The 115,343-nt window shown below is 68.6% G+C and carries 105 protein-coding genes and 2 pseudogenes (2 of these 107 running past the window's edge); 64 read left to right on the forward strand and 43 right to left on the reverse strand.

From position 1 onward, the window contains the following. Positions 1-206, reverse strand: partial view of a carbohydrate ABC transporter permease gene (locus ACXYX3_RS10635; RefSeq protein WP_458611655.1) — the start only. 727 nt of this gene lie to the left of the window's left edge; 206 of the gene's 933 nt are visible here — the first part of the coding sequence; its start codon is at positions 204-206; the stop codon falls past the left edge of the window. Next, on the reverse strand, positions 203-1,513 hold the full coding sequence (locus ACXYX3_RS10640; RefSeq protein WP_458611656.1) for an extracellular solute-binding protein: 1,311 nt from the start codon (positions 1,511-1,513) through the stop codon (positions 203-205). Before ACXYX3_RS10640 ends, ACXYX3_RS10635 begins: the two co-directional genes overlap by 4 nt. Positions 1,514-1,744: 231 nt before the next feature. Here ACXYX3_RS10640 and ACXYX3_RS10645 point away from each other — a divergent pair, with 231 nt between their 5' ends. Beyond that, positions 1,745-3,385, forward strand: a complete 1,641-nt coding sequence (locus ACXYX3_RS10645; protein ID WP_458611657.1) for a glycoside hydrolase family 13 protein — start codon at positions 1,745-1,747, stop codon at positions 3,383-3,385. Between the two features lie 7 nt (positions 3,386-3,392). Here the strand turns inward: ACXYX3_RS10645 and ACXYX3_RS10650 are convergent, their stop codons facing one another. The 4 genes from ACXYX3_RS10650 to ACXYX3_RS10665 all read right to left on the reverse strand — a co-directional run bounded on the left by ACXYX3_RS10650 (position 3,393) and on the right by ACXYX3_RS10665 (position 9,104). Then, the gene (locus ACXYX3_RS10650; protein WP_458611658.1) at positions 3,393-4,100 is read right to left on the reverse strand and encodes a response regulator; all 708 of its coding nucleotides are present in this window, start codon (positions 4,098-4,100) and stop codon (positions 3,393-3,395) included. Positions 4,101-4,102: 2 nt separating this feature from the next. After that, the gene (locus ACXYX3_RS10655) at positions 4,103-4,912 is read right to left on the reverse strand and encodes a universal stress protein (protein WP_458611659.1); all 810 of its coding nucleotides are present in this window, start codon (positions 4,910-4,912) and stop codon (positions 4,103-4,105) included. Continuing rightward, the gene (locus ACXYX3_RS10660) at positions 4,909-5,904 is read right to left on the reverse strand and encodes an Acg family FMN-binding oxidoreductase (protein WP_458611660.1); all 996 of its coding nucleotides are present in this window, start codon (positions 5,902-5,904) and stop codon (positions 4,909-4,911) included. Before ACXYX3_RS10660 ends, ACXYX3_RS10655 begins: the two co-directional genes overlap by 4 nt. Before the next feature lie 725 nt (positions 5,905-6,629). Next, the gene (locus ACXYX3_RS10665; RefSeq protein ID WP_458611661.1) at positions 6,630-9,104 is read right to left on the reverse strand and encodes a hypothetical protein; all 2,475 of its coding nucleotides are present in this window, start codon (positions 9,102-9,104) and stop codon (positions 6,630-6,632) included. A 118-nt stretch (positions 9,105-9,222) separates the two neighbouring features. On the opposite strand from ACXYX3_RS10665, the gene ACXYX3_RS10670 reads away from it, so the two are divergent. Then, entirely contained in the window at positions 9,223-9,852 is a 630-nt protein-coding gene (locus tag ACXYX3_RS10670) for a hypothetical protein (protein ID WP_458611662.1), read from the forward strand. 135 nt (positions 9,853-9,987) lie between these two features. Here ACXYX3_RS10670 and ACXYX3_RS10675 read toward each other — a convergent pair whose 3' ends face one another. Beyond that, entirely contained in the window at positions 9,988-10,707 is a 720-nt protein-coding gene (locus ACXYX3_RS10675; RefSeq protein WP_241203890.1) for a GAF and ANTAR domain-containing protein, read from the reverse strand. Between the two features lie 110 nt (positions 10,708-10,817). Continuing rightward, on the reverse strand, positions 10,818-11,315 hold the full coding sequence (locus ACXYX3_RS10680) for a DUF1990 family protein (protein ID WP_241203849.1): 498 nt from the start codon (positions 11,313-11,315) through the stop codon (positions 10,818-10,820). A gap of 100 nt (positions 11,316-11,415) precedes the next feature. On the opposite strand from ACXYX3_RS10680, the gene ACXYX3_RS10685 reads away from it, so the two are divergent. The 12 genes from ACXYX3_RS10685 (at position 11,416) to pdxT (ending at position 22,150) form a co-directional block, all read left to right on the forward strand. After that, entirely contained in the window at positions 11,416-12,204 is a 789-nt protein-coding gene (locus tag ACXYX3_RS10685) for an aldo/keto reductase (RefSeq protein WP_241203889.1), read from the forward strand. Positions 12,205-12,225: 21 nt separating this feature from the next. Further along, positions 12,226-12,855, forward strand: coding sequence for a PaaI family thioesterase (locus ACXYX3_RS10690; RefSeq protein WP_458611663.1), 630 nt, complete (start codon positions 12,226-12,228; stop codon positions 12,853-12,855). Further along, positions 12,852-13,280, forward strand: coding sequence for a TIGR02611 family protein (locus tag ACXYX3_RS10695; RefSeq protein ID WP_458611664.1), 429 nt, complete (start codon positions 12,852-12,854; stop codon positions 13,278-13,280). Before ACXYX3_RS10690 ends, ACXYX3_RS10695 begins: the two co-directional genes overlap by 4 nt. Positions 13,281-13,367: 87 nt before the next feature. Next, positions 13,368-15,437 carry a threonine--tRNA ligase gene (gene thrS / locus ACXYX3_RS10700; protein WP_458611665.1) on the forward strand — a complete coding sequence of 690 codons (2,070 nt, stop codon included), beginning with the start codon at positions 13,368-13,370 and terminating at the stop codon, positions 15,435-15,437. Position 15,438: 1 nt separating this feature from the next. Continuing rightward, complete coding sequence (locus ACXYX3_RS10705) at positions 15,439-15,987, forward strand: ATP adenylyltransferase (RefSeq protein ID WP_458611666.1); 549 nt, start codon at positions 15,439-15,441, stop codon at positions 15,985-15,987. Further along, positions 15,984-16,655 carry a phosphatidylinositol phosphate synthase gene (gene pgsA / locus ACXYX3_RS10710; protein WP_308192919.1) on the forward strand — a complete coding sequence of 224 codons (672 nt, stop codon included), beginning with the start codon at positions 15,984-15,986 and terminating at the stop codon, positions 16,653-16,655. The genes ACXYX3_RS10705 and pgsA overlap by 4 nt, the downstream gene beginning before the upstream one ends. Beyond that, positions 16,652-17,557 (forward strand): phosphatidylinositol mannoside acyltransferase, encoded by a 906-nt coding sequence (locus tag ACXYX3_RS10715; RefSeq protein ID WP_458611667.1) that lies wholly within the window; start codon positions 16,652-16,654, stop codon positions 17,555-17,557. Before pgsA ends, ACXYX3_RS10715 begins: the two co-directional genes overlap by 4 nt. After that, a complete protein-coding gene (locus ACXYX3_RS10720; RefSeq protein ID WP_458611668.1) occupies positions 17,557-18,699 on the forward strand; it encodes a glycosyltransferase family 4 protein in 1,143 nt (380 codons plus the stop codon). Before ACXYX3_RS10715 ends, ACXYX3_RS10720 begins: the two co-directional genes overlap by 1 nt. Beyond that, entirely contained in the window at positions 18,696-19,733 is a 1,038-nt protein-coding gene (locus tag ACXYX3_RS10725) for an NUDIX hydrolase (protein ID WP_458611669.1), read from the forward strand. Before ACXYX3_RS10720 ends, ACXYX3_RS10725 begins: the two co-directional genes overlap by 4 nt. A 125-nt stretch (positions 19,734-19,858) precedes the next feature. Next, positions 19,859-20,707, forward strand: a complete 849-nt coding sequence (gene pdxS, locus ACXYX3_RS10730) for a pyridoxal 5'-phosphate synthase lyase subunit PdxS (RefSeq protein WP_458612042.1) — start codon at positions 19,859-19,861, stop codon at positions 20,705-20,707. Positions 20,708-20,717: 10 nt separating this feature from the next. Further along, positions 20,718-21,566, forward strand: a complete 849-nt coding sequence (gene tesB / locus ACXYX3_RS10735) for an acyl-CoA thioesterase II (RefSeq protein WP_458611670.1) — start codon at positions 20,718-20,720, stop codon at positions 21,564-21,566. Then, positions 21,563-22,150, forward strand: coding sequence for a pyridoxal 5'-phosphate synthase glutaminase subunit PdxT (gene pdxT, locus ACXYX3_RS10740; protein ID WP_241203840.1), 588 nt, complete (start codon positions 21,563-21,565; stop codon positions 22,148-22,150). The genes tesB and pdxT overlap by 4 nt, the downstream gene beginning before the upstream one ends. A 6-nt stretch (positions 22,151-22,156) precedes the next feature. Here pdxT and ACXYX3_RS10745 read toward each other — a convergent pair whose 3' ends face one another. From ACXYX3_RS10745 to ACXYX3_RS10755, 3 genes are read right to left on the reverse strand one after another with little or no spacing between them, the layout of a single operon-like run. Then, entirely contained in the window at positions 22,157-23,818 is a 1,662-nt protein-coding gene (locus ACXYX3_RS10745) for a purine-cytosine permease family protein (RefSeq protein WP_458611671.1), read from the reverse strand. 60 nt (positions 23,819-23,878) lie between these two features. Then, on the reverse strand, positions 23,879-25,090 hold the full coding sequence (locus ACXYX3_RS10750) for an acyl-CoA dehydrogenase family protein (RefSeq protein ID WP_458611672.1): 1,212 nt from the start codon (positions 25,088-25,090) through the stop codon (positions 23,879-23,881). 11 nt (positions 25,091-25,101) lie between these two features. Then, positions 25,102-26,853 carry a CocE/NonD family hydrolase gene (locus tag ACXYX3_RS10755; protein WP_458611673.1) on the reverse strand — a complete coding sequence of 584 codons (1,752 nt, stop codon included), beginning with the start codon at positions 26,851-26,853 and terminating at the stop codon, positions 25,102-25,104. Positions 26,854-27,102: 249 nt separating this feature from the next. Between ACXYX3_RS10755 and ACXYX3_RS10760 the strand changes: the two genes are divergently transcribed. The 3 genes from ACXYX3_RS10760 (at position 27,103) to fmdA (ending at position 29,525) form a co-directional block, all read left to right on the forward strand. Next, positions 27,103-27,858, forward strand: a complete 756-nt coding sequence (locus tag ACXYX3_RS10760) for a YebC/PmpR family DNA-binding transcriptional regulator (RefSeq protein WP_458611674.1) — start codon at positions 27,103-27,105, stop codon at positions 27,856-27,858. 180 nt (positions 27,859-28,038) lie between these two features. After that, on the forward strand, positions 28,039-28,260 hold the full coding sequence (locus ACXYX3_RS10765) for an FmdB family zinc ribbon protein (RefSeq protein ID WP_458612043.1): 222 nt from the start codon (positions 28,039-28,041) through the stop codon (positions 28,258-28,260). 8 nt (positions 28,261-28,268) lie between these two features. Then, positions 28,269-29,525: a formamidase gene (gene fmdA / locus ACXYX3_RS10770; protein ID WP_458611675.1), complete on the forward strand. Its 1,257-nt coding sequence runs from the start codon at positions 28,269-28,271 to the stop codon at positions 29,523-29,525. On the opposite strand, the gene ACXYX3_RS10775 is transcribed toward fmdA, so the two are convergent. Next, a complete protein-coding gene (locus ACXYX3_RS10775) occupies positions 29,463-30,362 on the reverse strand; it encodes an alpha/beta fold hydrolase (RefSeq protein ID WP_458612044.1) in 900 nt (299 codons plus the stop codon). The genes fmdA and ACXYX3_RS10775 overlap by 63 nt on opposite strands. Before the next feature lie 62 nt (positions 30,363-30,424). Between ACXYX3_RS10775 and ACXYX3_RS10780 the strand changes: the two genes are divergently transcribed. The 6 genes from ACXYX3_RS10780 to ACXYX3_RS10805 all read left to right on the forward strand — a co-directional run bounded on the left by ACXYX3_RS10780 (position 30,425) and on the right by ACXYX3_RS10805 (position 34,467). After that, the gene (locus tag ACXYX3_RS10780) at positions 30,425-31,057 is read left to right on the forward strand and encodes a TetR/AcrR family transcriptional regulator (protein ID WP_458611676.1); all 633 of its coding nucleotides are present in this window, start codon (positions 30,425-30,427) and stop codon (positions 31,055-31,057) included. Between the two features lie 9 nt (positions 31,058-31,066). Beyond that, positions 31,067-31,666, forward strand: coding sequence for a crossover junction endodeoxyribonuclease RuvC (gene ruvC / locus ACXYX3_RS10785; RefSeq protein ID WP_458611677.1), 600 nt, complete (start codon positions 31,067-31,069; stop codon positions 31,664-31,666). Further along, entirely contained in the window at positions 31,663-32,250 is a 588-nt protein-coding gene (gene ruvA, locus ACXYX3_RS10790; protein ID WP_241203831.1) for a Holliday junction branch migration protein RuvA, read from the forward strand. The genes ruvC and ruvA overlap by 4 nt, the downstream gene beginning before the upstream one ends. Next, positions 32,250-33,320 carry a Holliday junction branch migration DNA helicase RuvB gene (gene ruvB, locus ACXYX3_RS10795; protein ID WP_241203830.1) on the forward strand — a complete coding sequence of 357 codons (1,071 nt, stop codon included), beginning with the start codon at positions 32,250-32,252 and terminating at the stop codon, positions 33,318-33,320. Before ruvA ends, ruvB begins: the two co-directional genes overlap by 1 nt. Continuing rightward, positions 33,317-33,703: a DUF1304 domain-containing protein gene (locus tag ACXYX3_RS10800; RefSeq protein WP_458611678.1), complete on the forward strand. Its 387-nt coding sequence runs from the start codon at positions 33,317-33,319 to the stop codon at positions 33,701-33,703. The genes ruvB and ACXYX3_RS10800 overlap by 4 nt, the downstream gene beginning before the upstream one ends. Before the next feature lie 80 nt (positions 33,704-33,783). After that, positions 33,784-34,467, forward strand: a complete 684-nt coding sequence (locus tag ACXYX3_RS10805) for a hypothetical protein (protein ID WP_458611679.1) — start codon at positions 33,784-33,786, stop codon at positions 34,465-34,467. 1 nt (position 34,468) lies between these two features. On the opposite strand, the gene car is transcribed toward ACXYX3_RS10805, so the two are convergent. Next, positions 34,469-37,963 (reverse strand): carboxylic acid reductase, encoded by a 3,495-nt coding sequence (gene car, locus ACXYX3_RS10810; protein ID WP_458611680.1) that lies wholly within the window; start codon positions 37,961-37,963, stop codon positions 34,469-34,471. A gap of 215 nt (positions 37,964-38,178) precedes the next feature. Next, on the reverse strand, positions 38,179-39,522 hold the full coding sequence (gene gabT, locus ACXYX3_RS10815) for a 4-aminobutyrate--2-oxoglutarate transaminase (RefSeq protein ID WP_241203826.1): 1,344 nt from the start codon (positions 39,520-39,522) through the stop codon (positions 38,179-38,181). A 285-nt stretch (positions 39,523-39,807) separates the two neighbouring features. Here gabT and yajC point away from each other — a divergent pair, with 285 nt between their 5' ends. From yajC to ACXYX3_RS10845, 6 genes are all read left to right on the forward strand, one after another. Then, positions 39,808-40,152, forward strand: a complete 345-nt coding sequence (yajC, locus tag ACXYX3_RS10820; protein WP_241203825.1) for a preprotein translocase subunit YajC — start codon at positions 39,808-39,810, stop codon at positions 40,150-40,152. Between the two features lie 93 nt (positions 40,153-40,245). After that, a complete protein-coding gene (gene secD / locus ACXYX3_RS10825; RefSeq protein ID WP_458611681.1) occupies positions 40,246-42,081 on the forward strand; it encodes a protein translocase subunit SecD in 1,836 nt (611 codons plus the stop codon). A gap of 3 nt (positions 42,082-42,084) precedes the next feature. Next, positions 42,085-43,365: a protein translocase subunit SecF gene (gene secF, locus ACXYX3_RS10830; RefSeq protein WP_458611682.1), complete on the forward strand. Its 1,281-nt coding sequence runs from the start codon at positions 42,085-42,087 to the stop codon at positions 43,363-43,365. Between the two features lie 14 nt (positions 43,366-43,379). Then, positions 43,380-45,053, forward strand: coding sequence for an ABC transporter substrate-binding protein (locus tag ACXYX3_RS10835; RefSeq protein WP_458611683.1), 1,674 nt, complete (start codon positions 43,380-43,382; stop codon positions 45,051-45,053). Beyond that, positions 45,035-45,583, forward strand: coding sequence for an adenine phosphoribosyltransferase (locus ACXYX3_RS10840; protein WP_241203821.1), 549 nt, complete (start codon positions 45,035-45,037; stop codon positions 45,581-45,583). The genes ACXYX3_RS10835 and ACXYX3_RS10840 overlap by 19 nt, the downstream gene beginning before the upstream one ends. Before the next feature lie 40 nt (positions 45,584-45,623). Next, on the forward strand, positions 45,624-47,999 hold the full coding sequence (locus ACXYX3_RS10845) for a RelA/SpoT family protein (protein WP_374238324.1): 2,376 nt from the start codon (positions 45,624-45,626) through the stop codon (positions 47,997-47,999). 78 nt (positions 48,000-48,077) lie between these two features. On the opposite strand, the gene ACXYX3_RS10850 is transcribed toward ACXYX3_RS10845, so the two are convergent. Further along, entirely contained in the window at positions 48,078-48,971 is an 894-nt protein-coding gene (locus tag ACXYX3_RS10850) for a peptidylprolyl isomerase (RefSeq protein ID WP_241203820.1), read from the reverse strand. A gap of 118 nt (positions 48,972-49,089) precedes the next feature. Between ACXYX3_RS10850 and ACXYX3_RS10855 the strand changes: the two genes are divergently transcribed. From ACXYX3_RS10855 to ACXYX3_RS10870, 4 genes are all read left to right on the forward strand, one after another. Further along, positions 49,090-49,755 carry an MBL fold metallo-hydrolase gene (locus ACXYX3_RS10855; protein ID WP_458611684.1) on the forward strand — a complete coding sequence of 222 codons (666 nt, stop codon included), beginning with the start codon at positions 49,090-49,092 and terminating at the stop codon, positions 49,753-49,755. Further along, positions 49,752-51,011, forward strand: a complete 1,260-nt coding sequence (gene hisS, locus ACXYX3_RS10860) for a histidine--tRNA ligase (protein WP_241203818.1) — start codon at positions 49,752-49,754, stop codon at positions 51,009-51,011. The genes ACXYX3_RS10855 and hisS overlap by 4 nt, the downstream gene beginning before the upstream one ends. A gap of 65 nt (positions 51,012-51,076) precedes the next feature. Continuing rightward, complete coding sequence (locus ACXYX3_RS10865) at positions 51,077-51,523, forward strand: lipoprotein LpqH (RefSeq protein WP_458611685.1); 447 nt, start codon at positions 51,077-51,079, stop codon at positions 51,521-51,523. Positions 51,524-51,579: 56 nt separating this feature from the next. Then, positions 51,580-52,107, forward strand: a complete 528-nt coding sequence (locus ACXYX3_RS10870; protein ID WP_241203816.1) for a DUF421 domain-containing protein — start codon at positions 51,580-51,582, stop codon at positions 52,105-52,107. On the opposite strand, the gene ACXYX3_RS10875 is transcribed toward ACXYX3_RS10870, so the two are convergent. The 6 genes from ACXYX3_RS10875 to urtA all read right to left on the reverse strand — a co-directional run bounded on the left by ACXYX3_RS10875 (position 52,097) and on the right by urtA (position 58,305). Beyond that, entirely contained in the window at positions 52,097-53,446 is a 1,350-nt protein-coding gene (locus ACXYX3_RS10875) for a DUF2254 domain-containing protein (protein WP_458611686.1), read from the reverse strand. The two genes, ACXYX3_RS10870 and ACXYX3_RS10875, sit on opposite strands and share 11 nt — an antisense overlap. Positions 53,447-53,549: 103 nt before the next feature. Continuing rightward, entirely contained in the window at positions 53,550-54,245 is a 696-nt protein-coding gene (gene urtE / locus ACXYX3_RS10880; protein WP_458611687.1) for an urea ABC transporter ATP-binding subunit UrtE, read from the reverse strand. Beyond that, positions 54,242-55,057, reverse strand: coding sequence for an urea ABC transporter ATP-binding protein UrtD (gene urtD / locus ACXYX3_RS10885; protein WP_458611688.1), 816 nt, complete (start codon positions 55,055-55,057; stop codon positions 54,242-54,244). Before urtD ends, urtE begins: the two co-directional genes overlap by 4 nt. Next, a complete protein-coding gene (urtC, locus tag ACXYX3_RS10890; protein WP_458611689.1) occupies positions 55,054-56,154 on the reverse strand; it encodes an urea ABC transporter permease subunit UrtC in 1,101 nt (366 codons plus the stop codon). Before urtC ends, urtD begins: the two co-directional genes overlap by 4 nt. After that, positions 56,151-57,035 carry an urea ABC transporter permease subunit UrtB gene (gene urtB / locus ACXYX3_RS10895; RefSeq protein ID WP_241203811.1) on the reverse strand — a complete coding sequence of 295 codons (885 nt, stop codon included), beginning with the start codon at positions 57,033-57,035 and terminating at the stop codon, positions 56,151-56,153. Before urtB ends, urtC begins: the two co-directional genes overlap by 4 nt. 4 nt (positions 57,036-57,039) lie before the next feature. Continuing rightward, complete coding sequence (gene urtA, locus ACXYX3_RS10900) at positions 57,040-58,305, reverse strand: urea ABC transporter substrate-binding protein (RefSeq protein WP_241203810.1); 1,266 nt, start codon at positions 58,303-58,305, stop codon at positions 57,040-57,042. Between the two features lie 266 nt (positions 58,306-58,571). Here urtA and ACXYX3_RS10905 point away from each other — a divergent pair, with 266 nt between their 5' ends. Beyond that, positions 58,572-58,991 carry a hypothetical protein gene (locus tag ACXYX3_RS10905; protein WP_241203809.1) on the forward strand — a complete coding sequence of 140 codons (420 nt, stop codon included), beginning with the start codon at positions 58,572-58,574 and terminating at the stop codon, positions 58,989-58,991. On the opposite strand, the gene helR is transcribed toward ACXYX3_RS10905, so the two are convergent. Next, complete coding sequence (gene helR / locus ACXYX3_RS10910; RefSeq protein WP_458611690.1) at positions 58,939-61,185, reverse strand: RNA polymerase recycling motor ATPase HelR; 2,247 nt, start codon at positions 61,183-61,185, stop codon at positions 58,939-58,941. The genes ACXYX3_RS10905 and helR overlap by 53 nt on opposite strands. Before the next feature lie 56 nt (positions 61,186-61,241). Between helR and ACXYX3_RS10915 the strand changes: the two genes are divergently transcribed. Further along, entirely contained in the window at positions 61,242-62,261 is a 1,020-nt protein-coding gene (locus ACXYX3_RS10915) for an Rv2578c family radical SAM protein (RefSeq protein WP_241203807.1), read from the forward strand. A gap of 5 nt (positions 62,262-62,266) precedes the next feature. On the opposite strand, the gene ACXYX3_RS10920 is transcribed toward ACXYX3_RS10915, so the two are convergent. Then, positions 62,267-63,898, reverse strand: coding sequence for a DUF885 domain-containing protein (locus ACXYX3_RS10920; RefSeq protein ID WP_458611691.1), 1,632 nt, complete (start codon positions 63,896-63,898; stop codon positions 62,267-62,269). Then, complete coding sequence (ypfJ, locus tag ACXYX3_RS10925; protein ID WP_458611692.1) at positions 63,891-64,778, reverse strand: KPN_02809 family neutral zinc metallopeptidase; 888 nt, start codon at positions 64,776-64,778, stop codon at positions 63,891-63,893. Before ypfJ ends, ACXYX3_RS10920 begins: the two co-directional genes overlap by 8 nt. Between ypfJ and ACXYX3_RS10930 the strand changes: the two genes are divergently transcribed. After that, complete coding sequence (locus tag ACXYX3_RS10930) at positions 64,759-66,336, forward strand: carboxylesterase/lipase family protein (RefSeq protein ID WP_458611693.1); 1,578 nt, start codon at positions 64,759-64,761, stop codon at positions 66,334-66,336. The genes ypfJ and ACXYX3_RS10930 overlap by 20 nt on opposite strands. Here ACXYX3_RS10930 and ACXYX3_RS10935 read toward each other — a convergent pair. Next, entirely contained in the window at positions 66,330-66,827 is a 498-nt protein-coding gene (locus tag ACXYX3_RS10935; protein WP_458612045.1) for an SRPBCC family protein, read from the reverse strand. The genes ACXYX3_RS10930 and ACXYX3_RS10935 overlap by 7 nt on opposite strands. Before the next feature lie 79 nt (positions 66,828-66,906). Here ACXYX3_RS10935 and aspS point away from each other — a divergent pair, with 79 nt between their 5' ends. After that, positions 66,907-68,682 (forward strand): aspartate--tRNA ligase, encoded by a 1,776-nt coding sequence (aspS, locus tag ACXYX3_RS10940; RefSeq protein WP_458611694.1) that lies wholly within the window; start codon positions 66,907-66,909, stop codon positions 68,680-68,682. Then, the gene (locus tag ACXYX3_RS10945; RefSeq protein ID WP_458611695.1) at positions 68,679-69,128 is read left to right on the forward strand and encodes a nitroreductase family deazaflavin-dependent oxidoreductase; all 450 of its coding nucleotides are present in this window, start codon (positions 68,679-68,681) and stop codon (positions 69,126-69,128) included. Before aspS ends, ACXYX3_RS10945 begins: the two co-directional genes overlap by 4 nt. On the opposite strand, the gene ACXYX3_RS10950 is transcribed toward ACXYX3_RS10945, so the two are convergent. Beyond that, entirely contained in the window at positions 69,125-71,698 is a 2,574-nt protein-coding gene (locus ACXYX3_RS10950; RefSeq protein WP_458611696.1) for a flavin-containing monooxygenase, read from the reverse strand. The genes ACXYX3_RS10945 and ACXYX3_RS10950 overlap by 4 nt on opposite strands. Positions 71,699-71,848: 150 nt before the next feature. On the opposite strand from ACXYX3_RS10950, the gene ACXYX3_RS10955 reads away from it, so the two are divergent. Further along, positions 71,849-72,241 carry a nitroreductase family deazaflavin-dependent oxidoreductase gene (locus ACXYX3_RS10955; RefSeq protein ID WP_458612046.1) on the forward strand — a complete coding sequence of 131 codons (393 nt, stop codon included), beginning with the start codon at positions 71,849-71,851 and terminating at the stop codon, positions 72,239-72,241. Here the strand turns inward: ACXYX3_RS10955 and ACXYX3_RS10960 are convergent. Beyond that, positions 72,231-72,719, reverse strand: a complete 489-nt coding sequence (locus ACXYX3_RS10960) for a DUF302 domain-containing protein (RefSeq protein WP_458611698.1) — start codon at positions 72,717-72,719, stop codon at positions 72,231-72,233. The genes ACXYX3_RS10955 and ACXYX3_RS10960 overlap by 11 nt on opposite strands. A gap of 1 nt (position 72,720) precedes the next feature. After that, positions 72,721-73,905, reverse strand: a complete 1,185-nt coding sequence (locus ACXYX3_RS10965; RefSeq protein ID WP_458611699.1) for a thiolase family protein — start codon at positions 73,903-73,905, stop codon at positions 72,721-72,723. 94 nt (positions 73,906-73,999) lie between these two features. Here ACXYX3_RS10965 and ACXYX3_RS10970 point away from each other — a divergent pair, with 94 nt between their 5' ends. Then, the gene (locus ACXYX3_RS10970) at positions 74,000-74,461 is read left to right on the forward strand and encodes a winged helix-turn-helix transcriptional regulator (protein WP_241203800.1); all 462 of its coding nucleotides are present in this window, start codon (positions 74,000-74,002) and stop codon (positions 74,459-74,461) included. Here ACXYX3_RS10970 and ACXYX3_RS10975 read toward each other — a convergent pair. Genes ACXYX3_RS10975 through ACXYX3_RS11015 form a run of 9 tightly spaced genes read right to left on the reverse strand, consistent with a single transcriptional unit; the run spans position 74,454 to position 82,866 of the window. Then, positions 74,454-74,798 carry a cupin domain-containing protein gene (locus ACXYX3_RS10975; RefSeq protein WP_374238321.1) on the reverse strand — a complete coding sequence of 115 codons (345 nt, stop codon included), beginning with the start codon at positions 74,796-74,798 and terminating at the stop codon, positions 74,454-74,456. The genes ACXYX3_RS10970 and ACXYX3_RS10975 overlap by 8 nt on opposite strands. After that, on the reverse strand, positions 74,795-75,616 hold the full coding sequence (locus ACXYX3_RS10980; RefSeq protein ID WP_458611700.1) for a BtpA/SgcQ family protein: 822 nt from the start codon (positions 75,614-75,616) through the stop codon (positions 74,795-74,797). The genes ACXYX3_RS10975 and ACXYX3_RS10980 overlap by 4 nt, the downstream gene beginning before the upstream one ends. A gap of 44 nt (positions 75,617-75,660) precedes the next feature. Then, a complete protein-coding gene (locus ACXYX3_RS10985; protein WP_458611701.1) occupies positions 75,661-76,431 on the reverse strand; it encodes an SDR family NAD(P)-dependent oxidoreductase in 771 nt (256 codons plus the stop codon). Positions 76,432-76,455: 24 nt separating this feature from the next. Continuing rightward, the gene (locus ACXYX3_RS10990) at positions 76,456-77,517 is read right to left on the reverse strand and encodes an ABC transporter ATP-binding protein (RefSeq protein WP_458611702.1); all 1,062 of its coding nucleotides are present in this window, start codon (positions 77,515-77,517) and stop codon (positions 76,456-76,458) included. A gap of 10 nt (positions 77,518-77,527) precedes the next feature. Then, positions 77,528-78,343, reverse strand: a complete 816-nt coding sequence (locus ACXYX3_RS10995; RefSeq protein WP_458611703.1) for a carbohydrate ABC transporter permease — start codon at positions 78,341-78,343, stop codon at positions 77,528-77,530. Continuing rightward, entirely contained in the window at positions 78,340-79,203 is an 864-nt protein-coding gene (locus ACXYX3_RS11000) for a carbohydrate ABC transporter permease (protein WP_458611704.1), read from the reverse strand. The genes ACXYX3_RS10995 and ACXYX3_RS11000 overlap by 4 nt, the downstream gene beginning before the upstream one ends. Before the next feature lie 53 nt (positions 79,204-79,256). After that, on the reverse strand, positions 79,257-80,579 hold the full coding sequence (locus tag ACXYX3_RS11005) for an ABC transporter substrate-binding protein (RefSeq protein WP_458611705.1): 1,323 nt from the start codon (positions 80,577-80,579) through the stop codon (positions 79,257-79,259). A 14-nt stretch (positions 80,580-80,593) separates the two neighbouring features. After that, positions 80,594-82,075: an FGGY-family carbohydrate kinase gene (locus ACXYX3_RS11010; RefSeq protein ID WP_458611706.1), complete on the reverse strand. Its 1,482-nt coding sequence runs from the start codon at positions 82,073-82,075 to the stop codon at positions 80,594-80,596. Then, on the reverse strand, positions 82,072-82,866 hold the full coding sequence (locus ACXYX3_RS11015) for a DeoR/GlpR family DNA-binding transcription regulator (protein WP_241203879.1): 795 nt from the start codon (positions 82,864-82,866) through the stop codon (positions 82,072-82,074). Before ACXYX3_RS11015 ends, ACXYX3_RS11010 begins: the two co-directional genes overlap by 4 nt. A gap of 192 nt (positions 82,867-83,058) precedes the next feature. On the opposite strand from ACXYX3_RS11015, the gene ACXYX3_RS11020 reads away from it, so the two are divergent. From ACXYX3_RS11020 to ACXYX3_RS11060, 9 genes are all read left to right on the forward strand, one after another. Continuing rightward, positions 83,059-83,991, forward strand: coding sequence for a DUF389 domain-containing protein (locus tag ACXYX3_RS11020; protein WP_458611707.1), 933 nt, complete (start codon positions 83,059-83,061; stop codon positions 83,989-83,991). Between the two features lie 43 nt (positions 83,992-84,034). Continuing rightward, complete coding sequence (locus tag ACXYX3_RS11025; RefSeq protein WP_458611708.1) at positions 84,035-87,379, forward strand: transglutaminase family protein; 3,345 nt, start codon at positions 84,035-84,037, stop codon at positions 87,377-87,379. Beyond that, complete coding sequence (locus ACXYX3_RS11030) at positions 87,379-90,012, forward strand: circularly permuted type 2 ATP-grasp protein (RefSeq protein ID WP_374238320.1); 2,634 nt, start codon at positions 87,379-87,381, stop codon at positions 90,010-90,012. Before ACXYX3_RS11025 ends, ACXYX3_RS11030 begins: the two co-directional genes overlap by 1 nt. Then, complete coding sequence (locus ACXYX3_RS11035; protein ID WP_241203791.1) at positions 90,009-90,944, forward strand: transglutaminase family protein; 936 nt, start codon at positions 90,009-90,011, stop codon at positions 90,942-90,944. Before ACXYX3_RS11030 ends, ACXYX3_RS11035 begins: the two co-directional genes overlap by 4 nt. After that, the gene (locus ACXYX3_RS11040; RefSeq protein ID WP_458611709.1) at positions 90,937-92,022 is read left to right on the forward strand and encodes a zinc-binding metallopeptidase family protein; all 1,086 of its coding nucleotides are present in this window, start codon (positions 90,937-90,939) and stop codon (positions 92,020-92,022) included. The genes ACXYX3_RS11035 and ACXYX3_RS11040 overlap by 8 nt, the downstream gene beginning before the upstream one ends. Before the next feature lie 92 nt (positions 92,023-92,114). Continuing rightward, entirely contained in the window at positions 92,115-92,948 is an 834-nt protein-coding gene (locus tag ACXYX3_RS11045) for a DUF3097 domain-containing protein (protein WP_458611710.1), read from the forward strand. A gap of 9 nt (positions 92,949-92,957) precedes the next feature. Next, the gene (locus tag ACXYX3_RS11050) at positions 92,958-94,286 is read left to right on the forward strand and encodes a replication-associated recombination protein A (RefSeq protein ID WP_241203788.1); all 1,329 of its coding nucleotides are present in this window, start codon (positions 92,958-92,960) and stop codon (positions 94,284-94,286) included. Positions 94,287-94,382: 96 nt separating this feature from the next. After that, complete coding sequence (locus ACXYX3_RS11055) at positions 94,383-94,697, forward strand: ArsR/SmtB family transcription factor (RefSeq protein WP_241203787.1); 315 nt, start codon at positions 94,383-94,385, stop codon at positions 94,695-94,697. Continuing rightward, positions 94,694-95,164, forward strand: a complete 471-nt coding sequence (locus ACXYX3_RS11060) for an SRPBCC family protein (protein ID WP_458611711.1) — start codon at positions 94,694-94,696, stop codon at positions 95,162-95,164. Before ACXYX3_RS11055 ends, ACXYX3_RS11060 begins: the two co-directional genes overlap by 4 nt. Here the strand turns inward: ACXYX3_RS11060 and ACXYX3_RS11065 are convergent. Beyond that, positions 95,161-95,694, reverse strand: a complete 534-nt coding sequence (locus ACXYX3_RS11065) for an FBP domain-containing protein (RefSeq protein ID WP_458611712.1) — start codon at positions 95,692-95,694, stop codon at positions 95,161-95,163. The genes ACXYX3_RS11060 and ACXYX3_RS11065 overlap by 4 nt on opposite strands. Before the next feature lie 249 nt (positions 95,695-95,943). After that, on the reverse strand, positions 95,944-96,258 hold the full coding sequence (locus tag ACXYX3_RS11070; RefSeq protein ID WP_241203785.1) for a GlsB/YeaQ/YmgE family stress response membrane protein: 315 nt from the start codon (positions 96,256-96,258) through the stop codon (positions 95,944-95,946). A 138-nt stretch (positions 96,259-96,396) separates the two neighbouring features. On the opposite strand from ACXYX3_RS11070, the gene ACXYX3_RS11075 reads away from it, so the two are divergent. The 10 genes and pseudogenes from ACXYX3_RS11075 to aroB all read left to right on the forward strand — a co-directional run bounded on the left by ACXYX3_RS11075 (position 96,397) and on the right by aroB (position 107,056). Further along, entirely contained in the window at positions 96,397-97,770 is a 1,374-nt protein-coding gene (locus ACXYX3_RS11075; RefSeq protein WP_241203784.1) for a sugar porter family MFS transporter, read from the forward strand. Positions 97,771-97,806: 36 nt separating this feature from the next. Further along, complete coding sequence (locus ACXYX3_RS11080) at positions 97,807-98,196, forward strand: secondary thiamine-phosphate synthase enzyme YjbQ (RefSeq protein WP_241203876.1); 390 nt, start codon at positions 97,807-97,809, stop codon at positions 98,194-98,196. A gap of 97 nt (positions 98,197-98,293) precedes the next feature. Next, the gene (gene alaS, locus ACXYX3_RS11085; protein WP_458611713.1) at positions 98,294-100,990 is read left to right on the forward strand and encodes an alanine--tRNA ligase; all 2,697 of its coding nucleotides are present in this window, start codon (positions 98,294-98,296) and stop codon (positions 100,988-100,990) included. 6 nt (positions 100,991-100,996) lie between these two features. Continuing rightward, on the forward strand, positions 100,997-101,548 hold the full coding sequence (ruvX, locus tag ACXYX3_RS11090; protein WP_241203782.1) for a Holliday junction resolvase RuvX: 552 nt from the start codon (positions 100,997-100,999) through the stop codon (positions 101,546-101,548). Beyond that, positions 101,541-102,788 carry an endolytic transglycosylase MltG gene (locus ACXYX3_RS11095; RefSeq protein ID WP_241203781.1) on the forward strand — a complete coding sequence of 416 codons (1,248 nt, stop codon included), beginning with the start codon at positions 101,541-101,543 and terminating at the stop codon, positions 102,786-102,788. Before ruvX ends, ACXYX3_RS11095 begins: the two co-directional genes overlap by 8 nt. A 4-nt stretch (positions 102,789-102,792) precedes the next feature. Then, a complete protein-coding gene (locus ACXYX3_RS11100) occupies positions 102,793-103,602 on the forward strand; it encodes a shikimate dehydrogenase (protein ID WP_241203780.1) in 810 nt (269 codons plus the stop codon). 9 nt (positions 103,603-103,611) lie between these two features. Further along, entirely contained in the window at positions 103,612-104,055 is a 444-nt protein-coding gene (locus ACXYX3_RS11105; protein WP_458611714.1) for a prepilin peptidase, read from the forward strand. 45 nt (positions 104,056-104,100) lie between these two features. After that, on the forward strand, positions 104,101-105,315 hold the full coding sequence (gene aroC / locus ACXYX3_RS11110; protein WP_458611715.1) for a chorismate synthase: 1,215 nt from the start codon (positions 104,101-104,103) through the stop codon (positions 105,313-105,315). After that, positions 105,315-105,824 (forward strand): annotated as a pseudogene (locus ACXYX3_RS11115) (shikimate kinase); the annotation flags it as partial. The gene aroC and the pseudogene ACXYX3_RS11115, both read left to right, overlap by 1 nt. Positions 105,825-105,970: 146 nt before the next feature. Beyond that, positions 105,971-107,056: a 3-dehydroquinate synthase gene (gene aroB, locus ACXYX3_RS11120; protein ID WP_458611716.1), complete on the forward strand. Its 1,086-nt coding sequence runs from the start codon at positions 105,971-105,973 to the stop codon at positions 107,054-107,056. Here the strand turns inward: aroB and ACXYX3_RS11125 are convergent. Further along, positions 107,053-107,670: a B-4DMT family transporter gene (locus ACXYX3_RS11125; protein ID WP_458611717.1), complete on the reverse strand. Its 618-nt coding sequence runs from the start codon at positions 107,668-107,670 to the stop codon at positions 107,053-107,055. The genes aroB and ACXYX3_RS11125 overlap by 4 nt on opposite strands. A 33-nt stretch (positions 107,671-107,703) precedes the next feature. Between ACXYX3_RS11125 and ACXYX3_RS11130 the strand changes: the two genes are divergently transcribed. The 4 genes from ACXYX3_RS11130 (at position 107,704) to ACXYX3_RS11145 (ending at position 110,719) form a co-directional block, all read left to right on the forward strand. Continuing rightward, entirely contained in the window at positions 107,704-108,789 is a 1,086-nt protein-coding gene (locus tag ACXYX3_RS11130) for a M24 family metallopeptidase (RefSeq protein ID WP_458611718.1), read from the forward strand. A gap of 21 nt (positions 108,790-108,810) precedes the next feature. Further along, positions 108,811-109,374, forward strand: coding sequence for an elongation factor P (efp, locus tag ACXYX3_RS11135; protein ID WP_043408450.1), 564 nt, complete (start codon positions 108,811-108,813; stop codon positions 109,372-109,374). Beyond that, positions 109,367-109,882 carry a transcription antitermination factor NusB gene (gene nusB, locus ACXYX3_RS11140; RefSeq protein WP_241203774.1) on the forward strand — a complete coding sequence of 172 codons (516 nt, stop codon included), beginning with the start codon at positions 109,367-109,369 and terminating at the stop codon, positions 109,880-109,882. The genes efp and nusB overlap by 8 nt, the downstream gene beginning before the upstream one ends. 75 nt (positions 109,883-109,957) lie before the next feature. Continuing rightward, positions 109,958-110,719: an HpcH/HpaI aldolase/citrate lyase family protein gene (locus tag ACXYX3_RS11145; protein ID WP_458611719.1), complete on the forward strand. Its 762-nt coding sequence runs from the start codon at positions 109,958-109,960 to the stop codon at positions 110,717-110,719. A 62-nt stretch (positions 110,720-110,781) separates the two neighbouring features. Here ACXYX3_RS11145 and ACXYX3_RS11150 read toward each other — a convergent pair whose 3' ends face one another. The 3 genes from ACXYX3_RS11150 to ACXYX3_RS11160 are packed head-to-tail and all read right to left on the reverse strand — an operon-like array spanning position 110,782 to position 114,545. Continuing rightward, entirely contained in the window at positions 110,782-111,987 is a 1,206-nt protein-coding gene (locus tag ACXYX3_RS11150; protein ID WP_458611720.1) for an FAD-dependent monooxygenase, read from the reverse strand. Positions 111,988-112,022: 35 nt separating this feature from the next. Next, a complete protein-coding gene (locus ACXYX3_RS11155; RefSeq protein WP_458611721.1) occupies positions 112,023-113,309 on the reverse strand; it encodes an HNH endonuclease in 1,287 nt (428 codons plus the stop codon). A gap of 12 nt (positions 113,310-113,321) precedes the next feature. Further along, the gene (locus tag ACXYX3_RS11160) at positions 113,322-114,545 is read right to left on the reverse strand and encodes an ISL3 family transposase (protein ID WP_458609431.1); all 1,224 of its coding nucleotides are present in this window, start codon (positions 114,543-114,545) and stop codon (positions 113,322-113,324) included. 399 nt (positions 114,546-114,944) lie between these two features. Here ACXYX3_RS11160 and ACXYX3_RS11165 point away from each other — a divergent pair. Then, a pseudogene (locus ACXYX3_RS11165) lies at positions 114,945-115,343 on the forward strand (IS110 family transposase); its annotated part runs 72 nt beyond the window's last position; the annotation flags it as partial.

The raw sequence follows: 115,343 nt of genomic DNA on the forward strand, positions 1-115,343 counted from the left end.
AAGCTCCGCCCCTGCGGGTCGGTGAGCCGGAAGTTGTACAGCGACAACACCAGTGCGTACCCGAGGGGGTAGGCGGTGACGAGGAGCATCACGATGTAGGAGGGCAGCGTGAGGTACAGGCCGAGCCGGCGTTCACCCTTGGCGCGCTGGCTGACCGACGGTTGGCCCGGCTCTTTCTGCAGCGGCGGATCCTGGAGCGTCGTCACAGCAGGCGCCTGCCCGCCAGCACATCAGCCATAAATTCATCTGTCCTTTCCGGAGTGTCGCCGTTGACTGACGACGGCGGATGCCATGTCTGTTGGATCGCGCCCGAAATGTCTGTGTAGAAGGGAGTCGGCGGTCGGGGACCGCCGTCGCCGATGGATTCGCGGATCAGATCGGCGTTCGCGTATTCCTCGCGGATCTTCGGGTCGTCGTACGATGCGGCGTAGGGCGAGGGTTCGCTTTCGTCGAGCATGTACTTGGTGGCCTTCGGTTCGGCGTTGATGCACTCGACCAGGGCCACCGCTTGGTCGGGATGCTTGGTGTAGGCGCCGATGCCGAGGTTGGCACCACCCAGCGGCGGGGCGCTGGGTCTGTCGGCCGACACCCGGGGGTAGCGGGCCCAGCCGATGTCGTCGACGACCGACTGGGCGAGCGTGCCGTCTTCGGCCGCGCTACGCGCCGCGGCGAGGACGTAGGGCCAGTTCACCATGAACATTCCCTCGTCCGATTGGAAGTTGGCGCGGGCCTGTTCTTCGGAGGCGTTGGACAGATCCGTCGGTGCGGCGGGGGAGCGCCCGAGGGAGCCGACGATCTCGGCGGCCTTCTCGCCTGCCGGGCTGGCCAGCGAGGGCTTGGCGTCGCGGCCGGCCTCGACGTCCTGCAGCAGCGCACCTCCGCCCGAGAGCACCAGCGCATTGATCCACACGGTGTAACCCTCGTAGCGCTGCGCCTGGACGGCGACCTTCTTCTGTTGTCCGACAGCCGCTTTGATCATCTCGTCCCACGTGAAGTTGGGACTCGTCGGGTCGACACCGGCCGCGGCGGCCGCCGACTTGCGATACCACAGCAGCTGGGCGTTCGACTTGTACGGTGCGCCGTAGAGCTTGTCGTCCCACATCCCGGTCTTCGTCGGGGCGGGCAGCATGCCGGCGGTCAGCCGCTGGGCCTCCTGCTCGGTGTAGGGCCGCAAGAAGCCGGCGTTCGCGAACTCGGCGGTGAACACGACATCCATGCTGACCAGATCGATGGAGGTGTCTCCGGCGGCCAGGCGGCGCACCATCTGCTCACGCTGCGCGGTGGCCGTCGAGGGCAGCGATTCGATCTGCACCCGGTAGGCGCCGCCCGAGGCGGCCTCGCATTCCTGAGCGCGTGCGGCGGAGCCGCCGTTGTCCGGAAGGATGTACCACGTGAGCGTCGGAGGCCCGCCGTCACTGCCGCATCCGGACAACAACGTGGCGGCGAGCAGAGGTGCGCTTGCCAGCGCGATTGCCCGACGTCGTCGCCCGCGGGCGAACTGAATTCGTTTCATCTCGTCCTCGTCCTATGACGTCGCGGTTCCCGAGATCCTGCGCACGAGGGCCACGACCAGCACATTCGGTACAGCGACGAGTGTGTCATAGTTCACAGGAACTCCGGTGGTGTGGGGCCGTATCGGCGCGGCACCAGCCGGCGGCCACCCCGAAAGTGCCTCAGCTGTCGCGACATCGTCGGTGTTCACTACCGTGGACGCACGTTCGTCGAATGTGCGTAAAGGAGTGCCGTGGCCCGCGCCGAGTCCTCGTGGTGGCAGACCGCCGTCGTGTACCAGGTCTACATCCGCAGCTTCGCCGACGGCAACGGCGATGGCGTCGGCGACGTCGCAGGGTTGCGGAGCGGTTTGCCCTATCTCGCGCAGCTGGGTGTCGACGCGATCTGGATCAACCCCTGGTACCCGTCACCGATGGCCGACGCGGGCTACGACGTGGCCGACTACCGCGAAATCGAACCGGCCTACGGCACCCTGGCTGATGCACAGGCATTGATCGCCGAGGCTCACGATCAGGGCATTCGCGTGCTGCTCGACATCGTCCCCAACCACACGTCCGACCAGCACGCATGGTTCCAGGCCGCTGTCTCCGACGAACCGGGCGCGAGGCAGCGCTACCACTTCCGGCCAGGCCGTGGACCCGACGGTGCGCAGCCCCCCAACAACTGGCAGAGCGTGTTCGGTGGACCTGCGTGGACGCGACTCGCCGACGGGCAGTGGTATCTCCATCTGTTCGCTCCCGGGCAGCCGGATCTCAACTGGGACAACGCCGAGGTGCGGGCCGAGTTCGAGGACATCCTGGCGTTCTGGTTCGACCGTGGCGTGGACGGTTTCCGCATCGACGTGGCGCACGGGCTGATCAAGGCCGACGGTCTGCCCGACACCGCCGATCCCGACGATGCGGCGCAGAGCCTGGTGCAGTCGCGCGCCGGCCATCCCGCGTGGGATCAGGACGGCGTGCACGAGATCTACCGCGGGTGGCGGGCAGTCGCGCAGCGCTACACGCCGGAGCGGATCTTCATCGCCGAGGCGTGGGTGCCGAGCAACGAACGGTTGGCCCGCTACCTGCGACCAGACGAACTGCACACCGCTTTCCAGTTCGATTTCCTGCGCGCCCCCTGGCGTGCCGAGGTGTTGCGCACTGTCGTCGACGACGCGATCAGTGCCGCCGCCACGGTCGGCGCGCCCCCGACGTGGGTGCTGTCCAATCACGACGTCACCCGCACCGTCACCCGGTTCTCCCGCTCCCAACCAGGGCACTTGATCGAGACCGATTGGGAGCGGGGCCGCTGGGCTGATGAGGACCCCGACCACGTGATCGGTCGGCGGCGCGCACGTGCCGCAGCGCTTGTCCAGCTTGCCCTGCCCGGGACCGCGTATGTCTACCAGGGGGAGGAGCTGGCGCTCGAGGAGGTGGAGGATCTGCCCGACGAGGTACGTCAGGATCCGACGTGGGTGCAATCCGAATTCACCGACGTTGGTCGCGACGGCTGTCGAATTCCTCTGCCCTGGAACGCGACTGATGTGCCCTACGGCTTCGCCGCAGACCCTGCCGCCGTCACGTGGTTGCCCCAGCCCGGGCACTGGGCGGAGCACAGCGTGGAGGCGCAGGACGGCGACGCCGATTCCACCTTGAACCTGTATCGGCGCGCGATTGGTCTGCGCGCGCAGTTGTGGTGCGATGCCGGCGATCTCACGTGGCTGGCCACGCCCACCGGCACTATCGCGTTCGAACGCGGTGCCGCGCAGTGCTGGGTCAACACCGGCGATACCGAGGTGCCGCTGCCCGGATCGGCGACGGTGATGCTGGCTTCGGCACCCGACGTGCAGACGGTTCTGCCGCCGGATACCGCGGTCTGGCTGCGCGCCCGTTGACCGCGGCTCACCCCAGCGGATCGTCGCCGGGATGAGCGCGCTGCTGCTCGAGTTTGGAGATGAAGACCGCGGCCTGCGTGCGCCGCTCCATCCCGAGTTTGGCGAGCAGCCGTGACACATAGTTCTTGATCGTCTTCTCGGCCAGGAACATTCGCGCAGCGATCTGCCGATTGGTCAATCCCTCGCCGAGGAGATCGAGCAGGACCCGCTCTTGATCGGTGAGGCTCGACAGGGGATCGTGTCCGCGCCCTTCGCCGCGAACCGTCGCCATCAGTGCCGCCGCGGCGCGGTTGTCCAACAGCGAGCGTCCCGCTCCCACGTCCTTGATGGCGCGCGCGAGCTCCATGCCCTTGATGTCCTTGACCACGTACCCGCTGGCGCCGGCGAGGATCGCGTCGAGCATGGCCTCATCGGAGGTATACGAGGTCAGCATCAGGCAGCGCAGATCCGGCATGCGGGACAACAGGTCCCGGCACAGCTCGATCCCGTTGCCGTCGGGCAACCGGACGTCGAGGACAGCGACATCGGGCTGCATCGCCGGAATCCGCGCCAACGCCTCGGACACCGAGCCGGCCTCACCGATCACGTCGAGATCACCGTCCGCGCTGAGCAGTTCGATCAGGCCACGGCGGACCACCTCGTGGTCGTCGACGAGGAACACTTTCACCTTGGTCGCGACGTCGTCGTCGTCGTCGTTCAGCGGTCGGCCCTCCATGGTCACAGTGCGGTCTGCGGACCGCAGATCAGGATCGAACAGTCGGTGTCCCGTAAAGCGGCGTTACCGGGCGCCCCCACGAGTTCTGTCAGGCCTCCCCGGCGGGTTCGGCTGGTCACCATCAGCGCGACATCGTCGGCGTTGGCCGCCAGGTAGCCGAGGGCATCCGAGTCGCCACCCACCGAGATGTCGAGTTGCGGGTACCTGCGCCGTGATTCGGCGAGGCGACGCTCCCACTGCGCTGCAACGTCGGCGGTGTTCGGCGATGAGGCCAGTATCCGCACCGCCGCGTTGCGCCGCTGTGCCTCCACCAAACCCCTGTCGAGCACGGCGCCCGCCGCTGCGCGGTCGGCGAGCTCGACGACGACGGATCGTTGCTGCTGCCCATGCGCGCGGTGAGAACGCACGATCGCGACCAGACACTGTGCGGCCGCGGACAGTGCCGCCGCGGTCGAGCCGATGCGACCCTGGGTCGCATGTCGCACTCCGCGGGCCCCCACACACAGCAGTATCGCTGATCGCGACGCCCGCAACAGGGTCTCGACCGGGCGTCCGTGCACGATGCTGACATCGACCTGAACTGGTCGTCCGGTCGATTCGACCGCGTTCACAACGTCTTTCACGGCCGTCTGAGCGCACGCCATTCGCTGCGCTCGACCTCGCTGATCGTCGGGGTCGGCGTCGATGACGTAGATGAGGCGCAGTGGAACGTCGCGGTGTTCGGCTTCGTCGATGGCCCACAGAGCGGCCTCCAGCGCGGCGGCGGATCCGTCGATACCCACCACGACCGATGGTGTGGATTCGGAGTTCACGTCGGCTCCGGGCAGATGTGCAGCACGTCGTGAACATCTCGTCGGGGGGTGGGCGGCGGCGGTGACTCGAGAGCAGGTGCTCTTCCGACGCGGATCAACGCCTGCGGGATCGCGCGATTGCCGATCAGTGACGCCACGACGTCTCGCCCGCCGGTGAGTTCGGTCACGTGCGTCACGACGCATGTCGCCAGACCCGAGATCGTCGCGTCGAGCAGGACAGCGGAAAGCATTTCACCGCAACGCAATACGCTCTCCGCGGAGTCGTCGACGGAGGACACGACGAGTATGCGTGCGTGGTCCTCGTCGACGTCTTTGCGGCGTTCCGGACGACTGGTGACGGGGAAGTTGCGTCCGACCGCGACACGGTCACTCTCCGGCGCCGAAATGAGAGCGGTGGCCGGGATGCCGACATCGGATGCGAAAAGATCTGTCCACCAATCCAACTCCGCATGATATTCGGCGTCGTGCAACCGCAGAACGTCGGTGACCTGGGAGAGCTCGGCCACCGTCGCGCGGTGCTCGTCAGCGAGAGCGCAGAGCCGAACTGCGCCGGCATGCTCCGAGGCGATCGATGCGTCGACCAGGTCGCCGGCCCCGTCGGGAGGTGCGAGGAACGCCAAGCGATCGGTGCGACGCGCCATGATCGCGTCGGCACGGTGGCGCTGCTGTGGGCTCACGCCCGGCGCAGGGGTGAGCTCGATGCTGGCGACGTGGAGGGAATTCTCCGGATCGGGGAAGCGGGTGACCACGCCGTGCCATCCCGCCGCCGCGACGGCGACTCGGAAATGGTCCAACACGGCGCCGCAACTGAGTAACGCCTGGCGTCCACTGCTGTCGGCACTCTCGGCGCGTCGGGACGGATCGAGGTACAGGTCGACGGTGTTTCCGGTCAGCGTCCAGCGCCAGGGCTGCGTGTTGTGGAGTGATGGTGCGCGGCAAGCCACCTGCAACACATCGACGATCAGCTCGCATCCGATTTGCGGCGTGGTCATCGCACCTCCACTTCGTCTGCTGCCAGACTGCGCGGTGCTCGAGCGCTGGGACAGGGCCAATGGTCCCTTGCGGGTGTGACGTGCGCCAGGAAGCCGCAGCAACGCGGGCGCAAACGCGTGCCTGGCATGACCGACCGCGCCAATCCGGAAGTGCAAAAACCTTTTCGGTGCCGTCGCGGCGAGCCATCGCCGAAGCGGATATCGCATGCGATGAGGCGCTCGCGCAACGGTGGCAGACGGGTTTGCGGAGGAGGGTCGGCGTGGTGGCGCACGAAGCGCTGGCTCATGCAGCCCGTGGTGGACGAAAACTCACAGCGCCTTCAGAGGTTGGCGTTTCCGGCAGTGCCGGCATGGCATAACCGCAGCTCAGTCGGATGTGTCCGCAACGGGATTGCTTCTCCTTGGCAACGGTTGCATAACGCAGCTTTTGTCGCGTCGGCGTTTCTCCAAATTGTCGGTTCAGTAAGCCCAGTAACTGATCGGAATTGCAGCACGACGCAGAAGGACTGGGAGCGCATGTCACGGACCAAGAAGGGCATCGTCGTTGTCATGATGGGCAGCGCGGGGATGTTCTTGAGCGCGCCGCTGTTGACGCCGCTTGCCGCCGCGGACCCCGGCCGGGGTGGCGTGCAGTGCCTGGGCATCCTCCAGCAAATCGCGAGTCGCCCCGCTGACATCCCGCAGGCTCTGCACGATGCCGCGTCGTCGTTCACAGCCGGGCCGGGTCAGCCCACTCCTCCCGTTGTGGTTCCGCCAGCCAGTTCCGCATCGGCTGGACTGCCGCCGACACCGCCGCGTCCGCCGGCTTCGGTATCCGCGTCGTCGTCGGGTGCCACGCCGCCCGCGCCGGGGACTCCCGGAGTGCCGGTGACCGTGACGGGCACAGGAGCAACACCTCCTGTTCCGCCGGCACCTCCGGGCGCTGCGGTCACTCCTGCTGCGGGCGTGACGCCGCCCGCACCGCCGGCGCCGGGCGGACCCGTCGCGACTCCTGTTGTCAACGCGGGCCCGCCGCTGCCAGGGGTCCCCGGGGCGCCGATTGTCGGTGACGCCGGGGCTGTGCTGCCGCCGGTTCCGGGTGTGCCGGGTGCACCGGTGGGTGGTCCGGTGGGCGCGGGTGCGCCGCCGGTTCCGGGTGTGCCGGGTGCGCCGGTGGGTGGTCCGGTGGGCGCGGGTGCGCCGCCGGTTCCGGGTGCGCCGGGCGCGCCGGTCATTGGTGACGCAGGTGTGGTGGCGCCGGCCGGTGTACCGGGTGTCGGTGCGCCGGTTGAGGGTGCCGGTGGTGCGGTGGCGCCAGCCGGGGGCGCTGCCCCGGGCGCGCCAATCGCCGCTGCCGGAGGCGATTTCGCGCCCCCGGCGCCCGGCGTTCCGGGAGCTCCGGTTGTGGGTGAGTCGGGTGCGGTGGCGCCGCCGGCGCCGGGTGTGCCGGGTGCCCCGCTGGGCGCTCCGGTGGGCGCTGGTGCTCCTCCTGCTCCGGGTGTGCCGGGTGCTCCGGTGGTGGGTGAGTCGGGTGTTGTGGCGCCGCCGGCGCCGGGTGTGCCTGCGGTTCCGGTGGGGTCCTCGGTTGAGGGTGCGACGCCTCCTGCTCCGGGTGTGCCGGGTGCTCCGGTGGTGGGTGAGTCGGGTGTTGTGGCGCCGCCGGCGCCGGGTGTGCCTGCGGTTCCGGTGGGGTCCTCGGTTGAGGGTGCGACGCCTCCTGCTCCGGGTGTGCCGGGTGCTCCGGTGGTGGGTGAGTCGGGTGTTGTGGCGCCGCCGGCGCCGGGTGTGCCTGCGGTTCCGGTGGGGTCCTCGGTTGAGGGTGCGACGCCTCCTGCTCCGGGTGTGCCGGGAGCTCCGGTGGTGGGTGAGTCGGGTGTTGTGGCGCCGCCGGCGCCGGGTGTGCCTGCGGTTCCGGTGGGGTCCTCGGTCGAGGGTGCGACACCTCCTGCTCCGGGTGTCCCCGCGACCCCGGTCGCCAGTTCGGTAGAGACCTTCTCTCCGCCCGCACCTCCGACGCCAGCGACGCCGTCGGTCAGTTCCATCGAGACCTTCTCGCCGCCGGCTCCTCCCGCGCCTGCAGTGCCGGCGGGTTCGTCGGTGGAGGTTGCGACGCCTCCTGCGCCGGGTGTGCCTGCGGTGCCGGCGGGTTCGTCGGTGGAGGTTGCGACGCCTCCTGCGCCGGGTGTGCCTGCGGTGCCGGCGGGTTCGTCGGTGGAGGTTGCGACGCCTCCTGCGCCGGGTGTGCCTGCGGTGCCGGCGGGTTCGTCGGTGGAGGTTGCGACGCCTCCTGCGCCGGGTGTGCCTGCGGTGCCGGCGGGTTCGTCGGTGGAGGTTGCGACGCCTCCTGCGCCGGGTGTGCCTGCGGTGCCGGCGGGTTCGTCGGTGGAGGTTGCGACGCCTCCTGCGCCGGGTGTGCCTGCGGTGCCGGCGGGTTCGTCGGTGGAGGTTGCGACGCCTCCTGCGCCGGGTGTGCCTGCGGTGCCGGCGGGTTCGTCGGTGGAGGTTGCGACGCCTCCTGCGCCGGGTGTGCCTGCGGTGCCGGCGGGTTCGTCGGTGGAGGTTGCGACGCCTCCTGCGCCGGGTGTGCCTGCGGTGCCGGCGGGTTCGTCGGTAGAAGTTGCGACGCCTCCGGTTCCGGGTGTGCCGGGTGCTCCGGTGGTGGGTGAGGCTGGTTTGGCGACGCCTCCGGTTCCGGGTGTGCCGGGTGCTCCGGTGGTGGGTGAGGCTGGTTTGGCGACGCCTCCGGTTCCGGGTGTGCCGGGTGCTCCGGTGGTGGGTGAGGCTGGTTTGGCGACGCCTCCGGTTCCGGGTGTGCCGGGTGCTCCGGTGGTGGGTGAGGCTGGTTTGGCGACGCCTCCGGTTCCGGGTGTGCCGGGTGCTCCGGTGGTGGGTGAGGCTGGTTTGGCGACGCCTCCGGTTCCGGGTGTGCCGGGTGCTCCGGTGGTGGGTGAGGCTGGTTTGGCGACGCCTCCGGTTCCGGGTGTGCCGGGTGCTCCGGTGGTGGGTGAGGCTGGTTTGGCGACGCCTCCGGTTCCGGGTGTGCCGGGTGCTCCGGTGGTGGGTGAGGCTGGTTTGGCGACGCCTCCGGTTCCGGGTGTGCCGGGTGCTCCGGTGGTGGGTGAGGCTGGTTTGGCGACGCCTCCGGTTCCCGGTGCGCCGGGAGCTCCGATTGCCGGAGCAGCAGGGGCAGGTGCTCCCGGTGTCCCCGGGGCTCCGGCCACCCCCGTCGCCGCCGCTGCAGGTACGGCCGGTCCGGGAACTCCCGCAGCCCCAGGCGCACCAGTCTTCGGTGACGCCGGCGCGGTGACGCCGCCGGTGCCGGGTGGTCCGGGTGGTGCTGTGGCGGTTCCTGCTGGTGGGGTGACGCCGCCGGTGCCGGGTGTGCCGGGTGCTCCGGTGGCGGTTCCTGCTGGCGCGGTGACGCCGCCGGTGCCGGGTGGTCCGGGTGCTGCTGTGACGGTTCCCGCCGGTGCCGCCACACCGCCGGTGCCGCCGACCCCGCCCGCATCAGTGGGTGCGACCAGTGGTGTCCCGTCGTCTCCGATCCCGGGTACGCCCGGTAACTCGCTGACGGTGCGCGATCTGCTCACTCCGCCTGGGGTGCTGCGCACGGTCCAGGACGCCGCATCGTCGGTGGCCGGAGCCCTGCCTCCGCCGCCGGCTCCTGCGCCCGGCGCCCCTGCGGCCGTGTCGATCTCCGCGCCTCCTGTGCCGGATGCGGTGACCCCCCTGCTCGCCACGGGCGTCTCCAATCTCATCGCGCCGTCCCCGCTGAATCTCCCGTCGATTCCGGGTCTGCCGGTGCCGCTGCCCAACGAGATTCCGGTGCCGTCCGACCTCCTCTGCGTCGGCACGGACTGGTCGGCGTCCCAGGGGGGCGGGGCCGCTCACGCCCCCGCCACCGATGCGGATGTCGCGCGGGCACCAGTCACCGGCGGTGACCGCCGCGATCGCTGGGAAGGTCGGTAGATGGCTTCGGCCTGGCTGAGTCGACTCTCAGCCAGGCCGGCGCCGGCCACAGCACCGAGGTGCAGTGATCGCGACGACGCGACTCGATGGCGTACCTGGTGCACGGCGAGCGGATCAACCGCCTCGCGCTGGCAGCTAGCGGTCCGTCTTCTCGTTCTCGGCCAGCGCCCCGGCGACCAGATCGGTGGCGACCTGGATCAGCGGCACGTTGGAATCCTGGGATAGCTTGCGGAGGACGTCGAAGGCCTGCACCGCATCCACCCGGTAGCGTTCCATGATCATGCCCTTGGCCTGGCCGATCATGTCGCGGCTGGACAGCGCGCGCTTGAACTGCTCCTCCCGGCGGGCCGAATTCCAGGCCACCGAGGAGTGCGCGGCGAAGATCATGCCGATGGTCCGTGAATCGGCGGAGAAGACGTCGGGTTCCTCGGAGTAGACGTTGAGGGCGCCGAGGGTCTCTCCAGCGATGAAGAGCTGAAAGGCCATGATCGATCGGATCGGAGTCTCGGCCAGGGCGTCGCGTCGATAGTTGGGAAATCGAGTCTCGGTCTCGAGGTCGGGCACGTGGACCGTCTGCTCGTCCCAGGCCGCCGTGAGGCACGGCCCTTCGTGGTAACGCTGCTGGATCTTGTCGAGCAGAAGCGGCCAATGCGACGTCGCGGCGGGTGTTTCGATCTGGCGGGCGTTGCGGGTCAGTGTGATGCCCGCGTACTGCGCGCCCGGAATTTCGGCGGCCGCGTGTTCTGCCAATTCAGCGATCACCGTATCGGCGTCGGTATCGGGTCTGTTGTGCAGACCGCGCACCAATTCCGCCACACGCAGATGCGCCGCGTCCACGTCAGCCTGAGCTTCCACCGCCACCGTCCAAACTCTTACGTCAATTCGGCCTACAATCTACCGCTGACCACCGCAAACCACCTCGGCATGATGCTGACGCTTTGGTGAGCGGTTCCCTCCGAGCCGGCTCACAGTGCCTTGAGATACCGAGCAGCAATCAATTTCTGCATCCACGAGGTCACGGGCGCCCCTATTCGGCTCCACCACCGCGCGGGCCGAGAGAACGCGGCGACCTCGGCAATCACCTGATCGGCCGTGCTGTCGTAGCGCACCAGGAACAGCTCCTCGCCGCGAACAGCGTGGCCGGGCAGGGTGCCGTAGGCGAATCCGCGTCTGTCCGGTTCGTCGACGACATAGACCACCCGGCACGGGGCGACCATCGGGCCCAGGTGCCCGAGCACGTCGGTCCCTTCCTGGGCAGTCGGTGTGGTCGCCTCGATGCGAAGCCCGGCACCTCGCAGCATGCCGAACCGCATCCCTGCTGCGGCCGCCTGCTCGAAACGCGCACGCCCCGAACCGATGACCGCAGTTCTTCGCAAGAACCGGTAACCGGGCGGCGGGGTGCGGGCCGTGGCGCCCACGTCGGGGTAGGTCAACGGCAGCCCGGCCAGATCGCTGAGTCTCATCAGTCGAGCTTCGCATCGCGGGCGTACCGTCGGTGTGGTGACTGCGACGACGCTGACCCTGGGCAACGATCTGACCGTGAATCGCCTGGCTTTCGGGGCGATGCGCCTGACCGGCAAGGGCGTGTGGGGTCCGCCCGCCGACCGCGACGAGTGTCTGCGCGTGCTGCGTCGAGCCGTGGAACTCGGGGTGAACTTCATCGACACCGCAAACTCGTACGGTCCGTATGTCTCCGAGGAATTGATCCGAGAGGCGCTGCATCCCTACGACGGAGTCGTCGTCGCCACCAAGGCGGGGCTGCTGCGCACCGGCCCCGATCAGTGGCCCGTTCTCGGGTATCCGGCCTATCTGAGGCAGGAATGCGAGATGAGCCTGCGCCGCCTCGGAGTCGACACCATCGACCTCTTCCAATTGCATCGCATCGACGACAAGTTCCCCGCCGAAGACCAGGTGGGAGAGCTGCTGGCGCTCAAGAACGAAGGCAAGATCCGCCACATCGGGCTCTCGGAGGTCAGCGTCGATCAGCTCGAGGCCGCGCAGAAGGTCGCGCCGATCGTCTCGGTGCAGAACATGTACAACCTGACCACCCGCGGAGCCGAACCCCTCGTCGACGCGTGCGAGGCCCAAGGCATCGCGTTCATCCCGTGGTTCCCGCTGGCGGCCGGTCCGCTGGCGGCGGCTGACGGTCCGCTCCAGCGCATCGCCGCCGAGCACAGCGCCACAGCCTCGCAGCTGGCACTCGCATGGCTGCTCAAGCGCTCCCCGGTGATGCTGCCCATCCCGGGCACGTCCAAGGTGGCCCACCTCGAGGAGAACGTGGCGGCCGGCGAGATCGAGCTCAGTGACGACGAGTTCGAAACGCTGAGCAAAGCCGGTGCGGCCCAGAGCTGAGCCAACCAATACGGTGAGCGGGTGAGCGCCACCGACTCCGCCGACCTCCATTCCGGCGGCGGCTTCAATCCGCCGCAGCCCACCACTCGCGGCGGCCCCGACTACGGACGCTTCGTCGAGGCGGTGCGCACCCTGCAGGATCACGCGCGCGCCGCCGACGCCCCCGATGACGTCGTCACCGCCGCCGCCGATCTGATCGAGCAGGCATCGGAACTGCTCGCACCGTTCGACGCCGACGAGTGGGCGTCGCCGTCGGGACGGCGGATGGACCTGCCCAACCGTGGCAACATCCTGGGAGTGCCGGTCGACCTGCATGTCACCGACGACGAGCGGATCGGCGGCACTGCCCTGTTCCGCCGATACCACCTCGGCCGCAACAGGGCGGCACATGGCGGCACGATCGCGCACCTCTTCGACTCGCTGCTCGGCTTCACCGCCGCCAAGCTGGGCCGCAGCCGCGCCCAGCGCACTGCGTTCCTGCACGTCGACTACCGCAAGATCGTGCCGGTGGACAAGGAGTTGCAGGTCGATTCCGGCATCGACGACATCGTCGGTCGCAAGATCTTCGTCTCGGGCCGGCTGCTCGACGGAGACCAGGTGCTGGCCGAGGCGCACTCGCTGTTCGTCAAGCTCAAGCCCGGGCAGCCATGACCGACGGGAAACGGAACGCGCTCTCACGCCGCTGGCGGGGTTGGCGTGATCGCCTGCGCGAACGACCGGTCGCCAACCTGGTGTACCGGGTCGCCGTCGGGGTGATCGGCACCGTCGTGTTCGCCGCCGGCATCGTCGCCATCCCGTACCCCGGTCCCGGCTGGGCGATCGTGTTCGTCGGGCTCGGCATCCTGGCCACCGAATTCGACTGGGCGCGCCGGCTGCTGGCCTGGGTCCGAGAGCGCTACGACAAGGTGATGGACTGGTTCTCACGCCAGGGCCTGTGGGTGAAGATCCTGGGCGTCGTCTTCACCGCCGCCGTCGTCATCGGGACGCTGTGGCTGCTGGGGCCGCTCAATTTCGCGGCCCGACTGGTCGGTATCGACTGGCCCTGGCTGCAAAGCCCTATTGGTATCGGGTCCTGAGCCCGTGCACCGATAGCATGGTCGCGGTCGCCGAGCCCGTTCGGTCGATCGCGCCACAGAACTGCACCAACGTTGGGAGAACCCCTCATGACCGCGCCCGCTCGCCCCGAACCAGCAGCCCCGATCCGGGTCGCTGCCGGGACGACCGCCGCCGCGGCGGTGCGTGAGGCCGGGCTCCCGTCGCGCGGTGCGCCCGACGCCGTCGTCGTCGTCCGTGATGCCGGCGGGCGGCTGCGTGACCTGTCCTGGACTCCCGATACCGACGTCGACGTCGTCCCCGTCGCGGCCGACACCGATGACGGGCGCAGCGTCATCCGCCACTCGGCGGCACACGTGCTCGCCCAGGCGGTACAGGACATGTTCCCCGAAGCCAAGCTGGGTATCGGTCCGCCGATCACCGACGGCTTCTACTACGACTTCGATGTGGCCGAACCGTTCACTCCTGAAGACCTCGAGGCTCTCGAGAAGAGGATGCGCAAGATCGTCAAGGACGGTCAGCTCTTCGAGCGCCGCGTCTACGCGTCCAAAGACGAAGCCCGCGCGGAGCTGGCCGGTGAGCCCTACAAGCTCGAGCTGATCGACGACAAGTCGGGTGCCGACGATCCCGAGGTGATGGAGGTCGGCGGCGACGAACTGACGGCCTACGACAACCTCAATCCCCGTACGCGCGAGCGTGTCTGGGGTGATCTGTGCCGCGGTCCGCACATCCCGACCACCCGCTACATTCCTGCGTTCAAGTTGACCCGCAGCTCGGCAGCCTACTGGCGTGGCGACCAGGCCAACGCCAGTCTGCAGCGCATCTACGGCACCGCCTGGGAGTCGCAGGAGGCACTCGACCGGCACCTCGAGCTGATCGAAGAGGCTCAGCGGCGCGACCACCGCAAGCTCGGCCTCGAGCTCGATCTGTTCAGCTTCCCCGACGAATTGGGTTCCGGCCTACCGGTTTTCCACCCCAAGGGGGGCATCGTGCGGCGCGAGCTGGAGGAGTACTCGCGACGCAAGCACATCGAGGCCGGCTACGAGTTCGTCAACACCCCGCACATCACCAAGGAACAGCTCTACATCACCTCCGGTCACCTGGAGTGGTACGCCGACGGCATGTTCCCGCCGATGCACATCGACGCGGAGTTCAACGAGGACGGCTCGGTCCGCAAGCCGGGGCAGGACTACTACCTCAAACCGATGAACTGCCCGATGCACCATCTGATCTACCGCTCGCGGGGACGGTCCTACCGCGAACTTCCGTTGCGGCTCTTCGAATTCGGCAGCGTGTACCGGTACGAGAAGTCCGGAGTGATCCACGGGCTGACGCGGGTTCGCGGGATGACCCAGGACGATGCGCACATCTACTGCACCCGCGAAGAGATGCGTGACGAGCTGGCCCGGCTTTTGCAGTTCGTGCTGGAGCTGCTCGCCGACTACGGCCTCGACGACTTCTACCTCGAGCTCTCGACCAAGGACCCGGACAAATTCGTCGGCTCCGACGAGATCTGGGAGGAAGCCACCGAGACGCTGCGCGAGGTGGCGGAATCCTCAGGGCTGGAACTGGTTCCCGATCCCGGGGGCGCCGCCTTCTACGGTCCGAAGATCTCGGTGCAGGTGCGCGACGCGCTGGGACGCAGCTGGCAGATGTCGACCATTCAGCTCGACTTCAACATGCCGGACCGCTTCGAGCTCGAATACACCGCCGCCGACGGCACCCGTAAGCGTCCGGTGCTGATCCACCGCGCCCTGTTCGGTTCGATCGAACGGTTCTTCGGCATCCTCACCGAGCATTTCGCCGGTGCGTTCCCGGCCTGGCTCGCGCCGGTGCAGGTGGTGGGGATCCCCGTGGCCGAGGGCCACGTCGACTACCTGCTCGAGGTGGCGGCCGATCTGAAGAAGCACGGGATTCGGGCGGAGGTCGACACCAGCGACGACCGGATGGCCAAGAAGATCGTCAATCACACCAACCAGCGGGTTCCGTTCATGCTTCTCGCGGGAGACCGCGATGTCGAGGCAGGGGCGGTGTCGTTTCGGTTCGGCGATCGCACGCAGATCAACGGTGTCGGACGGGATGCGGCTGTGCAGGCCATCGTCGACTGGGTGAAGCGGCGCGAAAACGCCGCTCCCACAGCAGAACTCGTCACCGTCGCGACGCAGGCAGGCGAGGGCTGACGTGGACTCCGACGACACGATCGTAGACCGCGGGGTAGGTGAACCCGACCGTTTGCAGCGGTTGTGGACACCCCACCGGATGAACTACATCGCCGACGCCGTGAAGCCGGGATCGGCGGCGTCCTCGGAACCGTTCACCGACATCCCCAACATGTCCGACGAGGACGGCCTCGTCGTCGCGCGCGGCGAACTGGTCTACGCGGTACTCAACCTCTACCCCTACAACCCGGGACACCTGATGGTGGTGCCGTATCGGCGGGTCGCAGAACTGGAGAACTTGACCGCCGAGGAGAGTGCCGAGTTGATGGCGTTCACGCAGAAGGCCATCCGGGTGATGAAGGCGGTCTCGCGGCCGCACGGCTTCAACGTCGGGCTGAACCTGGGTACCTCGGCGGGCGGCTCGTTGTCGGAGCATCTGCACATGCATGTGGTGCCCCGCTGGGGCGGTGACGCGAACTTCATCACGGTCATCGGGGATTCGAAGATCATCCCGCAGTTGCTTCGCGATACCCGTCAGCTGCTGGCCGGCGAGTGGGATCGCCAGCCGTGAGCGACTTCTACCTGATGACCCGGGCGGCATATGCCAAACTGTCGCGGCCCGCGGCCAAAGGTGCTCTGCGCCTGGGGCTGACCCCCGACAGTGTGACGATCCTGGGGACCGCCGGATCGGTGCTCGGTGCGTTGACGCTGTTCCCGATGGGCCAGTTGTGGTGGGGCGCGTTCACGGTCTTCGTGTTCGTGCTCGCCGACATGCTCGACGGGGCGATGGCCCGGGAGAGCGGCGGTGGCAGCCGCTTCGGCGCGGTGCTCGACGCGACCTGTGACCGCATCAGTGACGGCGCGATCTTCTGCGGGCTGCTCTGGTGGGCGGCGTTCGGGCTGCACAGCACCGGACTCGTCGTCGCCACCATGATCTGTTTGGTGTCCTCCCAGGTGATCTCGTACATCAAGGCCAGGGCGGAGGCGAGCGGGCTCACCGGCGACGGCGGCCTGATCGAGCGGCCCGAGCGGCTCGTCATCGTGCTCGCGGGCGCCGGTCTGTCCGGGGTGCCGTTCCTGCCGCTGCACTGGCTGCTACCGGTGGCGATGTGGGTGCTCGCGGTGACCAGTGTGCTCACCGTCGGGCAGCGCCTGCACAGCGTGCGCGTGTCGTCCGGAGCGATGGATCCCCTCACCCCGGCCGACAGCGCCGAGAAACCCGAAACCACCGACCCATGAGGATTCCGTTCGGGGACAACGTCAGCGACTGGGGTTACGCGGCGGGCTGGCGTCTGGTCCGGGCCGCTCCAGAAATCTTGGCCCGCAACGCGTTCGGGGCAGGCGCCTGGTACGCCGCGCGTGGCGGTGGACCCGATCAGCTGCGCAGGAACCTGGCCCGGGTGATCGGCACCGCACCGCAGGACGTGCCCGACGAGTTGATGTACGCCTCGCTGGCGTCCTACGCCCGGTACTGGCGCGAGGCGTTCCGGTTGCCGTCGATGGACCATGACGAACTCGGTCGCCAGCTGGACGTCATCGACATCGGCATGGCGTTCGACGCCCTCGAACACGGTCGCGGTGCCATCCTCGCGCTGCCGCACAGCGGCAACTGGGACATGGCGGGGGTGTGGCTGGCGCAGAACTTCGGCACGTTCGCCACGGTCGCCGAACGGCTCAAACCCGAGTCGCTGTACAACCGCTTCCTGGCCTATCGGGAAAGTCTGGGCTTTACGGTGATTCCGTCGTCCGGGGGGCAGCGTCCGCCGTTCGACGTGCTCTGCGACTGGCTGAACGACAACGGCATCGTGTGTCTGATGTCCGATCGCGACCTCAGCAGGCGCGGCGTGCAGGTCGACTTCTTCGGTGAGCCCACCCGGCTGCCCGCCGGGCCCGCGAAACTCGCGCTCACCACCGGAGCTGCGTTGTTCCCCGCGCACTGCTGGTTCGACGGCGACGGGTGGGGGACCAAGGTCTACCCGCAAATCGACACTTCGTCGGGCGACGTCACCGCCATCACCCAGGCGTTGGCCGACCGGTTCGCCGACAACATCGCCACCTATCCCGCCGACTGGCACATGATGCAACCGCAATGGCTGGCCGACCTCTCCGAGGAGCGCAGGGCGAGGTTGGAGGCGTCCTGATGCGCATCGGGATGGTGTGCCCGTACAGCTTCGACGTGCCCGGCGGTGTGCAGTCTCACGTGCTGCAACTCGCGGAGGTGATGCACGCCGCAGGCCACGAAGTCAGCGTGCTCGCCCCGGCCTCGCCCGATGCCGAGACGTCGCTGCCGGACTACGTGGTCTCCGGCGGAAAAGCCGTACCCATCCCGTACAACGGGTCGGTCGCACGGCTGCGCTTCGGGCCGGCGACACACCGCAAGGTCAAGAAGTGGCTGCAGCAGGGCGATTTCGACGTGTTGCACCTGCACGAACCCAACGCGCCCAGCCTGTCGATGCTGGCGCTCAACATCGCCGAGGGGCCGATCGTCGCGACGTTCCACACGTCGACGACCAAGTCGTTGACGCTGTCGGTGTTCGAACCGATCCTGCGGCCGATGCACGAGAAGATCGTCGGCCGCATCGCGGTGTCGGACCTGGCCCGCCGCTGGCAGATGGAGGCGCTGGGCAGCGACGCGGTCGAGATCCCCAACGGCGTCGACGTCGCCTCGTTCGCCACCGCGCCGCTGCTCGAGGGCTATCCGCGCAAGGGCCGGTCGATCCTGTTCCTCGGTCGCTTCGACGAACCGCGCAAGGGCATGTCGGTGTTGGTGGGTGCGCTGCCCGCCGTGGTCGACCGGTTCGCCGACATCGAGGTGCTGGTGGTGGGGCGCGGCGACGAAGCGGAACTGCGCGAGACGGCCGGTCCGCTGGCGCGGCATCTGCGGTTCCTCGGTCAGGTCGACGACAAGCAGAAGGCTGCGGCCATGCGCAGTGCCGATGTCTACTGCGCGCCGCACACCGGTGGGGAGAGTTTCGGCATCGTACTGGTCGAGGCGATGGCCGCAGGTACCGCCGTGGTGGCCAGTGACCTGGATGCGTTCCGCCGCGTGCTCGACGACGGCCGCGGCGGCCGGTTGGTGACTGTCGACGATCCGGACGCCCTGGCCGCCGGATTGATCGACGTGCTCGCCGACGACGCCCGCCGGGCCGCATACGTCGAGTGCGCGACTCAACTCGTGCAGCGCTATGACTGGTCGGTGGTCGCGTTGCAGATCATGCGGGTGTACGAGACGGTGGCCGGCTCCGGTGTGAAAGTGCGGGCTGCAGGGGGCAGCCGGCTGTGATCACGTGGGTGAGCGCGGTGGTGATCGCGCTGGTCGTCGCCGTCATCGCCGTGATCGCCCTGTGGGCCTACCAGACCGCGCATCGTCTCGACCGTCTGCACGTGCGCTACGACCTGTCCTGGCAGGCGCTCGACGGGGCGCTGGCGCGGCGCGCCGTGGTGGCGCGCGCCGTCGCGGTCGACGCGTACGGAGTCGGGCCCGACGGAAAACGACTGGCCGCTCTGGCCGATGCCGCCGAGCGGGCCCCGCGGCCGGCACGCGAGGCCGCCGAGAACGAGCTGTCGGCGGCGTTGGCGCGGGTCGATCCGGCATCGCTGCCGCGCGCCCTGGTGGCCGAGCTGGCCGACGCGGAGGCCCGGGTGCTGCTCGCCCGGCGTTTCCACAACGATGCGGTGCGTGACACCTTGGCGCTGCGGGAACGTCCCGCGGTGCGGGCGCTGCGGCTCGGCGGCACCGCGGCGATGCCCGAGTACTTCGAGATCTCCGAGGGTGGGGAGGTGTCGACGCGCGAGGCCGCGCCGCCGACGGCGCGCACGTCCGCGCGGGTCCTGTTGCTCGACGACAAGGGCGCCGTCCTACTGCTGTGCGGATCGGATCCGCAGAGCCCGGTCGAGCCTGCGCCGCGCTGGTGGTTCACCATCGGCGGTGCGGCGCAGGTGGGGGAGTCGCTCGCGCAGACGGCCGCTCGCGAGCTCGAGGAGGAGACCGGCCTACGCGTGCGGCCTGAGGACATGATCGGACCGGTGTGGCGCCGCGACGCGACCATCCCGTTCAACGGAGCCGTGTTCCGCAGCGAGGAGATGTACTTCGTACATCGCACCGCGCGGTTCGAGCCGTCCGATGGCGGCCGGTCACGCCTGGAACGGACCTACATTCATGGTCACCGGTGGTGCGATGCGACAATCATCGCCGAACTGGTTGCCGGTGGACAGGCGGTCTATCCGCGTCAGCTCGCCGATCTGCTCGACGAGGCGAATGCGCTGGCCGATCGGCCCGAGACGACCGCCCGGCAGCCGGTACGCCCCATCCGCTGACCTGCGGATCGAATCGAGTTGCCGCCGCATTTACACTGAATCGGTAGCGATTGAAGGAGTGGACAGTGGAAACCGAAGGCGCCCAGAGTCACGGCACCCGCGGTACGGCGCGGGTGAAGCGCGGCATGGCGGAGATGCTCAAGGGCGGCGTGATCATGGACGTCGTCACCCCCGAACAGGCGAAGATCGCCGAGGGCGCGGGCGCGGTCGCGGTGATGGCACTCGAGCGGGTCCCCGCGGACATCCGCGCCCAGGGCGGGGTGTCGCGGATGAGCGATCCCGACATGATCGAGGGGATCATCTCCGCCGTCACGATTCCGGTGATGGCGAAGGCCCGCATCGGCCACTTCGTCGAGGCGCAGATCCTGCAGAGCCTCGGCGTGGACTACGTCGACGAGTCCGAGGTGCTCACCCCGGCCGACTACGCCAACCACATCGACAAGTGGCGCTTCACCGTTCCGTTCGTGTGCGGTGCCACCAACCTCGGTGAGGCGCTGCGGCGCATCACCGAGGGCGCGGCGATGATCCGCTCCAAAGGCGAGGCGGGCACTGGCGACGTCTCCAACGCCACCACCCACATGCGCAAGATCGGCGGCGAGATCCGCCGCCTCACGTCGCTGTCGGAAGACGAACTGTACGTCGCCGCAAAGGAATTGCAGGCGCCCTACGATCTGGTGGTCGAGGTCGCGCAGGCGGGCAAGCTACCGGTGACGCTGTTCACCGCCGGGGGCATCGCGACCCCCGCCGACGCGGCGATGATGATGCAGCTCGGCGCCGAAGGCGTCTTCGTCGGCTCGGGAATCTTCAAGTCCGGCAACCCCGCTGAACGGGCTGCCGCGATCGTCAAGGCCACCACCTTCTACGACGACCCCGACGTGCTGGCCAAGGTATCGCGCGGTCTGGGCGAAGCCATGGTCGGCATCAACGTCGACGATATCCCGGTGCCCCATCGGCTCGCTGAGCGAGGCTGGTAGGAACCAGACTGTGGCGATCGAAGAGATCCTCGACCTGGAGCAGATCGAGGTCAACATCTACCGCGGTGGTGTGTTCAGTCCCGAGTCGGGGTTCCTGCAGCGCACCTTCGGCGGGCATGTCGCCGGCCAGTCGCTGGTCTCGGCGGTACGGACCGTCGACCCCAAGTTCCAGGTCCATTCGCTGCACGGCTACTTCCTGCGCGGAGGCGACGCACGGTCGCCCACGGTGTACACGGTGGAGCGGCTGCGTGACGGCGGGTCCTTCGTGACACGCCGCGTGAACGCGATCCAGCACGGCGAGACGATCTTCTCGATGTCGGCGTCGTTTCAGACCGACCAGAGCGGCATCGAGCACCAGGATGCGATGCCGACCGCGCCCCCACCCGACGACATGGTCGACTTCAAGTCCGCCAGCAGGGTTTTCGACGACGCCAGCTTCCGTCAGTTCGACGAGTGGGACGTCCGGATCGTGCCTCGCGACCAGATGACACTTCTGCCGAACAAGGCGTCGCAGCAACAGGTGTACTTCCGGCATCGCGATCCGCTGCCCGACGATCCGGTGCTGCACATCTGCGCGCTCGCCTACATGAGCGACCTCACGCTGCTGGGCTCGGCGCAGGTCAACTACCCCGACGAGCGCAAGCATCTGCAGGTCGCCTCGCTCGACCACGCGATGTGGTTCATGCGGCCGTTCCGCGCCGACGAGTGGTTGCTCTACGACCAGTCGTCGCCGTCGGCGTGCGGCGGACGGTCGCTGACGCAAGGCAAGATCTTCAACCAGTACGGCGAGATGGTCGCTGCGGTGATGCAGGAGGGCCTGACCCGCTACTCCCGCGAATTCAGCCGCCCGAGCACGTGAGCGCGCCCCGGGTCGGGGTGCTCGCGCTGCAGGGGGACACCCGCGAACACCTCGCCGCGCTGCGTGAGGCCGGGGCCGATGCCTCCACGGTGCGCCGGGCCGACGAGTTGGCGCGGGTGGACGGCTTGGTGATTCCCGGTGGCGAGTCGACGGCGATGAGCCATCTGCTGCGTGCGTTCGATCTGCTCGAGCCGTTGCGGGCCCGGCTGTCCGAGGGTATGCCTGCGTACGGTTCGTGTGCCGGCATGATCCTGCTGGCCACCGAGATCGCCGACGCCGGGGTGCCCGGCCGAGAGGCGCTGCCACTGCGTGGCATCGATATGACCGTGCGGCGCAACGCTTTCGGTCGCCAGGTCGACTCGTTCGAAGAGGACATCGCGTTCCAGGGCCTCGACGGCAGGGTGCACGCGGTGTTCATCCGGGCGCCGTGGGTGGAACGCGTCGGCGCCGACGTCGAGGTGCTCGCCACCGCCGCGGGCCACCCGGTTGCCGTGCGGCAGGGCCGCACGCTCGCGACGGCGTTCCACCCGGAGGTCACCGGCGATCGGCGCGTCCACAAGCTCTTCGTCGACTCCCTGTCCTAGCCGACATCACGCCTGGGCGGGCAGGACGTGGTCGGCGATCTTGTCGGTGGACAGGCACAGCGAGCACACGAACGCATCGTGTGTCTGGCACTTCGCCATGTCCGGGCGCTCGAAATCGTGGTGGCACACATGACAGGTGAGGTGCTCGCCGGACGGATTGCCGAGCTCGTCGTACATCGGCAGGTCGATGCCGTCGTCGGTGCGACGCAGGTAGTACTTCCCGCGGGTCGCCACGGCGAAAACGGGCGGTAGCACCAGGCCCAGTCCGATCGCCACCAGCGGGGAGTAGGGCCGGATCGCCTCGCCCAGGCCGCCGAAGAACGCGAGGATCGACACCCCGGCCGCGATGAGCATCGACCCGAACCCGACCGGGTTGATCGCGTACAGCATGCCGCGGCGGAACTCCGGTGCCTGCGGGGAGATCTTGAGCAGGTACTTGTTGATCACGATGTCGGAGGCCACCACGACGACCCAGGCCATACCGCAGTTCGCGTAGAAGCCCAGAATCGTGTTCAGGAAGTCGAACATGTTGGCTTCCATCAGGATCAGCGCGATCAGCAGGTTGAAGCCGAGGAAGACGAGCCGGCCGGGGTAGCGCTTGGTGACCCGGGTGAACGAGTTGGTCCACGCCAGCGACCCCGAGTAGGCGTTCGTCACGTTGATCTTGATCTGGCTGATGACGACGAGAACCACAGCCAGGGTCATCGCCAACCATCCCGGCAGGAAGTTCTCGTAGATCTCCAGGAATTGGTGCACCGGCTGATTGGCCACGCCTGCGCTGTCGGCGACGTTGGCGATCAGGTACACCGCGAGGAACAGCCCGACGACCTGCTTGATGGCACCGAAAAAGACCCAGCCGGGACCGGCGAGGATCATCCACGTCCACCAACTGCGTCTGTTCTCCGGCGTTTTCGGCGGCATGAACCGCAGATAGTCGATCTGCTCGGCGATCTGCGCGATCAGCGACAGGCAGACACCCGCGGCCAGCAGGGTGTAGCCGAGGTTGAAGCCGCCGTTGCCGTTTTCGCCCTGGTAGGCGAAGAACTGGCTGACCGACTCGGGATGGCTGACCACGAGGTACACGAACGGTGCGACCATCAGAATCAGCCACAGCGGTGTCGTCCAGACCTGCAGTGTGGACAGCACTTTCATGCCGTAGATGACGAGCGGGAAGATGATCAGCGTCGACGCGGCGTATCCGATCCACAGCGGGATGCCGAGCCCCAGCTGGAGGCCCTGAGCCATGATCGAGCCTTCGAGGGCGAAGAAGATGAACGTGAACGTCGCCATGATGACGTTGGTGACGACGGAGCCGTAGTAACCGAAACCGCTTCCGCGGGTGATCAAGTCGAGGTCCATGTTGTACCGCGCGGCGTAGAAGGCCAGCGGGAAACCGGTCAGGAAGATCACGACGGCGAAGATGAGGATGCCCCACAGCGCGTTGGTGGTGCCGTAGGAGATCCCGATGTTGGCGCCGATCGCGAAGTCTGCCAGGTACGCGATGCCGCCGAGGGCGGAGATGCCGACGACGCCGGTGGACCATTTGCGGTAGCTGCGCGGCGCGAACCGCAGCGTGTAGTCCTCGAGTGTTTCCTTCGTGGCGGTCAGGCGGTCGAGGTCCGCCTCCGATGCCGCGGCGCGCACGTCATCGCCGATGTCCTGGGTCATTCGGCAAAGCTAGAACCGCCCTGTTTCGGCGACGTTGCGCCCGTGTAAGCGCTGCGGCGCTCAGCGAATTGGCAGCCCCGTGATCGCGCGGGCCATCACCAGGCGCTGGATCTCGCTGGTGCCCTCGAAGATCGTGAAGATCTTGGCGTCGCGGTGCATCCGCTCCACCGGGTATTCGCGGGTGTAGCCGTTGCCGCCGAGGATCTGGATCGCCTCGTCGGTGACGTAGACGGCGGTCTCGCTGGCCACCAACTTGGCCATCGAGCCCTCGGCGGACTCGAAGGCTTTGCCGTTGCGGGCCATCCAACCGGCGCGGTACACCAGTAGACGCGCGGCGTCGATGCGGGCCTTCATGTCGGCCAATTTGAAGGCGACAGCCTGGAACTCACCGATCTTGCGGCCGAACTGTTCGCGCTCGGTGGCGTAACCGCGGGCGTATTCGTAGGCCGCGCGGGCCACGCCGACGGCCATCGCGCCGACGGTCGGACGGGTGCGCTCGAAGGTGGCCATCGCCGCTTGCCCGGCGGCCTTCTTGCCCTCGCGGACCTTGGCGATGCGGGCGTCGAACTTCTCCTTGCCGCCCACGATCAGCCGGCCGGGAATGCGGACGTCCTCGAGCACCACTTCGGCGGTGTGCGAGGCGCGGATGCCGTGCTTGAGGAACTTCTGGCCCTGGCTCAGCCCCTTCGTGCCGGGCGGGATGATGAACGACGCCTGACCGCGGGTGCCCAGTTCCGGGTGCACCGACGCGACGACGACATGGACGTTCGCGATGCCGCCGTTGGTCGCCCAGGTCTTGGTGCCGTTGAGGACCCACTCGTCGGTCGCCTCGTCGTAGCGTGCGCGCGTCAGGATCGAGCCCACGTCGGAGCCGGCATTGGGCTCAGAGGAACAGAACGCGGCGACCTTGGGATCATCGACGGAGCCGAACATCTGCGGCACCCATTCGCCGACCTGGTCGGGCGTGCCGTTCGCGGCCACGGAGGCCGCGGCCAGGCCGGTCCCGAGGATGGACAGCGCGATGCCGGCGTCACCCCAGAACAATTCCTCGAACGCCACGATCATGCCCAGCCCGCTCGGTTCGGCAGCCTGCTCGGCGAAGAACTCGACAGAGTAGAGGCCCACCTTGGCGGCCTCCTGGATGATCGGCCACGGGGTCTCCTCGCGCTCGTCCCATTCCGCGGCGGCGGGGCGGACGACGTCGTTGGCAAACTCGTGAACCCACTTCTGCACGTCTAACAGGTCCGAGGACAACTCCAGGGAGAACGTCATGCAACAGAACCTTACTCCGGAGTAAGATCAGCATCCAGAGACTGTGTTCCAGCTAACACGGGAAGCAGGAGCCGGGAGGTGGAGTACACCGTGTTGAGGCTGCTGGTGCCGACGCTGGCGTGCCGGAAGTTCATGATCGCGGGGGCGTGTGGATTCTGGTCGTCGCTGGTCAGCACCAGTTGCATGCGGTGGCCGGCGGCAAAGCGGCGGGCATTGGCCACCAGTGGAATGCGGTAGGAGACGACCTCTCCGATCGGCACGGCCACCGCGGTGTCGCAGCGCAGTACGGGCGCCCCGTCGCGGCTCTGCGCCTCGTCGACGGTGCGCAGGCCGGCCCGCAGCCAGCCTGCGGTCACGTCGGTGACCTCCCCGTCCGGGGCCACGTCGCGCAGCGTGGCCAGCCAGGCGGTGTCGGCGGCGGTGGCGCTGGCGTGCAGTCGCAGCTCGATGTGGCCGGCGATGTCGAGTGCTGCGGGCAGCGGATCGGAGGTCCACGTCAGGACCGCGGGCGGGTCGATCGGACTGGCGGCGGCGCGGTTCAGGCCGGCGCCGAGCGTCAGGTACTCCCGGGTGCCGGGTGTGCCCTCGTTCTCGGACAGCCCGCCGTCGGCGCGCAGTGCCCACTCCTTGTGGAGGGCGGCCGGGGGCCAGCTGCGGCTGGTGTGCCAACCGTCGGCACCCGGCAGGACGTAGCGCACTGGCGGGCCGTCCATGATCCCGGTGTCGGCACCCTTGAGCCAGTGGTCGTACCACGCCAGCGCCTCGGTGTGCAGGCTTTCCCACGGCCACGTCAGGCCGTACCGTCCCAGCAGCGCCATTCGTACAGTCGGATTGTGTTGCAACGCTTTCCACGCGGTGAACGTGGACGGCAGGTGCAGCGGGACGTTCTCCCAGTCGCAGCCGAGGTAGACGGGGATGTCGACCTCGCCCAACAGGGGCAGCAGGTTGCGTTCCTCCCACCAGCTGTCGCGCAGGGGATGTCTGACCATGGTGTCGAGCCACAGGTCGTCCCAGGGGTGTGGCCGGTGTGGGAGTTTGAGCAGCTGGCGCATCATCGTGACGGCTGCCTCTCCGTTCATCGTCGCGAACTTCTCGTGCACCGGCGGGAAGTTCAGGACGCGGCGGGCGACAGCCAGTAGCGGGTTGCTCCGCCAGAATGCATCGCTGCGAGCCGAGGTCAGCCCCATCATCGCCAGGAACGGCGTGATGAACGACGAACTCGCCAGGCCGTGGTGGGACGCCGCCTCGTAGAGATCAGCGGTCGCGGCGACGGGAAAGATCGCACGCAGGTGCGGCGGTCGCTCGACCGCGGCCTCGAGCTGAGTCATCGCGAAGTAACTGATGCCGATCATTCCGACATTGCCGTCGCACCACGGTTGCGCGGCCGCCCACTCCACGAGGTCGGACATGTCGCGGCGTTCCTGGGCGTCCATGAAGCCGAACTCCCCGCCCGAGCCGCCGGTGCCGCGCACGTTGGCGATCACGTGGACGTAGCCGCGCGGCACCCAGAAATCCGTCGCGCCCGCCTCGATGAAGCCGGCAGGTGCGCCGAGGTTCTGCATCTGCCGGGGGTACGGCGACGCTGCGATGAGTGCCGGGAACCGGCCGTCCTCACGGGGAAGGTGTACGTCGGCCATCAGGTCGATGCCGTCGCGCACCGTGACGCGCTGGTTGATCAGGTGCCTGATGCCGAATCGCGGCCGGCTCAGGTTGCGGTACTCGCGCCCGGTGTCCTTTGGTCCGTTGAGCTGCCGTTCCGTCATGGTTTCACGGTATGGCGGGACGCGTTCGCCGACACCGGATACGCCGGCATCAATGGCGTCGTCTCCTCACAGCTCATGGGGATGGCGATGGTCCGCTACGTCTGGCGCATCGAGCCGGCGGTCGCGCCCACCCTGCAGCGCTACATCGAGCAGGACCTGGGGTGACGGGCACGTAGACTGGTCCATCGGACTTCTCCGTGAGTCGACGGGCCAGTCGACGTGAGTCGGTGTGAAAGAGGTAGCGAGCAGATGAGCGGCCATTCCAAGTGGGCCACCACAAAGCACAAGAAGGCCGTGATCGATGCACGTCGCGGCAAGAATTTCGCCAAGCTGATCAAGAACATCGAGGTCGCGGCCCGCACCGGCGGCGGCGATCCGGCCGGTAACCCCACCCTGTATGACGCCATCCAGAAGGCCAAGAAGAACTCGGTGCCCAACGACAACATCGAGCGGGCCCGCAAGCGCGGCGCGGGCGAAGAAGCGGGTGGCGCCGACTGGCAGACCATCACGTACGAGGGGTACGGCCCCAACGGCGTCGCCGTGCTGGTGGAATGCCTGACCGACAACCGCAACCGGGCCGCAGGTGAGGTGCGAGTCGCGATGACGCGCAACGGCGGCAGCATGGCCGACCCGGGTTCGGTGTCCTACCTGTTCACCCGCAAGGGCGTGGTGACGCTGGAGAAGAACTCGCTGACCGAGGACGATGTGCTGGCCGCTGTGCTCGACGCGGGCGCCGAGGACGTCAATGATCTGGGTGAGAGCTTCGAGGTCATCTCCGAGCCCACGGATCTGGTCGCGGTGCGCACGGCGCTGCAGGACGCCGGCATCGACTACGAGTCCGCTGAGGCCACGTTCCAGCCGTCGGTGAGCGTCCCGGTCGACCTCGAGGGCGCCCGCAAGGTGCTCAAGCTCGTCGACGCTCTGGAGGACAGCGACGACGTGCAGGACGTCTACACCAACGTCGACATCCCCGACGGCGTCGCGGCCGCTCTCGACGAGGACTGACCGAGGTACTCCCAAAACTGTTGTCCGACAGCGCATTCGACGGACATCGACTGACGATCGCTGCGGGCTCCGCCATCGGTGAGTAGGGTGGCGTTCACCCGACCACGGTGAGGGAGCGCCATGATCCTGTACGCGTTTCGCTGCACGTCCGGGTGCGGCACCACCCAGCAGATGCATCCGATGGACAGCCGTCCTGACGAAGTCGACTGCCCGACGTGCCGGGGGCCGGCGCGTCGGATGATCTCCGCGCCGCACCTCGGGTCCAGCGGCGCCGCGATGGCGTTGCACGACGCGACCCGGGCCACCGCGGATCGTCCCGCCGTCGTGTCATCCCCGACGCCGCGGACGTCGGGGCGTCGGGTCTCGACGAATCCCCGTCACCAGAACCTCCCGCGACCCTAGGAGATACCGTGCCCGACGTCGTCTTCCCGCTCGACTCCACGAAGAAGTTCACCGATCAGGAAAAGATCGGCCACAACCGTTGGCATCCCGACATTCCCGCAGCGGTGACGGTGAAGCGGGGCGACTCCTTCCGGGTGCACTGCCGCGAATGGTTCGACGGCGCGATCCACAACGACGATTCGGCCGAGGACATCCTCAACGCGCCACTGACCACCGTTCACACGCTCTCTGGTCCGATCGCGGTCGAGGGTGCCAAACCGGGTGACCTGTTGATCGTCGACATCCTCGACGTCGGACCCATCCCGCAGGAAGACTCCGGTCCGCTGGCCGGGCAGGGCTGGGGCTACACGGGCATCTTCGCCAGGCGAAACGGCGGCGGCTTCCTGACCGAGCAGTTCCCCGACGCCTACAAGGCGGTCTGGGACTTCTCGGGCCAGAAGGCGAAGTCGCGCCACGTGCCAGGGGTGGAGTTCACCGGCATCGTCCATCCCGGGTTGATGGGCACCGCGCCGTCGGCGCAGTTGCTCTCGTCGTGGAACACCCGTGAGGCCGCACTCATCGCGACCGACCCGGACCGGGTTCCGCCGCTGGCGCTGCCGCCCGAGCCGAACGACGCGATCCTCGGCAGCCTCTCCGGTGACGCGTTCGCCGAGGCCGCGGCCGAAGCGGCCCGCACGGCGCCGCCCCGCGAGAACGGCGGCAATCAGGACATCAAGAACCTGACCAAGGGCAGTCGGGTGTTCTATCCCGTGTTCGTCGACGGGGCCAACCTGTCGGTCGGCGATCTGCACTTCTCGCAGGGCGACGGGGAGATCACCTTCTGCGGCGCGATCGAGATGGGTGGCTTCATCGATCTGCGTGTCGACGTGATCCCCGGCGGTATGGAGACCTACGGCGTCAGTGAAAACGCGATCTTCATGCCGGGCAACACCGATCCGCAGTACTCCGAGTGGCTGGCTTTCTCGGGGACCTCGGTCACCCTCGACGGTGAACAGCGGTATCTCGACTCGCACCTGGCCTACCAGCGGGCGTGTCTGCACGCGATCGACTACCTGACGAAGTTCGGGTACAGCCCGGAGCAGGCCTACCTCCTCCTCGGTGCGGCCCCGATCGAAGGTCGGCTCTCCGGGGTCGTCGACATTCCGAATGCCTGTGCCACGGTGTACATCCCGACCGCGATCTTCGACTTTCCCGTCGCGCCGTCAGCGGACGGGCCGGTCACGATCGACCCGGGGATCGGCGCGCCGCGGGCGTCTTTCGGGTGAGGCGGTAGCAGTCAGAAAAGCGGCGAGCGCCGCCGCGGTGCGCTGCGGCTGGTCGAGCATCAGCAGGACGTGGGCGTCGTCGATCATCTGCAGACGCCCGTCGGGCAGCAGCTCGGTCAGACGGCGGGCATGGGCGACGGGCATCACCGGGTTGTCCGACCACAGCACCAGGGCCGGCCGGTCGAACGTCGCGAGCTGATTCGTCGCCTCGATCAGCTCCCGCTTGTCGAACCGTGTTCGGCAGTACTTGACGATGTCGCGGCGAATTGCCCTGTCCGACAGGCCGTGTGCCGTCCACGCGTCGACGATCGCGTCCGGTAGCGGGTGCTTGGCCATCATTCCGAACATCAGGTACTGCCGACGGAGCCACCCGATACGCAGCTGCCGCATCGCCAGCGCCACGGTGCCGGTCGTGCGGCTTGCCAGCCACGCCACCTTGCCGGGCCACCCCGGCGGGAAGTTGTCGAACGCTTCCGAGGGGCAGATGACCAGCCGGCCGATCCGCTGATCGCGCCCGGCGGCGGTGAGCAGAAGAGGGCCACCCCAGTCGCTGACGACGAGCGTGGCATCGGCCAGGTCGAGCGCGTCGAGCACGTCGGCGACGATGCGAACCATGCCCGGCAGGGTGAGGTCGGCGTCGGCGCGCATCGCGGTCCGGTGGCCGCCCATCGGCAGGATCGGCAGCAGGTAGCGGCAGTCGGTCGGCAGGTGGGGGAGCGTCAGGTCCCACTGGGTGTCGTTCATGAGCAGCCCGTGCAGCAGGACGACGGGTGCGCCGGTCGGATCGCCCTCCTCCCTTACCTCGACGGAGCCCGCGTGGGTGTCGACGGTCAGCATCATGCCTCCATTAGAATGGTCGTTCTAGAACGATTGCTCTAGCATGGCAGCGGGAGGTGAGCATGGCAAGGTCCACGAAGGAATCGATCCTGACCGCGGCGGCCGAACTGATGCGCCACCGCGGCTACGCCGGGGTGGCGATGAAAGACATCGCCGAGGCTTCGGGAGCGCCGATCGGGTCGCTGTACCACCACTTCCGCGACGGCAAGGTGCAGATCGCGCGCGAAGCGCTGCTCAATGCCGGGGCGGCCTACGGACTGCTGATCCCGACGGTCGTCGATGCCTACACCGACCTCGGCGACGCCGTCGACGGGGTGTTCCGGCAGGCCGCAGAGGACATGGCAGCCACCGGCTTCGCCAACATGTGTCCGGTGGCCAGTGTGGCGGCCGAGGTCGCCGACACCGTAGAGCCGCTGCGCCAGGCGACGCGCGACATCTTCGACGGTTGGATCTGCGGTGGTGCGGCGTACTTCGAGGGTCGCGGACTCGGGCAGGCGCAGGCCCGCGATGTCACCGTCGCGCTGATCGGCGCTCTCGAGGGGGCGTTCATGCTCGGCCGAACGCTGCGCTCGACGGAGCCGCTGCTGGCGGCGGGCCGCGTCATGGCACCCCAGTATCGCGGCATGGTCCTGACGCGTGTCCCTGCCGCGGACGGTCGGTCGGCACCGCTAAGCTCTCGAACAAATGTTCTGTAGGAGGCTTGCGTGCGGGTGATGGGTGTCGACCCCGGGCTGACCCGGTGCGGGTTGTCGGTGATCCAGAGCGGGCGCGGTCGGCAGGTCATCGCACTCGACGTGGACGTCGTGCGCACCCCGGCCGACCATCCGCTGGCGCACCGGCTGCTGGCGATCAGTGACGCGGTCGAACACTGGCTGGACACCCACACCCCTGACGTCATCGCGATCGAGCGGGTGTTCTCCAATCAGAACGCCAACACCGCGATGGGTACGGCGCAGGCGGGCGGCGTGGTTGCGTTGGCGGCCGCGCGGCGCGACATCGACGTGCACTTCCACACGCCCAGTGAGGTGAAGGCCGCGGTCACCGGCAACGGGCGGGCCGACAAAGCTCAGGTCACCGAGATGGTCACGAGAATCCTTGCCCTGCAACAGAAGCCGACTCCAGCCGACGCGGCCGACGCACTGGCCCTCGCGATCTGTCACTGCTGGCGCGCGCCGATGATCGCCCGGATGGCCGAGGCGGAGGCGATGGCGGCCGAGCAGCGGCGCAAGTATCAGGCGACTCTCAAAGCCGCGAAGACGTCCAAGACGTCCAAGATGTCCAAGATGTCGAAGAGCACCCGATGATCGCCTCGGTGCGCGGCGAGGTCCTCGACATCGCGCTCGACCACGTGGTGATCGAGGCCGGCGGCGTCGGCTACAAGGTCATGGCCACCCCGTCGACGCTGGCGACGTTGCGGCGCGGCAGCGAGGCTCGGCTAATCACCGCGATGATCGTGCGCGAGGACTCCCAGACGCTGTATGGCTTCGCCGACTCCGATGCACGGGACCTTTTCCTGACGCTGCTCGGTGTGTCCGGTATCGGACCGAGCATCGCGCTGGGTGCGTTGGCCATGTATGACGGTCCGACGTTGCGCGCCGCCATCGGTGATGGCGACGTGACCGCGCTCGTCCGAATCCCCAAGGTGGGCAAGAAGACTGCCGAACTGCTGGTGCTCACGCTGCGGGACAAGGTGGGCGCGTATTCCTCGTCCGGGCTCGCCGCCGCCGGCGGGCACGGTATCCGCGGGCCTGTCGTCGAGGCGCTCGTCGGGCTCGGCTTCGCGCAGAAGCAGGCCGAGGAGGCCACAGACAAGGTGCTCGCCGATGACCCGGAGGCCACCACCTCAGGGGCCCTGCGGGCGGCACTGTCGATGTTGGGGAAGAAGTGATGGGCAGGTTCTCCGGCGACGCAGACGACCGGGACGCCGACGAGCGGGAGGTCTCCCCGGCGCTGACCGTCGGCGAGGGCGACATCGACGCGAGTCTGCGGCCGCGCTCGCTCGGTGAGTTCATCGGCCAGCCGCGCGTGCGCGAGCAGCTGCAGCTGGTCCTCGAAGGGGCCAAGAACCGCGGCGGGACGCCCGACCACATCCTGCTGTCCGGGCCGCCGGGGCTGGGCAAGACATCGCTGGCGATGATCATCGCGGCCGAGCTGGGCTCGTCGCTGCGCCTCACGTCGGGGCCTGCACTCGAGCGCGCCGGCGACCTGGCGGCGATGCTGTCCAATCTGGTCGAGCACGACGTGCTGTTCATCGACGAGATCCACCGCATCGCGCGCCCCGCCGAAGAGATGCTCTACCTCGCGATGGAAGACTTCCGCGTCGACGTCGTCGTCGGCAAAGGCCCTGGGGCGACGTCGATTCCGCTGGAGGTGGCGCCGTTCACGCTCGTCGGTGCCACCACCCGCTCCGGCGCGCTCACAGGACCGCTGCGCGACCGGTTCGGCTTCACCGCCCACATGGACTTCTACGAACCCGCGGAACTGGAGCGGGTGCTGGCTCGCTCGGCCGGCATCCTCGGAATCGAGCTGGGAGCCGACGCCGGCGCTGAGATCGCGCGCCGCTCCCGCGGAACACCGCGTATCGCGAACCGGCTGCTGCGCCGGGTCCGCGACTATGCCGAAGTGCGTGCCGACGGTGTGATCACCCGCGACATCGCCAAATACGCGCTGGAGGTCTACGACGTGGACGAGCTCGGGCTCGATCGCCTCGACCGCGCCGTGCTGTCCGCGCTGACCCGCAGCTTCGGTGGTGGGCCCGTCGGCGTGTCGACTCTGGCGGTGGCGGTGGGGGAGGAAGCTACGACCGTGGAGGAAGTCTGTGAGCCGTTCCTGGTGCGGGCGGGCATGATCGCGCGCACCCCGCGCGGCCGGGTCGCCACCCGCTTGGCCTGGACCCATCTGGGCATGACACCGCCCAGTGGGGCGGGCGCGCTCGGCCAGGCGGGATTGTTCGAGTGATCACCGCGGCGCTGGTCATCGCGGCGCTCGCCGCGATCCTGCACGTCTACATCTTCGTGATGGAGTCGGTGACCTGGACGTCGCCGCGCACCCGGGCGGTGTTCGGGATGAGCGAGGAGGAGGCACAGACCACGCGCCTGGTCGCGCTCAACCAGGGGTTCTACAACCTGTTCCTCGCGATCGTGACGGGAGTCGGCATCGCGGCGACCGCGACGGGCGCCGACGCGGTGGGCGCTGCCCTCCTCTATGCCGGTCTGGGGTCGATGCTCGCCGCGGCGGTCGTTCTGGTCGCGTCCGCACGGGACAAGGCCCGCGCAGCGGTGATGCAGGGGACATTGCCGCTGATCGCGATCGTGCTGCTCGCGCTGGGTTCGACCCTGTAACGATCGGTGTCGGCCCCGGTTATCGCCGATCAGGCGGGGGTACTCCTGTGCGCACGTCGGGCACGTCACTAGGAGGCATCATGATCGGAACCCAACACCCTGACCGTCCGCGAGGCGGTCGGATGACCATTCCCCGCAGCCGAGGCGCCGCCAGCGGTTTCCTGCTCATCCTGCTCGGCCTGTGGGGTGCCCTCATCCCGTTCATCGGGCCGAATTTCGATTTCGCCTTCACCCCTGATCAGGCCTGGGCGTGGACCACGGGCCGGGGCTGGCTCGAAGTGCTTCCCGGCGTCGTGACGGTGCTCGGCGGTCTGGTGCTGCTGACCTCACGCAACCGCGCCACCGCCGTCCTCGGCAGCTGGCTCAGCGTGGCGGGCGGTGCCTGGTTCGTGATCGGCCGGGCTCTGGCAGGCCCGCTGGGCCTCGGTGACGCCGGCGCGCCGGTTGCCGACACCGAGACCAAGCGCGTGTGGCTGGATCTGAGCTACTTCTACGGTCTCGGCGCCGTGATCATCTTCCTCGGTGCGCTGGCCCTGGGCCGCGTCTCGGTACGCAGCGTGCGTGACGTCGAGTACGCCAGTCGTCCCGTCGCCGCCGACGCCCCCACGCACACCGGACCCGTGCCGGTGACCGACAAGACGGCGACCACCCCGGTGGGCGCGGAGCCCACCGAGGTGGTCGACACCGAGGACCGGGCACCCCGGCGCGGTCTACGCAGCCGCTTGTTCGGTGGCCGGCGCGACCGCAACCTGGTGCATCACTGACTCAGAGAAGTCCCAGCAGTTCGAGATCGGTGATGTACTTGACGATCACCTCTCGCGTGACATGCGGGATGTCCTTGTCGGGCCCGATCTTGGCCTCCTGCACCGCCGTCCGGAACCGGTCGGTGGGCGCGATGGAGCCCGGGATCGGGATCTCGGGCCGCTGGTAGTTGTGCAGCAGCGGCAGAAGCGACGCCTGGCGCCTGCGCTCGGGCAGTGCGTTGATCGCCGCGGTGAACCGGGCCAGCCAGGTGGCGTAGTCGCCGACGCGGTGCACGGGATAGCCCGCCTCGATCAGCCAGTCGACGAACTGGTCGAGCCCGATGCCGTCGTCGTAGGGGTTCATCACGTGGTAGGTCTCGAATCCGGTGTCCGACTCCTGGGCCACCGCCGCGCCCAGTGTGGAGATCGCCTCGGCGATGAACTCGACGGGTAGCCCGTCGTAGTGGGCGCGCGGCCGCGCTCCGTTCGCATCCAGCTGGTAGAACGACTCCGGGGCCACTCCGGTCGCGACCAGGCTGAACATCAACCGGGTGAACATGTCCGGAAGGTTGAGCTGGCCGGCATAGGTCGTGTCGGCCAGGATCATGTCGCACCGGAACACCGACACCGGCAACCCGCACAGGTCGTGGGCCTCGCGCAGCAGGACCTCGCCGGCCCACTTGCTGTTGGAGTAGCCGTTGGCGTAGCTGTCGTCGACCTTGCGCACCGCGCTGATCTGCCGGATGTCACCGTCCTCGATAAACATGCCGGGCTCGATACCGGCGCCCACCCCGATGGTCGAGACGTAGGCGAACGGCTTCTGGTGCGTGGTGAGGGCGAGACGGATCAGCTCGGCGGTACCGACGGCGTTGGGGCCGAACAGTTCGCTGTAGGGCAGGACGTGGTTGACCAGCGCCGCCGGGTCGACGATGAGATCGACGGTGTCGGCGAGACGCTGCCACACCTGCGGGTCCAGGCCCAGATCGGCTTCACCCTTGTCGCCGGCCAGCACCTCGAGGTGATCGGCGGCCAGGGTGCGGTAGTGCTCGAGCAGCCGCTGATCACCGCTGTCGAACGTCGCGTCGAGGCGGGCCCGGGCGGCGTCGTCGTCACGGGCGCGGACCAGGCAGATCACCTTGCCATCGACCAGATCCATCCGCTCCAACCACTCCAGGGCCAGGTAGCGGCCCAGGAACCCGGTGGCGCCGGTCAGCAGAACCGTGCGAACTTCGGCGTTCGGCCCCGGCAATGACGGTGCAGCAGAGAGGGTTTCGGCGTCGATGAACTTGTCCAGGGTGAGATCACTGGCGTGTGCTTCGGTCGCGCCCGCGCCGTGCACCGCCGTGAACGTGGGCCGCTTGGCGCCGGGCTGCTGCTGGGCCTCGATGTAGGCGGCCAGCGAAGCGAGATCGGTGGCGGGGCTGACGATCACGCCGACGGGCACCTCGACGTCGAAGATGTCGCGCAGCAGGTTGCCGAATGTCAACGCCGACAACGAGTCTCCACCCAGATCGGTGAAGTGGGCGTCTGGCTGCACATCGGTGGCCGCGGTGCCGAGCAGAGCGGCTGCGGCGCGCCCCACGGTCTCGAGCACAGGCCGGTTCGCGCCCTCGGCCCGCAGCGTGCGCATCTCTTCGGCTTGGCCGTCGGCCAGTTCGGCATACAGCGCCTCGAGCCGCTCGCCGTAGTGTTCCTTCAACTTCGGCCGGGCCAGCTTGCGGATCCCCGTCAGCAGGCCGTTCTCGAGCGTGAACGGTGTCGACTCGATGAGGAAGTCGCGGGGGATCTCGTAGGACTGCAGCCCGGCCGCGCGGGCGACGTCCTGCAGCGACTCGGCGATCAACGCTTTCGCGTCGTCGCGGGCCAGGACCTCCTCGGTGGGGACGACGACCGCGAGCAGGTAGGACCGGGCGCTGTTGCCGTACACGTAGATCTGCCGGATCCGCGGGCTGTCGCCGAACACGGCTTCGAGCTTGGACACGGCGACGAACTCGCCCTGGGAGAGCTTCTGCACATTGTTGCGTCGATCCAGGTAGACCAGCTGGTCAGGTCCTGTTTCGGCAACGACGTCGCCGGTGCGGTAGTAGCCGTCGGGATCGAACATCTCGGCGGTGATCTCGGGCCGCTTGTAGTAGCCGGGAAACAGGGTCTCCGACTTGACCAGCAGTTCGCCGCGCGGGTGCGGGCGATCGGTGGTGAAGTACCCGAGGTCGGGGACATCGACGAGCTTGTAGTCGATCACCGGGGGCCGCTGGACCACTCCGTCGACGAACACCGCGCCGGCTTCGGTGGACCCGTAACCGTCGGTGAGGTGCAGATCGAGGAAGTTCTCCACGAAGGACCGCATCTCGGGTGACAGCGGTGCCGAGCCCGTCATAGCCATCACGTAGCGGCCGCCGAGCAGGCTCTGCCGCAGATCGGCGTACACATCGGCGAGATCGTCGGGCCGACGATCCACTTCCTTGGCCACCTCGGCGGCGATCGTGTCCCAGATCCGCGGCACGAAAGTCAGCTGCGTGGGGCGCACCAGCGCGAGATCGTCGAGGAACGTCGACAGGTCGCTTCGGGCAGCGAAATACGCGGTTCCGCCGGCGCCCAGCGTGCCGTAGAGCAGCCCGCGGCCCATCATGTGGCTCATCGGCATGAAATTCAGCGTGATCGACGGCGTGGTGTACTCGCCGCCCCACATCGAGCGGCCCGCCCGGCGCCACGCTCCGGCGACCAGACGCTCTGGGTACATCGCGCCCTTGGGCGCGCCCGTGCTGCCGGAGGTGTAGATCAGCAGCATCAGCGGATCGTCCTCGGGGGCGGTGAAGAATTGCGGTGCGGGCAGTGTCGCGCCGTGGGCCAGCACCTCGGTGAGGGTGACGACCTCGACCTGACGGCCGGCGTCGGCCAGTCGGGCCTGCGCATCGGCAACGGCGTCACGATGGTCGTCGACCTCGGAGCGGTGGTCGAACACGACGAGGCGGCCGACCGACGCGGCGTCGCGGACGAGTTCCACGGCGTCGGTCAGGTAGTCGACGGCGGCGAAGAACACCACCGGCTCGGTCTCGGCGACGATGGGACGCAGCGTGTCGACCGGCGCACTGGTCTGCAGCGGTACCGACACCGCGCCGGACAGCGCGAGCGTCGTGTCGATCACGGTGTAGTCCACGCTGGTGAAGCCCATGACCGCGACGCGGTCACCGGGCTGCACGTCGGTCAACGCGCTGAGCAGATGATGAATGCGATCGGAGAGTTCGGCGTAGGTGATGGTCTCGAACTGGGGAAGCAGCTCGGCCTCGGTGCGCCCGGTCTGCGGATCGCTCACCAGACGCACGGCGCGCTGCCCGAGGGCGGGCCGGTCCGCGTAGCCGTCGAGCGCGGTGGCGATGATCTCGGGCAGGCGCTTCTCGGGTTGGTCGATGGCCTCGGCGATCGCTTCGTCCGGCAGGGCGGCGGCGAACTGCGTATCGGTGGCCGTCAGATCGGCGATGCGGCGGGCGAGACGCTCTTCTTGGGTATCAGTCGGCATCAGTAATCCTTCAGAACAAGTTGTCGGTCGGGGCGCAATCGCGCGTCCACCAGGAAACTACGTTAGTAAAACTAAGCGTATTCCGGGCAACCGGGTTCTGACGCTGTCAGGTTGCTGTGAATTGCCGAGAACGGGTGCCGCGATGGCTCCGCAGCTGATCGTTGCGTGGTCCGCGTCACAGCTGCGGGTGTCCGACGGTTAGCCAGTGAGGGCGATCACATGTCACGCAGCAACGACTCCAGCACGTCGAGCGCCTCGCCGAGCAGTTCGTCACTGATCGTCAGCGGCGGTAGGAAACGCAGCACATTGCCGAACGTGCCGCACGTCAGCACGACGACGCCCGCCTGGTGCGCGGCCGTGCTCAGCTTCTTGGTCAGCTCCGCGTCGGGCTCCAGCGTTCCTGCCTTGACGAGCTCCACTGCGATCATCGCGCCGCGCCCTCGCACGTCGCCGATGCGGTCGTCCTCGGCCTGCAGCCGGCCGAGCCGGTCTTTCATCAGCACCTCGATCTCTCGGGCGCGGGCCACCAGGCCGTCGTCCTCGATCGTCGCGATCGTCGCCAGCGCCGCTGCGCACGCCACCGGGTTTCCGCCGTAGGTGCCGCCCAGTCCGCCGACGTGCGGGGCGTCCATGATCTCGGTGCGACCCGTCACCGCCGACAGTGGCATGCCACCGGCGATGCCCTTGGCGGTCACGATCAGGTCGGGCACGATGCCCTCGTGCTCGCAGGCGAACATCGCGCCGGTGCGCGCGAAACCGGTCTGCACCTCATCGGCGATGAACACCACACCGTTGTCCCGGCACCACTGCAGCAGCGTGGGCAGGAAGCCCTCGGCGGGCACGATGAACCCACCTTCGCCCTGGATCGGCTCGATGATCACTGCGGCCAGGTTGGCGGCGCCCACCTGCTTGTCCATCATCGTGATGGCCCGGCGGGCGGCGAGCTCACCGTCGGTGGCGAGCTCCTTGCCGCCGAACTCCGCGTCGCGGAAGGGATAGGACAGCGGGGCGCGATAGATCTCCGGGGCGAACGGGCCGAAGCCGTGCTTGTACGGCATCGACTTGGCCGTCAGGGCCATCGTGAGATTGGTCCGGCCGTGGTAGGCGTGGTCGAACGACACCACGGCCTGCTTGCCGGTGTAGGTGCGGGCGATCTTGATCGCGTTCTCGACGGCCTCTGAGCCCGAGTTGAACAACGCCGAGCGCTTGTCGCCATCGCCGGGCGTGAGCCGATTCAGCGCCTCGGCCACCGCGACGTACCCCTCGTAGGGCGTCACCATGAAGCAGGTGTGGGTGAACTGGGCGGCCTGCTCGCGCACCGCCTCGACCACGCGCGGTGAGGCATTGCCGACCGTGGTGACCGCGATGCCCGACCCCATGTCGATGAGCCGATTGCCGTCGACATCCTCGATGATCCCGCCGAAGGCACGCGCCGCATAGACGGGCATGGTGTTGCCGACGCCGCCGGCCACTGCCGCCGTCTTGCGCGCGATCAGCTCCTGTGAGCGCGGGCCGGGGATGGCGGTGGCGAGGTGGCGGCTCTGTTCGAGAGCGCTCAACTCAGGTACCTCCTGTGACGATGGGCCGCTGACCACCCGAGCCTAGTCGGTCCCCTCACCGATCCGTGGAGAGCCGGGGGGCGATACGTCGGGTTCGGTGGTCGACGTCGCATTCGGCGACGAAATCCGTCGGCGCAGGGGGCCGTTCGGCGGGGGACGGCGGGTGGGGCGGCCGCAATGGCACACTGGTCAACGAATTTCCTTCACGTGCGCGGCCCCCCGACGGGATCGACAGGGGCCGCCGAGAAAACAAGACCGCAACGAAACAGAAGAGACACTGCTGCCATGGACCTGTTCGTCTTCCTGCCTCTGCTCATCATCATGGGCGCCTTCATGTACTTCGCCTCCCGGCGCCAGAAGAAGGCGATGCAGGCCACCATCGACCTGCACAACTCCCTGACGATCGGCGATGAGGTGCACACCACCTCGGGTCTGCGGGGACGCATCACCGGCATCACCGACGACGAGGTGGATCTCGAGATCGCGCCGGGTGTCGTCACCACCTGGATGAAGCTCGCGGTGCGCGACCGCATCACCGACGACGCCGACGAGCTGGAGAGTGCAGACGACGACACTGCCGCCGAGCCCGCTTCCGGCGCCAACGAGCTGACGGACCGACCCCGAGACTGACAGCTGACCCATCAGCCGCGGCACGTACCCTTTGCGGGTCACCGCGCGCCGTCGCGGTTCTTAACGACCTGACCCCGAGGAGACTGTAGACACGTGGCATCGTCTTCGACGCCGGTCCATGCTGCCCGCTACCTGGCCCTGTTCCTGGTACTGCTGATCGGTGCCTATCTGCTGGTGTTCCTCACCGGTGACAAGAAGGCCGACCCCAAGCTCGGCATCGACCTGCAGGGCGGCACCCGGGTCACGCTGACCGCCCGCACCCCCGACGGCTCCCCGCCGTCGCGCGACGCGCTCAACCAGGCGCAGCAGATCATCAGTGCCCGCGTCGACGGCCTCGGCGTCTCCGGCTCCGAGGTGATCATCGACGGTCAGAACCTGGTGATCACAGTGCCCGGTAACGACACCAGCGAGGCGCGCAACCTGGGCCAGACGGCGCGGCTCTACATCCGTCCCGTCATCCATGCCATTCCGGCAGCCGGCCAGGGACCGCCCGAGCAGGCGGGCCCGGCCGGCGCCCCGCCCGGCGCTCCTCCCGGTGCGCCCCCGGGCGCGGTCCCCGGCGTGCCGCCGGGCGCCGGAGGGCCCGGCGCCAATCCCGACGCCGACATCCCCGGCCTGCCGCCGCTGGAACCGCAGCCACCCGCTCCGGCGCCTGCCCCGGCTCCCCAGCCGCGTCCGTTCCCGGAGCAACCGGCGCCCAGCCCGAGCCCGGCTCCGGCACCCAGCCCGAGCCCGGCTCCGGCACCGAATCCGGCACAGCCGGGGGCGACGACGTCGCCGGCACCGGGTGCCCCGCCCGCCCCGGGCGGCAAGAACGTACCGCTCGCGCAGCGCATCCAGGACGAGAAGCGGCTGCGGCAGAGTTCCGAGCAGGCCATCCAGATCCTCGCGCTGCAGTTCCAGGCCACCCGCTGCGGCGACGACGACGTGCTGGCGGGCAATGACGATCCGAACCTGCCGCTGGTGACCTGCTCGCAGGACGGCAAAGAGGTCTACCTGCTGGACAAGTCGATCATCAGCGGTGAGGGCATCGCGAACGCCACCTCCGGCCTCGATCAACAGCGCGGCGAGTACGTCGTCGACGTCGAGTTCAAGAGCGACGCCGCGAAGACGTGGGCGGACTTCACCGCGGCCAACGTGGGGACGCAGACGGCGTTCGTGCTCGACTCCAAGGTGGTCAGCGCGCCCGTCATCAACGAGGCGATCCCCGGCGGACGCACCCAGATCACCGGCCAGTTCACCGCCGATTCGGCACGCGAACTCGCCAATGTGCTCAAGTACGGATCGCTGCCGCTGTCGTTCGAGTCCTCGGAGGCCGAGACGGTGTCGGCCACGCTGGGGTTGTCGTCGCTGCGGGCCGGACTGATCGCCGGCGCGGTCGGGCTGGTGGCGGTGCTGCTGTACTCGCTGCTGTACTACCGGGTGCTCGGGCTGCTGGTGGCGCTGTCGCTGGTCGCCTCGGGTGCGATGGTGTTCGCCATCCTGGTGCTGCTCGGCCGCTACATCGGCTACACCCTGGACCTGGCCGGTATCGCCGGCCTCATCATCGGTATCGGGACGACGGCGGATTCGTTCGTCGTGTTCTTCGAACGCATCAAGGACGAGATCCGCGAGGGTCGCTCGTTCCGGTCCGCGGTACCGCGAGGCTGGACGCGCGCCCGCAAGACGATCATGTCGGGCAACGCGGTGACGTTCCTGGCCGCGGCCGTGCTGTACTTCTTGGCCGTCGGCCAGGTGAAGGGTTTCGCCTTCACGCTCGGGCTGACCACCATCCTGGACGTGGTCGTCGTGTTCCTGGTGACCTGGCCGCTGCTGTACTTCGCGTCCAAGTCGCCGACCATGGCCAAGCCGTCGCTGAACGGGCTCGGAGCCGTTCAGCAGATCGCGCGCGAACGCCGAGCGGCCGCACACGCGGCGGGACGGGGATAACGCATGGCACGCAGTAGTTCACATCGTCGCGACAGCACCGTCGAATCGACCGCGGTGGAGGCACCCGACCTCGAGGCCAGCGGGGCCGACGCGCCGAAGCACGGTTTCTTCGTCCGCCTCTACACCGGTACCGGCGCGTTCGAGGTGATCGGACGCCGCAAGCTGTGGTACACGATCAGCGGGCTCATCGTCGCCCTCGCCGTCGCCGCGATCGTGTTGCGCGGCTTCACCTTCGGCATCGACTTCGAGGGCGGCACGAAGGTCTCGTTCCCGCGCGGTGACGGGCAGGCCACCACCTCCCAGGTCGAGACGGTGTTCAACAACACCATCGGCAAGCCGCCCGAATCCGTGGTCGTCGTCGGCAGCGGCGAGTCCGCGACCTTCCAGATCCGGTCGGAGACGCTGAGCAACGACGAGACCGAGAAGCTGCGCACCGCGCTGTTCGACCAGTTCCAGCCCAAGGGCGCCGACGGCCAGCCGAGCAAGCTGGTGATCAGCGACTCGGCCGTGTCTGAGACGTGGGGCGGTCAGATCACCCAGAAGGCCTTGATTGCGCTGGTGGTGTTCCTGGTGCTCGCCGCCATCTACATCACGGTGCGCTATGAGCGGTACATGGCGATCGCGGCGTTGCTGACGTTGGTGTTCGACCTCGTGGTCACAGCGGGGGTGTACGCACTCGTCGGTTTCGAAGTGACTCCGGCGACCGTGATCGGCTTGCTGACCATTCTCGGCTTCTCGCTCTACGACACGGTGATCGTGTTCGACAAGGTCGAGGAGAACACCGAGGGTTTTGAGCACACCACTCGCCGCACCTTCGCCGAACAGGCCAACCTCGCGGTCAACCAGACGTTCATGCGGTCGATCAACACCAGTCTCATCTCGGTGCTGCCGATCGTCGCGCTGATGGTGATCGCGGTGTGGCTGCTGGGCGTCGGCACCCTGATGGACCTGGCGCTCGTTCAGCTCGTCGGCGTGATCGTGGGTACGTACTCGTCGATCTTCTTCGCCACGCCGCTGCTGGTCAGCCTCCGTGAGCGCACCGACCTGGTGAGCAAGCACACCCGCCGTGTGCTCAACCGTCGCAAGACCATCGCGGCCAAGGCGGGCGCCGGTGACGGTGCGACGTTCTCCGAGGACGTCGACGCACCTGCGCCCGAGCCCGCGACGGTCACCGCGCCGGCCGGGCCACCGCCGGACAAGCCGGCCCCGGGCGCCCGGCCGATCCGGCCGACCTCGAGCCGGACGGGCCGGCCGTCGGGTAAGCGAAGCACCGGAAAGCGATAGGAGCGGTAGGTCCGATGGCCCACCGCACCCGTGCGTGGCGTGTCAGTGTCACTTCGGCTGTCATCGCGGCGGTCCTCGCCGTGGTCGGCGTGTTCGGTCTGGCGTCGTGCTCGTCGGGCGCCGCCGACGCGATCGATTATGCGATCGACGGCACGCTGTCGACCTACAACACGAACACGGTCATCGGCGCCGCTTCGGGCGGCCCGCAAGCGTTCGCCCGTGTGCTGACCGGGTTCAATTACCACGGTCCGGAGGGGCAGATCGTCGGCGATCACGACTTCGGCACCATCGCGGTGGTGGGGCGCAGCCCCCTGGTGCTCGACTACGAGATCAAGCCCGAGGCCGTCTACTCCGACGGCAAACCGATCACGTGCGACGACATGGTGCTGGCGTGGGCGGCTCAGTCTGGCCGGTTCCCGACCTTCGACGCGGCGAGCCGGGCCGGATACACCGACATCGCGACGATCGACTGCACCCCGGGCCGGAAGAAGGCCCGCGTCAGCTTCGCCCAGGATCGGGCGTTCACCGACTACGGGCAGCTGTTCGCGGCGACGTCGCTGATGCCCTCGCACGTCATCGCCGACGAGCTGGGGCTCGGCGACGGCGGGGTGACCAGGGCGCTGCAGGGCAGCGACGGTCCCGCGGTGGAGCGGATCGCACAGGTGTGGAACACCACCTGGAACCTGACCCCTGATCTCGATCTCGCCCATTTCCCGTCGTCGGGGCCCTACCGGATCGACGCCGTCACCGGTGACGGCGCAGTGGTGCTGGTGGCCAACGACAAGTGGTGGGGCACCAAGCCGGTCACCACCAAGATCACCGTGTGGCCGCGCCGGTCCGATCTGCAGGACCGGGTCAACGAAGGCGCCTACGACGTCGTCGACATCGCCGCCGGGTCGGCCGGCACCCTGAACCTGCCCGATGACTACACGCGGTCGGACTCGCCGTCGGCGGGCATCGAGCAGCTGATCTTCTCGCCGCAGGGCCCACTGGCCGCCGTGCCCGCGCGTCGCGCGGTCGCCCTGTGCACGCCGCGCGACGTCATCGCCCGCAACGCGTCGGTGCCGCCGGCCAATTCGCGCCTCAACACCGCGGCCGAGGACGCCTACTCGGGCGCCGAGGCCACCCCGCAGGTCAACGACTTCGCGGTCGGCAATCCCGACGCGGCGCGCGCGTCGCTCGGAAACCAGCCACTGACGGTGCGTATCGGGTACCAGTCGCCGAACGCCCGGCTGGCCGCCGCGGTCGGCGCGATGGCCAAGGCGTGCGCACCCGCGGGCATCACGGTGCAGGATGCCGCGGGGGAGAACGTCGGCCCACAGTCGTTGCGGGACAACAGCATCGACGTGCTGCTCGCCAGCACCGGCGGGGCGACGGGCAGCGGATCGACGGGCTCGTCGGCGATGGACGCCTACACCCTGCACAGCGGCAACGGCAACAACCTGCCGCGGTACGCCAACGAGCGCATCGATGGCATCATCTCCACACTCGCGGTGACCGCGGACCCGAAGGAGACCGCCCGGTTGCTCGCCGAAGCCGGTCCGATCCTGTGGGGCGACATGCCCACCCTGCCGCTGTACCGTCAGCAGCGCACCCTGCTCGCGTCGACGAAGATGTACGCGGTGAGCGCCAATCCGACGCGCTGGGGCGCGGGATGGAACATGGACCGATGGAAGCTGAGTCAGTGAGCCAGACGCGTGAGGTGGGCCAGGTGATCGCCTCGCTGCTGCGGGAGGTGCCCGATTTCCCCGAACCGGGTGTGCTCTTCAAGGATTTGACCCCGGTCCTGGCCGACGCGGGCGGTCTGGCCGAGGTGAGTGCGGCGATGGCCGACATCGCCCGCGGGGCAGACCTCGTGGCCGGTGTCGACGCCCGGGGATTCCTCCTCGGCGGCGCCGTGGCGATCTCGCTCGGCATCGGGGTGCTGGCGGTGCGCAAAGGCGGCAAGCTGCCGCCGCCGGTGATCAGCGAGACCTACACCCTCGAGTACGGCACCGCGACCCTGGAGGTGCCCGCCGACGGCGTCGACCTGGCCGGTCGCACGATCGTGGTGATCGACGACGTTCTGGCCACCGGGGGAACACTGGCGGCCACCCATCAGTTACTCACCGCAGCGGGGGCGACGGTGAGCGGCGCGATCGTGATGCTCGAACTGGCCGCACTGGGCGGGCGGTCCGCGCTGGAACCGTTGCCGGTCACGGCGTTGCACACCGTGTGACCGGATATCCTGCCAACAGCAGCCGTCAGCGGAGGTGAGCATGGCCAACGAGATCCAGGCAGATCCGCGCGCGAACCAGGCTGTGCAGGCCCCGCCGGTGCCGGCCGGACCCGAGACGCAGCCGATGGAGCTGCCCCGCCCCGAAGCCGCCAAGGCGACCAGCGCGTCGCGGCGGGTGCGTGCCCGCCTCGCCCGCCGGATGACCTCGCAACGCAGCACCGTGAACCCGGTGCTGGAACCGCTGGTGGCGGTGCACCGGGAGATCTATCCCAAAGCCGATCTGACGCTCCTGCAGAAGGCGTACGAGGTCGCCGAGCAACGGCACGCCGACCAGCTGCGCAAGTCGGGCGATCCGTACATCACCCACCCGCTGGCAGTTGCCAACATCCTCGCCGAGCTCGGCATGGACACCACCACGCTGATCGCGGCGCTGCTGCACGACACCGTCGAGGACACCGGATACACGCTGGAGGCGCTCACCCAGGAGTTCGGCACCGAAGTCGGGCATCTGGTCGACGGTGTCACGAAGCTCGACAAGGTGGCGTTGGGCACCGCGGCCGAGGGCGAGACCATTCGCAAGATGATCATCGCGATGGCCCGCGATCCCCGCGTGCTGGTGATCAAGGTGGCCGACCGGCTGCACAACATGCGTACGATGCGCTTCCTGCCGCCGGAGAAGCAGGCCCGCAAGGCTCGCGAGACGCTGGAAGTCATTGCGCCGCTGGCGCATCGGCTCGGTATGGCGACGGTGAAGTGGGAGCTCGAGGATCTGTCCTTTGCGATCCTGCACCCCAAGAAGTATGAAGAGATCGTCCGGCTGGTCGCCGACCGTGCGCCGTCGCGCGACACCTATCTGGCCAAGGTGCGTGCCGAGATCACCGCCACGCTCAACGCGTCGAAGATCAACGCCGTCGTCGAGGGCCGGCCCAAGCACTATTGGTCGATCTACCAGAAGATGATCGTCAAGGGCCGTGACTTCGACGACATCCACGACCTGGTCGGGGTCCGGATTCTGTGCGACGAGGTGCGTGACTGTTACGCCGCGGTCGGTGTGGTGCACTCGCTGTGGCAGCCGATCGCCGGCCGGTTCAAGGACTACATCGCCCAGCCCCGCTTCGGGGTGTACCAGTCGCTGCACACCACGGTCGTCGGTCCGGAGGGCAAGCCGCTGGAGGTGCAGATCCGCACCACCGACATGCACAAGACCGCCGAGTACGGCATCGCCGCGCACTGGCGGTACAAAGAAGCCAAGGGGCGCAACGGAGTTCCGGCCAGCCACACGGCCACCGAGATCGATGACATGGCGTGGATGCGGCAGCTGCTCGACTGGCAGCGGGAAGCCGCCGACCCCGGTGAGTTCCTGGAGTCGCTGCGCTACGACCTCGCGGTGCAGGAGATCTTCGTGTTCACCCCCAAGGGCGACGTCATCACGCTGCCCACCGGGTCCACGCCGGTGGACTTCGCCTACGCGGTGCACACCGAGGTGGGGCACCGCTGCATCGGCGCCCGGGTCAACGGCCGGCTCGTCGCGCTGGAGCGCAAACTCGAGAACGGGGAAGTGGTCGAGGTCTTCACCTCCAAGGCCGCCAACGCCGGGCCGTCGCGGGACTGGCAGACGTTCGTCGTCTCACCGCGCGCCAAGGCCAAGATCCGGCAGTGGTTCGCCAAGGAGCGCCGCGAAGAGGCGCTCGAATCGGGCAAGGACGCGATCGCTCGCGAGGTGCGCCGCGGCGGACTTCCGTTGCAGCGCTTGATGAATGCCGAGACGATGGCGGCGCTGGCGCGCGAGTTGCGCTATCTCGACGTCTCGGCGCTCTACACCGCGGTCGGCGAGGGCCACGTGTCGGCCCGCCATGTGGTGCAACGGTTGGTCGCCCAGATCGGCGGCGACGACGAGGCGGCCGACGAGCTGGCCGAGCGCTCGACGCCGGCGACGATGCCGGTGCGGCAACGCACCAGCGACGACGTCGGTGTTTCGGTGCCGGGGGCACCGGGGGTGTTGTGCAAGCTGGCCAAGTGCTGCACGCCGGTGCCGGGCGACAACATCATGGGGTTCGTCACCCGCGGCGGTGGGGTCAGCGTGCACCGCACCGATTGCACGAACGCGGCGTCGCTGGAGAAGCAGTCCGAGCGCATCATCGACGTGCAGTGGGCGCCGTCCCCGTCGTCGGTGTTCCTGGTGGCCATCCAGGTCGAGGCGCTCGATCGGCACCGCCTGCTCTCCGACGTCACGCGGGTGCTCGCCGACGAGAAGGTCAACATCCTGTCGGCGTCGGTGACCACGTCCAACGACCGGGTGGCGATCAGCCGGTTCACCTTCGAGATGGGTGACCCAAAGCATCTCGGTCACGTGCTGAACGTGGTGCGCAACGTGGAGGGCGTCTACGACGTCTACCGCGTCACGTCCGCGGCCTGAGACTTCCCTCCGCGAGAAGACGCGAACTCGAGCGCGCCGTCGGCGTGTCGGCTCGAGTTCGCGTCTGCTCGCCGGAACTCAGTCCAGCTGCAGCTTCTTGATCGTGACGTCGAGCTTGGGTGCGCCGTCCTCGCCGCCGTCCTTGGTGCCCGCGGCGGCGATCTTGTCCAGCGTCGCCAGACCGGTCTGGTCGATCGTGCCGAACACGGTGTAGTTCGGCGGCAGCGTCGAATCCTTGTAGACCAGGAAGAACTGGCTGCCGTTGGTGCCCGGACCCGCGTTGGCCATCGCGAGCGTGCCGCGCGGATAGAGCACGGGCTGCTGCAGCTTCGGGTCGTCGGGCTGGTACTGGTCGGTCGGGTACTCGTTGGCGAACTGGTAGCCCGGCCCGCCGGTGCCCTGACCGGTCGGGTCGCCGCACTGCAGCACCGCCAGGCCCTCACCCGTGGTGAGCCGATGGCACGGAGTGTTGTCGAAGAAGCCCTTGTTGGCCAGGCTGGCGAAGCTGTTCACCGTGCACGGCGCCTTCGCATTGTCGAGCTGCAGGCCGATGTTGCCCTGGTTGGTCTCCATGCTGGCGCTGACCTGGGCCGGGTCCGTCGGCACTTTGCCCGAGCGGGGCGCGTCGACGGGCTTGCTGGCGGGCTCGGGCGACTTGGGGTACTGGCAGTTGCTGCCCAGGCCCTCGGGGGCGACGAACGCCGGCAGCGCGCCGGGTTTGCCCGGCTCCGGGGCGTCCAGCGGCGACGCGGCCTCCGACGTCGACGCGGTGGACGGCGCCGCCGTGGGGGTGCTGCTGTCGCGGTTGGTCAGCACGATGGTCGCCACGATCGCGGCGATCACGACGACAGCCGCGGCGGCCGACCCGATGATCGTGTACAGGCGGCGCTTACGGTCCCTCTCGGCACGCCGTTCGAGTTGGCGCTCGAGCTTGCGCTTGGCGGTGGCTCGCCGTTGTTCGTTCGTCGGCACGGGCCAGGTCCTCCTCGGAGTCGATCAGGTCGGCACCGAGTGTGCCAGGACTCGCTGAGACGGCCGCTGTGACCCCTCGTGAACTGCGCGGCGAGTTCGGCATGGGAAGCTTTACGGCGTGTTGATCACCGGATTCCCCGCCGGGGTCCTGGCGTGCAACTGCTACGTGCTGGCACCCGGGCAGGGCGCCGATGCGATCGTCGTCGACCCCGGCCAGCGCGCCATGGGGCCGCTGCGGCGCATCCTCGACGAGAACCGCCTCACCCCGGCGGCGGTGTTGCTCACCCACGGGCACATCGACCACATGTGGTCGGCGCAGAAGGTCGCCGACACCTACGGCTGCCCCACCTACATCCACGCGGCCGACCGGCACATGCTGAACGACCCCATCAACGGGCTGGGGCCGCGACTGGCGCAGCTGGCGGTCGGGGCGCTGTTCCGTGAGCCGCGGCAGGTCGTCGAACTCGACCGCGACGGCGACAAACTCGACCTCGGCGGCATCACGGTGACCGTCGACCACACGCCCGGCCACACGCAGGGCTCGGTGGTGTTCCGCGTGGACGAGGGACCCGACCAGCTCGCCTTCACCGGCGACACGCTGTTCAAGAATTCGGTGGGCCGCACCGATCTGCCCGGCGGTAGCGGGCGCGATCTGCTGACCTCGATCGTGACCAAACTGCTGGTGCTCGACGACGACACGCTGGTCCTGCCCGGGCACGGCGAGCGCAGCACCATCGGCGTCGAGCGCCGCTCCAACCCGTTCCTCGAAGGTTTGACGACGTGACCGACTTCAAGGCGCCCAAGGGCGTTCCGGATTACCTGCCGCCCGACTCCGCCGAGTTCGTCGCGGTGCGTGCTGCGCTGCTCGGCGCCGCCCGCCGCGCCGGCTACGGCGACATCGAGCTACCGATCTTCGAGGACACCGCGTTGTTCGCCCGCGGCGTGGGGGAGTCCACCGACGTGGTGTCCAAGGAGATGTACACCTTCGCCGATCGCGGGGAGCGGTCGGTGACGCTGCGCCCCGAGGGCACGGCGGGCGTCATGCGCGCGGTGATCGAGCACGGCCTCGACCGGGGTCAGCTGCCGGTCAAGCTGTGCTACTCGGGCCCGTTCTTCCGCTACGAGCGGCCGCAGGCGGGCCGTTACCGGCAGCTGCAGCAGGTCGGGGTGGAGGCGATCGGCGTCGACGATCCCGCGCTCGACGCCGAGGTGATCGCGGTGGCCGACGCCGGATTCCGCTCACTGGGCCTCGACGGGTTCCGGTTGGAGATCACCTCGCTCGGCGACGACACCTGCCGGCCCCAGTATCGAGAGCTGTTGCAGCAGTTCCTGTTCGGCCTCGACCTCGACGACGAGACCCGGCGCCGGGCCGAGATCAACCCGCTGCGCGTCCTCGACGACAAGCGCCCGCACGTCAGGGAGATGACCGCCGACGCTCCGTTGATGCTCGATCACCTCTCCGAGGGGGCCAAGGCGCACTTCGACACGGTGCTGGCGCACCTGGATGCGCTCGGCGTGCCGTATGTGATCAATCCGCGCATGGTGCGCGGGTTGGACTACTACACCAAGACGACATTCGAGTTCGTCCACGACGGCCTGGGCGCCCAGTCCGGGATCGGGGGCGGTGGCCGCTACGACGGGTTGATGAGCCAGCTGGGCGGCCGTGACCTGTCGGGCATCGGCTTCGGGCTGGGGGTGGACCGCACGCTGTTGGCGCTGCGCGCCGAGGGCAAGACCGCCGGCGAGGACTCCCGTGTCGACGTGTACGCGGTGCCGATGGGCGCCGAGGCCAAAGTGCGTCTGGCGGTGCTGGCGGCACAGTTGCGCGCGGCGGGCGTGCGGGTCGACATGGCCTACGGGGACCGCAGTCTCAAGGGGGCGATGAAGGGCGCTGATCGCTCGGGCGCCTCGATCGCGCTGGTCGCCGGAGACCGTGACCTCGAGACGGGCACGGTCGGGGTGAAGACGTTGGCGACGGGCGAGCAGGTCGACATTCCCATCGATCAAGTGGTCGCCCACGTGCTCGCCACGCTGAACTGATCGGACAGGGCCCGCGTCAGGGGCGCGTCAGGGATCGTCCGCCCCCGGTCCGGGTACTCGGTGACATGAGACACAGTCATGTCAGGTTCCCCACCGCGGTGGGCGCCACGATCAGCGTGCTCGCGGCGTTGGCCGCGACGGGATGTTCCGACAGCTTTCATGCACTGGGCACCCACACCGCGACCGTGTCGATCAACGGCACGGCCGTCGAGGCGACGCCCAAGATCCGATGTCACCAGGCACAGTGGACGTGGTTCATCGAGACCCTGGACAAGTCCCCGGGGTTCCAGGCACAGGTGCAGACCGGCAACACCGTGGAAGCGAAGTTGATCCGCATCGACGACCTGGGTGGGTTCACCGGCAGTGCGTGGCAGGACGAGGGCACCCCGGTCGGCGCCCAGGCGACCCTCGTCGACGGCACGATGACGATCTCCGGCGTGGCGACGGGGTACTTCCGGGACGCGCCGGCGGACACGACGACCACTCCTTTCGAGATCCGCACCGATTGTTGACCGGATGGACGAGCGTGCCGGGGTGTCGGGGTCTTCCGGCTGGGTAGGCGGTGTCCATGTGGTTCGACAACTGGTCAGACATCATCCGTGTTCTCGCGGTCGGCGCGGCCGCCTACGTGACACTTGTTGCGGTGCTTCGTGTTTCGGGTAAGCGCACGCTGGCGAAGCTGAATGCTTTCGATCTCGTCGTGACGGTGGCCGTGGGGTCGACCCTGGCGACCATCCTGCTCAACGCTGATGTGTCCTACGTGGAAGGCGCATCGGCCTTCGCCCTTCTGGCCGGGTTGCAGTACGTGGCCGCCCTGATCTCGTCGCGATCGCAGCGTGGCCGGGCATTCCTGACATCGCGGCCCACGCTGCTGCTCTCGCGAGGCCGCTTCGACGACGCGGCGATGCGGCGTTCGCGCGTCGGCGAGGCTGAGGTGAGGCAGGCTGTTCGAGCCTCCGGCCGCGGAGACGTGAGCACTGTCGCCGCGGTGGTGCTGGAAACCGACGGATCTCTCAGCGTGATCGGAGGAGATCAACTCGGCGACGGATCGGCCATGCGCGATGTGCGCGAGGGCAGCCCGCTGGTCAACCCGTAACCCACCGGTGGTCGAGGGCCGCACGGACATCACTGCCGAGGCGTGTGAGTCGGGCTCGGTCGATCGGATCGAACGCCCGCGCGGCGATATCGCGCTCCACGCGCGCCAACTGCTCGCCGACCGCGCCGCGATCGTCCGGTGAGCGCGCCATCCATCCGACCTGGCGCAGCAACACCAGGATCTCGCCGGTCACTGCGGAATCCTCACCGCCGTAAAGCACGGTCTGGTTGCAGACGGTGTCGAGCAGGTCGGCCAGAGACGGGCGCGCGATGACGACGCGTACGGCGTCGTCATCGTCGTACATCACGTGCGGTCCGAGCCGGTAGGCGATGAATTCACAGAGCATCGCGCTGCAGGCGTGCAGTCCGTGGATGGCGGTGGTGGGGTCGTTGATTCCCGGGCTGAGCGCCCGCAACACGACGTCGACGACCTGACGGAGCCCGTAGGCGATGTCTTGGGCCCCCGTCCGCTCGATATCGGTGTGCAAGGCCGCCGCGACTGCGTCGCACAGGGATTCTTCGTCCGCGTCGTCGTCCCCGTCGGTCATCCGGAAGAACGCCACCGGAACGCCGCGCACCACCGCTGCCCCCAGCGGTTGATCGACCCAGATCAGGGCGTCCGCGGAACACGCCGCGCTGCACAACGCGTCCTCGTCGATGCCCACGAGGAAGCCGGACGTGCGTGCCGGCACCGCAGTGGCCGACGGGGGCACCGCGGGCGGGGGCCCGGGACTGCCGGCGTCGTCACGCGACTCGAGCAGCCTGCCTGCGCTGCCCACCGCATCGGTGCGGATGTGATCGAGCATCGTTTCGATGCGGATCTGGCGGACCAGGTGCCCGAGGAAGAGCACCAGCATCATGACGCTCGCGACGGCCAGCAGGAAAGCCCCGGTGACGGCGATCTTGGGCACGAACCGTGTGATGGTGTCGCTGTCGTTGCGCACTGTGCGCAGCACCGTCACCGCATAGGCGAAGGTGGCCAGGAACAGCGCGAGCGTGCGTTGGACGAAGTGATCCGAGGCGAAGGTCCGGAGGAGTCGGGGGGTGTACTGGCTGCTCGCCAGCTGCAGGGTGACCAGGGTGAGTGAGAACGTCAACGACGTGACGGTCATCAGCGCGCTCGCGATGGTGCCGAGGATCTCGCGAGCCGCGTCGGCGCCGCCACCGAACAGATAGGCCTCGACCGTGGCGGGCAGGCGCCCGTCGACCAGCCGATCCAGCTCGGGAACCGCGACACCGGCGGCGAGCGCGGTGACGACCGCGAGCGCCGGTACCGGCCACAATCTGCTCCGCAGAGCATCGCGAACCACCGTTCGGCGCTGCTGCAACCTCGTCCACATGGGAGGGTGGTACCCGGACCGGGCATCCGTGCAACCGAGCGTGCGTCGTCGCTCGCATTGCCGGCGTGTTGGCTGCAGACACGCCCGCTCGCGGGGAGGTAGGTCAGATGGCCATCGCGGCGCGCACATCGGCCTCCGACGCCGAGCCGCCCGTACCGCTCGAGGTGATCCGGCCGGCCTCGAGAATGTAGTACCGCTGCGAGGACTCCAGCGCGAACCCGATGTGCTGTTCCACCAGCAGCACGCCCAGATCGCCGCGCGCGGTCAGCGCGGTGATCGCCGCCTCGATCTCGGCGACCACCGACGGCTGGATGCCCTCGGTGGGCTCGTCGAGGATCAAGCACGTGGGCGAGGTGATCAGCGCGCGGGCGATCGCGAGTTGCTGACGCTGGCCGCCGGAGAGCAGGCCGGCGCGCCGGGTCAGCAGTTCCTTGAGTGCCGGGAACAGATCGAGCTGTTCGTCGATCAGCGCCTTGCCGTTCTTCCGCCCGTCGGCCACGACCTGGAGATTCTCCGCGGTGGTCAACTGTCCGAACGACTGCTGGCCCTGCGGCACGTAGGCCAGTCCACGTGCCACGCGGGCGCTGGGCCGCAGTTTGGTGATGTCCTCGCCGTCGAAAAGGACTCTGCCGCCGGCACATTTGAGCAGGCCGACGGCGGCGCGCAGCAGTGTGGTCTTCCCGGCCCCGTTGTGACCCATCACGGCGGCGACGCCATCGGAGGGCACCTCGAGGCTGGCCCCGTGGATCACGGTGCTACGGCCGTAGCCGGTGCGGACGTCGACGAGTTCGAGTGTCACGAGATTCCTTCCGCGCCTGCGGCAGCGGTGCCGAGGTAGACCTCCTGCACCTTGGGGTCGGCCTGCACCTGCGCCACGGAGCCCTCGGCGATGACCTGGCCGCGCGCCAGCACTGTCACCGATGTGGCGAATGCTCGCATGAAGTCCATGTCGTGTTCGACCACGACGACGGTGCGTTCGGCACCGATGCGCCGCAACAGGTTCCCGGTCTCCTCGCGTTCCTCGGCGCTCATCCCGGCCACCGGCTCGTCGAGCAGCAGCACATCGGCGTTCTGCACCAGCAGCATGCCGATCTCCAGCCACTGCTTCTGCCCGTGCGCCAGCACACCCGCCGGCTGGTCCGCGAGGTGGGTCAGGCCGATGGTGTGCAGCGTCTGCTCGATGATCGGCAGCACGCCGGAGCGCCGCCGCAGCAGTGTCCACACCGAGCGCCCGGCGCCGGCGGCGATGTCGAGGTTCTGCAGGACGGTCAGCTGCTCGAAGACGCTCGCGGTCTGGAACGTGCGTCCCACTCCGCGGCGCGCGATCTGGTGCACCTTCTTGCCGAGCAGCTCCACGCCCGATTTGTTCACCGACCCGGTCGCCGGCACCAGCCCGGTGATCGCATCGATGACGGTGGTCTTGCCCGCGCCGTTGGGGCCGATCAGGAAACGCAGATCACCCTGGAACAGCGTCAGGTCGACGTCGCTGACAGCCTTGAAGCCGTCGAAATCGACTGTCAGACCGCGCACTTCGAGGTACTGCGTGCCCATCCCGGCATTACCGCCTTCGACGGGCTCCTTGCCCGCTGTCGCGGCGTCGACCTCGGTCATGAACCCACCCCCACCTTCTCCGGGTCGGGAGTGTTGTCCTGCGCAGGCGAAGCGGGCTTCTTCCGTCGCCGGCGCAGCACGACGCCGAGGCCCGCGAGCCCGGCGGGGAAGAAACCGACAACGACGATGAACAGCAGACCCTGGGCGTACGTCCACTCCGACGGGAACCGTTCGGAGAACAGTGTTTGCGCCCACGCCACGCCGATCGCGCCGAGCACCGGGCCGAGCAGCGTGGTGCGTCCGCCGATCGCGACACCGATCAGGAACGCGATCGACGGCAGGATGCCGACCTGCGAGGGCGCGATGAAGCCCACGATGGGGGCGAACAGCGCCCCGGCGATACTCGCGAACAGCGCGGCGACGGTGTAGGCGACCACCTTGATGTTGGCCGGGTCGTAACCCAGGAAGCGCACCCGCTCCTCACCGTCGCGCACCGCCATTAGCAGTTCGCCGTAGCGGCTCTGCATGAGCTGGCGCACCACCGCAACGACGAGCAGCAGCACCGCGGCGGCGATGAAGTACAGCATCCGGCGGTTCACCGGATCGTTGAGGGTGAAGCCGAAGAACGTGCGAAACCTGTTGAGGCCGTTGGATCCGCCGAGACCCGTCTGACCGACCAGCAGGATCGCCAGTGCCGCCGCCAGCGCCTGGGACAGGATCGCGAAGTACGCACCCTTGACCTTGCGCTTGAACACGCCGAATCCCAGCGCGGCCGCGATCGCCGTGGGTAGGGCCACGATCGCGACGAGTGTGACTGCGGGGGAGGCGAACGGCTGCCAGTACGAGGGCAATTCGCGCACGCCCTGGATCTGCATGAAATCGGGCACGTCGTCGCCGCGCAGCTGCGCATCGGCGATCTTGAGATGCATCGCCATCAGGTAGCCGCCCAGGCCGAAGAACACGCCCTGGCCCAACACCAGCATGCCGCCGCGGCCCCACGCCAGACCGATGCCGGCGGCGACGATCGCGAAGCACAGGAACTTGCCGAGCAGGCTGAGCCGGAAGTCCGACAGCACCGCGGGGGCGATGACGAACAGGACCAGTGCGGCGACCCCGAAGCCGGCCCACGTCTGCCAGCGGCCGATGAGGGTTCTCACACCAAACTCCTTGTCCGCACGGTGAACAGGCCCTGCGGACGCACCTGCAGGAAGATCACGATGATCACGAACACGACGACCTTGGCCAGCGACGCGGTGGTGTTGTACTCGATGAACGAGTTGAGGAAGCCCAGCGCCAGGGCCGCGATCACGGTGCCCTTGATCTGTCCGAGTCCGCCGACCACCACGACGAGGAACGCGTCGATCAGGTAGCTCTGTCCGATCGTGGGGCTCGTGGAGCCGATCAACGTCAGCGCCACACCGGCGACGGAGGCCAGACCCGAGCCGATGAAGAACGTGGTGATGTCGGTGCGCCGTGAGGAGATGCCGCTGGTCTCGGCGAGGTCGCGGTTCTGTACGACGGCGCGGATGCGCCGACCCATCGGGCTGACCTTGAGCACCGTGGCCAGTGCCGCGACGCACACGACGGCCAGCACCAGGATGAAGATGCGGGTCTTCGGCACGACGGCACCCAGGATCTCCACCCCGCCCGAGAGCCACGCCGGAGCCACCACGTTGACCGCGGGGGCGCCGAAGACATCGCGCGCCACCTGCTGCAGGATCAGACCGACGCCGAACGTCACCAGCAGGGTGTCCAGCGGCCGGTCGTACATCCGCTGGATGAGTCCAACCTCGAGTGCCACGCCCATCGCGCCGCCGATCAGGAAGCCGATGAGCAGCGAGATGACCAGCGACGCACCGGCACTGGAGATCACCTGCTGCACGACGTAGGCGGTGTAGCAGCCGGCCATGATGAATTCACCGTGCGCCATGTTGATGACGCCCATCTGGCCGAACGTCAGCGACAGGCCCAGTGCGGCCAGCAACAGGATCGAGCCGAGGCTCAATCCTGTCGCCAGCTGCCCGATCAGGACATCCATGGGGTCAGCCGGACAGGCCGGCGGCCCACGGGTAGGACTTCAGGAACGGGTCGGGCTGGATCGGCCCGGGGGACTGCCACACGGTGTAGATCAGCCCGTCGGGCCGGATCTCACCGATCCGTGCGGTCTTCGTGATGTGGTGGTTCTCGCCGTCGATCGTCACCAGGCCTTCGGGAGCGTCGAACGTGACGCCGCCGGCGTTGTCCTGAATCGCTTTGGTGTCGAACGACTTCGCCTTCTCGACGGTGTTCTTCCACAGATACACCGAGGTGTAGGCGGCTTCCATCGGATCCGAGGTCGGCTTGTTCGCGCCGTAGGCCTTCTTGTACGCCTCGACGAACTTCTGGTTCACCGGGGTGTCGAGGGTCTGGTAGTAGTCCCAGGCCGTGAGCTGCCCGGTGATGTTCTGCACGCCGATACCGCCGACCTCTTCCTCGGCGATCGACACCGATACGACCGGCATCTGCTGCGGGGTCAGGCCCACGTTCTTGTACTCGCGGAAGAACGCGACGTTCGAATCGCCGTTGAGCGTGTTGAACACGGCGTCAGCATCTGCGGTGCGGACCTTGTTGACGATGGTGGAGAAATCGGTGGACCCCAGCGGCGTGTAGTCCTCGCCCTTGATCTCCATACCGTTGGCGCCCGCATAGGCCTTGATGATGCGGTTGGCGGTCTGTGGGAACACGTAGTCGCTGCCCACCAGGTAGAGCGACTTGACGCCCTTCTCCTTGAGGTAGTCCAGCGCCGGCACGATCTGCTGGTTGGTGGTCGCTCCGGTGTAGAAGATGTTCGGCGACGCCTCCAGGCCTTCGTACTGCACCGGGTAGTAGAGCAGCGAGTTGTTCGACTCGAACACGGGCAGCATTGCCTTGCGGCTCGACGAGGTCCACCCGCCGAACACCGCGGCCACGCAATCGCTGCTGATCAGCTTCTCGGCCTTCTCGGCGAACACCGTGGGCTCGGACGCGCCGTCCTCACCGACGAGCTGGATCTGCTTGCCCATCACTCCACCGGCGGCGTTGATCTCGTCGACGGCCAGTTTGATGGAGTCACGGACGGTGACCTCGGAGATCGCCATGGTGCCCGACAGGGAGTTCAGCGACCCGACCTTGATGGTCGGCCCGGAGGTGTCCACGCAGGACTCCGCATTTGCTGAATCGGTCTCACTGGCCTTGCTTCCACAGCCTGCAAGCAGCAGGGCGGCCGCCGCGACGATACTTCCCGCGGCAAGCGCGGTGCGCCGGGACGGGTGGCGCCGAGGATGCTCCATAGAGGGCCTTTCTGAGGGTCGACGGCGTTCACCTGGGCACGAAGTGCTGTGTCGCCACGAGTGACGACCGGTGAGCGCGAATTTGTCGACACGGGTCGGTGTCGAATCGGGACGTTAGAACGCCTGTGTTTCTGTCAAATGTCTGTGTGTGACAGCCCGGTTAACCTGTTGGCCGACGCGGAAGTTGGTTTGCCGTTCACTCGGGCACGGTGAGTAGACCCCACCTGCCGGTAACGGTTTGAGTACCGTCGGACGATGTGATGGACATGCGAACAGCCACAGCCAAGCTCGGGGTGTCTCTGATGGTCGCGGCCGCGTCGGTGGCCCTCACTCCGGGTGTCGCGAGCGCCCAGCCGGAAGCTCACAAGGTCCAGTACACGGTGAGCGTCGCCGGGCCCTATCAGTTCGACGTGACGTACCTGGTGAACCAGCCGGCGGACAAGTCGGCCTACAACGCCGATGCGTACGCCTACCTGAAGCGCGACACCGTCACCATCGCCCCCGGGCAGCCGTGGACGTTCGAGACCACGCTGGCCGACCCGCAATGGGCCTACGTGTGGGCGAGCAGCACCACCAAGGGCGGGCAGGCGGCGCCGAACGCACACTGCGAGGTCGCCGTCGACGGACAGATCGTCATTCAGGGTGACCATCCGTACAGCCCGCTGTGCCAGGGCGCCCAGTGGTGAGTTGACCCGTCCGCTGCTCGGTCAGTCCGCGCAGCGGTTCGGGCAGCGGCCCGGTGTGCAGCACACCGAGCCGCTGGGTGGCCCGGGTGAGTGCCACGTACAGGTCGGCGGCCCCGCGCGGGCCGTCGGCCATGATCGTTTCCGGTGAGACCACGAGCACCGCGTCGTACTCCAGGCCCTTGGTGTCCGCCGGCGTGACCGCTCCCCGAGTGCCCGGAGGTCCGATCACCACGCTGGTGCCTTCCAACTTCTGCTCGCCCGCCACGAATTCACCCACGGCACCGGCCAGGTCGTCGTCGGTGACGCGGCGCGACCACGGCGCGACACCGCACGACCGCACCGATTCGGGCGGTGTCACGTCGGGGGCGAACTCGGCCAGCACCGCGGCAGCGATCGCCATGATCTCGCTGGGCGTGCGGTAGTTGGTCAGCAGCGGCCGGTACAGCCACCGGCGGTCGACGTACGGCTCGAGCGTCGCCTGCCACGAGGTCACCCCGGCGGCGGAGCGGCGCTGGGCCAGATCGCCGACGATCGTGAACGACCGGCGCGGACACCGCCGCATCAGGACCCGCCACTCCATCGCCGACAGTTCCTGGGCCTCGTCGACGACGACGTGCCCGTACGTCCAGTCCCGGTCTGCGGCAGCACGTTCGGCGAGCTCGCGGGTGTCACGTTCTTCGAAGCGCTCGGCGAGCTCCTCGGCGGCGATCACGTCGGAGGCCAGCAGCTGGTCCTCGTCGTCCATCAGGTCTTCGCGGCCGATCATCAGGTCCAGCACCCCGGCCGCGTAGGCGGCTTCCTCGCGACGGTCCTTCTCGGCGGCCGCCTCGGCCTTCTTGTCGCGGCCCAGCAGGTCGACCAGTTCGTCGAGCAGCGGCACGTCGGACACCGTCCACGCGTGCCCGTCGGTGCGGAGCAGGATCGGATCGGCCCCGGCAGCGCGTAGCCGCTCGGGAGATGAATACAGTTCGGCCAGAAGCGTTTCCGGCGTCAGCATGGGCCACAGCTCGTTCAGGGCCGCTGCGAAACCGGGGTGTTCGTCGAGTTCGTCGACCAGTTCCGAGCGCAGGTGCTCCCAGGCGTTGCGGTCCTCGCGTGTCAGCCAGCCTCTGCCGATCTTGGCGATCGCGCGTTCGGTCAGCGCCCAGGTCAGCACGTCGGCGAACACCGTGCGGGCATCGTTGTGCGTCTTGCCGCTGGCGCGGGCCTCGTCGACGGCCCACTGCGCGATGTCGGGATCGATGCGCACGGACACATCGGCCAGATCGATCGGAATCGGTTCGGCCGGAACGCGCTGCCGGTCGGCGACGGCCGCTGCGAGCACCGTGAGCATCTCCAGCGAGCCCTTCACGCGGGTGACCTCCGGGGTGTCCCGGGAGGCGACCTGCAGCCCCGGGTACAGGTCACCGGTGGTCATGAACACGACGTTGGTCTCGCCCAGCGAGGGCAGCACGCGGCCGACGTGATCCAGAAACGCCGCGTTGGGCCCGACGACGAGGACGCCGTGGCTCTCCATGCGCTTGCGTTGGGTGTAGAGCAGATAGGCCACCCGGTGCAGCGCGACGACGGTCTTGCCGGTGCCCGGCCCGCCTTCGATGACCAGCACCCCGGCATGGTCGAGGCGGATGATCTCGTCCTGTTCGGCCTGGATGGTGGCCACGATGTCGCGCATGCCGTCCCCGCGTGGTGCGTTGACCGCAGCGAGCAACGCCGCGTCGCCGGTGCCCCGGGAGCCGAGGTCCTCGCCTGCGTCGGGGCGGCCGAGGATCTCGTCGGTGAAATCCAGCACGCGGCGGCCCATCGTGTGGAACTGGCGCCGGCGGCGCATGTTCTCCGGCGACGCGCCGGTGGCGACGTAGAAGGCGCGGGCGGCCGGTGCCCGCCAGTCGACGAGCAGCGAGGCGAAATCGTCGGATTCGTCGAGGATGCCGATGCGCCCCACGTAGACCGTCTCGCCGTCGATGCTGTCGAGCCGCCCGAAGCACAGGCCGCTGTCGGCGACGTTGAGCCGGGCCATCTGCCGGGCCAGCGCGCGCACCTCGGCGTCGCGTTCCACGAGCGTGCCGCCGGTGCCGCGCAACGCGTCGCGGTAGCGGTCCCGCACGCGCGTGCGCTCGGCGTCGAGGCGCTCGTAGAGCGTGGCGACATAGCGCTGTTCGGCGGCGAGTTCGGTGTCGTGGGTGTCAGTCGACATGGTGCCTGCCACGCTACTTGCTTGACACGGTTTCGAACGTGTGTTCGCATGGAGACATGAGGTGGTCCGGTCAGGGTGTCGACGTCGACGACGGAGCGCTACCCGGTCTGCAGCGGCTCGGCCTGATCCGCAGCGTGCGCACGCCGGAGTTCCAGGGCATCACGTTTCACGAGGTGCTGTGCAAATCGGCGCTGAACAAGGTGCCCTCGGCGTCGATGCTGCCATTCCAGTACACCGTCAACGGTTACCGCGGCTGCTCCCATGCCTGCCGGTACTGTTTCGCCCGCCCGACGCACGAGTACCTGGACTTCGACAGCGGCCAGGACTTCGACACCCAGGTCGTCGTGAAGACCAACGTGGCCGACGTGTTGCGACGCGAGCTCCATCGCCCGTCATGGACCGGCGAGACCGTCGCACTGGGCACCAACACCGACCCCTACCAGCGGGCCGAGGGGCGGTATGCGTTGATGCCGGGCATCATCGGCGCGCTCACCGAGTCGGGTACCCCGTTCTCCATCCTCACCAAGGGCACATTGCTGCGCCGGGATCTGCCGCTGCTCACCGACGCGGTACGGCGGGTCGAGGTCAGTGTCGCGGTGTCACTCGCCGTCGGCGATCCGTTGTTGCACAGCCGGATCGAGCCGGGTACGCCGACACCGCAGGCCCGGCTGGGGCTGATCTCGGCGATCCGGGAGGCAGGGCTGCCCTGCCACGTGATGGTGGCCCCGGTGCTGCCACGGCTCACCGATTCGGTTGCCCACCTCGACGACCTGCTGGGCCGGATCGCCGCGGCGGGTGCGACCAGTGTCACGGTCTTCGGTCTGCATCTGCGCGGCAGCACCCGTGGCTGGTTCATGGACTGGCTGGCGGCGAGCTACCCGGATCTGGTGGGGGAGTACCGGCAGCTCTACCGGCGCGGTGCCTACCTGCCGGCCGACTACCGGGCGATGCTCGCCCAGCGCGCCGCCCCGCTGATCGCCAATCACGGTCTGGCGCCGGGTCGCTCGTTCCGGGAGGCCGGTGCGCGCCGACCTGCACCCGCCCCGGCGCCCCCGGTCCAGCCGGCGTTGTTCTGATGCTCTCAGGCGAGCAGAGCCGACCGCAGGACGTCGAGCGGCAACCCGCCCAGATCCAACGCCTGCCGGTGGAACTCCCTGAGCGACAAGCCATTTCCCGTGACCGTGTCGCGCAGCTCCTGCCAGATCCGCTGACCGATGGCGTACGACGGCGCCTGTCCCGGCCAGCCCAGGTAGCGGTCCAGTTCGAAGCGCAGGTTTTCCTCGGCCATCGCGCTGTGCGATTGCAGGAACGTCCAGGCCCGCGCCGCGTCCCACGTGCCGCCGTCGGGCGCGGGTAATCCGCAGTGCACGCCGATGTCGATCACCACCCGCGCGGCGCGGAAGCGCTGTGCGTCGAGCATGCCCATCCGGTTGCCGGCATCGTCGAGCCAGCCCAGCTCGGCCATCAGCCGTTCGGCGTACAGCGCCCAGCCCTCGCCGTGCCCGGACACCCAGCAGCCGAGCCGGCGCCACCGGTTGAGCTGATCGGCCAGCACGACGGCGCGCCCGATCTGAAGGTGATGCCCCGGTACGCCCTCGTGGAAGACGGTGGTCATCTCCTGCCAGGTGTGGAACGTGTGCACGCCGGCGGGCACCGACCACCACATCCGCCCCGGTCGCGTCAGGTCCTCCGACGGTCCGGTGTAGTAGATGCCGCCGGTGTTCGTCGGCGCGATTCGGCACTCCAGCCGGCGCAGCGGCGGCGCGATGTCGAAGTGCGTGTCGGCCAGCGCGTCGACGGCTTTGTCGGACAGATCCTGCATCCACTGCGCAAGCGCCTCGGTGCCGTGCACAAGGTAGCGCTCCTCGCCGTCGAGCCGGCGCAGCGCCTCGGTCGCGCTCGCTCCCGGATACAGCCGGTGGGCGATCGAATCCTGCTCGGCGACAATCGCGTTCAACTGGTCCAGGCCCCACCCGTAGGCCTCGTCGAGATCCACTGAGGCGCCGAGGAAGGAGCGGGACAGCACCGCGTAGTCTTCGCGTCCGCACGCGTCGACCTCGCGGGCGCGGGGGCCGATCTCGTCGCGGAACACCCCGACCAGCGCGGCGTACGCGTTGGCGGCGTCCTCGGCGCACCGGCGCAGTTCGGCGTGCAGCGTCAGATCGTGGGGTACGGCGTCGGCGACCATGTCCAGATACAGGTGCTGGATCTGACCGGCCTGGGCGATGCCCCGGCGGACCTGCCGGGCAGCGGGAGCGCGGCCGGCCGCCACTGCTGCGCGCAGCGCGTCGGCGTATCCGGACACCCGCTCGGGCACACGCGCCAGGCGCCGGCCGATGGTGGCCCAATCCTCGGCGGTGTCGGTCGGCATCAGGTCGAACACATCGCGCATCGTCTGCAGCGGCGAGGCGATCACGTTGAGCTCGCCGACATCGAGACCGGCGTCGTGCAGGTCGAGTAGCACGGTGAGGCGTTCGGTCAGTGCGGCGGCGGTCACCACGTCGGCGTCGTCGGCGGGGTCGGTCGCATCGAGCTCCCGCAGCGCGGTGCGCGCGGCATCGGCGCGGGCCGCGCAGCCCGCAGGGGAGTAGTCGGTGAGTTGGTCGTCGAACCCGGCGATGCCCGCCTCCGTCGCACCGCACGGGTCCAGTTGCGCCCAGGTGTCGAGGTAGCGTTCGGCGACGGCGTCGACGGCCGTGGCTGCCCTAGCCAAGGTCGCGGGCCGCGAAGGTGTCGCACTGGGCGGGCTCGCCGGTCTGGTAGCCGGTGGTGAACCACTTCTGCCGCTGCTCGGAGGACCCGTGGGTCCACGACTCCGGATTGACCCGGCCCGTCGCCGAGCGCTGGATTCGATCGTCACCGACCGACGCCGCGGCCGACAGCGCGTCGGCGATGTCCTTGTCGCTCAGCGGTTCCAGAAACGGCACGCCGGTGCTCTCCTGTTTCGTGATGGCGGCGTAGTGAGCCCAGACCCCGGCGTAGCAGTCGGCCTGCAGCTCGGTGCGCACGCCGGCGCCGCTGGCGCCCTGCGGGTCCTGCTGGGCCCGACCCAAGACCCCTTCCAGGTTCTGCACGTGGTGGCCGAACTCATGGGCGACAACGTACTCCTGCGCCAGCGGCCCTCCACTGGAACCGAATTGGGTCGTCAGGACGTCGAAGAAGTCGGTGTCGAAATACGCCGTCTGGTCGACCGGGCAGTAGAACGGCCCCATGTCGCTGCTCGCCTGCCCGCACCCGGTGTCGACCCCGCCGGTGAACAGCCGCACCTTCGGACGGGTGTAGCCCGGCATCAGCTGGGCCCAGACGCCATCGACGGAGTTGCCGGTCGCGATCACCCGGCACTGGACGATCGCGTTGGCGTCGGCGCCCGTCTTGCACTGGCTGGTGTCGAAGCCGGGCGTCTCGGCGGTCTGTGCACCGCCCTGCTGCTGCGGGATCACCGAACTGGGATCGACCCCGAGGAACAGCGCCACGACGACGATCAGGAGCCCGCCCAGGCCGCCGCCGACGGCGATGCCTCGGCCCGGGCCGCGCCCACCCCCGCTGGTCGACGTGGTGCTGGTATCGATCTGCATGCCCTCGTTGAAGGTCATGGCCCCACCTCGCTTCGCCGCCGGGCCCGCATCCCGGGCCCGTCAAGAATCGCACACTACGATTCGCGCTGTGGCAGTCGTCGCCGGACCATCCACCGTCGTGCGTACCTCTCTCGGGGAGCTGCGCGGTGACCTCGAGGGCGGCATCGGCGTGTGGCGCGGGGTGCCCTACGCCGAACAGCCGGTCGGGCCGCGGCGATTCCTGGCGCCGACGGCGGCGAAGCCGTGGGGCGGGGTGCGCGAGGCGCTCGAGCACGGTCCGTTGCCGCCGCAGACCACGTCGTTCGTCGGGGGCGGCCGCGACGATCCCAAGGTCCGCGACGAGGCCTGCCTGACGGTCACGATCTGGTCGCCGGACACCACGGCCTCACTGCCGGTGATGGTGTGGATTCCCGGCGGCGCATTCGTCTACGGCGCCGGGCAATTCCAGCTCTACAACGGGTCGCGGCTGGCGGCCAACGGCAACGTGGTCGTCGTCAACGTGACCTATCGGATCGGGGTGTTCGGCGGCCTCGAGCTCGGGGACCTGGGACCGGGTTTCGACGACAACCTCGCCCTGCGCGATCAACTCGCGGCGCTGCGCTGGGTGCGCGAGCACATCGCATCGTTCGGTGGCGATCCGGATCGGGTTACGGTGTTCGGCGAGTCGGCGGGAGCGACATCGGTGCTGGCACTGCTGGCCTGCCCCCAGGCCGGCGGGCTGTTCCACCGCGCGATCGCCCAGAGCCCGGCCCTGCCGCTGATCGCCGATCGGGAGCTGCGCGCGCAGCGGGCCCGCGATTTCCTCGACCAGCTCGGTGTGCCCGCCGCCGAGGTCAAGGAGCTGCCGCAACGGCAGCTACGGCGTGCCGCGGGTCAGGTGCAGCTGGCGAGTGCGGCGCAGACGCCCACGCTGGCCTATGGGCTGACGCACGGCACCGAGCTGCTGCCCCGGCATCCCATCGACGCGGCGCGCGCCGGAGAACTCGCCCGGATACCGCTGATCATCGGCACCAACAGCCACGAGGCGACGATGTTCGCCTGGACTCGCCCGCCGATGCTGCCGACCACGCGGGCGACGGTGCACGCATACTTCGATCGGGTCGCTCCCCACGCCAAAGAGGCCGTCCTGCAGGCCTATCCGCGCTATCCGCGACGCAGCGCCCTGCTCGCCATCGGCTCGGACGTGATGTTCGGCGGACCTGCGTGGGCGTTCGCCGACGCCTACAGCTCGCGCGCGCCGACCCGGATGTACCGGTTCGACCATGCCGGGCTGAGCCTGCGTCTGCTCGGGCTCGGCGCGACCCACGGCAGTGAGATCGTGCACGTCCAGCACAGCTATGCCTCGTTCATCGGGCGCAAGCTGCATCCGCTCGGGCGCCGCTTCCCGCCGTCGGTGGGCGTGCGCATGCAACGCACCTGGCTCGACTTCGCCTGCAGCGATCGCGTGCACGACGAGGCGAACTGGCCGCTGTACGACACAGAGAAACGCCGTACCCGGCTGATCGCCACCAGGCGGGACGCGGTCGAGGACGACCCGGACCGGATGCGCCGCCGCGCATGGGCCCGAATCTACTGAGGTCCGAACCGCTGATCGGTGTAGCGGCGCAGTTCGTCGAGGAACCGCTGGCACATCCGGTTCATCACCGGCGCACCCAGGGACAGGCCGGCGCGTCCGGCGAGGTTCGCGGGCTGCAGCGCCATGATCCAGGTCAGGTGGCAGCCCCGTGATGTCGGCACCACGCGGTAATCCTCGGCGAACGCGGCCATGCTCGACGTGCTGGCCTCGTTGAAGCGAAACGCCATGCGTTCGAACGGGTCCCAGGCCAGGAACTCCTCCTTGCCGGTGATCCCGCCGCGCATCTCGACGGTGCGCGTGGTCCCGACGCCACGAGGTGGCGGGCTGGTCCAGGTGACCTTGGTGATCACGGTGGCCCAGTGCGGCCAGGACTTCTCGTCGGCCAGCACCTCGAAAAGCTGCGCGGGCGTGATCGCGAGATCGACGGTGCTGATGATGCGGTACGGCGCAGACTCCAGGAAGTCCAGGCCGACACGGGCGCAGGCGTGCATGGCCAGCACCTTAGTCAGGACGACGGGGCCCACCTCTAGACTGGATCGTCGATCACCGCTGTTTCCGAAGGAGTTTTTCGTGCTGCGTACCCGCACCGCCGGATCGTTGCGTGCCGCCGACGCCGGTCAGACGGTCACGCTGGCCGGCTGGGTGGCGCGCCGCCGTGACCACGGCGGCGTCATTTTCATCGATCTGCGCGACGGTTCCGGGGTGTCTCAGGTGGTGTTCCGGGAGGGAACCGTCCTCGACCAGGCGCACCGGTTGCGCTCGGAGTTCTGCGTCGCCGTGACGGGCGTCGTCGAGATCCGGCCCGAGGGCAACGCCAACGCCGAGATCCCCACCGGCGAGGTCGAGGTCAACGCGACGTCGCTGACGGTGCTGGGGGAGAGCGCGCCGCTGCCCTTCCAGCTCGACGAGACCGCCGGCGAGGAAGCCCGGCTCAAGTACCGCTACCTGGATCTGCGCCGCGAGGGCCCCGGGAATGCAATCCGGTTGCGCTCCAAGGTGAATGCCGCCGCACGCGGCGTGCTGGCCGCCCACGACTTCGTCGAGATCGAGACGCCGACGCTGACGCGCTCGACACCCGAGGGTGCACGCGATTTCCTGGTGCCCGCTCGCCTGCAGCCCGGTTCCTTCTACGCGCTGCCGCAGAGCCCGCAGCTGTTCAAGCAGCTGCTGATGGTCGCGGGCATGGAGCGCTACTACCAGATCGCGCGCTGCTATCGCGATGAGGACTTCCGCGCCGACCGCCAGCCCGAGTTCACCCAGCTCGACATGGAGATGAGCTTCGTCGAGGCCGACGACGTGATGGCGGTGTCCGAAGAGATCCTGCGGGCGCTGTGGGCACTGATCGGCTACGACCTGCCGACGCCGCTGCCGCGCATCAGCTACGCCGAGGCGATGCGCCGGTTCGGCAGTGACAAGCCCGATCTGCGGTTCGGGGTGGAGCTGGTGGAGTGCACGGAGTACTTCGCCGACACGCCGTTCCGCGTGTTCCAGGCGCCGTATGTGGGCGCGGTGGTGATGCCGGGCGGCGCCTCGCAACCGCGCCGCACGCTCGACGGCTGGCAGGAGTTCGCCAAGCAGCGTGGGCACAAGGGACTGGCGTACGTGCTCGTCGGTGAGGATGGGGAGCTCACTGGACCCGTCGCCAAGAACCTGTCCGACACCGAGCGCGATGGGCTGGCCGCCCATGTCGGGGCACAGCCGGGTGACTGCGTGTTCTTCGCCGCAGGCACTCCCAAGGCGGCGCGGGCGCTGCTGGGCGCCACGCGCATCGAGATCGCCAAGCGCCTCGACATGATCGATCCGAGCGCGTGGGCCTTCACCTGGGTGGTGGACTGGCCGCTGTTCGAACCGGCCGACGACGCAACGGCCTCCGGCGACGTCGCCGTGGGGTCCGGGGCGTGGACCGCGGTGCACCACGCATTCACCGCGCCCACGCCCGAGTCCGAGGCGACGTTCGACACCGATCCGGGCTCCGCACTGGCCAACGCCTACGACATCGTCTGCAACGGCAACGAGATCGGCGGCGGCTCGATCCGTATCCACCGCCGCGACATCCAGGAGCGGGTGTTCGCGATGATGGGCATCGACCACGACGAAGCCCAGGACAAGTTCGGATTCCTGTTGGACGCGTTCACCTTTGGCGCTCCGCCACACGGGGGCATCGCATTCGGCTGGGACCGGATCGTCGCGCTGCTCGCCGGTGTCGACTCGATCCGCGAGGTGATCGCGTTCCCCAAGTCCGGCGGCGGAGTCGACCCCCTGACCGATGCCCCGGCGCCGATCACGCCGCAGCAGCGCAAGGAATCCGGCATCGACGCGAAACCGGAGAAGGTGGGCAAGCCGTGAGCGACATCGACAAGACGAAGCTGTACTCCGACACGGCGGCGCTCGACGACTTCAACCGGAAGATTGTCGAGGAGTTCCGCGCCAACGGCGGCACAGTCGGCGGCCCCTTCGAAGGTGGCACGCTGCTGTTGCTGCACACCGTCGGCGCGAAGTCGGGAGAGCCGCGGTTGTCGCCATTGGCCTACCTGACCATCGACGAGAAGATGATCATCGTCGGCTCCTACGCCGGCGCGCCGAAGAACCCGGCGTGGGTGCACAATCTGCGGGCGAACCCGCGTGCCCGCATCGAGGTCGGCACCGAGACGTGGGACGTCAGAGCGCGCGAACTGCCCGCCCACGAACGCGACGCGACATGGCAGAAGGTCGTCGAGTACTCGCAGGTGTTCGCCGGCTACCAGGCGAACACGTCGCGAACGATTCCACTGTTCGAGCTCGTTCGCGTCTAGACCGGCATCGGCACCAGTAGCCTGCGGACCGCTTCGGCGAACTTTTCGCGCACGGGTGCGCCGGACACCACGAGCCCGACCATGGTGAGCGAACAGTGCGTGTGACCGCGGGCCGGGATGTGCTCGACGGGAACGCCCCCAGCGCGCAGCGCCGCAGCGTATGCCTCGCCCTCGTCGCGCAGGACATCGAATTCGTTGGTGACGATCACCGCGGGCGGCAGACCGCGCAGGTTCTTCCCTCGCAGCGGGGCTATGCGCGGGTCGTTCCGCTGCGGCGGGTCGCAGTACTGATCGAGGAACCATTGCATCAACGACGCGTCGAGGTCGTAACCGGAGCCGCACTCGGCATAGGACGGGCGGCTCGTGTCAGTGTCGGTCACCGGCGCGAGGAGTGCCTGTCCCACGATGCGCGGTCCGCCGGTGTCGCGAGCCGCCTGGCTCACCACTGCGGCAAGCCCCGCGCCCGCGCTCCACCCACTCACCACGATGCGTTCGGGGTCGCCGCCGACTGCCGCGGCGTGGTCGGCGATCCATGAGGCGGCCGCGACGGCGTCGTCGACGGCAGCCGGAAACCGATGTTCTGGGGCGTGTCGGTATTCGGCGGAGACCACGATCGCCCCGGTGCGGAGGCACAGATCACGGCACAGCCCGTCGTCGGAAGTCGAGTCGCCGAGTACCCATCCACCGCCGTGGAAATACAGCACGATCGGGTGGGGGCCCGGGGATTGTGGGCGATACAGGCGGTACGCCATGTCGCCCACCGCGCCCGGGTAGACGCCGTCGACGACGCCCGCGACCGCTGGACCCGGCGGATACATCGCGATGATCGCGCCGAAGGTGGCCCGTGCGTCCGCCGGCGACATCGTTTCCAGCGGAGGCAGTCCCAGCAGTGCCGTCTGCTCGAGGACCATCTGGACATCGGGCTGCAGTCGGCGGATCACCCCGTCGCGACACCTGTGTCCGGACGGTCCGATGCGGCGGAAGCCGAGCAAATCGCGGGCCAACATCTCTTCACACGCCGCGCGGTAGAAGTCCACACCCGCCGTGTAAGGCATGAACACCGTGGGTTTGCCCGGGATGTTCGCGCCCCGGTACCACGAATTCGCTTGTGGGAACAAGGTGATGGCGGCGCAGTCATCGACATGCTGCATCCATCCGGCCACCGCGGTCTCCGTGGGTTCGATGGTGTGAAAGTCGCTGCTGCGCAACTCCGTGATGAGCTCGGCGCACAGATCGACGTGCTGCTCGATCGAGACCGCCATGTTCGAGAGCACCGATGGGCTGCCGGGGCCGGTGACGAGGAACAGGTTGGGGAACCCGGCGACAGTCAGACCCAGGTAGGTTCGTGGCCCGTCCTTCCAGGAGTCGCGCAGTGCGTGGCCGTCACGCCCGACGATGTCGACGGACAGGACAGCTCCGGTGACGGCGTCGAAGCCGGTCGCCAGCACGATCGAGTCGAATTCGAACGTCTGCTGCTCGGTGTCGATTCCGGTGGATGTCACCGAACGCAGAGGATCTCGGCGCAGGTCGACGAGTCGGACGTTGTCACGGTTGAACGTCGCGTGGTAGTCGGTGTCGAGGCACACGCGTTTGGCGCCGATCGGATAACCCGTCGGGCACAGCGCCTCCGCGATCTCCGGGTCGACGACCGTTGCCCTGATCTTCGCTCGGAAGAAGTCGGCGAGTTCGCGATTGGCGGCTGGATCTGACATCACGTCGGAGTAGACGTTGAGCAGCTCCAGCAATTCGCCGATCTCCCAAGCACGTTCGTAACGCTCGCGCCGTTCCGCCTCGGATGCGGTGAAGGTGGGCGTCATCGTGCGTTCGATGGGAACGCCGCCGAACGACAGCCGTCCGGCGGCACGATAGCCGGCCTCGTCGCGCAACTGCTCGAGCTTCTCCGGCGCCAGTTGCCCGTTGTGCGCGGGTAGTGAGAAGTTCGGGGTGCGCTGGAAGACCACGAGTTCGCGTGCTTGTCGGGCGATGTGCGGAATGCACTGGATGCCCGATGATCCCGTACCGATGACGGCGACGCGCTGTCCGGTGAAGTCGACGGAAGCACGCGGCCAGCGGCTGGTGGAGTAGATCTGTCCGCTGAACCTCTCGAGGCCGGAGATGTCGGGGTCCTTGGGAATGGACAGGCACCCGGTTGCCATCACCACGTAGCGGCACGTCGTGGTCTGCGAGCCGGTGTGCACCTGCCACAGCTCGCGCCCGTCGTCCCAGCGGGCGGCGTCGACACGGGTGTCGAACACGATGTCGCGACGGAGGTCGAACTTATCGGCGACGTGGTCGAGATAGCGCAGGATCTCCGGCTGGGTGGCGTACTTCTCCGACCACTGCCAGTCGCGCTGCCAGTCCGGGTCGAACGTGAACATGTAGTCGACGCTCGGGATGTCCACCCTCGCGCCCGGATAGCGGTTCCAGTGCCAGGTACCGCCAATGTCGTCTCCGGCCTCGAACACCCGCACCGTCAAGCCCGCACACCGGAAACGGTGCACGGCGTAGAGTCCGGCGAAGCCCGCCCCCACGACGACCACGTCGACGTCGGGCCGACCGCTGTCAGCCACCTCCTCATGGTCCGCCGCGGAGTGCGCCCACGGGCCGGTTTGGTCGATTTTCCGGGGAATAGATTCGGCCTCGCCTGGGTCGTGACCCGTGTGAGTGACACCGAATTCAACTCAGAAGAACTGGCCGCCAACCGCGATGCGCTGGACCAGATGAATCGCCAGGTGGTCGAGGAGTTCCGCGCCAACGGCGGCAAGGTAGGCGGCATGTTCGAGGGCTCGCCCATCGTGCTGCTGACCACGACCGGCGCCAAGTCGGGACAGCCGCGGCTGTCACCGCTGGTGTACTTCGACATCGACGGCCGGATCCTCATCGCGGGCTCCATGGGTGGCGCGCCCAAGGCCCCGGCGTGGGTGCACAACCTGCGCGCCCACCCTGACGTTCACGTCGAGATCGGCGAGGACTCCTACGACGCCGTGGCCAGAGAACTGCCGCGCGAGGAGCGCGACGCGCTCTACCCGCGCGTCGTCGAGAAGGCGCCGCAGTTCGGGGAGTACCAGGCCAAGACGACCCGGGTCATCCCGTTGTTCGAGCTCACGAGGTGACCTTGGCGGCCAGCGCCGCCAGCTTGTGGTCGAGAGCCGCTGCGGCGGCGCGCAATTCGTTGTTGGATTCGACGAGCATCAGCGACGACGGTCGGACATAGGTGAGGCTGCTGCCGTCGTCCTCGTCGAGGATCACCGCTTCGACCGGAACGAACAGCCCTGCCGTCTGGTCGTGCCGGAGCATCGTGACCGCGATCAACGGGTTGCCGAGGATGACTCGCAGCACCTTGCGCTCGATACCGGCCTTGGTCACCCACGCGCCGTGGTCGAGCAGCGCGAACAGCATGAATCCGCTGGGCCCGACGTAGGGTTCGACGCGTCGCCGGTACGCCTCCCAGTCGCCGCCCGCGGCGCCGATCTCGGTGATCGGCACCGGCTGCTCGCCGATGTCGGCGAGCAGCGCGGCGACCAGCTCTTCGTAACCCTTCGTGCTGTCATAGCGCACCCGGACTCCCTCGAAGGGGGTCTCGGTCGGCATGTCAGAGCCGCTCGATGATCGTGGCGTTGGCCATTCCGCCGCCCTCGCACATGGTCTGCAGGGCGTAGCGACCGCCGCGCTGCTGCAGGGCGTGGACGAGCGTGGTCATGATGCGGGCGCCGCTGGCGCCCAGCGGATGCCCGATCGCGATCGCGCCGCCGTTGACGTTGGTGCGGGTCAGATCCGCGCCGGTGTCGCGGGCCCACGCCAGCACCACCGGCGCGAACGCCTCGTTGACCTCGAACAGGTCGATGTCAGCCAGCGTCAGGTCGGAACGAGCCAGCACCTTCTCGGTCGCGGGGATCACGCCGGTGAGCATGTACAGCGGGTCCGAGCCCACCGCGACCGTCGTGTGGATCCGGGCCAGCGGTGTCAGGCCCAGCCGGCGCGCGGCCGCCCCGCTTGTGATCATCACCGCGGCGCTACCGTCGGACAGCGGTGAGCTGTTGCCCGGGGTGATCCGCCAGTCGATCTGCGGGAAGCGCGCTCCGATGGCCTCGTCGTAGAACGCCGGCCGTAGCCCGGCCAGGGTCTCGACCGTCGTGTCGGGACGGATGATCTCGTCGTGGGTCAGACCCGCGATCGGCGCGAGCTCGGCGTCGAACAGGCCGTCCTTTGCGGCGCGGGCCGCCTTCTGATGACTTTCGGCGGAGAATTCGTCGAGCTCGGTGCGCGACAAGTTCCACTTCGCCGCGATCAACTCGGCGCTGATGCCCTGGGCCACGAGCCCGTCGGGGTAGCGCTGCGCCACTCCGTGGCCGAACGGGCTGCTGCCCGGCAGGACGGACGCACCCATCGGCACGCGGCTCATCGATTCCACGCCCGCGGCGATCACGATGTCGTAGGCGCCGGCGAGTACCCCCTGTGCGGCGAAGCTGATCGCCTGCTGGCTGCTGCCGCACTGGCGATCGACCGTCGTCCCCGGGACGGACTCCGGGAATCCGGCGCCGAGCACCGCATTGCGCGCGATGTTGAGCGCCTGGTCGCCGGCCTGGGTGACGGCACCGGCGATCACGTCGTCCACGTCGACCGGGTCGATTCCGGTGCGGGTGACGAGTTCGCGCAGGCTGTGGGCGAGCAGATCCGCGGGCAGCACGTCGTGCAACGAGCCGCTGGCCTTACCCTTACCGACGGGGGTGCGTACCGCGCCGACGATCACGGCGTCGCGGTCGGAGTAGTCAGCCATGTGTCCTCCTGAGACTCGACTCTGAGTACTGCCTTCTATACTCAGATGTAACAGCTGAGTTCACCCACAACAACCCAGCAGGAGAGTGATCTGCATGACAGTGCTGCAGGGGCCGTTGGCCGACCGCGACGCGTGGTCGGCGATCGGCAAATGCCCGATCGAGAAGACGATGGGGCTGGTGGGCACCAAGTCGGCGATGCTGATCATGCGGGAGGCGTCCTACGGCACGACCCGCTTCGACGACTTCGCACGCCGGGTCGGTATCACCAAGGCGGCCACCTCGGCCCGACTCTCCGAGCTCGTCGACGCGGGCCTGCTGACCAAGCAGCCGTACCGTGAACCGGGGCAGCGGGTCCGCGACGAGTACGTGCTCACCGAGGCCGGGGTGGAGTTCATGCCGGTGGTGTGGGCGATGTTCGAGTGGGGCCGCAAGCACCTTGGCGATCCGTCGCTGCGCCTGCGCCACCTCGGGTGCGGGGCGCAGGCGAGCGTCGACATCGTCTGCGAGAACGGGCATGTGGTGCCCCCAGACGAGCTGGGCGTGGCGCTCAGGTGAGGTAGACCTTGCGCAGCCGCTCCGTCACGGTCCACGTGGTCCGCGTCCCCTCGGCCAGCCGCACCACGTCACCGGCCACGAGCGTCAACGGCGCTGCGCCGTCGGCGAACTCCACGGTGGCACGGCCCGACAGAACGACGAAGATCTCGTCGCTCTCGACGTCGGTCATGACGCCCTCGGTCATCTCCCAGATGCCGACCTCGACCCCTCCGAGCGTGCCGAGCTCGACGCTGCCGGTCTGCGGTTGCCCGGCCACGCTCTGGTCGGCCGACACGTCGGTGAGTTCGACCGGCACGTGCGCGGCGCGCAGTGCACCGTTGGGCGCCAGCGCGGTCACCGCTGGGCCTGCCGGAACTCCTTGGCGGCGGCCATGAGTTTTTCCACTCGCGACTTCTCGGCCGGGTTCTCGAACACGCCGTCCTTCTTGAAATAGGTGCCGACGACGGCGCCATCGGCGACGGCGAGCTGGCTCGCGACGTTGTTGGCCCGCACCCCGGTGTTGACGAACACCGGTACGGCACCGGCGGCGTCCTTGACCACCTTGAGCGCCTCGGTGTCGGTCGGTGAGCCGGCGGTGGCGCCCGAGACGCAGATCGCGTCGGGCAACGTGGCGAACACCGTGGTGCGGGTGATCGCGGCCAGATCCCGATCGGCGAGGTATTGCGCCGATTCCGGGACGATGTTGAACAGCAGCTTGACCCCGGCGCCGCCGACACGGGCCCGGTGCCGCGCGACCTCGCCGACGTTGGTGTCCCACAGGCCGAAATCGCTGGCGTAGACGCCGGTGAAGATCTCCCGCACGAACGACGCACCGGTCGCGACCGCGAGGTCGATCGACGCGCGACCGTCCCACAGCACGTTTACCCCGTAGGGCACGCTGATGTCGGGCAGCAGTTCCCCGATGATGCGTGCCATCGTGATCGCGGTGATCGGTTCGGTCTTCGTCAGATACGGCAGGCTGAACTCGTTGCTGATCATGATCCCGTCGACACCGCCGCCCTGCAGCGCGTCGAGTTCGGTGCGGGCCCGCTCGAGCACCGCGGCGATGCCGCCTGCCGAGTCGTAGCCGGGATCCCCGGGCAGGGCGGACAAGTGCAGCATGGCGATGACGGGCTTGCGGACGCCGAAAACCTCGTCGAGCCAGGTGGTGGTCACGAAAAGTGCCTTTCTGTTGGAGAACAGCTCAGGGGGTAGGGGTCTCAGTCCATGTAGGCGCCGCCGTTGACGGCGAGCGCCTCCCCGGTGATGAACCGGGCGTCGTCGGAGAGCAGGAACGCGACTGCACGGGCGACGTCCTCGGGTTGTTCGAGCCTGCCCAGCGGGGTGTCGGCGAGCATCATGTCGCGTACACCGTCGGGGGTGGTGCCGCGCAATTCCGCTTCCCACTCCAATTCCCGTGACTGCATGGGCGTTTCGACATAACCGGGGCACACGCAGTTGACGGTGATGCCGTGCTCGCCGAGTTCGTAGGCCATCGCCTGGGTCAGGCCGACGACGCCGAATTTCGAGGCCACGTAATCCGACAGGTACGGCACGCGACCCTGTTTGCCCGCCATCGACGCGGTGTTGACGATCGCGCCGGACACGCCGGCGCGCACCATCTCCCGCGCGGCGGCCTGGCCGCAGACGAACACGCCCTTGAGGTTCACCGCCATCGTCTGGTCGTAGCGCTCGACGGGTGCGTCGAGGAAGCGGTGCATGAACGAGATCCCGGCGTTGCTCACCCAGGCGTGCAGGCCGAGACGTGCGGCCACGTCGGCGGCGAGTGCGGACGCGGCGGCCGCATCGGTCACGTCGAGCGCGGCGGCTTCGTGTGCGGCGCCGGCGTTCGGCAGCTCGGCGACCACGCCGGCGGCGGCGTCAGCGTCCAGATCGGTGACGACCACCCGCCAATCTCGGCGGGCCAGTTCACGGGCGATCGCGCGGCCGATGCCCGAGCCTGCGCCGGTCACCACGACGGTTCTGCTCATCAGGTGTTGTGTTCCTCTCGTGTTCTACGCGGATCGCTGCCCGCTGGCGGCGTCGAAAAGGTGGGTGGCGCCGGGGCGCACGGACAGCGCGACCGGGGTGCCCTCGGTGATTCCCGCCAGCGCGGGACCCTCGACGACGGCGGTGATCTCGGTGCCACGCGCGTCGATCGAGACGATGGCCCGGGGGCCCAGGTTCTCGATCAGCGTGACCCGGGCTGCACCGTCCTCGCCTGTGACGGGGGCGAGCTGCAGATCGTCGGGCCGTACCCCGAGGCGCACCGGGCCGGCGCCGCCGGTCCGGTCGGTGCTCAGTGCGAAACCGTTGGCCAGCAGGAAGTCTCGGCCTCGGAACTCGCCGTCGAACAGGTTCATCTTCGGGCTGCCGACGAACGTGGCGACAAAGGTGTCGGCCGGGCGGGCGTAGACCTCCTGCGGCGGTCCCTGCTGCGCGATGTGGCCGTCGCGCATCACCACCATCCGGTCCGAGAGTGTCATCGCCTCTTCCTGGTCGTGGGTCACGTACACCGAGGTGATTCCCAGCCGCCGCTGGATCTGCAGGAGTTCGGTCCTGGTCTCCACCCGAAGCTTGGCGTCGAGATTGGACAGTGGCTCGTCGAACAGGAACACCGACGGTTCGCGGATGATGGCCCGGCCGATCGCGACCCGCTGCTGTTGGCCGCCGCTGAGGTCTTTGGGCTTGCGCGACAACAGCTTTTCCAAGCCGAGTGATTCGGCGATCTCGCCGGCACGTGAGAGCGCTTCGCGCCGGGGTGTGCGGGTGGCCCGCAGGGGGAACGCGATGTTCTCGGCGACCGTCAGGTGCGGGTAGAGCGCGTAATTCTGGAACACCATGGCGATGTCGCGATCGCGTGGCTGCAGATGGGTGACGTCGCGGTCACCGATCGTGATGGTGCCCGAGGTGACGGTCTCCAGTCCCGCAAGCATGCGCAGCGACGTCGACTTGCCGCAGCCTGAGGGGCCGACCAGCACGGTGAACGAGCCGTCGGGCAGCTCGAGGTCGAGATCGCTGACCACCGAGGTGTTTCCGTACGCCTTGGTGACGCCGGAGAAGCGGACGTGCGCCATAGATGCCTTCCTAGAACTTCACCGCGCCGCCGCTGATGCCCTGCACCAACCTGCGCTGGATGAAGAAGCTCGCCACGACGACGGGAATCACCGCGATCAGGATCGCCGCGCTCATCGAGCCGATCTGAACTCCGCGGAACGTGTTGAAGCCGGCGATCGCCACCGGCAGGATCGCCGCCTTGCCCGGCGCCAGGATCAGGCCGTAGAACAGGTCGTTCCACGACAGGGTGAACCCGAAGATCGCCGAGGCGCCGATGCCGGGCAGCACTTGGGGGAGCACCACCAGCCGGAACGCGGCGAAGCGGGTGAAGCCGTCGACCTGTGCTTGCTCCTCCAGAGACCGTGGCACCGCCTCGAAGAACCCGATCAGGAACCAGGTGACTACGGGGAGAACGAAACTGAGGTGCGCGAAGATCACCGGCACCAGGGTGTCGGTCAGCCGGAGCGCATACGCCATGGTCAGGAACGGGAACACCAGCACCGCCGGGGGCAGCACCTGGGCGGCGAGCATCCCGAACCGGGTCAGCGTGCCGCCGGCGCGAAACCTGGCGATGGCGTAGGCGCCCATGCTGCCGACCACGACGCTGATGCCGACGGTCACCCCGGCCACCAGTGCGCTGCGGCCGGCTGCGCCGAGGATGCCCGAGTCCAGCACGTTGTGCCAGCTCGCCAGCGTCGGGGTGAACGTCAGCAGGAACGGATCGTCGAGCTGCGCAGGCGTTTTCACGCTGGCCAGGGCGATCCACACCAGCGGGAACGCGACCGTGATGCCGGCCGCCCACAACAGCGCGACCCGCAGCACCCCGAGAATCGAGAAGCGGCTCATCGCGTCGGGGTCCCCTCTCGTGCCCGGTCCATCCGGCGGAATGCCACCACGATGATGGCCAGCACCACCACCAGCACGACGAACGCCATCGACGACGCGGAACCGAGGCGGAAGAACTGGATCCCGGTCTGGTAGATGAAGTACTGCAACGTCTCCGTTTCGGTGCCCGGGCCGCCGCGGGTGGTCGCGAACACGTACTCGAACACCTTCATCGCATCCAGGCAGCGCAGCAGGATCGCCACCACCAGCACCGGTGTCAGCAGCGGCAGCGTCACCCGCCGTAGCACGTAGAAGGCGCTCGCACCGTCGACCCGCGCGGCGTCCATCGGTTCGCGCGGAATCGATTCGAGGCCGGCGAGCAGCAACAGCACCATGAACGGCGTCCACTGCCAGACGTCGATGAACGCGATCGTGAACAGCGCCCGGCCGGGCCCGAAGAAGTCGTAGGAGATGCCGAGCCCGCGCAACAGCTCCGGGATCGCGCCGAGCTGGTCGTTGAGCAGGAAACGGAAGGTGAGTCCGACCGCGATGGGCGTGATGAACATCGGGGCCAGCAGCATCGACCGCGTGAGATCCTTTGCCCAGCGCTGCTTCTGCAGCGCCAGCGCGATCGCCAGACCGAGAATCAGCTCCATACCGACGGCCACCGCGACGAACAGGGCGGTGGTGCCGAACGAGTGCCAGAACGCGGTGTCACCGAAAGTGGCGGTGTAGTTATCGGCACCGACGATGCTCGGCGCGCCCCGGTCGGTGAGCTTGTAATCGGTGACCGACAGGTACGCGGCGTAGCCGAGGGGGAAACCGACCACCCCGACGAAAAGGGCGACGAGGGGGGTGACCATGCCATGGGCGAATTTCATGGCGGTCTGCGCTCCTTTCGTGGGGTGGTCGGCTTCCGGTTCTCGGGCCGCGGCTAGCTCTGGATCTTCTCCGCGGCGGCCTGCGCTGCGGCCAGCGCGTCGTCGACGCTCTTGGTGCCGGCCACCGCCTCGTTGAGCTCGGTGCCCACCGCCTGGATCATCTCCTCACCGCTGGGCCCTTGGCTCAACGGTGCCGAGTTCGCCAGCAGCTGCTCGACCGTCTTGTAGTAATCCGCACCGAATTTGCCCTGCAGCACAGCAGGATCGGCGAGCGTGCTCTTGCGGATCGCCGCACCACCCTTCTCGACGCGGGTGACGTCGTTCGGCTTGGCGGTGATCCACGACGCGAAGGCCCATGCCGCGTCGGAGCTCGCGGAGTTGGCCGGGATCGCCCAGCTCCACGAACCCAGCACCTGCTTGCCGCCCGGGATGGGGGCCAGCTTCACCTTGCCGGCGGCGGGTCCGGAGCCGGGTTCGTTGATGGCGGGCAGCTGCCAGTTGTAGTTGATCATCGAGGCCGACTGGTTGGCCGACACCGAACGCTGCGCCTCGTCCATGCTCCAGTTCAGGCTGTTCGGCGGTGCCGCTGTTTGGTAGGTGTCGATGTAGGCCTCGAGCGCGCGCTTGGCCTCCGGGGTGTTCAGCGTGACCTTGCCGTCGGCGTCGTAGATGGAGCCGCCCGCGGCGAAGAGCCAGTTGCCCCACTCTTCGAAGATCTTGTAGCCGCGCTGCGGTTGCATCGCGATCCCGGCGTGCTCGGGGGTCTTGAGTGCCTTGCTGACACTGACGAGCTGGTCGAGGTTGGTGGGCACCTGCTGTTTGGCGGCCGCGAGATCGTCGGCGTTGTACAGGTATCCGAGCGCGTAGTTGTAGAACGGCACGCCGTAGCGCACCCCGTCGACGGTGGTGATGTCGGTCAGGGGCTTGAAGAAGTCGGCGGCGTCGTAGTCCGGGGTGCTGTCGATGCGCGCGTCGAGCGGCTGCAGGAACTTCGCGTTGGCGAAGTCGACCATCCACGGGTTGTCGACGACGATCAGGTCGTAATTCGGTGTCGACGACTGGAACGAGGACACCAGCTTGTCACGCATCTGGTCGTAGGTCAGTGACTCGATGTCGACTGTGATGTCGGGGAAGCTCTTGTTGAAGTCGGCGACCATCGATTTCACAATGTCGGTGTCGGGCACGTTCTCCATGAGGATGCGCACGGTCCCCGAGGTGTCCTTGGCCACCTCGCCGGTGCCGGTGGCCTGTGACTGTTCGGGGCCGCCGCTACCCGCGCACGCGGAGAGCACGAGGGCGAGAACGGCGAGCAGTGCGACGGCGGCGGAGCGTGCGGTGCGCCACCGCCGCCGGGGGGCCCAGGGCGTGATTCTCATGTGTAGTGCTCCTTTCATCGGGTGGTGCGTGCCAGTGCGTGCGAGATCGGGGCCACCGCGTCACCGAGCTCGCGCCATGTCGCATAGGCGGAGTCGTAGCGCTCGGTGCGGGCCGGGTGAGGGACGTAGGGCTCGTCGAGGGTGATGAATCGCGCCGCGTCGGACCAGTCGTCGAGGGCGCCCACACCGATGGCAGCGATCACCGCCGCGCCCAGGGACGCACCGGGATGCCCGGTGACCGAGTTCATCTCCAGGCCGAGGACGTCGGCGTGAATCTGCTTCCACAGCGTGGACTTCGAGCCGCCATTGGTGATCATCACCCGGCGCAGCGGGATGCCGATCTCGGTGAAGACGTCGACGTGATGGCGGAAGCCGAAGGCGATCGCCTCCAGCACGGCGCGGTACATGTCGGCACGGCCGTGGCCGAGATGCATGCCGGCGAACACTCCGCGTAGATCGGGGTCGTGCAGCGGGCTCTTCTCGCCGAGAAAGTACGGCAGGCAGAGAATCTCGGCTGGCGGTTGCCGTGCCGCCTCGTCGTCGAGATCGGTCAGTGTTGCACCGCCGACCAGCGACTGGAACCAGCGGATCAGGCTGCCGCTGGTGGCCATGCATCCGTTGGGCAGCCAGTGTCCCGGGACCGGGTGGGCGTCGAGATAGAGGCGTTCGTCGACGACGGGTGTGTCGCTGGCGACCAGGATGTCGCCCGCGCCACCGAGTTTCACCAGGGCGTCCCCGGGACCGTTGACGCCCGCCGCGAACGCCGACAGCACGTGGTCGGCGCCGCCGACCACCAGAGGGGTGCCCGCCCGCAACCCGGTGGCCTCGGCGGCGGCCCGGCTGAGTTCGCCGACCTGGGTGCCGGGACGGTGTACCCGGGGCAGCGTCGCGGGCTCGAGTTTCGCTGCGGTGAGCACCATCTCGGCGAGCTGCCCGTCGAGGGTGAACAGCCCCGATTCGATCGCCCAGTTCTCTTCGACGTGCACGGGCGCGCCCAGCGCCATCAGCACCCAGTCGTAGGAGCCGACCCAATGCGCCACGCGAGAGGAGATCTCGGGTTCGTGATCGCGCAGCCACACCGTCGTCGGGGCCACCGACTGCTGGGTCACGGCGGACCCGGTGAGGTGCACCAGGTCGGTGTCGGCGAGTGCGGTGGCGAGGTCGGCCACTTCGCGGTGCGCGCGGGCGTCGTTCTGCAGGATGGCCCTGCGCAGCGGCTGTCCCGCGTCGTCTACGGGAACCACCGCGGGCACCATGCCGGAGGTTGCCAGCGCACCCACCTGCTCGGCCGGGGCGTCGGCAGCCTGTAGCACTTCGCGTATCGATTCGACGACGTTGCGCTGCCACTGGCCGGTGTCGGCTTCGGCGTACCCGGGGGCGGGGGAGTGCAGGGCGGTCTCGCGCGTGGCGGTCGCGACGATGCCGCGCTCGGTGTCCAGCAGCACGGTCTTGGTGCCGGTGGTGCCGATGTCGATGCCGACGGTGTAGCGGGTCACCGAGCCTCCGCCGCCGTGGAGTCGCGGTGGGCGCCGACACAGATCACCTCGACACCCGCATCGCGGGCGGCGACCAGCGCCGGGTGGTCCGGCGGCCCGTCGCTGACGATGGTCGCGACGCTGGAGAGCGCGGTGATGCTGACGAACGTCACGCGACCGAGCTTCGACTTGTCGGCCGCGACGATCACCCGGTCGGCGCGCCGGCTGGCCGCCTGCTTCACCCGGCTCTCGGCCTGGTGATAGTCGGAGATCCCGCGTTCGCCGTCGATACCGGCCACGCCCATCACGTAGGTGTCGCAGTTGTAGTTGGCCAGCGTGTCCTCGGCCGCGGCCCCGATCAAACTCAGTTCCCCGGAACGCAATTCGCCGCCGGTCAGCACCACGGTGGTGTCCGGTTCATCGACCAGGGCGAGCGCGGCCAGCACGCTCGGCGTCACGACGGTCAGCCCGAGCCCACGGCCGCGCAGCGAGTTCGCGACGGCCAGCGCGGTGCTGCCCGAGTCGAGGATGAGCGTCTCGTTCACGCCGATCAGGTCGGCGACGACGTCGGCGATGTGGATCTTCTCCTGGGCGGCGTCGGCCATCCGCGTGGCGAACGACGGCTCGGTGTCCTTGCCCTGCAGGGCGATCGCGCCGCCGACGACGCGACGGACCACGCCGCTTGCCTCCAGCGCCTCGACGTCTCGACGGATCGTCATCTCCGACACGTCGAATTCGGTGGCCAGATCGGCGTAGGTGATCTCGCGGGCGGCGCGCACCCGCTGCTCGATGTGATCCCGCCGGGTCTTCACGTCCACGACGACGCCCCGCTCACGAACTTCTGTTCAAATTTCACAGAAATCCCTCCCGTTCGGGGGCGTTTCGTGGTGAGACGCTGACTTGGGGTGTGAATCTATAACAGCCTGCTGTGTACTCGCCACATTTCGGGCCGAAATGTTTTCAACCCGATCCGGCGGTGGCTTCGGGCCTGTTAACTAGCGCCGGTGCTGGACTTGCGCGTGATCGTGCCCGCGGACATGCGTGAGGATGTGGTGTCGGTACTGCGTCGCCAGGTCGGGGTGGCGCACATCCTCATCCACGCCGGCGCCGCCGTGGAGCCGGCCGGCGGAGACGAGATCACCGCGGTGATCGCCCGCGAATGCGCCAATGACGTCATCAAGTCCCTCAAAGATCTCGACGCCCAGCATCGGGGCGCGATCCTGCTCACCGTTCTCGACACGGTGCTGTCCACCCGCGCGCACGAGGCCGAGGACGACGCCGACGGTGACCCGGCCGACGCGGTGGTGTGGGACGAACTCATCGGCCGCACGCGCGAGGAGTCCACGCTGTCGCTGACCTTCGTGCTCTTCCTCACCCTCGCGTGTCTGCTGGCCGCCGTGGGTGCGATCACCGACTCGATGGTGACGGTGGTCGGCGCGATGGTGCTGGGGCCGGAGTTCGGGCCGCTGGCGGCGGTGTCGGTGGCGATCGTGCAGCGACGAGCCGATCTCGCCCGACGTGCGGTGATCGCGCTGCTGGCGGGGTTCCCGATCGCGATGGGCGTCACCGCTCTGCTGACGATGGCCGCCCACGCCGCGGGCTGGGTGAATCTGGATTCGATGCGCGACCTGGACAACGTCGACTTCATCTTCCAGGTCGGACCGGTCTCGTTCGTGGTGGCGCTGCTGGCCGGCGCGGCGGGCATGCTGTCGCTGGTGTCGGCCAAATCGGCGGCCCTGGTCGGCGTGTTCATCTCGGTCACGACGGTGCCCGCCGCGGGGTTCACCGCAGTCGCCGGTGTGCTGGGCGACTGGGGCATGGCGGCCCGCTCGGCCGCCCAGCTCGCGGTCAACCTCATCGGCATCGTGATCGCGTGCGTGTCGGTGCTGGTGCTGCGCCCGCGGACCAACCTCATCCCGCGCCGCGCGCAGACCTGACGCAACCTGCGGCGCTGCAGGCGGTGTGGTGGGATCTAGCGCTATGGGGATCAAGGTTGCCCTCGAGCACCGCACGAGCTACACGTTCGATCGGCTCGTCGAAGTGTTCCCACATGTGGTCCGGCTGCGACCGGCCCCGCACTCCCGCACGCCGATCGAGGCGTACTCGCTGACCGTCGAGCCCGCCGACCACTTCGTGAACTGGCAGCAGGACGCTTTCGGCAATTTCCTGGCCCGGCTCGTGTTCCCCACTCGCGCCCGCAGCCTGACGATCACCGTCGGGCTGATCGCCGACCTCAAGGTGATCAACCCGTTCGATTTCTTCATCGAGGACTACGCCGAACAGATCGGCTTCACCTATCCACCTGCCCTGGCCGAGGATCTGAAGCCCTACCTGCGGCCGGTCGACGAGGAGCACCCCGGATCCGGACCCGGGGACCTGGCCGAGGCGTGGGTGGCCAACTTCTCGGTCGCCCCCGGCACGCGCACCATCGACTTCCTGGTGGCGCTGAACCGGGCCGTCAACGCCGACGTCGGTTACAGCGTCCGGCTCGAACCCGGCGTGCAGACCCCGGATACGACGCTGCGCACCGGCATCGGCTCATGCCGCGACTCCGCCTGGCTGCTGGTGTCGATCCTGCGGCAGATGGGACTGGCGGCCCGCTTCGTCTCCGGTTATCTGGTCCAGCTCACCTCCGACGTCGAGGCACTCGACGGCCCGTCCGGCCCGGCGGCGGATTTCACCGACCTGCACGCCTGGACCGAGGTCTACGTGCCCGGCGCCGGCTGGATCGGACTCGACCCCACCTCCGGGCTGTTCGCCGGCGAAGGGCACATTCCGCTGTCGGCCACCCCTCATCCCGAATCGGCGGCCCCGATCACCGGCGCCACCGAGCCGTGCGAGACCACGCTGGAATTCAGCAACGTCGTCACGCGGGTACACGAAGATCCGCGCGTCACGCTGCCCTACACCGAGGCCGCGTGGGCGGCCATCAACGCGTTGGGGCACCGGGTCGACGACCGACTGAGCGCAGGCGACGTGCGGCTCACGGTCGGCGGGGAGCCGACATTCGTGTCCATCGACAACCAGACCGATCCGGAGTGGACCACCGACGCCGACGGGCCGCACAAGCGGCAGCGGGCCTCGGATCTGGCGGCTCGACTCATGTCGGTGTGGGCGCCGCAGGGTCTGGTGCAGCGCAGCCAGGGCAAGTGGTATCCCGGAGAACCCCTGCCGCGCTGGCAGATCGCGCTGCTGTGGCGTGCCGACGGCGAGGCGCTGTGGCGCGATCCGACGCTGCTGGCCGACCCGTGGTCGGAGCAGCCGACGACATCCGACGCTGCGGCCGACGCTCCGCAGCGGTTGCTCGCCGCGATCGCCGACGACTTCGGACTGCCGCGCAGCCAGGTCCGGCCCGCCTACGAGGACCCGCTCAGCCGGCTCGCCGCGGCAGTGCGCCGCCCAGCGGGGCAGCCGGTCGCCGAGTCCGACGACCTGGCCACCGACAGCGCGTGGGCACGCGCACAGCTGCTGGCCAAGCTCGACGAGCCGGTCACCGAACCCGCCGCGTTCGTCCTGCCGCTGCACCGCCGCGACGACGACGCCGGCTGGGCGAGTGCGGACTGGACGCTGCGACGAGGGCGAATCGTGTTGATCGACGGCGATTCTCCTGCGGGCTTGCGACTGCCGCTGGCCGCGATCAGCTGGCATCCGCCGCCACCCCGCCCCGACGCCGACCCCACTCGAGATGTCGGTCCGCTGGACCTCGGCGAGGAGGAATCGGCGGAAGTCACCGACGCCGACGCGGTGCCCACGACGGCCCTGGTCGCCGAGATCCGCGACGGGCTGCTCTATGTGTTCCTGCCGCCCACAGAGGAACTCGAGCACTTCGTGGATCTGGTCGCACGCATCGAGGCGGCCGCGGCGGCGCTTGCCTGCCCGCTGGTGATCGAGGGGTACGGGCCCCCGGCGGATCCGCGGCTGCAGTCCATGACGATCACCCCCGACCCGGGTGTCATCGAGGTCAACGTCGCGCCGACGGCCAGCTTCGCCGAGCAACGCGAGCAGCTCGAGACCCTGTACGCCCAGGCGCGGCTGGCCCGGTTGTCGACCGAGTCGTTCGATGTCGACGGCACTCACGGCGGCACGGGCGGCGGCAACCACATCACCCTCGGCGGCATCACCCCGGCCGACTCGCCGCTGCTGCGCCGGCCGGATCTGCTGGTGTCCCTGCTGACCTACTGGCAGCGCCATCCCGCGCTGTCGTACCTGTTCTCCGGGCGCTTCATCGGCGCCACCTCGCAGGCGCCCCGGGTGGACGAGGGCCGCCCCGAATCGCTCTACGAGCTCGAGATCGCCTTCGCCGAGATCGCGCGGTTGTCCGCGGTGGAGGACTCCGACGACGACTCCGACGACGACGGCGACAGCGCTCCCGGGTGGATCATCGACCGGGCCCTCCGTCACCTCCTCACCGACATCACCGGCAACACCCATCGCGCGGAATTCTGCATCGACAAGCTCTACAGCCCCGACAGCGCCCGCGGCCGGCTCGGCCTGCTCGAGTTGCGTGGCTTCGAGATGCCGCCGCACCCGCAGATGGCGATGGTGCAGTCGCTGCTCGTCCGCGCCCTCGTCGCATGGTTCTGGGAGAAGCCGCTGCGAGCGTCGCTGATCCGTCACGGCGCCAATCTCCATGGTCGTTACCTGTTGCCGCACTTCGTGATCCAGGACATCGCCGAGGTCGCGGCGGATCTGCGCAGTCACGGCATCGAATTCGACACCAGCTGGCTGGATCCGTTCACGGAGTTCCGCTTCCCCCGCATCGGTACCGCGGTGTTCGGCGGCGTGGAGATCGAACTGCGCGGTGCCATCGAACCATGGAACGTGCTGGGGGAGGAGGCCACTGCGGGTGGCACCGCACGCTACGTCGATTCCTCGGTGGAGCGTCTGCAGGTGCGGCTCATCGGCGCCGACCGCCAGCGCTTCGTGGTCACCGTCAACGGGCACCCGATTCCGTTGCTGGCCACCGACAATCCCGACGTCCAGGTCGGCGGCGTGCGGTACCGGGCGTGGCAGCCGCCGAGTGCGCTGCACCCCTCGATCACCGTGGACGGGCCGCTGCGCTTCGAACTGGTGGACACCGCCAGCGGTGTGGCCCGCGGCGGCTGCACCTACCACGTGTCCCACCCCGGTGGACGCTCCTATGACACCCCACCGGTCAACGCCGTGGAGGCTGAGTCCCGGCGCGGACGCCGCTTCGAGGCCACCGGTTTCACGGCCGGCAAGGTGGATCTGCAGGATCTGCGCGAGAAGCAGGCCCGCCAATCCACCGACGTGGGCGCGCCGGGGATCCTCGACCTGCGGCGAGTGCGTACCGTGCTGTCCTGATGGCCGTACCGACCGGGCTGGAGTCGCCCAGCCATGACGATCCGCTGGTGCCCTATGCGGTCATGCGGGCCCAGCAGACGCTGTTCGACGTGCGCAGCGCGGTGGCTGCGCCGGCGGGCGGATACGACGAATTGTTCGACGCTGCTGGGCAAGTCAGGGCTGATTGGCAAGAGCTGGCGGACAGTGTCACCGAGCGTGGCAGGCCGGGGCTGGACCGATTGCGCGCCGTGGTGCGCGATCTCGTCGACAACGACGGCATCACCTACATCCGGACCGAGGACGAGTCGGCGGTACCGGGCCCCTGGCAGCTGGACGCCCTGCCGCTGATCGTCTCGGCCGCCGACTGGAACCGGCTCGAGGCCGGTCTGGTCCAGCGGTCCCGCCTGCTCGACGCCGTGCTCACGGACCTGTACGGCGAGCGGCGCGTGCTCAGCGGCGGCGTGCTGCCGCCACAACTGGTGTTCGCTCATCAGGGCTACGTCCGTGCCGCGCACGGCATCACGATTCCAGGGCGACATCAGCTGTTCCTGCACGGCTGCGACATCAGCCGCGCCGGCTCCGGCGAGTTCGTCGTCAACGCGGACTGGACGCAGGCCCCGTCGGGGGCGGGATACGCCCTGGCCGATCGTCGAGTCATCGCGCACGCGATCCCGGACCTCTACGAGCAGATCGCCCCGAGGCCGGCGTCCCCCTGGGCGCAGGCGCTGCGGCTGGCGCTGGTCGACGCGGCCCCCGACGCGGCCGAGGAGCCCACCGTGGTGGTGCTCAGCCCCGGCATCCGGTCGGAGACCGCGTTCGATCAGGCGTACCTGGCCGGCGTGCTCGGCGTGCCGCTGGTGGAAAGCGCCGACCTGGTGGTGCGTGAGGGCAAGCTGTGGATGCGCTCGATGGGCACGCTCAAGCGCGTCGATGTGGTGCTGCGCCGGGTCGATGCCGCGTACGCCGACCCGCTGGACCTGCGCGCGGATTCCCGGTTGGGGGTGGTGGGTCTGGTGGAGGTGCTGCGTCGGGGCGCGGTGACGGTGGTCAACACGCTCGGCAGTGGTGTCCTCGAAAGCCCGGGCGTCATGCGCTTTCTGCCCGCACTGGCCGAAGCGCTGCTCGGCGAGACCCCGCTGCTGCCGAGTGCGCCGATGTACTGGGGCGGCATCGACGTCGAGCGGTCTCATCTGCTGAGTCATCTGTCCTCGCTGCTGATCCGGCCGGTCGGAGGTGGCGAGCCGATCGTCGGGCCCGAACTGTCGACGGCGGCGCGCGACGCACTCGGGGCGCGGATCGCGGCCTCGCCATGGCAGTGGATGGGCCAGGAACTCCCCGAGTTCTCCAGCGCCCCAGCTGATTACCTTCCTGGCGGGTTGTCGCTCTCGCAGGTCGGGATGCGGCTCTTCACGGTGTCCCAGCGGGGCGGGTATGCGCCGATGATCGGTGGCCTCGGCTATCTGCTGGCGGCCGGATCTGCCGCCTACGATCTGAACAGCGTTGCCGCAAAGGACGTCTGGGTGCGTACTCCGGCGCGGGTGAGCCCCGAGACCGTGGTGGTGCCGCCGTCGGAGGAGTCGTTGCCGACCCCCGCCACCGCCAGTCCCACACACGAGATCAGCTCCCCGCGCGTGCTGTCGGACCTGTTCTGGATCGGTCGCTACGCCGAACGTGCCGAGCACACGGCGCGTCTGCTGACCGTGACCCGCGAGCGCTATCACGAGTTCCGCCGCCGGCAGGCGATGGACGGCAGCCAGTGCGTGCCGGTGCTGCTGTCCGCTCTGGGGGACATCACCGGCACCGATATCGGCGCTGCAGATCGACACGAGATGGTGGCCACCGCGCCGACCACGCTGTGGTCGCTGACCGCCGACCGGCACCGACCCGGGTCGCTCGCGCAGTCGGTCGAGAGACTGGGGCTGGCGGCCCGCGCGGTGCGCGACCAGATGTCCAACGACACGTGGATGCTGCTCTCGACACTTGAACGCACGCTGCTGCAGGCCGGCGACAACCCACCGGAATCCCACAGCGAGGGAGAGGCGTTCCTGACGTCGACCAACACCGTCGCTCTGGCCGGGCTGCTGGCGCTGTCGGGGGTGATCGCCGAATCGATGGTGCACGACATCGGCTGGACGATGCTCGACATCGGCAAGCGCATCGAGCGGGCGCAGGTGCTCACCGCGCTGCTGCGGGCCACCCTGACCACCGCGCGTCCCCCCGAGGCCGAGCAGACCGTCATCGAGTCGACGTTGGCCGTGTGCGAGTCGCTGGTGATCTATCGCCGCCGCAACCCCGGCACGATCAGCGTCGCCGGCGTGGCCGAACTGGTGCTGTTCGACGACGAGAACCCGAGATCGCTTGTGTTCCAACTCAACCGGTTGCGGGCGCACCTGAAGTCGCTGCCCGGCTCCTCGGGGTCGTCGCGGCCGGAGCGGTTGGTCGACGAGATCGCCAGGCGGTTGCGCCGAGTCGAGCCGGACGATCTCGACGATGTCGCCGCCGACGGCAGCCGCGAGGAGCTCGAGGACCTGCTCACCGCGTTACACACCGGACTGCGGGATCTGTCCGATGTCATCACCACGACGCATCTGGCGCTGCCGGGTGACATGCAGCCGTTGTGGGGCCGGTACGAGCGCCGGGTGGTGCCGGCATGACACTGAGCGAGCATGCGAGCGAATCAAAGGCAGCGAGTGAGCGTCGGTACGCGATCACCCACCGCACCGTCTACACCTATTCGGACGTCGTCACCAGCTCCTACGGTCGCGGGTTCCTCACCCCGCGCGATTCGGCACGGCAGCGGTGTCTGTCCCACGAACTGCTCCTCGACCCCGAGGCGGCCGACAGTTCCACCAGCCGCGACGGCTGGGGCAACGTGAGCACGTACTTCCACGTCACCCGGCCCCACCACCGCCTCTCCGTCACCAGCCGCTCGGTCGTCGAGGTGGCGCCGCCGCCGCCGGACGTCTACCAGGGGCCGTCGGCCCGCGCGCCGTGGGAGATCGCCCGCCCGGTCGGCCCCGAGGGGGCGTTGGCGAGCGAGTTCACCCTGGACCTGACGCCCCCGGAGATCACCGACGAGCTGCGTGAGTACGCGGCGCCGGTGTTCACCCCGGGTCGGCCGCTGATCGACGTGCTGAGCGACCTCACATCACGCATCTACTCCGATTTCACCTACCGATCCGGGTCGACCACCGTTTCCACCCAGGTGAGCGAGGTTTTGGCGGCGCGGGAAGGGGTATGTCAGGACTTCGCCAGGCTCGCGATCGCGTGCCTGCGCGCCAACGGACTGGCAGCGAGTTACGTATCGGGCTACCTGGCCACCGATCCGCCGCCGGGAAAGGAACGAATGGTCGGGATTGACGCGACGCACGCCTGGGCGTCGGTGTGGACGCCGCAGAACGTGTGGCTGGGAATGGATCCCACCAACGATCAAATGATCGACGAACGCTATGTCACCGTGGGTTTCGGTCGCGATTACGCGGACGTGCCCCCACTGCGCGGCATCATCTACACGGACTCCGAGAGCAGCACCATCGACGTCTCGGTGGACGTCGCACCCTATGAGGGAGAATCGCTCGATGCGTGATTTCACCTGCCCCAACTGCGGTCAGCGGTTGGCGTTCGAGAACTCGGTGTGCCTCAATTGCGGTAGCGCACTGGGCTTTTCACTCGATGACATGGCCCTGTTGGTCATCGCCCCTCCGGCGGAGAGCGAACACGCAGGCGCGGTCGACGAGACCCGCTTCCAGCTGTGCGTGAACATGCACCTCGCCGAGTGCAACTGGCTCGTCGAGAAGGGGCCGATCGCGAAATTGTGCGTGTCCTGCGCACTGACCCGCACCCGGCACAACGACGCCGACACGATCGCGCTGGCTGCCTTCGCCGCGGCCGAGAAAGCCAAGCGCCGCCTGATCGTCGAGTTGCACGAGCTGAAGCTGCCGATCGTCGGACGCGACATGGACCCCCAGTTCGGCCTGGCCTTCGATCTGCTGTCGAGTCAGTTCGAGAAGGTGTTCACCGGTCATGACAACGGGATCATCACCCTCGATCTGGCCGAGGGCGACGATGTGCACCGCGAACAGCTGCGGATCTCGATGGACGAGCCGTACCGCACCTTGCTCGGGCATTTCCGCCACGAGATCGGTCACTACTACCAGTACCGGCTGATCGGCACCTCACAGGAGTACCTGCAGCGGTATCACGAGCTGTTCGGCGATCCCGAGGCCGACTACCAGGAGGCGCTGGACCGCCACTACAGCGAGGGTGCTCCGGCGGGCTGGGAGGCCGACTACGTGTCGTCCTATGCCACCATGCACCCGGCCGAGGACTGGGCCGAGACCTTCGCCCACTACCTGCACATCCGCGACACGCTGGACACCGCCGCGGCGTTCGGAATGGCGCCGGCGGCGGCCACCTTCGACCGGAGGGCGTTGGGCCCCAGCGGATTCGACACGATGATCGAGATGTGGCTCCCGCTGGCGTGGGCGCTGAACATGGTCAACCGGTCGATGGGCAAGGACGACCTGTATCCGTTCGTGCTCCCGGCTCCGGTGTTGGACAAGATGCGGTTCATCCACACCGTCATCGACGAGGTCACCTCCAGCCCGACCAAACTCGCCGAAGTCGGTGCGCCTGCCGACGAGCAGAGCCAGCAACTGGGCTAGGCGGCCTCACGAACCCGGTGGCGCTCCGGTGTGAGGCAACACGCGGCGCGAGGATCGACCACCCGGCCCCGACCGATCCCTAGGATCGCCGGGTGGCCGATCGTTACGGCGCCGACATCCTGGCGCGCAATCCGCACCGCAAGCCCCGTTCGACCGAACAGCCGATCGAGATCGGGATGGTGGTCGAAGACGCGGCCAGCGGCTTCGTCGGCGCCGTGGTGCGGGTCGAGTACGGCCGCATGACGCTCGAGGACCGGCGCGGGCGTACCAAACCCTTCCCGGTGGGGCCGGGGTATCTGATCGACGGCAGGCCGGTGATCCTGACCGCACCCAAGAAGGCGGCTCCAGCTGCGCCGACGCGCACCGCGTCGGGCTCGGTCGCGGTTGCGGGCGCCCGCGCGAAAGTGGCGCTCGCCAGCCGTATCTACGTCGAGGGCCGGCACGACGCCGAACTCGTCGAGCAGGTGTGGGGGGAGGATCTGCGCCTCGAGGGTGTCGTCGTCGAATACCTGGGCGGCGTCGACGACCTCGCGGCGATCGTCGCCGAGTTCCGGCCCGGGCCGGGCAGGCGCCTCGGGGTTCTGGTCGACCACCTGGTGGCGGGCTCGAAGGAGGCGCGCATCGCCGAGCAGGTGCGGCGGGGCCCGGGCGGGGAGCACACGCTGGTGGTCGGTCATCCGTTCATCGACATCTGGGAGGCCGTCAAACCCGCGCGGATCGGCGTCGCGCAGTGGCCGAGAGTGCCCAAGGGTCAGGACTGGAAGCACGGGGTGTGCGAGGCGCTGGGATGGCGACATCGCGACCAGGCCGACATCGCTGCGGCGTGGCAGAAGATCCGTGGCCGGGTGCGGGACTGGACGGACCTCGAGCCCGAGTTGATCGGCCGCGTGGAGGAGCTGATCGACTTCGTCACCGCACCCGTGTAAGCAGGGAGCGTGTCCGACAGCCTGTTCGACGTTCCCGGTGAGCGCGCGCCCTCTGACGCGCAGCTGGTCGGGGCGGCGGTGCCGCTGGCGGTGCGGATGCGGCCCGCGTCGCTCGACGAGGTCGTCGGCCAGCAGCATCTACTCACCGGCAACTCGCCCTTGCGCCGACTGGTCGAAGGCTCTGGCGCGGCATCGGTGATTCTCTACGGCCCGCCCGGCACCGGCAAGACCACCCTCGCATCGCTGATCTCGCAGGCCACCGGTCGCCGATTCGAGGCGCTGTCTGCGCTGTCGGCCGGGGTCAAAGAGGTGCGCGCCGTCATCGAGGAGGCGCGGGTCGCGCTACTGCGGCGCAGCGAGCAGACGGTGCTGTTCATCGACGAGGTGCACCGATTCTCCAAGACCCAGCAGGACGCACTGCTCGCAGCGGTCGAGAACCGGGTGGTTCTGCTGGTCGCGGCCACGACGGAGAACCCGTCGTTCTCGGTGGTGGCGCCGCTGCTGAGCCGCTCGCTGATCCTGCAGCTGCAACCGCTGACGGCAGAGGACATCAAGGCGGTGCTGCGCCGCGCCCTCGACGACGAACGGGGCCTGGCCGGCAAGGTGCCGATCACCGACGAGGCGCTGGATCTACTGGTGCAACTGTCAGCCGGCGACGCGCGCCGCGCTCTGACCGCGCTGGAGGTCGCGGCCGAGTCGGGGGACATCACGGTCGAGGTGATCGAGCAGTCGCTGGACAAGGCCGCGGTGCGCTACGACCGCGACGGCGACCAGCACTACGACGTGGTGAGCGCGTTCATCAAATCGGTGCGCGGCTCCGACGTCGACGCGGCGCTGCACTACCTGGCACGCATGCTGGTCGCGGGGGAGGACCCGCGGTTCATCGCGCGCCGACTGATGATCCTGGCCAGCGAGGACATCGGCATGGCCGACCCGACGGCCCTTCCGACGGCTGTGGCGGCCGCCCAGACCGTGCAGCTGATCGGCATGCCCGAGGCGCAGTTGACGCTCGCGCATGCGACGGTGCACCTGGCGACGGCGCCGAAGTCGAACGCGGTCACGACGGCGATCGGCGCTGCGATGGCCGACATCCGGGCCGGAAAAGCGGGCCTGGTGCCGCCGCATCTGCGCGACGGGCACTACTCGGGGGCGCAGAAACTCGGCAACGCGGTCGGCTACCGCTACGCCCATGACGAACCGGGTGGTGTTGCCTCGCAACAGTATCCGCCCGACGAGGTGGTCGGTGTCGACTACTACCGGCCGACCACCCACGGTGCGGAGCGTGAGATCGCGACGCGGGTGGAGAAGCTGCGCGCCATCATCCGCCGGACGCGCTGAGACCCCTTGACCAGGTCACAGGCACCCGTTAGAGTCGTGATCAACCAATTGGTTGATCAAAAGAAAGGTTGATCACTGGCCGACGACGAGGACCGCTTGGACCGCGCCTTCCTGGCGCTCTCCGATCCGGTGCGGCGCGCATTGGTCGCGCGGCTGTCCCGTGGCGCGGCCACGGTCAACGAGCTGGCAGCACCGTTCGCCATCACCAAACAGGCTGTCTCCAAACACATTCGGGTGCTGGAGGAGGCCGGTCTGGTGACGCGTACCCGCGACGCCCAGCGCCGCCCGGTGCACCTCGACGCGGGTGCGCTGGAAGCGATGACGGCGTGGATCGACCGCTACCGGCTCGATGCCGAACGCAACTACCGGCAGCTCGACCAGCTGCTCGCCGAGAAAGGACACTCACGATGAGCCCCCTGCACGTGACCGCACCCGTGGACACCCTCGCCATGGAGTTCACCCGCGAGTTCGACGCCCCGGTCGGGGCGCTGTTCGCCGCGCACGCGGACCCGGACCTGGTCCGGCAGTGGCTCGGACCGCGCGATCTGGAGATGGAGATCGCCGAATGGGACTTCCGCGATCACGGCGGCTACCGCTACACCCACCGCAACGAGCGCGGCGCCTTCTCGTTCAACGGCACCTTCCACACCGTGCGCGCGGGCGAAGTCATCCTCCAGACCTTCGAATTCGACGGTGCGCCCGACATGGTGAACCTCGAGTACCTGTGGTTCGACGACCTCGGCAACGGCCGATCGCGGCTGCGCGGGCGCTCGATCTGCCCGAACACCGACGCGCGCGACGCCCTGCTCTCGTCGGGCATGGAAGGCGGCATGACCGAGGGGTACGACAAACTCGACGAGCTGCTGGCTCGCGACTAACCGTCGGTGGCGAGCACCTTGTCCACGAACCCGTGCACCTTTCGGCGCAGGTCCTCGACCCGCCCGGCGCGGATGCGTTGCAGGTCGGTGCCCTTGTGGAAGGCGGGTGGCGGCCGTCGCACGTTCCGGGAACAGCTGAAGTCCGCGCAGATCAGGGTGCCGACGGTGTCGCCCTTGCGGCCGGCCGCCCCGGCGCGGCGCACGGCATAGAGCACCGCGTCCTCGGTGAGGGTGACGTCGTTGCACCACGTGCACATGGCACGTCCCCGAGGCGTGCTCGCTGCGCGGTTCAGCAGCAGCGTGATGGGTCCGTCGAGGCCCTCGACCCCGGTAGTTCTGTCGAGGCCCTCGACGACGAGATACGCGCGGCGGGGGATCTTGGGATCGGTCCAGCCGTAGTACTCCAGGGCGTCGAAGTCGACGCTGTCGAAATCAGGTGCGAAGGTGACCTTTTTGACCTCGCCGCGGGTCGCGCCGCGGAAGGCGCCCAGGATCTGGTCACGGGTGTAGGCGTGCATGAACGAAACCATCCGATGAGGGGAGGGCGCACGGAGCGCCGGTGAGTGAGGACATGACTGCGCCGCCGACCCCGCAGGTCAGCGACGGGGCGCGGTCATCTGATGTCGGCGTAGGCGCCGACGACCTCCTCGACTCGGTTGTTCACCGGAGAGACGTTAGTGGGTGACCCCGTTGGGGGCCAAGGATTTATCTGTCACAACGGGAGTGATCCCGACTGGTCGGGGGCCCAGCCGGGATCACCACGAAGGGAGTCCGGCGCGTCAGCGCAGGATTCCGGACCGGCGACCGCCACCCATCAGGCCGCGGCTGCGCCGGCGGCCCATGAGTGAGGCCACCAGCGCCACGCCGAGCGCGGCGACGATGACCTGGACGAGGAGTTCGCCCCAGTCGATCCCGTTGGTGACGGTCGGAACGCCGATCGCCCGCGCGATCGCCGTACCGATGAAGGCGGAGACGATACCGACGAGGATGGTGAGCAACATCCCGATGGGTTGCTTGCCGGGGACGACCAGTCGGCCGAGTACGCCGACCACGATGCCGATGAGAATTGCGGTGATGATGCCGGTGATGGTCATTTCTTCCTCCAAGAATTGCGGCTGAGCGCTGAAATACCCGAGCCCGTTCTGCAATAAACGCTCGCGTCAACCGGTGTTTGACCGGCGGCCGCCGGGGTAGTCGGCGCCGGAACTGGACGGCGTTCTCGGGAGTCACTCATGACCAGCTTCATCGGCGAGGTACGCAGGACCGGCAATGGACTGCTCATCCGGGTATGCGTGATCGCCGCCATCGGCGGACTGCTCTTCGGTTATGACACCGGCGTGATCTCCGGTGCCCTGCTGTTCATCAGGGAGGACTTGGGCGCCAACGATTTCGAGCAAGAGGCCATCGTCGCTGCGGTCCTGCTCGGGGCGATGTTCGGCGCGGCGGCATCAGGCTATCTGGCCGATCGCATCAGCCGGCGCTGGACGAAAGTCCTGTCCGGCACCGTGTATCTGGTCGCCGCCCTGGGATGCGCGTTCTCCGTCAACGCCGAGATGCTGATCGGCTTCCGGTTTCTGCTCGGACTCGCGGTCGGCACGGCGTCGTTCGTTTCGCCGCTCTACATCGCCGAGATGGCCCCGCCCGCCATCCGCGGAGGCCTGGTCTCGTTCAATCAGCTGGCCATCACCTCGGGCATCCTGATCTCCTATCTGACCAATGTCGCGTTCCAGAACGTCAGCGGGGACTGGCGCTGGATGCTCGGCATCGCGGCGCTGCCCGGCGCGGCCCTGGCGGTGGGGATGCTCTCGGTACCCCAGACGCCACGCTGGCTGGTCGACGCCGGGCGCGACGAGGATGCCCGCGGCGTGCTGCGCCGACTGCGCAGCGGCGACCCCGACGCCGACGTCGACGCGGAGTTCGACGACATCGAGGAGGCCAACCGCGCCGAGGCACGATCGTCGCTGCGCGACCTGATGCGACCCGAGCTGCGGCCCCTGGTGACTCTCGGGGTGGTGCTGGCGCTCGCGCAACAGTTCGTCGGGGTCAACACCGTGATCTACTACGCCCCGACGATCCTGTCCGACACCGGGTTGTCCAACAGCGGAGCTCTCGCCCGCACGGTGCTGGTGGGCGTCACCAACGTCGTGTTCACCGTGATCGCAGTGCTGCTCCTGGACCGGGTGGGCCGGCGGAAACTGTTGATCACCGGCACGGTCGGCATGTTGGCCGGCCTGCTCATCCTGGCGGTCTACTTCACGTCTGCCGGTCTGCAACGTGATGCCGGTTATCTGGCGCTGGCCGGTCTGCTGCTGTTCATCGCTTCGTTCGCGATCGGTCTCGGCCCGGTGTTCTGGCTGATGATCTCCGAGATCTTCCCCATCGGGGTCCGCAGCGCGGCCATGGCGGTCTGCACCATCGTCAATTGGGGTGCGAACTTCGTTGTCGCGCAGACCTTCTTGACGCTCGGTAACCTGATCACCCGCCAAGGGGTGTTCTACCTCTACGCCGCGCTGGCGGCGCTGTCGCTGGTGTACTTCATCCGGCGGGTGCCCGAGACCCAGGGCCGCTCGCTGGAAGAGGTGCAGAAGGAACTGCGGCCCGATTGATCCCCGATCGATAGGCTCTCCTCGATGGACACCCACGTGCTCGACGTCGACACGACCCGCCGGCGGACCGTCGACCTGACCGACGAGGTCCGCGACTTCTGCGCCTCCCGCGGCGACGGTTTGTGCAACGTCTTCGTACCGCACGCCACCGCAGGGGTGGCGATCATCGAGACCGGTGCGGGCTCCGACCACGACCTGGTGGAGTCGCTGGAGCGGCTGTTGCCCCGCGACGACCGCTACCGGCACGCGCACGGCTCACCCGGCCACGGCGCCGATCACGTACTGCCTGGTCTCGTCGCGCCGTCGATCACCGTGCCGGTGAGCGGCGGAGAACCCTTGCTCGGCACCTGGCAGAGCGTCGTACTGGTGGATCTGAACAGGGACAACAGCAGGCGCAGCGTCCGGCTCAGCTTCGTGTCGGGGTGAACGTCTGCCGCGGTGGTGGCCCGGTACTGTGGTGCGGTCGAGTATTCGCAGGTGGCGGCCGATCGGCCCCGCTGACCAGACCCGAAGGGCAGCAGGAGTGCAGACACACGAGATCAGGAAGCGGTTCCTTGATCACTTCGTGAACGCCGGACACACCGAGGTGCCCAGCGCATCGGTGATCCTCGACGACCCCAACCTGCTGTTCGTCAATGCCGGCATGGTGCAGTTCGTCCCCTTCTTCCTCGGCGCCCGGACCCCGCCGTGGGACCGCGCCGTGAGCATCCAGAAGTGCATCCGCACTCCGGACATCGATGAAGTGGGCATCACCACCCGGCACAACACCTTCTTCCAGATGGCGGGCAACTTCAGCTTCGGCGACTACTTCAAGAAGGGCGCCATCGAGTTCGCCTGGACGCTGCTGACCAACCCGGTCGAGCAGGGCGGATACGGCTTCGATCCGGAAAAGCTCTGGGCCACCGTCTATCTCGACGACGACGAGGCGATCGGCTACTGGCAGGAGGTGGCCGGCCTGCCCCTCGAGCGCATCCAGCGCCGCGGCATGGCCGACAACTACTGGTCGATGGGCATTCCCGGGCCGTGCGGACCGTCGTCGGAGATCTACTACGACCGCGGTCCGGAGTACGGCATCGAGGGCGGCCCGGAGGCGAACGAGGACCGCTACATCGAGATCTGGAATCTCGTGTTCATGCAGAACGAGCGCGGCGAGGGTACCTCCAAGGAGAACTTCGAGATCCTCGGCCCGCTGCCGCGCAAGAACATCGACACCGGCATGGGCATCGAACGGGTGGCGTGCCTTCTGCAGGGTGTGGACAACGTCTACGAAACCGACCTGCTACGCCCGGCGATCGACCTGATGGCCGCCCGCGCGCCGCGCGGTTACGGGCAGGGCAATCACGCCGACGACGTCCGCTACCGCATCATCGCCGACCACAGCCGCACCGCGGCGATCATCATCGGCGACGGGGTGAGCCCCGGAAACGAGGGGCGCGGGTACGTGCTGCGCCGTTTGCTGCGGCGCATCGTCCGGGCCGCCAAACTGCTCGGCGTCGAGGATGCCTTCATGGGTGATCTGATGGCCACGGTGCGCGACGCGACCGGGCCGTCCTACCCGGAACTGGTCAACGACTTCGATCGCATCTCACGCATCGCCGTCGCCGAGGAGGCGGCGTTCAACCGCACGCTGGCCTCTGGCTCGCGGCTCTTCGACGACGCGGCACGCGCCACCAAGGCGTCGGGTTCCTCCCGGCTGTCGGGCTCGGACGCGTTCACGCTGCACGACACGTACGGTTTCCCGTTGGAGCTGACGCTGGAGATGGCGGCCGAGGCCGATCTGGGCGTCGACGAAGAGGGTTTCCGCACGCTGATGGCCGAGCAGCGGCAGCGCGCGAAGGCCGACGCCGCCGCGCGCAAACAGGCCCACACCGATCTCAGCGCCTATCGCGAGCTCGTCGACGCCGGCCCCACCGAGTTCACCGGATTCGACGAGTTGACCAGTGAGGCAAGGATTCTCGGCATCTTCGTGGACGGCAAGCGGGTGCCTGTGGTGGCTCACGCCGGCCGCGAGGGCACGCACGACCGAGTGGAATTCATTCTGAATCGCAGCCCGTTCTACGCCGAGTCGGGCGGGCAGATCGCCGACGAAGGCCACATCAGTGGCACCGGCTCGTCAGAGGCGGCGAAGGCCGCGGTCACCGATGTGCAGAAGATCGCGAAAACACTGTGGGCGCATCGCGTCAACGTCGAATCGGGCGAGTTCGTCGAGGGCGACACCGTGACCGCGGCCGTCGACCCCCAGTGGCGTCGCGGCGCGACCCAAGGTCACTCCGGCACCCACATGGTGCACGCCGCACTGCGACAGGTGTTGGGCCCCAACGCGGTTCAGGCCGGCTCCCTGAACCGGCCCGGCTACCTGCGGTTCGATTTCAACTTCCAGGGCGCGCTCAGCGATGAGCAGCGGGCGCAGGTCGAGGAGGTCACCAACGAGGCGGTGCAAGCCGACTTCGAGGTGCACACCTTCCACGAGAAGTTGGAGAAGGCCAAAGCGATGGGCGCGATGGCGATGTTCGGCGAGTCGTACCCCGACGAGGTGCGCGTCGTCGAGATCGGTGGGCCGTTCTCGCTCGAGCTGTGCGGCGGCACGCACGTGGGGCGCTCCGCGCAGATCGGCCCGGTGACGATCCTCGGCGAATCCTCGGTGGGGTCGGGAGTGCGCCGCGTCGAGGCCTACGTCGGTCTGGATTCGTTCCGGCATCTCGCCCGGGAGCGGGCCCTGATGGCCGGGCTGGCCTCGTCGCTGAAGGTGCCCTCGGAGGAGGTGCCCGCCCGCGTCGCGACATTGGTGGACCGGCTCAAGACCGCCGAGAAGGAACTCGACAGGCTGCGGCTGGCCGGCGCGCGCGCCGCGGCGGTCAACGCGGCCGCGGGCGCCGAGCAGATCGGTAAGGTGCGGCTCGTGGCGCAGCGGATGGCCGGCGGCATCTCGGCGGGGGACCTGCGCTCCCTCGTCGGCGACATCCGCGGCAAGCTCGGCAGTGATCCGGCCGTCGTCGCGCTGATCGCCGAAGGCGACAACGATGCAGTGCCCTTCGTCGTGGCGGTCAACCCGGCGGCGCAGGACCTAGGGCTGCGCGCCAACGAGCTGGTCACCGTGCTGGGCGCGGCGGTCGACGGCCGCGGTGGCGGTAAGGCCGATCTGGCCCAGGGCTCGGGTCGGGGTGCCGGCGGCATCGACGCGGCGCTCGCGGCGCTGCGCGCGGAGATCGGCCGGAGCTGAGCGCCAGTGCCCGACGCTTCCCACGACGCCTCCAGCGACGCCCACGTCGCCGACCGTGCACCGGACCGACCCGGTGACCCGGCCACCGCGCCGGATCCGGGCAGGGGGCGCCGGCTCGGGGTCGACGTCGGTTCGGTGCGTATCGGGGTCGCGGTGAGCGACCCGGACGCCACGCTGGCCACGCCGGTGGAGACCGTGCCCCGCGACCGGCGAGGCAACCGGCACCTCAAGCGACTCGCTGGGTTGGTCGAGGACTATCAGGCGGTCGAGGTCGTGGTCGGTCTGCCGCGCACACTCGCCGACCGGGCCGGGTCGTCGGCGCGAGACGCGGTCGAGGTCGCCGACCGGCTGGGCGAACGGATCGCCCCGGTGCCGATCCGCTTCGTCGATGAACGCTTCACCACCCTCACCGCGCAGCGGGCGCTGCGTGAAGCAGGGGTCCGGGCCCGCGGCCAGCGGGCTGTGATCGACCAAGCTGCAGCGGTGGGGATCCTGCAGAACTGGCTGGACCAGCGGCGGGTGGCGCTGTCCCCACACGGAGAGGCCAGGGATGGCTGACGACTGGCACGGGGACCGGGCCGAACCGCTGGCGGTCGGGCCGCCGCGGCAGCGGATGACCCGCCGGCAGCGCGCGCGGGAGAACCGGATGCGCCGCCGGCGGCGTGTGGCGGCGGTGACGGCGGTGTCGATCGTCGTGGTCGTCGCCATCGTCGCAGTGCTCCTCGGCTCTCGGATGTGGAACTCCCTGTTCGGCGGCGCCGACAACGACTACACCGGCAGCGGCGTCACCGACGTCGTCATCCAGATCCACGACGGCGACTCGACGACGGCGATCGGCAAGACGCTGCTCGACAACAAGGTCGTCGCCACCGTCAAGGCGTTCGTCGACGCCGCCGACGGCAACGACTCGATCGCCTCGATCCAGCCGGGCTTCTACAAGGTGCGCACCGAGATCCCCGCCTCCAACGCGGTGTCGCGACTGGCGGACCCGGCCAACCGGGTCGGCAAGCTGGTGATCCCGGAGGGCCGCCAGCTCGACGACGTGTCCGACGTCAAGACCAACGCGGTCACCGACGGCATCTTCACGCTGATCTCCAAGGCCAGCTGCGTCGACCTCGACGACAACCGGCGCTGTGTATCGGCCGCGGACCTGAAGGCCACCGCCGGCACGTCGCCCCCGGCGGCGCTGGGGGTGCCGCAGTGGGCCGTCGGGCCGGTGACGGCGATGGGCGCCGACCACCGCCGCCTGGAGGGGTTGATCGCTCCCGGCACGTGGAACATCGACCCCTCGGCCACCCCGCAGGAGATCCTGTCCACGCTCATCACCAGCAGCGCCGGGCAGTACGAGCAGAGTGGTCTGCTCACGACCGCGACCAGCCTGAACATGACCCCCTACCAGATCCTCACGGTCGCCTCCCTCGTGCAGCGCGAATCCACGCCGGCGGACTTCGCCAAGGTGGCGCGCGTCATCTACAACCGGCTCGCGGAGAACCGCACGCTGGAATTCGACTCCACGGTCAACTACGCGCTCGACCGCATCGAGGTGGCCACCACCGACGGCGACCGCGCTCAGGCCACGCCGTGGAACACCTACGTGCGGCCCGGGTTGCCGGCCACCCCGATCTGCTCGCCCGGCGGGCCCGCGCTGGCCGCGGCCGAACAGCCGGCGCCGGGGGACTGGCTGTACTTCGTCACGATCGACATGCAGGGCACCACGCTGTTCACCCGCGAGTACGAGCAGCACCTGGCGAACATCGAGCAGGCCCGCCGCAACGGCGTCCTCGACTCGGCCCGCTGACCGCGTGAGCTCCGCGCGTCGGGCGGCCGTGCTGGGCTCGCCGATCGCCCATTCGCGGTCCCCGCAGCTGCACCTGGCCGCCTATCGGGCGCTGGGTCTCGACGACTGGACGTATGACCGCATCGAGTGCACGGGGGAGCAGCTGCCGGGGGTGGTGGCAGCGTTCGGGCCGGAGTGGGTCGGGGTGTCGGTGACGATGCCCGGCAAGTTCGCCGCGCTTCAGGTGGCCGATGAGGCCACCGAGCGGGCCCGGTTGCTCGGGTCGGCCAACACACTGGTGCGGTCCGCGGCCGGGTGGTACGCGGACAACACCGACGTCGACGGCGTCGTCGGTGCGCTGGCCGACGCGCCGCCCGCCGACCGCGCGGCCGTGATCGGGTCCGGCGGTACCGCACCGGCCGCCGTCGCGGGCCTGGCCGCGCGCGGAGCGCGCCACGTCACTGTGGTCGCGCGCAGCGTCGACAAGGCGGCCGGAGTGCTCGAGGTGGCGCGACGCAGCGGCGTCGAGGCCGCATTCTGCGAGCTGCAGGGCGCCGCCCTGGCCGACGTGATCGCCGACGCGCAGGTGCTGGTGAACACGATCCCCGCCGACGCCGCGGCGCCCTACGCCCGCGTGCTGGCAGAGGCCCCCGTCTGCCTCGACGCGATCTACGAACCGTGGCCGACCCCGCTGGCTGCGGCCGTCGAGGCGCGGGGCGGCCTCGTGATCAGCGGTCTGCAGATGCTGCTCAACCAGGCGTTCACGCAGGTGGAACTGTTCACCGGGCTGCCTGCCCCCAAAGAGGCGATGAGGGCGGTACTTCCCGGGGCTTAGCCTCGAGCGATGGGGGAGACGGCGTTCGTGGCGCTGGCGGGCTGGCTGATCGCGTTGAGCACCTACGATCTGCGGTGCCACCGCCTGCCCAACCTGCTCACGCTGCCCGGTGCGGCGGTGATCCTGATCGCGGCCGCGCTGTCGGGGCGCGGCTCGGGTGCACTGTTCGGCGCCGTGGCGTTGACCGGCGTCTATGCGCTGGTGCACCTGGCGGCACCGGGAGCACTGGGCGCCGGCGACGTCAAACTCGCACTCGGTGTGGGCGGCGTGACCGGCGCGTTCGGGATGCAGGCATGGGTGCTGTGCGCCGTCGGCGCCTCGCTGCTGACCGGGCTGTGGGGTACGACGCGCCTGCTGCGTGGCGTGCGCACGCCGGTGCCGCACGGGCCGGCGATGTGCCTGGCGACGGCTCTCGCAGTCGTACTGGGCCTGGCCGAGCCTGCGCTGCGGTAGTCGCCGTTTTCCGGACCCCGGCCGCCTCATGCGAAACTGGGACACGTGTTGCGATGGACCACAGCAGGGGAATCCCACGGTCGTGCATTGGTGGCGATGGTCGAGGGGATGGTCGCCGGCGTCGAGGTGACCTCTGCCGACGTCGCCGCCGCGCTCGCGCGTCGCCGCCTCGGCTACGGACGCGGAGCGCGGATGAAGTTCGAGCAGGACCAGGTGACGATCCTCGCGGGGCTGCGGCACGGAGTGACGCTCGGCGGACCCCTGGCGATCGAGATCGGCAACACCGAGTGGCCGAAGTGGGAAACCGTGATGGCGGCCGATCCCGTCGATCCGGCCGTGCTCGCGGACAGCGCCGCCCGCAACGCCCCGCTGACCCGGCCCCGACCCGGCCACGCCGATTACGCCGGCATGCTCAAGTACGGCTTCGACGACGCCCGTCCCGTGCTCGAGCGGGCCAGTGCCCGAGAGACCGCGGCGCGGGTCGCCGCGGGCACCGTGGCCCGGGCGTTCCTGCGGCAGGCGCTCGGCGTCGAGGTCGTCTCCCACGTCATCTCCATCGGCGCGTCGGACCCCTACGACGGGCCACCGCCGCTGCCCGGCGACCTGGCCGCGATCGACGAGAGCCCGGTGCGCGCCTTCGACGCTGCCGCCGAGGCGTCGATGATCGCCGAGATCGAAGCCGCCAAGAAGGACGGCGACACGCTCGGCGGCGTAGTCGAGGTCGTGGCCCACAACCTCCCGATCGGACTGGGGTCCTTCACCAGCGGCGAGAACCGGCTCGACAGCCAGCTGGCCGCCGCGGTGATGGGCATCCAGGCGATCAAAGGGGTGGAGATCGGCGACGGGTTCGAGACCGCGCGCCGGCGCGGCAGTGTCGCGCACGACGAGATGTATCCCGGGCCCGACGGTGTCATGCGCTCGACCAATCGCGCCGGCGGGTTGGAGGGCGGTATGACCAACGGCCTGCCGGTCCGGGTGCGCGCGGCGATGAAGCCCATCTCGACGGTGCCCCGCGCGCTGGCGACCGTAGACATGGCGACGGGCCAGGAAGCGGTCGCGATCCATCAGCGCTCCGATGTGTGCGCGGTGCCTGCGGCAGGCGTTGTCGTCGAGACGATGGTGGCGCTGGTGCTCGCGCGGGCCGCTCTGGAGAAGTTCGGCGGCGACTCCCTGACCGAGACCCGCGCCAACATCGAGACCTACCTGCGCGCCGTGGCGGCGCGCGAGCCCGCCACCGACGGGGTCAGGGCGTCGGGCTGATGGCGCCCAAGGCAGTGCTCGTGGGGCTGCCCGGATCGGGCAAGTCCACGATCGGCCGGCGGCTGGCGAAGGCGCTCGAGGTGGAGATGCTCGACACCGACGCCGCGATCGAGAAGAGCACCGGCCGCACGATCGCCGACATCTTCGCCATCGACGGCGAAGCGGAATTCCGGCGCATCGAAGAGGAGGTGATCCGCGAGGCGCTGACGTCCCATGACGGCGTGGTGTCCCTCGGCGGCGGCGCGATCACCACGCCGGGTGTGCGTGAAGCGCTGGCCGGGCAGACGGTCATCTATCTGGAGATCAGCGCGTCCGAGGGGATCCGCCGCACCGGGGGCTCCACCGTACGCCCGCTGCTGGCCGGCCCGGATCGCGCCGAGAAGTTCAAAGCGTTGATGTCGCAACGAGTTCCGCTGTACCGGCAGGTGGCGACCATGCGCGTCAACACGAACCGTCGCAACCCGGCGGCGGTGGTGCGCCACATCGTCGCTCGGCTGGAGAACCCGGCCGCTGCGCGCGGCGACCGGCGCCGTCGGCGGCCGTCGTGGCGGCGTGCCCCACTGTCTTTGACCGCAGCGCCCTCGACGGAGGCGCCGCCCAGTCCCGCCGCGGTGGCGGCCAGGAAAGGATCCCCGTGTCGACGCAAGGACATGCCGTGACAGAACCGGTGACCGTCGAGGTGCGCACCCGCCCGCCGTATCCCGTCATCATCGGTACCGGACTGCTCGGTGACCTCGGCCGCATCCTCGACGGCAGGCACAGGGTCGCGATCCTGCATCAGCCCACGCTCACCCAGACCGCCGAAGCGATCCGAGCTCATCTGGCCGACAAGGGAATCGACGCGCACCGCATCGAGATCCCGGACGCCGAGGCCGGCAAGGAGCTGCCGGTGGTCGGCTTCATCTGGGAGGTGCTGGGCCGCATCGGTGTCGGGCGCAAGGACGCGATCGTCAGCCTCGGTGGCGGTGCGGCCACCGACGTGGCCGGCTTCGCCGCAGCGACCTGGCTGCGCGGAATCGACATCGTGCACGTGCCCACCACCCTGCTCGGCATGGTCGACGCCGCCGTCGGTGGCAAGACCGGGATCAACACCGACGCCGGCAAGAACCTCGTCGGCGCGTTCCACCAGCCGACCGCCGTGCTGGTCGACCTGGCGACGCTGGACAGCTTGCCGCGCAACGAGATCGTGGCCGGCATGGCTGAGATCGTGAAAGCCGGATTCATCGCCGATCCGGTGATCCTCGACATGATCGAGGCCGATCCGCAGCGGTCCGTGGACCCCGGTGGTGACGTGCTGCCCGAGCTGATCCGGCGGGCGGTCGCGGTCAAGGCCGAGGTGGTGGCCGCCGACGAGAAAGAGTCGGCGCTGCGGGAGATCCTGAACTACGGCCACACCTTGGCGCACGCGATCGAACGGCGGGAGCGCTACCAGTGGCGACACGGCGCCGCGGTGTCCGTCGGTCTGGTGTTCGCCGCCGAATTGGGCCGCCTCGCAGGACGATTGGACGATGCGACCGCCGAGCGGCACCGCGCGATCCTGACGTCTCTGGGTCTGCCCGTCACCTACGATGCGGATGCGCTACCCGCGCTGATGGAATCCATGGCCGGCGACAAGAAGACCCGGGCCGGGGTGCTGCGGTTCGTGGTCCTCGACGGGCTAGCCAAGCCCGGTCGCCTGGAAGGGCCCGACCCGTCGCTGCTGGCCGCCGCGTACGCCGAGGTGGCGCGTCCGGCGGGCTAGTCCTCGCGCCGCGTCTTGTCGGTGTCGTCGTGTTCGGCGACCGCGACGGGTGAGGTGTGCCGCTCGGTTTCGGCATCCTCATGGTGCCGGTCGTAGTCCTGCACGTCCCGGTCGTCCCTGTCGTCGCGCACGGCGGCGAACACGTCGGTGTCCGCCCGGTCGTCGTCACCCTCGCGGCGACGCGGCGTGTTCGGCGTCTTGCGGTCGACCAGCCAGCGGCCCAGCCCGACGCCGACGATCGCGAACAGGAACACCAGCAGCGCGGTGAACGCCGCGAACGTGGTCACCTCGTTGATCAGACCCTCGACATAGAGGTTCTTGTAGAAGAGGCCGATGAACCAGGCGACCGCGCCGCTGACCACTCCGGCGAACAGCCCGGCCAGTAGCCACGTCATCGCCAGATCCGACCGGCGGTCGGGGTCCGGGTTGGCGCGGGCGTCGGCGCGCCCGTCGATGTAACCCCAGATGAAGACGACGACCGCGTACAGCGCGACCAGGACGGCACTGATCAGACCGGCCTTGGTTTCCCAGGTGTTGATCAACGCTCCCTGCAGCAATCGGACGATCACCATCAGGGCGGCGAACACCAGTCCGCGCAGCAGCCACTTGCTCATGAGGCCTCACCTTAGCGAGTAGCGTCGGCAGTCGTGACGATTTCTGCCCGCCGCGACCGGCTGCGCCAGCGTCTTGCCGACGCCGAGATCGACGCCATGCTCGTGACAGACCTGGTCAACGTTCGCTATCTGTCCGGTTTCACCGGCTCCAACGCGGCGCTTCTGGTCCTGGTCGGAGACGACACGCCGGTGCTGGCCACCGATGGCCGCTATCGGACCCAGGCGGCTGCCCAGGCGCCGGACGCCGAGGTCGTCATCGAACGGGCCTGTGGGCCCCATCTGGCGGCGCGGGCAGCCGCGACCGGTGTGCGCACGCTGGGATTCGAGAGCCACGTGGTGACCGTCGACGCGTTCACTGCGTTGAGCGATGCGGCGGACGGGAAGGTCGAGTTCGCGCGAGCCGCAGGCATGATCGAGGCGCTGCGCGAGGTCAAGGACGAGGGTGAGCTCGCGCTGCTGCGCCGAGCATGCGACGCCGCCGACGCGGCACTGCAGGATCTGGTGCAGCGTGGCGGGCTGCGAGCCGGGCGTACCGAGAAGCAGGTGCGCAACGAGCTCGAGGCGCTGATGCTCGAGCACGGTGCCGACGGCGCGTCGTTCGAGACGATCGTCGCGACCGGGGCCAACTCGGCCGTCCCGCACCACCGGCCCACCGAGGCGGTGCTGGCCGCCGGGGACTTCGTCAAGATCGACTTCGGTGCGCTCGTCGGCGGCTACCACTCGGACATGACCCGTACGTTCGTGCTCGCGCCGGCCGCGCAGTGGCAGCACGACATCTACGGACTCGTGGCGCGCTCGCAGCAGGCCGGGCGCGAAGCGCTGGCACCCGGCGTCGTGTTGCGCGACGTCGACGCCGCATCGCGGCAGGTCATCGCCGATGCCGGCTACGGCGAGAACTTCGGCCACGGCCTCGGGCACGGCGTCGGTCTGCAGATCCACGAAGCGCCCGGAATCAACTCCGCAGCCGCCGGTACACTGCTTGCTGGCTCCGCAGTGACCGTCGAGCCCGGTGTCTACCTGCCCGATCGCGGCGGCGTCCGCATCGAGGACACGCTGGCGGTCACCCCGGAGGGGCCCGAACTACTGACCAGGTTCGGCAAGGACCTGATGATCCTCTAGACGCTAGGAGTACACCCCACCGTGGCATCGACCGCCGACTTCAAGAATGGGCTCGTCCTGCAGATCGACGGCCAGCTGTGGCAGATCGTCGAGTTCCAGCACGTCAAACCCGGCAAGGGACCTGCCTTCGTGCGCACCAAGCTCAAGAACGTGGTGTCGGGCAAGGTCGTCGACAAGACCTACAACGCCGGGGTGAAGGTGGAAACCGCGACGGTCGACCGGCGTGACGCCACCTATCTGTACCGCGACGGCTCGGACTTCGTGTTCATGGACTCCGAGGACTACGAGCAGCACCCGCTGCCGGAGGCGCTGGTGGGCCGGTTGGCCGGGTTCCTGCTCGAGGGCATGCCCGTGCAGATCGCGTTCCATGACGGCACGGCGCTGTACCTGGAGCTGCCGGTGACGGTCGAGCTTCTCGTCAGCCACACCGAGCCGGGTCTGCAGGGCGACCGGTCGAGCGCCGGCACGAAGCCCGCGACGCTGGAGACCGGCGCCGAGATCCAGGTGCCGCTGTTCATCAACACCGGCGACAAGCTGAAGGTGGACTCGCGGGACGGAAGTTACCTGGGAAGGGTCAATGGCTGACCGGCGTGGTGACAGGGGCCGGCACCAGGCCCGTAAACGCGCGGTCGATCTGCTGTTCGAGGCGGAGGCCCGCGACATCACCCCGGCCGAGGTTGCCGAAGCGCGAAACACGTTGGCGCAGAAGCAGACCGACGATTGGTCCGATGAGGACGGTATCGCGCCGCTGAACCCGTACACGGTGACGGTGGCGCGGGGCGTCACCGAACACCGAGCGCACATCGACGATCTCATCTCGTCGCACCTGCAGGGGTGGACGCTGGACCGGCTGCCTGCCGTGGACCGCGCCATCCTGCGCGTTGCGGTGTGGGAGCTGCTGCACGCCGAGGACGTGCCCGAGCCGGTCGCCGTCGACGAGGCGGTCGAGCTGGCCAAGCGGCTGTCGACCGACGACTCGCCGGGCTTCGTCAACGGAGTACTCGGTCAGGTGATGCTCGTGACGCCGCAGATCCGCGCGGCCGCGGCGGCGGTGCGCGCGGGCAGCAACGGAGCCGACGGCACCGCCGGGTGAATTCTCGCGCCGGCCGCGATGAACTAAATGTGCGCAACCTGGCTTTGAGCTGAGCTGTCGGCGAACATCACAGGGGTGACGGTCTTCCCCGAAGCTCACTGTGTTCACCGGCCGCACTGGTCGCTGGCGCGTACCTGGCTTTTGGAGCCCGCGCGGCCGGGCTGTCAGCGCGCGCTGGCGTCGGAGGCTGATGTCGTGGTTCTCGACATCGAGGACGGGCTCCCCGATTCTGACAAGCCGGCCGGTCGGCGGGCGGTCGCCGAATGTCTCGACGGCGACGGGCAGGCATGGGTGCGGATCAGCAGTGCGGGCACCCCGAACTGGGACGCCGACCTGGATGCGGTGGCCGGTGTGCCGGGCCTGAGCGGGGTGATGCTCGCCAAGGTCGAGTCCGCGCACGATGTGGTCTCGACGGCGAAGCGGTTGCCGGCCGGGACGCCTGTGGTCGCCCTGATCGAGTCCGCGCTCGGGATCGAATCGGCGCTGGAGATCGCGCGCTCGTGTGCCCGAATCGCGTTCGGGATCGCCGATTTCCGTCGCGATACCGGGATGTGCGCCGATTCGATGGTCCTGGTCTATCCGCGCGCCCGCCTGGTGATCGCGAGCCGGGCTGCGGGATTGCCCGCGCCGATCGACGGGCCGACACTGCGTGACAACGCCGGCGATCTCCCGCGCGACACCGAGATCGCCAAGGCAGCCGGGATGACGGGCCGGCTGTGCCTGGACGCCGGACACGCGGGCACGATCAACACGCTGCTGAGCCCGTCGCTGGACGAAATCGACGCTGCACGGGCGATACGCGCGCCTGGATGCACCGTCAAGTCATTACGACGGTAGCTCCGGACCCACCCGTGCCCGGGCCGAGGCGATCCTCGACCTGGCTGCCAAGCTCGGTGTGCTCAGCGATAGTCCGGCAGCGTCATCGAATCCGCGGTGGTGAACCACTTCTTCTCGGCGACCGATCGGAACGGCCACCGCTGGCACCACTTCATCACCGCCGCGGTGATCACGATGTCGGACTCCCGCATCGGCGCATAGCCCTCGACCCCGCGTGGTAGGTCCTGGCAGCGATCGACATAGGGGCGCATCGCCTGCTCGTAGCGCGCGAGTGCCGGGGGCAGGCTGGTGGCATCGAAGCGCTCGGCAGGGCCGAGCTCGCCGGCCAGCACGTAGGCGCCGACCAGCGCCAGGCTGGTGCCCATTCCCGATAGCGGGGAGGCGCAATAGCCGGCATCTCCGACCAATGTCACCCGCCCCGACGACCATGTCGGCATATGGACCTGCGCGAAGGCGTCGAAGTAGAAGTCGTCGGCGTCTGCGGCAGCGGCGAGCAGCGCATCACAGTGCCACCCCGCCCCGGCGAATCGATGGACCAGGATCTGCCGTTGCTCGTCGATGTCGTGGCGGTCGTAGTCCAGCGGTTCCGACTGGAAAGCCAGTCCTGCCTTGGCAATTGCCGGATCGTGCGATGGTCGCATCGATGCGTTCAGGCCGCCCGGCGCCTGGTAGAGCAGGAACCATCCGTCGAGCCCGACGGTGTCCGGGGCGGTGAACCACGCGTGGTAGCCGCCGAGGGGACGGAGGTAGCGGTCCTCGGGGCCGAACCCTATGCGGCGTACGGCCGAGTGCGGTCCGTCGGCGCCGACGACGAGGTCGGCGGGCAGGCGGGTGCCGTTGGCCAGGGTTGCGGTGACACCGTCTTCGCTCTGCTCCAGACCGGTGACGGTGGAGCCGAACCGGTAGTCCACGTCCTCGCGCGTCGCCTCGTAGAGCACCGCGGCGAGGTCGCCGCGCAGGATCTCGAGCGACGACACGAGCCCGTTGCCGCCGAACGCCGTGACCGGCATCTCGGCCCGTCGGCTGCCATCCGCCTTGACCCACGCCGCGCCGCTCTGGTGGAGCGCCCGCGCCCGCATCTGGTCGAGCAATCCCATCCGTTTCACGACCTCGCGGCCGGTGCCCCGCAGGTCGACGGTCTGGCCGCCGGGCCGGATGCTCGACGCGAGTTCGAGCACGATCACCCGGTAGCCCGCGCGATTCAGCCAGAAGGCCAGCGCCGGGCCGGCGATACCGGCACCATTGATCAGCACGGTCGGGCTCTGCATACCCGTAATGTACTGCGCGCCAGCGGCTGTCACGGTCAAGCTGAGAGTTTCAGTTCGGCGCTCAGTTCGACGATGTCGATGCTGAGTTCTCCTTCGATGACGCTGTAGCGGCGCCGTATCGGTGGTCCGGGTAGTGGTGGTGCGGTGGAGTGGTAGGTCGCGCCGGTGGGGGTTCGGTAGGTGGCGGTGTGGCGGCCGTCGGTCTGGGTGGTGGTGACGGTCCAGTCGGGGGCTTCTTTGGCGTAGTTGCAGGCTTCGCAGGCACCCAACCCGTTGAGCGCGGAGGTGGGTCCGCTGTGGCGGGCGGGGACTGCGTGGTCGTGGTGGCGGATGGGGGCGTCGCAGTAGGGGGTGCGACACGTCTGGTCCCGCAGCCCGATGAACGCCGCCAACCCCGTCGGGAAGATCCGGGCACGCGATTCCATCGCGACCAGCTGCCCCGATGTGGGGTGGCGGTAGAGCCGCCGCAGCGTGGCTTTCGCCGTCTCATCAGCCACGGCATCCGACACCAGGTCACGCACCACCGCGGCGGGCACGGGACCGTACCCGTCGACCCAGCCGGGGCTGTCGTCGTCGCCGAAGAGGGTGGTGTCGGCCATGACGAGGTTGACCGCGATCGGCGCTTGCGTCTCGGCCGGGCGGGCGGTGACCCGCTGGTAGAGCGTGTCGGTCATGATCTGTCCGCGCGGGCGCCCGTCCCCGCACAGGTCGGCCTCACGCTTCAAGGCGGCATACACCCCGATGCCCTGCGAGAGCGGCATCAGCGCAGTCAGCTGCACCATGCCGTTCGGCGCGGGCCGGGTCGACACCCGCGCAGACGCCGCCGCGCGTTCCTTCCGTTGAACCACCGCGGCGGCATCCAGGCGGGCGGCGATGGCCGCGGCGGCAGCTTCGATGCGGGCGTTGCCCAAACCGACCAAAGCCGCCTGGTCAGCGCATAATTCGGCGTCCAACGTGCGGCGGTCCTCCACGGTCAGGCAGGCGGATTGTTTGACGATCAGGGTGGCTCGCCACTCGGTCAGCACCCCGGATTCGAGGGCGGCCAGGGTGTGGGGCATCTCGTGCACCAAGGCTTGGGCGAAGCCCAGATGTCGACCGCCGTGGGCGGGCGAATCACACCGGGCCAACGCCACTTCGGAGGCGAGCCCGCGCCCCTGCTTTGCGACCGGCATCCCTGCCTCGGTCTCGGCCATTCGGCGTTTCTCCGCCCACAGCGCGGTGGCGCGGGCCTGCACCGCGGCCGCGGTCGCCTTCATCTGTTCGCAGCGTGCCACGACCTCGCGCAGCTCAGCCTCCGAGGCCGACTGGTCGATATCGAACACGTGTGCGGCTCCTCATGTTTTTGTGGGTAGCTGGGGGTGTAGTCCGCCGCGGCAGAGGTAGATCATTGCGGCCAGTGTTTGGGCGGAGTGGTGGCCGTAGCCGCGGGCGTTGACGAGCCTGGTGGTGGCGTTGATGCCTTCGAGGAGGGCGTTGGAGATGCGGAGTTCGATGGCGGCCAGAATGGGCTCGAAGTAGGTCTGGAAGCGTTTGCCGAGGGAGATGAAGACGGGGATGCGGGAGCGTTTGGCGGCGGTGATCCAGGCTTTGAGTCGTTGGCGGGCGACCCCGGGTGGATGGTCGTAGCGGTAGAGGTCGCGGGCTTGTTCTTTGAGGGTCCAGGCCCGTCCGATGCGTCGGTTGGTGCGGGTGATGTGGTTGACCAGGTCGCGTTTGGTGTCGCTGAGTTTGTTCTCTCCGGTGCGCAGCGCCCAGCGTCCGGTTTTCCAGTCTGCGGTGCTCATTGCGGTCCGGCCGGGTCCGGTCATCGATTCGGCGTAGACGCGGTCTAGGGCGCGGTTGACCCATTGCATCAGGTGGAAGCCGTCGTAGCAGATGACCGCCTTGGGGAGATGTTCTTTCGTGGCGCTGGTGTAGATGCTTGAGACGTCCATGCTGACTGCTTCGATCTGGTCGAGGATCGAATCAGGTTGACTGTCATAGAAGTTCGTTAAGGACTCCTTGCTTCGTCCGGGCTGGATATCGATGACGGTGCCGGTGTCGTGGTCGCCGATGATCGTCAGGTAGCGGTGCGGGTGGCGGTAGCAGATCTCATCGACGCCGATACGGTAGAGCGTGTCGAGTCGGCGTTGGTCGAGCAATTCGGCGACGCCTCGGTGGATGATCGCGGTCACCGTCTCCCAGGCGCAGCGCATCAACGTCGATACAGAGGTGCGGTCGGTGCGTTGAGCCAGCCACAGCACCATGTCTTCGAAGTCGCGGGTATGGCGGGCTAGGGGTCGGGCCCAGGGCACCGCTTCGGTGGTCACTCCACACTTGGGGCAGTTCACTCGCCGAATGTCATAGACCAGCCAGAGCCGGCAACGCGCCAGGTCAAGATGTCGCCACCGCCGGCGGCGCCGATCGTATGCGGTGGGCCACCGTTTGCCGCACGGACAGGTCATCAGCCGGGCTCGGGGCCGAAGCATGACCTCGATGTCGCCATCGCCGATCACGACGTCGGTGACGGTGGCTCCGGGAATGGCCAGCAGACGGTTAAATGCAGTACTGACGCGCACGCGGATCGTTCCTTGTGGTTGCGGTTGGTGTGGTAACCCCGAAACCTAGAGGCACACCGCGTGCGCGTCCCTCAATTCACCCAAGGAACGCCGATCCCGTTGTATCGCACCGCAAAACCTTGCTGACCAGCATGAATGCGCCCATGAGAACACTAGGAGCGCCACACGTGTGCGAACATGCTTCGACCTTAGCGCCGCCCTCCGACATTGATGCTGTTAATCAGTTTCGGGTGAGGATGGTCTTGCTCGTTCGCCGCCGGTGATGACTCGTCCGCTGACTGACGCCCTGTTGGGTTGTCTTCCAATTGATTTGTCTCACCGGCGACGTGCGGGCAAGCACCGCAACAGCCCTGGTAGGGCGGACATGACTTAATCAGGAGCCTGTCCGCTGCCTCATCAATGTCTTGTCTGCCCGCCCTACCGGGTTGTCACTCATCGCACGGTTCATTGCACGGAGAGGACACCACCATCGTGACACCCCGACGTCGCGTCGTCATCGGCATCGACACCCACCTCGACACCATTCACCTGGCCGCGATCACCGATACCAGTCAACTGCTCGGTGATGCCGAATTTGCCACCAGCCCGACCGGGTATTGGGCGGCGATCTGCTGGGCGCGTAGCTTCGGCGAGGTCGTCTCCGTCGGCGTTGAGGGAACCAGCTCCTATGGCGCGGGCATCACACAGGCATTGCAGGCCAACAATATTCACACCGTCGAGGTCAATCGTCCCGACCGCGCCGCACGGCGTAAGCAAGGGAAATCTGATCCACTCGATGCCTACAGCGCTGCCCGCGCG

This window comes from Mycobacterium sp. Panama NTM2 (assembly GCF_054355555.1).

Excerpts from the sequence above, each read along its gene's own strand:
- ACXYX3_RS10640 (WP_458611656.1), bottom strand. The coding sequence starts at position 1,513 with ATGAAACGAATTCAGTTCGCCCGCGGGCGACGACGTCGGGCAATCGCG.
- ACXYX3_RS10650 (WP_458611658.1), bottom strand. The coding sequence starts at position 4,100 with ATGGAGGGCCGACCGCTGAACGACGACGACGACGACGTCGCGACCAAG.
- ACXYX3_RS10660 (WP_458611660.1), bottom strand. The coding sequence starts at position 5,904 with ATGACCACGCCGCAAATCGGATGCGAGCTGATCGTCGATGTGTTGCAG.
- ACXYX3_RS10680 (WP_241203849.1), bottom strand. The coding sequence starts at position 11,315 with ATGAGACTCAGCGATCTGGCCGGGCTGCCGTTGACCTACCCCGACGTG.
- ACXYX3_RS10685 (WP_241203889.1), top strand. The coding sequence starts at position 11,416 with ATGCGCCTGACCGGCAAGGGCGTGTGGGGTCCGCCCGCCGACCGCGAC.
- ACXYX3_RS10695 (WP_458611664.1), top strand. The coding sequence starts at position 12,852 with ATGACCGACGGGAAACGGAACGCGCTCTCACGCCGCTGGCGGGGTTGG.
- thrS (WP_458611665.1), top strand. The coding sequence starts at position 13,368 with ATGACCGCGCCCGCTCGCCCCGAACCAGCAGCCCCGATCCGGGTCGCT.
- ACXYX3_RS10715 (WP_458611667.1), top strand. The coding sequence starts at position 16,652 with ATGAGGATTCCGTTCGGGGACAACGTCAGCGACTGGGGTTACGCGGCG.
- ACXYX3_RS10720 (WP_458611668.1), top strand. The coding sequence starts at position 17,557 with ATGCGCATCGGGATGGTGTGCCCGTACAGCTTCGACGTGCCCGGCGGT.
- pdxS (WP_458612042.1), top strand. The coding sequence starts at position 19,859 with ATGGCGGAGATGCTCAAGGGCGGCGTGATCATGGACGTCGTCACCCCC.
- ACXYX3_RS10745 (WP_458611671.1), bottom strand. The coding sequence starts at position 23,818 with ATGACCCAGGACATCGGCGATGACGTGCGCGCCGCGGCATCGGAGGCG.
- ACXYX3_RS10750 (WP_458611672.1), bottom strand. The coding sequence starts at position 25,090 with ATGACGTTCTCCCTGGAGTTGTCCTCGGACCTGTTAGACGTGCAGAAG.
- ACXYX3_RS10755 (WP_458611673.1), bottom strand. The coding sequence starts at position 26,853 with ATGACGGAACGGCAGCTCAACGGACCAAAGGACACCGGGCGCGAGTAC.
- ACXYX3_RS10760 (WP_458611674.1), top strand. The coding sequence starts at position 27,103 with ATGAGCGGCCATTCCAAGTGGGCCACCACAAAGCACAAGAAGGCCGTG.
- ACXYX3_RS10765 (WP_458612043.1), top strand. The coding sequence starts at position 28,039 with ATGGACAGCCGTCCTGACGAAGTCGACTGCCCGACGTGCCGGGGGCCG.
- ACXYX3_RS10775 (WP_458612044.1), bottom strand. The coding sequence starts at position 30,362 with ATGCTGACCGTCGACACCCACGCGGGCTCCGTCGAGGTAAGGGAGGAG.
- ACXYX3_RS10780 (WP_458611676.1), top strand. The coding sequence starts at position 30,425 with ATGGCAAGGTCCACGAAGGAATCGATCCTGACCGCGGCGGCCGAACTG.
- ruvA (WP_241203831.1), top strand. The coding sequence starts at position 31,663 with ATGATCGCCTCGGTGCGCGGCGAGGTCCTCGACATCGCGCTCGACCAC.
- ruvB (WP_241203830.1), top strand. The coding sequence starts at position 32,250 with ATGGGCAGGTTCTCCGGCGACGCAGACGACCGGGACGCCGACGAGCGG.
- ACXYX3_RS10805 (WP_458611679.1), top strand. The coding sequence starts at position 33,784 with ATGATCGGAACCCAACACCCTGACCGTCCGCGAGGCGGTCGGATGACC.
- car (WP_458611680.1), bottom strand. The coding sequence starts at position 37,963 with ATGCCGACTGATACCCAAGAAGAGCGTCTCGCCCGCCGCATCGCCGAT.
- yajC (WP_241203825.1), top strand. The coding sequence starts at position 39,808 with ATGGACCTGTTCGTCTTCCTGCCTCTGCTCATCATCATGGGCGCCTTC.
- secF (WP_458611682.1), top strand. The coding sequence starts at position 42,085 with ATGGCACGCAGTAGTTCACATCGTCGCGACAGCACCGTCGAATCGACC.
- ACXYX3_RS10835 (WP_458611683.1), top strand. The coding sequence starts at position 43,380 with ATGGCCCACCGCACCCGTGCGTGGCGTGTCAGTGTCACTTCGGCTGTC.
- ACXYX3_RS10840 (WP_241203821.1), top strand. The coding sequence starts at position 45,035 with ATGGAAGCTGAGTCAGTGAGCCAGACGCGTGAGGTGGGCCAGGTGATC.
- ACXYX3_RS10845 (WP_374238324.1), top strand. The coding sequence starts at position 45,624 with ATGGCCAACGAGATCCAGGCAGATCCGCGCGCGAACCAGGCTGTGCAG.
- ACXYX3_RS10865 (WP_458611685.1), top strand. The coding sequence starts at position 51,077 with ATGAGACACAGTCATGTCAGGTTCCCCACCGCGGTGGGCGCCACGATC.
- ACXYX3_RS10870 (WP_241203816.1), top strand. The coding sequence starts at position 51,580 with ATGTGGTTCGACAACTGGTCAGACATCATCCGTGTTCTCGCGGTCGGC.
- ACXYX3_RS10875 (WP_458611686.1), bottom strand. The coding sequence starts at position 53,446 with ATGTGGACGAGGTTGCAGCAGCGCCGAACGGTGGTTCGCGATGCTCTG.
- urtD (WP_458611688.1), bottom strand. The coding sequence starts at position 55,057 with ATGACCGAGGTCGACGCCGCGACAGCGGGCAAGGAGCCCGTCGAAGGC.
- urtB (WP_241203811.1), bottom strand. The coding sequence starts at position 57,035 with ATGGATGTCCTGATCGGGCAGCTGGCGACAGGATTGAGCCTCGGCTCG.
- urtA (WP_241203810.1), bottom strand. The coding sequence starts at position 58,305 with ATGGAGCATCCTCGGCGCCACCCGTCCCGGCGCACCGCGCTTGCCGCG.
- ACXYX3_RS10905 (WP_241203809.1), top strand. The coding sequence starts at position 58,572 with ATGCGAACAGCCACAGCCAAGCTCGGGGTGTCTCTGATGGTCGCGGCC.
- helR (WP_458611690.1), bottom strand. The coding sequence starts at position 61,185 with ATGTCGACTGACACCCACGACACCGAACTCGCCGCCGAACAGCGCTAT.
- ACXYX3_RS10915 (WP_241203807.1), top strand. The coding sequence starts at position 61,242 with ATGAGGTGGTCCGGTCAGGGTGTCGACGTCGACGACGGAGCGCTACCC.
- ACXYX3_RS10930 (WP_458611693.1), top strand. The coding sequence starts at position 64,759 with ATGCCCTCGTTGAAGGTCATGGCCCCACCTCGCTTCGCCGCCGGGCCC.
- ypfJ (WP_458611692.1), bottom strand. The coding sequence starts at position 64,778 with ATGACCTTCAACGAGGGCATGCAGATCGATACCAGCACCACGTCGACC.
- ACXYX3_RS10935 (WP_458612045.1), bottom strand. The coding sequence starts at position 66,827 with ATGCACGCCTGCGCCCGTGTCGGCCTGGACTTCCTGGAGTCTGCGCCG.
- ACXYX3_RS10955 (WP_458612046.1), top strand. The coding sequence starts at position 71,849 with ATGAATCGCCAGGTGGTCGAGGAGTTCCGCGCCAACGGCGGCAAGGTA.
- ACXYX3_RS10960 (WP_458611698.1), bottom strand. The coding sequence starts at position 72,719 with ATGCCGACCGAGACCCCCTTCGAGGGAGTCCGGGTGCGCTATGACAGC.
- ACXYX3_RS10965 (WP_458611699.1), bottom strand. The coding sequence starts at position 73,905 with ATGGCTGACTACTCCGACCGCGACGCCGTGATCGTCGGCGCGGTACGC.
- ACXYX3_RS10970 (WP_241203800.1), top strand. The coding sequence starts at position 74,000 with ATGACAGTGCTGCAGGGGCCGTTGGCCGACCGCGACGCGTGGTCGGCG.
- ACXYX3_RS10985 (WP_458611701.1), bottom strand. The coding sequence starts at position 76,431 with ATGAGCAGAACCGTCGTGGTGACCGGCGCAGGCTCGGGCATCGGCCGC.
- ACXYX3_RS10990 (WP_458611702.1), bottom strand. The coding sequence starts at position 77,517 with ATGGCGCACGTCCGCTTCTCCGGCGTCACCAAGGCGTACGGAAACACC.
- ACXYX3_RS10995 (WP_458611703.1), bottom strand. The coding sequence starts at position 78,343 with ATGAGCCGCTTCTCGATTCTCGGGGTGCTGCGGGTCGCGCTGTTGTGG.
- ACXYX3_RS11000 (WP_458611704.1), bottom strand. The coding sequence starts at position 79,203 with ATGAAATTCGCCCATGGCATGGTCACCCCCCTCGTCGCCCTTTTCGTC.
- ACXYX3_RS11005 (WP_458611705.1), bottom strand. The coding sequence starts at position 80,579 with ATGAGAATCACGCCCTGGGCCCCCCGGCGGCGGTGGCGCACCGCACGC.
- ACXYX3_RS11025 (WP_458611708.1), top strand. The coding sequence starts at position 84,035 with ATGGGGATCAAGGTTGCCCTCGAGCACCGCACGAGCTACACGTTCGAT.
- ACXYX3_RS11030 (WP_374238320.1), top strand. The coding sequence starts at position 87,379 with ATGGCCGTACCGACCGGGCTGGAGTCGCCCAGCCATGACGATCCGCTG.
- ACXYX3_RS11035 (WP_241203791.1), top strand. The coding sequence starts at position 90,009 with ATGACACTGAGCGAGCATGCGAGCGAATCAAAGGCAGCGAGTGAGCGT.
- ACXYX3_RS11040 (WP_458611709.1), top strand. The coding sequence starts at position 90,937 with ATGCGTGATTTCACCTGCCCCAACTGCGGTCAGCGGTTGGCGTTCGAG.
- ACXYX3_RS11060 (WP_458611711.1), top strand. The coding sequence starts at position 94,694 with ATGAGCCCCCTGCACGTGACCGCACCCGTGGACACCCTCGCCATGGAG.
- ACXYX3_RS11065 (WP_458611712.1), bottom strand. The coding sequence starts at position 95,694 with ATGGTTTCGTTCATGCACGCCTACACCCGTGACCAGATCCTGGGCGCC.
- ACXYX3_RS11070 (WP_241203785.1), bottom strand. The coding sequence starts at position 96,258 with ATGACCATCACCGGCATCATCACCGCAATTCTCATCGGCATCGTGGTC.
- ACXYX3_RS11075 (WP_241203784.1), top strand. The coding sequence starts at position 96,397 with ATGACCAGCTTCATCGGCGAGGTACGCAGGACCGGCAATGGACTGCTC.
- ACXYX3_RS11095 (WP_241203781.1), top strand. The coding sequence starts at position 101,541 with ATGGCTGACGACTGGCACGGGGACCGGGCCGAACCGCTGGCGGTCGGG.
- ACXYX3_RS11105 (WP_458611714.1), top strand. The coding sequence starts at position 103,612 with ATGGGGGAGACGGCGTTCGTGGCGCTGGCGGGCTGGCTGATCGCGTTG.
- ACXYX3_RS11125 (WP_458611717.1), bottom strand. The coding sequence starts at position 107,670 with ATGAGCAAGTGGCTGCTGCGCGGACTGGTGTTCGCCGCCCTGATGGTG.
- nusB (WP_241203774.1), top strand. The coding sequence starts at position 109,367 with ATGGCTGACCGGCGTGGTGACAGGGGCCGGCACCAGGCCCGTAAACGC.
- ACXYX3_RS11150 (WP_458611720.1), bottom strand. The coding sequence starts at position 111,987 with ATGCAGAGCCCGACCGTGCTGATCAATGGTGCCGGTATCGCCGGCCCG.